The organism is Streptomyces sp. NPDC050732 (assembly GCF_040654255.1).
Taxonomy (GTDB): Bacteria; Actinomycetota; Actinomycetes; order Streptomycetales; family Streptomycetaceae; genus Streptomyces.
Genome location: NZ_JBFAHP010000004.1, coordinates 57,672 through 172,542, shown reverse-complemented (window position 1 = coordinate 172,542; position 114,871 = coordinate 57,672). Strand labels below are relative to the sequence as shown.

Sequence of the window (114,871 nt, the reverse complement as noted above, 5' to 3'; positions counted from 1 at the left end):
TGGACAGATCCTTGGGCTTGAGCTTGCCGAGGCCTTTCCCGAGGAGTGTGCCGAGGCTGCCCACGCCGACGCCGAGTGCCGCGCCCAGCGCGAGGGTCTCCGCCAGCTTTCCGGGGTCCTTGAAGGTCGACGGGTCCTTGAGCAGGGTGTCCAGCGCGGCGAACTTCGCGCCCTCGCCCGCCATCTTGCCGACCCGCGCGATCGTCTTGATCTCCTTGAGGGCCTTGAGGGCCCGGCGCAGACCGCGGATGACTTCGAGAACCGCTCGGATGGTGCGGGCCATCGCCGAACCCGCGTGTTCGATCCGGCCGATCAGGGCCATGGCCTTCGCGAACCGCGCGCCTGCCGCGAGGCTGCCGACCACCGCGGAGGCGCCGCCGGTGAGGACGGAGAGGGCCAGGCCCGCCATCTCCACTTCGATGATCTCGACGATGATGACGTTGAGCTCGGTGAGCAGTTCGTGTGATTCATCGGCGTACTTGTCGAGGGCGTCGGCGCCGTCGCGCAGCGAGTCCGCCATCTTCGTCGCCTGCGAACGGGTCTTCTTCGCCCGCTTGTTGAAGGCGGTGGCGGTCTTGCCCTCCCAGGTCACGTCCCGCAGCGCGGCTTCCGCGTCCTTGACGGAGGCGTCCACGGCCTTGGCCAGGGAGCGCCACTTCTTGGCTATCTCCCGGACCCCGTCCGGGTCCACGGCCGGGTCGGAGATCCCCAGGAACTCCATCATGCTGGCCATGCTGTCGCCGGCCATGTGGTTGAACTTGTTGATGTAGTGGAGAGGGTTGAGGTCGACCACGGGGCTCAGCCCTGCTTCTTGCCGCGTGCGGCGGCTTCGAGCAGCACGTCGAGTACGTCGAACGCCTCGGAGAGGTCGGTCATCAGCTTCGCCTCGCCGTGCCACTCGTCGACGAGGTCCGCCGCGACCTCCGCGAGTGTCTCCATGCCCTCGCGCACGTCGTCGGTCGCGCTCATCAGCGCGCCGAGGGCGCCCAGCGCCGACAGGTCGTGCGAGGCGGCCTTGAAGTCATGCAGCGGCTTTGCGATGTGATGCGGCGCCCTGCGCAGCAGCGGCGCCGCCTTCGCTATCGACTCCGAGTCCTTGCCCAGGTCTCCCACGGCCGCGTGTCCCCCGATACTTCCCGATACCGCGCGTTGCGATGTGCACAAGCCAACGGCAGACAGTAGTCGTAACGGGTAAGCGGAATGTATTTACTCGGTCATGGCAGCGCAAAGCCGAGTGCGCAGCCGTAGCTGAACTCGGCCTCCAGGAGGTCGGTGAAGATGCCGATGGGGTCCTGCCAACGGCCCTCCGTCCAGTCGGCGTTGATGTTGACGGCGAGCATGTGGGTGCCGTCTCGGGTGCCGTAGACGTAGGACCAGGAGCCGAAGAGGGCGCCGCCCATGCCCCAGACCGCTGTGCCGGAGGGCAGGAGGAGGCGGGAGACGCCGCAGCCGTAGGTGGAGCGGGGTAACCAGTTCTGTGTCTGGACCATGGTGAGCAGTTCGCGCTGCTGTTCCGGGCGGAGGAGCTGGCCGCCGAGCAGGGCGCCGAAGTACCGGGTGAGGTCGCCCACCGTGGAGATCATGCCGCCCGCCGCCCAGTACGGGGTCGTGTCCAGTTCCGTGGCGTCGTGGACCGGTGCGTCCGGGTCGGGGGAGAAGAGTCTGGTGTAGTGGCGTGCGTGGGGTGAGGGGAGCGTCGGGTCGGTGGCGAGTGGCAGGGATGTGCCGGTGAGGCGGAGCGGTCGGGTGATGCGGTCGGCGATCTCGTCGGTCAGCGTGCGGCCCGTCACGCGCTCGACGATCATTCCGGCGACGATGTAGTTGGTGTTGGAGTACGCCCAGCCCGTTCCCGCCGGGAAGTCGGCCGGGTGGGACGCGGCGATCGCGACCAGTTCCTCGGGCGTGCAGCTCTCCTGGCTGCGCAGGGCCGACTGGTCGTGGGTGTAGTTGAAGATTCCGCTGGTGTGGTCGAGGAGTTGCCGGACGGTGGTGGTCGTGCCGTCGTGGGCGGCTTTTCCGGTGAGTATGCCCGGCAGCCATCGCTCGACCGGGTCCGTCAGGGCCAGGCGGCCCTCGGCGGCCAGTTGCAGGACCACCGTGGCGGTGAAGGTCTTGGTGATGCTGCCGATCCGGAACCGGTCCTCGGGGCCGCGCTCCCGGCCCGTCCGGGTGTCGGCGACTCCCGCCGTGCCTGTCCAGTGGCCGCCGCCGTCGCGTACCTGGGCGAGGATGCCCGGCACGCCCCCTTCCCGCACGGCTTCGTCGAGCACACACTGGGCGGCGCCGTGGTCGCGGCGCCGGTGCGTGACGCGCGCCGTTGGAGCGGCGTCTTTCATGTGGTGTTCCTCCTGGTTCCCTCGGGTTCCCCCTGGTAACTCTTTCGCGATACCTGAAAGCTACGTTGCGCATATGCCCGAGCGAGCGGTTCAGATACGGGAACTCCCTGAAAACCACGGGTTCTTCGCATCTTGTAGCGTCGACGGTGACAGCTAACGCAACGCGGAAGGGATGACATGGGCGGCGGCAGACTGACCGCTGGGGAACGGAAGGAGATCGAGGCGGGGCTCGCCGAGGGGCTGACGTACACCGCGATCGCCCGGCGCATCGGGCGGCCGACCTCGACCGTCACCAGGGAGGTCGCCCGCAACAACGGACCCGGCGGCTACCGCGCGGAGCACGCCGACCGCGCCGAAGCCTGGCGCCGGCGCAACCGCCCGCCCCGGCCGCGCCGACCCACGCCGCCGTCCGCCAACACCCCCCGCACCGACGCCGAAGTCCCCGTCCCGCCCGGGAGCGCACCCGACGCCGTCCACGCCTACCTCGACAAGTTCACGGCCGTGCTGATCGGCACCGGACTCCCCCGCACGGCCGCCAAAGTGCTCGCCTGCCTGGTGACCACGCCGTCCGGCGCGCAGACCGCCGCGGAGCTCGCCCGGCGCCTGGGGATCAGCCCGGCCTCGGTGTCCAAGGCCGTGGGGTACCTCGCGGGGCTCGACATCCTCACCCGTGAGTACGAGCACGAGCCCGGCCGGCGCCGCGAGCGTTACGTCATCGACGACGGCGTCTGGCTCCGTGCCTGGCTGACCAGCGCGGAGCAGAACGCGGTGTGGGCCGAGACCGCCCGGGAGGGCGCCGAGCTGTTCGGCCCCGAGACTGCGACGGGTGCGCGGCTGGAGGGGATGCGCAGGTTCTTCGCGCAGGCCCACCGGGACATGACAGGACCGCCGGCCATCGCGTTCCTCGACGACGCGCTCACCGTGCTCGCCGCCCTGCTCCACGCGGAACGGCCCCTCACCATCGGCGAGCTCGCCGCCGCCCTCGGCTGGCCGCGGGCGCGTACCACGACCGCTGTGGACGCCATCGGTCAACAGCCGGGCGCCACCTGCCCGTTGAGGCTGCGGCGCACCCCTTCCGGCGCGTACCAGGTCACGTCCCACCCCGACCGGCTCACCCCCGCCCAGCGCGCGGCACTGCGCCGATAGCCCTCACCCCCCGGACCCCTCACCCCCGGTCCCCTCACCCCCCGGTCCCCCGCTCCTCGTCGTACGCCGCCCTCGACTCCGCGATCGTGACGCGGTGGCGTTCCGCCCATCCGGTCAGCGACAGCAGGGTGCCGTGCAGTTCGCGGGCCACCGGCGTCAGTTCGTACTCCACCTTCGGCGGGACCGTCGGGTGCACCGTCCGCTTCACCAGGCCGTCGCGCTCCAGGTTGCGCAGGGTCAGCGTCAGCATGCGGCGGCTGATGCCGTCGATGGCGCGCTCCAGTTCGGTGAAGCGGATCGGGCCGTGGGCCGCCGCGATGATGATCGGGACGCTCCATTTGCCCACGACCCTGTCAATAACTTCGCGGACCGGGCACGCTTCCGCGTTCACCACCTGCGAGGTAACACCGGTGTTCCCCTGGGACATCAAAGTGCCTCCTTCTGCCGGCCCTCATGGTCATCCACGATGAGCCCCGTTACAAGTCGTGCACCTTTGCAGCTCAGAGGCGCCCAGTATGGAGGTCGTCACCATGTCCCAAGCCGTGTCCGAGGTCAATACGGGGGCCGGCACCCGATCCGCGCCGGCGTCCCCGTGGGCGTCCCTCGCCGTTCTCTCCTCCGGGCTCCTGATGACCATCATCGACGGCAACATCGTGACCGTCGCGATGCCGGCCATCCAGAGCGATCTCGGTTTCTCCGCCGCCGGGCTCGCCTGGGTGGTCAATGCCTATCTCATCGCCTTCGGCGGGCTGCTGCTCCTCGTCGGGCGGCTCGGCGACCTCGTCGGGCGCAAGCGGATGTTCGTGTCCGGGCTCGCGCTCTTCACCGCCGCCTCCGTCCTGTGCGGCGTCGCCACCGATCAGGGCGTGCTCGTCGCGGCCCGCGCCCTCCAGGGCGTCGGCGGCGCGATGACCTCCGCCGTCGTCCTCGGCATGCTCGTCGCCCTCTTCCCCGAGCCGCGCGAACAGGCCAAGGCCATCGCGGTGTTCAGCGCGGTCGGCGCGGCGGGCGGGGCGCTCGGCACGTTCCTCGGCGGGGCCCTCACCGAGGCCCTCAACTGGCACTGGATCTTCCTGATCAACCTGCCGATCGGCGTCGTCGCTCTCATCGCGGCGGTACGCGTACTCGACGACGACAGGGAGAACCACCGCGGCGGGGAGTTCGGCGCCGACTACCCCGGTGCCGCCCTCATCACCGGCGCGCTGATGCTCACCGTCTACACCATCGTCACCACCGCCGAGCACAGCACCTCCGCGACCCTCTCCCTCGCCGCCGGTTCCCTCCTCCTGTACGTCGCCTTCGCCGCCCGCCAGGCTCGCGCGGCACGCCCCCTGCTGAGGCTGCGCCTCTTCCGCTCGCGCCTCCTGACCGGTGCCAACGCCGTGCAGATGCTGATGATCGCCGGCATGTACGGCTTCCAGTACATCGGCGCGCTCTACCTCCAACGCGTCCTCGGCTACGGCGAGTTGCTGACCGGCGTCGCCTTCCTGCCCGCGCCCGTCACCATCGGCGTCCTGATGCTGGGCCTCTCCGCGAAGGTCATCGGCCGCTTCGGCGCCCACCGCGCGCTCCTCGCGGGCCTCGCCCTGATCACGGCGGGCCTCGCGCTCCTCGGCCGGCTGCCCTCCGACGGTTCGTACGCCCTCGACGTCCTGCCCGGCATGCTGCTGCTCAGCGCCGGTTTCGCCGCCGCGATGCCCGCGGTGACGGGGCTCGCGATGGGCGGCGCGTCCGAGGAGGACGCGGGCCTGGCCTCCGGCCTCTTCAACACCACGCAGGTGGTGGGCGGTTCGCTCGGCCTCGCGGTCCTGACGACCCTGGCGGCGGGCCGCGCCGAATCCCTCACGGACGGCGGTACGTCCGCCCTCGCCGCCACGGCCGACGGCTACCGGCTCGCCTTCTGGGTGGCCTCCGGCATCGCGGCGGCGGGCCTCGCCCTGGCCGCGACCGTGCTGCGCCCCGCCTCGGGCAGGGCCAGTTGAGCCCACACCGTCTTGCCGACCGCCCGGCCCGACACCCCCCACTCCGCCGCCAGCGCCGCCACGATCACGAGCCCCCGGCCCGACTCCCCGTCGGGCGCCGGGGGCTCCGGCGTCTCCGGAGGCATACGTTCGGCACGCGTGTCGGCGACCTCGATCCGCAACGTGTCCCCGTACAGCGTCAGGGCGAGCTCGAAGTCCCGCCCCTCCACCCGCCCGTGCGTCACGGCGTTCGCGGCGAGCTCGGCGACGATCGCCTCGGCCGCGTCGGAGAGCTCACTGTCGTACGCGATGCCCCAGCCGTCCAGGTGGTACCTGGCCAGCCTCCTCGCCAGGCGGGCACCCCGGGGTGTGGCACTGAGCCGCTGCACGAAGGTGTGGAGGACGGCGGCGGCGGTGGACGACTTGGTTCGGGTCGGCATGCGCCCACCGTGGCCTTGCGCCGGGGGCGTCACCAGCCACGAAACTCGTACGCTGCGTAACTGTACGAGTACAAACAGTGGACAGTACGGGTAACCGAACGTGACCATGGGCGGGTTGACGGGGAACGGTAAGCGAGCGTCAGGGGATACCCGTGATGTCGTCAAGTACGCAGGGCAGTAATGAGCCCGAACCGACCGACGGGCTCAGGGCCTTCGGCGCGGTCCTGAAGAGTTTCCGCAAACGCGCCGGCTACACGCAGGAGGCTCTCGCCCACGAGATCGGCTACTCGGTCCACTTCCTCGCCTCCATCGAGCAGGGCCGACGCTTTCCGCCGCCCCGGTTCGTCGACCAGTGCGAGGTCACACTGGACGCGTTCGGCACGTTGCGGCTGGCGGCGAATCAGCTGTCCCGGCAGCGGGGGCTGGCTTCGTGGTTCCGAAGGTGGGCCCAGCTGGAACAGGAGGCGGTGGCCCTCTCGACGTATGAGTGCCGGTTGATTCCGGGCTTGTTGCAGACGGAGGCGTACGCGCGGACGCTGTTCATCAACCAGCTGCCGCCATTGGGAGACGAGCAGATCGAGGCGCAGCTGATGGCGCGGGTCGAGCGTCAACTGCTCCTCACGGAACGGCCGAACACCGCCTACAGCTTCATCCTTGAGGAACATCTGTTCTTGCGCGGCATGGGCGGGCATGAAGTCACCATGGAACTCATCGACCATGTTCTCGGGCTCGCGGAGCGCCGGAACATTGAGGTGCAGATCATGCCGTTGGCCCAGAAGAGCCACGCAGGGCTGGACGGCCCTGTCCAACTGCTGGAGACACCGGAGAACAAGTGGTTCGGGTACTCCGAGGGGCAGCGGAGCGGTCAGCTCATCTCCGATCCGAAAGAGATCAGCGTTCTCCAGATGCGGTATGCCAGGATGCGCGCACAGGCTCTCACGTTCGAGGATTCGGTGAGCCTGCTGGAGCGGATGCGAGGAGCGTAATGAGCACCCCTGAACTGGCCTGGTTCAAGAGCAGCTACAGCAGCGGCGGTGACGGCGACTGCATAGAGATCGCCCCCTGCCCCACCACCATCCACATTCGCGACTCCAAGCGCCCCAACGGTCCGCAACTGGCCCTGGAACCCCGCGCCTGGGCGGAGTTCGTGACATACGCCGCCGCCGACACCCGTTCGCGGACTCCGTAGAAATTGGACTTTGCAGCCAAAGTTTGATGATTCAGTCCATTTAAGGCCATCCGATCATCTTGCGGAGTGCGCAGCGCACCGTACTTCCCTAGGTTGAGAAGTGTCAGGCGGAGTATCTCTCCGCCTGAACAATCGAAGGAAGTAACACCATGCGCTCCATGCGCACAGCCACTGCAAGGACCTTTCTGATCGCCACGATCGCCGTAGCCGGCCTTACCGTGACGCCCGCTCTCGCCTCCGCCCAGCCGGGGTCGGGCAGCGCCCGGGCCCACATCGCCGCCGGGGCTCCGGGCAGTAACGGGGCGAACGGCGTTGGGGTCCTCGGTGGTATCGGTGGCCTCGGCGGCACCGGGGGCGCCGCGGGTGCCAATGGCAATGGAGGCAACGGAGGGGCCGGAGGCAATGCCAGCGGCCTCGCGAGTGTCGGTGGCCTGGGCGGCACGGGCGGAGCGGGCGGGGCCGAAGGCAACGGCGGCATCGGCGGCTCCGGCGGCGAGGCCAAGCTCGGCGGTACCGGTGGCAAGGGCGGCGTGGGCGGCGTCGGCAACGCCGGGGCCGGTATCAACGGCGGCAAGGGCGGCAACGGTGGGGCGGCCATTGTCAGCGGCGGCCACACGGGCGGTACGGGCGGCGCCGGCGGCGCGGCCAGCCCGGTGTGCCCCGGTAAGCCCGGCGGCAACGGAACCGCCGCCACGATGTTCGCGAACGGCACCACCGGCGCGACAGGCGCCGCGGGCAAGACCACTCTCCCCTGCTGACCGCTGACGGGCAGCAGGTGGCATGCGGGACCGGAAAGCGCCCGGCCGAGATCCACCGGCCGGGCGCTTTCCGTCGGGAGGTCAGTCGTCCAGGCTCGTCATGACCTTGCCGAGGTCGACGAACTTGAAGTTCGTGGCGGGGCGGTCGCCGTCCCCGGGGGCGTCGTGGCCGTCCTGGACGACCAGCAGGCCGTTCGGGTACTTCGGGCCGAGCGGCTCGTTCAGCGCGGCCGCACCGTCGCACTCCTCGGAGCCGTCGAGCGTGCCGCCCGCGGGGGTGACGCGGAAGCCGCCCTCGTACTCGTTGTTGTCGCTCAGCTCGCGGTCGTACGCGGCGAACGTATTGTCGCCCTGGCTGGAGGCGAGGACGTAGCCGTCACCGTCGGCCTCCTTGACAAGGGTGAGGCCCTCGACGTCGGCCGAGATGCGCTGGCCGCCGTAGCCGGGGTCGGTGCCCGCGGTGCACTCCTCGGTCTCCTCGTCGTAGACGCCGGGGACGCCGTACTCGCGGACCTTGTCGACCAGCTTGGGCGTGCCGGTCAGGTCGGCGCGCAGGCGCCAGATGCCGACGTCCTCCTGGCCCGCGTACAGCGTGCCGTTGTCGGGGTCGACGACCATGCCCTCGACCTGCGGGAGCTCACCGGGCTCGCCGCACGGGGACCACGAGGTGCCGTTCGGCAGGCGGAAGGAAGACGGCAGGTCCAGCGTGCGGACCTTGCGGTACGAGACCTTGCCGCTCTGGCCGGGGGTGAGTTCGAGGAGGGCGACGCTGGTGCGCTCGCGCTGGCTGACCAGGGCGTAGGAACGGCCGGTGGCCTTGTCCTGCCAGGTCGCGAGGCCGTACGCGGTGCGCTGCTCGTTGATCTCGTCCTGGCCGGCGGAGAACACGGGCGGCGCCGCGGGGTCGGTGACGTCGGTGAGCGGACCGCCGGGGCGGTCGCGGTCGATACGGTAGAAGCGCAGCCGGTCGTGGCCGCGGTCGCTGGTGACGGCGAGGTCGGCGGGGCCGGTCGAGAGCTTCAGGCCGTGCACGAGGTCGACGTTGTTGAAGCGGCCCGGCGCGTCGTCAGGTCCCGTGGGCGGCGGGGCGGCGACGGACTGGAGGGGGCGCGCGTCGAGGTCGTAGGCGCGCAGCCCGCCCTCCTTGGCGGTGGCTATGACGAGGCTGCGCGCCGGATTCGCGGCGTCGCGCCAGATCGCCGGGTCGTCGGCGTCGGCGTTGCCGCCCGCGTCGTCGTCGTGGAGCACGGGTGTCTCGGCGCGGGGCGTGATCGCGGGCAGCGGGTCGGCGGCGGTGGCGGTCGCCGCCGTTGCCGTGACGGTCGCCGCGGTGCCCGCGAGCACGGTGGTCAGGGCGAGAGCGACCGAGCCGATCGTGCGGCGCGTTCGACGGGTCGGACAATGTCTGGTCACGCGGTGTCTCCTCGTTCCGGGAACGGATGGATCTTGCGTGAGACTGGGGCTTCTCCGTGTCGCTCCGGCATACGCCGTGCGTCGGGTAACACCCCGCCCGAATGTACACAGGGTGAACCGGGGCGGGGACCCGTCAACTCCGGGGTGGTTCAGCCGCGTTGGGACTCCACGAGTTCCCGCGCCTCCTCGTCCGTCGCCACCGACGGCGGCGAACCCTCCAGCGGCTTGCGGGCGGTCTCCTTCATGGCGGCCACCGCGACGATGCCGACGAGTCCGGCGAGCATCGTGTAGAACGCGGGCATCAGGTCGTTGCCGGTCGCGCCGATGAGGGCCGCGACGACCAGCGGGGTCGTACCGCCGAAGAGCGAGACCGAGATGTTGAAGCCGATGGACAGGGAGCCGTAGCGGACGTCCGTCGGGAACAGGGCCGGGAGCGACGACGACATGGCGCCGAGGTAGCAGACGAGGGCGAGGCCGAGGATGAGCAGACCCGCGAAGACCGGCAGCGTGCCGCCCTGCTTGATGAGGAGGAACGCGGGGAGGGCGAGGACGAAGAAGCCGACCGAGCCCGCCATCAGGACCGGCTTGCGGCCGATGCGGTCGGAGAGCCGGCCGACGGAGTTGATGAGGGCCATCAGGATCAGCATGACGACGACGATGGACATCAGGCCGCCGGTCTCGCCGAAGCCGAGCTGCGTGAGGTACGTCGGCATGTACGACAGCAGCATGTAGTCGGTGACGTTGAACGCCGCGACCAGCGCGATGCAGAGCAGCATCGCCCGCCACTGGCCGAAGAAGGACTCCCTGAAGGACTTCTTCTGGCGTTCGGCGGCAGGTCCCTCGCCCTCCTCCATCTTCTGGAAGGCGGGCGACTCGTCGAGCTTCATCCGCAGGTAGAGGCCGATGAGGCCGAGCGGCGCCGCCACCATGAACGGAATGCGCCAGCCCCACGACTGCATGGCGTCGTCACTGAGCAGCGCGGTCAGTGTGGTGACGAGCAGCGCGGCGGCCGTGTAGCCGATGAGGGTGCCGAACTCCAGGAAGGAGCCCCAGAATCCGCGGCGCTTGTCGGGCGCGTACTCGGCGATGAACGTCGCGGCGCCCCCGTACTCACCGCCCGTGGAGAAGCCCTGCACCATGCGGCAGAGGACCAGGAGGACCGGCGCCCAGAAGCCGATGGAGCCGTAACTCGGGATCAGGCCGATCGCCAGCGTCGCCGCCGACATCATGATCATGGTGAGCGCGAGGATCTTCTTGCGGCCGACCTTGTCGCCCAGCGGGCCGAAGAACATGCCGCCGATGGGGCGCACCAGGAAGGCGGCGGCGAAGGTCGCCAGGGAGGAGAGGGTCTGCGCGGTGTCGTTCCCGGAGGGGAAGAACTCCTTGCCGATGATGACGGCGAGGTAGGCGTAGACGCCGAAGTCGTACCACTCCATGGCGTTGCCCAGCGCGGTCGCCTTCACCGCCCGCTTGACCTGCGCCTCCTCGGTGACGGTGATGTCCGACTGGCGCAGGCGGGGGTGTTTGCGGCGGTGGATCGCCCGGAAGAGCGCGCGGTGCCGCGCCACCGCCTCGGGAGCGGGCGGTGCCGGTATTTCGGGGGCTTCGGGCGCGCTCACGGGGCTGTCACTCTTTCGGTCGGCACAGGGTTCGGTCGTCGATCAACCGTGCCCTCCGGCGGGAGCGTCAGTGCCCGTCTTTGGTCCTCGCGCCGATGGTCCGAAGTCCCCCGGGTGAAGGACTTAGGTCCCGTTTGGGGAATCAGAAGCGGACAGCGGCGGACTCCAGGGTCAGGCCGGGCCCGAACGCCATGATGACGCCGATGTCTCCGGGCTTCACGGGACGCTGGCCCGGACCCCCCGACATGATCTGCTTCAGGACGAACAGGATCGTCGCCGACGAACAGTTGCCATAGGCCTCAAGGACTCGCCGGGAGGGGGCCAGGCCCGCTTCGTCGATTCCCAGCGCCTCTCCGACCGAGTCGACGATCCTCGGCCCGCCGGGATGAATACCCCAGTGGCCCACGTCCTTCCGGGTGAGCCCCTGCGCTTCGAGCAGCCTGTCGACGAACGGAACGACGACGGCGGAGATCATGGCGGGGACCTTCGGGGACAGTGCCATGCGGAACGCCACGTCCCCGACCGTCCACCGCATGGCATCGGAGGTCTCGTAGTGCGTCTCGGTGTGGGTCCCGAGGAGGGCCGGCCCCTGGCCGTCGTCCGGACCGAGCAGCACGGAAGCGCTCGCGTCGGCGAACAGACTGCTGACCACGATCTGTTCCACCGTCGCCTCCGGCACCAGATGCACCGTGCAGGTTTCGGAACAGTTGGCCAGCGCGAGCTCGTCGGGGCGGGAGGTGACGGAGTCGAGCGCCACCTTCAATACGTTGAAGGCCGCGAAGCAACCCATATGCCCTACGAAAGTCCGCCGCAGCGTGCGCGGCATGCCGAATTCCTTGGCCAGCATCATCTCCGGAGTGGGACCGACGTACCCGGTGCAGCTCGCCATGGTGAACGAGCCGACATCTTTCACGTCGTAACCGGTCAAGGCCTCGGCGGAGGACTTCGCGCCCAAGGCCATCACGTGCTCCTGCCACGCCCGCATGCGCTCCGCCAGGGTGGGCGTCCTGTCCACCAGATGTTCACGCGGATCCCATACGCAGTGCCTGGTTCGCACCCCCGCGCTCTTGAAGATGTGCTCGGCCGAAGGCTCGCTCACATAGCGGTCCCGAAAGAATTCGTCCCAGAGCTTCTCCTGGGCGATCGGAACTCCCGGAACGGCTGTCCCGATGTTGAGGATGCGCGCAGACGTTGACGTTGTCATCACATCGGTCCTTTGCCCGTGAAGTCCGTGAGGTCCCATTTCCGGGCCAACGTAGATCGGCGGTTCCGGACGCGCATCTCGGTGAGCGGGCGCGTGTCGAAGGGAGCATTCAGATGCCGCCGCTCCCATTGAGCCCAAGGCTGCCGGGGAAAGAGACCCCTCGGCACCCACCGCACCGCGCCCCACCGCACCGCCCCGCACCGCGCACCCGCACCCCCGCCCGACCGACGGAGTCCGTATGCCGCTGCCCCTCCACCGCCGCACCTTCCTCGCCGGTCTCGCCGGCACGGCCGGTGTCGCCGCCGTCGCCTGTTCCGGCTCGCCCGCCGGCGGCGCCACCACCACCGACGACGCGCGCGGCGCGCGCCGGAACGCCGCCGCCGATGCCGCCCGGCGCCTGCTCCCCCGCCACTCGGACCAGCTCACCTTCAGGACCGTGCCGAGGGAGACGGGCGCCGAGGACTCCTTCCAGGTGACCGGGCGACGCGGGCGCATCACCGTCGCCGGGACCAGCCCCGCCACCCAACTCGCCGGGCTGCGGCATTACTTGAAGCACGTCACGCACGCCAACATCACCTGGGCGGGCAGCCGGACCGATCACCTGCCGAAGCGGCTCCCCGCACCCGCCGGACCCCTCACGCGCGCCGCCAACATCCCGCACCGCTTCGTCCTGAACGACACCAACGACGGCTATACGGGGGCGTACCACGACTGGGCGTACTGGGAGCGCGAGATCGACGTGCTCGCGCTGCACGGCTACAACGAAGTCCTCGTGTACGCGGGCGCGGACGCCGTCTACCACCGCGCCTTCCAGGAGTTCGGGTACTCCGACGTCGAGCTGCGCGCCTGGGTGCCCGGCCCCGCCCACCAGCCGTGGTGGCTCCTGCAGAACATGTCGTCGTTCCCGCACCCGGTCTCCCGGCAGCTGCTCGCCGCCCGCGCCCGGCTGGGCCGCCGCATCTGCGACCGGCTCCGCGACCTCGGCATGACGCCCGTCCTTCCGGGCTACTTCGGGACCGTGCCGCCGGACTTCAAGGAGAAGAACCCGGGCGCGAGGACCGTCCCGCAGGGCGATTGGGTGGGCTTCGCGCGGCCCGACTGGCTGGATCCGCGCACCGGCCACTTCGCGCGCGTCGCCGCCGCGTTCTACCGCGCGCAGGACGAGCTGTTCGGCCCGACCACGATGTACAAGATGGACCTCCTCCACGAGGGCGGGAAGCCCGGCGACGTGCCCGTCGGCGATGCCGCCAAGGGCGTCGAGAAGGCCCTGCGGACCGCGCACCCCGGCGCCACCTGGGTGATCCTCGGCTGGCAGCACAACCCGCCGAAGGCCATCACCGACGCCGTCGACAAACAGCGGATGCTCGTCGTCGACGGCCTCTCCGACCGCTTCCCGAACATCACCGACCGCGAGGCCGACTGGGGCGACACGCCCTACACCTTCGGCTCCATCTGGAACTTCGGCGGCCACACCACCCTCGGCGCCAACACCCCCGACTGGGCCGAACTGTACGAGAAGTGGCGCACCAGGCAGGGCAGCACCCTGCGCGGCATCTCCCTCATGCCGGAGGCCGCCGACAACAACCCCGCCGCTTTCGAGCTCTTCTCCGAACTGGCGTGGCGCGAGGGCGACTTGAACCTGAAGTCGTGGTTCGCCGAGTGGTCGACCGTACGGTACGGAGCCGCCGACCCGCACGCCGAAGCCGCCTGGGACGTGCTGCGCCGCACCGCCTACGGCACGACCCGCGCCGACCGGTGGGCCGAAGGCGCCGACGGCCTCTTCGGCGCGCGGCCCGACCTCGCGGCACGGTCGGCGGCGGCCTGGTCACCCAAGGCGATGCGCTACGCACCGGAGGAGTTCGAGCCCGCCCTCGGCGAACTCCTGCGCGTGCGGGCCGGGTTGCGGCGGTCCTCCGCGTACCGGTACGACCTTCTCGACGTCGCCCGGCAGGCCCTCTCCAACCGCAGCCGCGTACTGCTGCCGCGCATCAAGAAGGCGTACGACGCCGGGGACACCGGCCGCTTCGACCGGCTGACCCGCGAGTGGCTCGCCCTGATGGACCTGCTCGACCGGCTCCTCGCCACCGACTCCCGGCAGCTGCTCGGCCGTTGGGTCGCGGACGCCCGCGCGTGGGGCGCCGACACGGCGGAACGGGACCGGCTCGCGTACGACCAGCTCTCCCTGCTGACGGTGTGGGGCACCCGCTCCGGCGCCGACGCAGGGCTGCGCGACTACGCGAACCGTGAGTGGGCGGGGCTCGTCGGCGGCCTGTACCGGCTGCGCTGGGAGCGGTACTTCACGGAGCTGCGCTCCGCGCTCTCGGAGAACCGGGTCCCCGAGAAGATCGACTGGTTCGCGGTCGAGGAGGCGTGGATCCGCGACCCCGGGCCGCTGCGGGTCCGCCCGACGGGAGACGTGTACGAGATCGCCACACGGGTGCGGGACCGGCTGGGCGCGTCTTAGGGCCCTCGGGACCCCGCGCCCCTGAGCGAGCCTGCTTGACGGGTATACGTCATCGCGAATCTCTGGTAGGAAACCTTCCTAACAGTACGCGGAACGAAGCAGTCCCCCGTCCGTACGGTGAACTCCCTTCTCTGGAGGCCCTCATGGAGACCCCCCACATAGCACCGCGCACCACCGGCACCGCCCTCACCTCCCGCCGCACGCTGCTCGCCTTCGCCGGCGCCGCGGCCGTGGCGGGCCCGCTCCTCGCCACCCAGTCGGCGGGCGCCTCCACGCGCTCGCTCCTCGTCGCGGCCGGCGGGCTCGACGACCCGGCGAAGAAGGAGATCGCGATGCAGATCGTCTGCAGCGCGGAGAACTCCTCGCTGGAGTGGAAGAAGCAGTACCGCTACATCGAGGACATCGGCGACGGCCGCGGCTACACCGCGGGCATCATCGGCTTCTGCTCCGGCACCGGCGACATGCTCGACCTGGTCGAGCTCTACACCCAGCGCAAGCCCGGGAACGTACTCGCCAAGTACCTCCCGGCCCTGCGCAGGGTCGACGGCACCGACTCGCACGACGGCCTCGACCCGAACTTCACACGTGACTGGCAGCGGGCCGCCGACACCGACGCGGAGTTCCGCAAGGCGCAGGACAGCGAGCGCGACCGCGTCTACTTCAACCCGGCGGTCAAGCAGGGCAAGGCGGACGGCATCGGCGTCCTCGGCCAGTTCTGTTACTACGACGCGATCGTCATGCACGGCGACGGCAGCGACTCCACCAGCTTCCGCAACATCCGCAAGCGCGCGCTGCGTTCGGCCAAGCCGCCGGCCCAGGGCGGCGACGAGGTGGCGTATCTGAACGCGTTCCTCGACGCGCGCGTCTGGGCGATGAAGCAGGAGGAGGCCCACGAGGACACCAGCCGGGTCGACACCGCGCAGCGGTTCTTCCTGAAGAAGCGGAACCTCAACCTGGACCCGCCGCTGGACTGGAAGGTCTACGGGGACCCTTACCACATCGGCTGACCGGGCCCGAGCGGTGGCAGCCGGCCCTCCCCCGGCTGCCACCGCCACGCGCACACCTCTTCCACACCTCTTGCCTCCACACGGTTGACGTGGGTACCGTCCCGGCCAACTCCCCGTCTACGCGCGTCAACCAGCACCGAGGTGAGAGACCCACATGTTCCTCCGCACGACTCTTCTGACCGCCGCCGCGCTCCTCACGACGGGCGCCGTCCACCCCGCCGGGGCGGCCGAGGGCTGGCAGCGGGCCGGTGACGACATCCGCTCCGGCATCAGCGGTCTCGCCCTCACGCAGGAAACGGAGGGGAAGATACGCGCGCTCGTCGTACGCGACAACAAGAAGCCCGGCCAGAACCGCCTCGCCGCCCTCACCTACCGCCCCGGCCGCTCCGCCGCCGTCGCACCGCTCACCTGGACGGGCACCGCCGAGCCCATGGATCTGGAGGCGGTCGAGACGGTGCCCGGCACCTCCGACGAGTACGTGGCCCTCGCGAGCCGCGGCCTCGTCTACCACCTGAAGGTGACGGGAGGCGAAGCCGCTGTCCTGGACACCTCTCCCCTCCCCGCCATCGCCGACGGCGACGACTACGAGAGCTTCGCGCTGACCTCGCGGCACGGGAAGCTCGCGGCGGTCTGGGCCGACCGGGGCGCGGGCGAGGACCGCCCGTCGACGCTGCGTGCGGCGCCCTTCTCCTTCAACCGGTACGGCGAGGCCGACTTCGGCCGGGTCACCACGGCCCGCCTCCGCGCGCCCTTCCCGACCGGCGAGGTCCGCCACGCCTCGGACATCTCCGTCACCGCGGCGGGCCGCCTCCGGATCAGCTCGGCCTCCGACGCGGGCGACGACGGCCCCTTCGACTCGGCGGTCATGGACGCGGGCACGGTCTCGGTGAGCCGCTCCGGGAAGGTCCGGCTCACCGTCGCCGAATCCCCCGACGTACTGCGGAAGTTCGAGGGCCACAAGATCGAGGCGGTCGAGTGCGTGCCGGGCTCCCGTACCGCCGTCCTCGGCACGGACGACGAGAACGCGGGCGGGTACGTCAACTCCGCGGCGGTCTGCGGGAAGTAGCCGCGCTCACTTCAGGATCGGCGTCGTCTGGGAGGAGGTGATCCGCCAGTCGCCGCCCTCCTTCACCAGGACGTGCGTGAGCCGCCCGGACGTGGCGGGCAGGGGCGCCAGGGGTTCGCCGTCGGCGCCCGGACGTCTGCGGTCGGAGGCGTGCTTGACGCTCGCGACGATCGCCACGTCGGGACGGAGGAAGCGGATGTCCTCCTCCTCGACCGTGGTGATCACGTCGGCCAGCGGGGACGCCAGGGCCTCCCGCATCGCCTGCTCCAACGTGTCCCGGCCCGCGACCCGGCGCCCGCCGAAGTTCACGACCGTGGTGTCGGCCGTGAAGAGCGGGATGAAGCGCTCCACGTCGTTCTGGAACTCCGCGGCGTCGGCGACGACCCGGCGGATGGCGGCGAGCTCTTCGGCTTCGGTGGCTACGGCGGCTTCGGTGGCTACAGCGGCGTCGGTGGTGGTCGATTCGGTGCGCATGACAGCTCCCCGTTCAGGTGGTCCCGTGTTCGTTCGCACTCGTATCCTCAAACATCAAGGGCACTTGAGGTCAAGCCGCGCGGACCACGGGGACTGCACGGAGGACTGCCCTTCCGGTCCTGGTCCCGTGGGGTGGCCGTCCCGGAGAGTGGGTGGCTCTGTGACTGAGGAGCCCCGTTGCGCGAACACGACCACGCCGGAAAGCACGACGCCGCGAAAGCGCGGACCGCGACCCGCGGACCCGCGACGACGGCCGCCGACGACACGCCGCTCCAGCGGCTCCTCGCCCTCCAGGGAAGGGCGGGCAACGCCGCCGTCGTACAGATGCTGCGCGGGGCCGGGCAAGCCGCGGAGCGGGAGCGGCACCGGCACGGGACCGGCTGTGGTCATCAGCAGGGCGAGCAGCCCGTGGTGCAGCGCGCGGCCGACCAGGACGCCATGGACATCGACCGGCTGGACTTCTCCGACGCCGAGGAGCTGTCCGACGGGGGCGCCGACTCGGAGGCGGGCGAGTACGACTTCCCGTCGTTCATGGCGGAGCGGGACAAGTATCCGCGTGCCACCACGCCGACTCCCCAGGCCGCGGCGGGCTTCGGCGAGAGCACGTACGGCGTCGACCCCGGCAAGGTGAAGTCGATGCGCGAGGACAGGAAGCAGGGGCGGGCCGTACCCCCGCTGCGCTACCGGAAGGACAGCGAACCCCTGTACCGGTGGGACGGCAGGACGCCCGACCAGATCCTCGGCAAGGGGTTCAAGCCCTGGAACGAGAAGCTGCCCGCCAGCCTCCGGCACTACCAGAAGCTGCTGCAGAAGAGCGGTTTCGTGAGCACCACCCGCTCCCCGGGCGGCTACGTGCCGGAGTGGGCACGGCAGCCGGACGGGAGCGGCTGGCGCTACGTCATCAACGCGCCCGGCGGCATCGACCTGGTGGACACGCTGGGCACCACGGCCTTCGCCCAGCAGCAGGAAGTCATCTTCTGGAAGGGCATCCAGGCCGGGTTCGTCGTCCGTGCGGAGCTGTGCGACAAGAACGGCAACGTCATCAAGGTCGTCACCGACGCCGGTGCCGCGCCGGACCCGAACGCCATGGACGTCGACGGTTGAGACGCCGTCCCTCGCGCGGTCCGGCCGCGCGAGGGACGGGCGGGCTCAGTGCGCCACCGCCTGGCCCGGCACGCGTGACTGGGCGATCTCGCCGCCCGGCTCCATCGGCGCCGTCACGTCGTCCTCGTCGCGGCCCTTGCCGATGTGGTTGAAGACCAGGTTCAGGAGGACGGCCGCCACACAGCCCGTCGAGATGCCCGAGTCGAGGATGATCTTCGCGGTCTCCGGGAACGCGTGGTAGAACTCCGGCGCCGCGATCGGGATCAGGCCGACGGCCAGCGAGACCGCCACGATCAGGACGTTGTTGTCCTTCTCCAGGTTCGCCTTGACCAGTGTCTGGATGCCGCTCGCCGCGACCGAGCCGAAGAGGACCACGCCCGCGCCGCCGAGCACCGGGCGCGGCACGACCGCGATCAGCGAGGCGGCGATCGGGCAGAGGCCCATCAGGACGAGGAAGCCGCCGCCCGCGGCGACCACGAACCGGCTGCGGATCTTCGTCATCGCGACCAGGCCGATGTTCTGCGCGAAGGCGCTGCACATGAAGCCGTTGAAGAGCGGGCTGACCGCCGAGCCGAGGCAGTCCGCGCGCAGGCCCGCGGCGATGGTCTTCTCGTCGGCGGGGCGGTCCACGATCTCCCCGAGGGCGAGCATGTCGGCCGTCGACTCCGTCATGGAGACGACCATGACGACACAGAGCGAGACGATCGCGGCGGCCGCGAACTGCGGTGCGCCGAAGTGGAACGGCGTCGGGAAGCCCACGATGTCCGCGTCGCCGACCGGGCCGAAGTCCGTGACGCCGAAGGGGATCGCGACGAGCGTGCCGAGGACAAGACCGAGCAGGACCGCGATCTGCTTGACGAAGCCGGTGGTGAAGCGGCGCAGGAGCAGGACGATGACGAGGGTGATGCCGGCGAGTCCCAGGTTCTTCATCGAGCCGTAGTCGTCGGCGCCGGGGACGGGCCCCTGTGCCCAGCCGAAGGCGACCGGCATCAGCGAGATGCCGATGAGGGTGATGACCGTGCCGGTGACGACCGGCGGGAAGAAGCGGATCATCTTCGAGAAGAACGGGGCGGCGACGAAGCCGAGCACACCCGCGACGATCACCGCGCCGAAGATGATCGGCAGGGCGTCGTCCTTGTCTTTGGTCGAGTCGACGACCGCGAGCATGGGCGCGACACCGGCGAAGGTGACGCCGTTGACGAAGGGCAGCCGGGCGCCGATCTTCCAGACGCCGAGGGTCTGCAGGAAGGTCGCGAGGCCCGCGGTGAAGAGGCAGGCGCCGGTGAGGAAGGTGAGTTCCTTGGCGGAGAGGCCGATGGCGGCGCCCACGATCAGCGGCGGGGCGACGACTCCCGCATACATGGCCGCCACGTGCTGGAGGCCGGTCGTCGCCATCTTGAGCGGGGGGAGCTTCTCGTCGACGGGATGTATGGACCCCTCGTCGGTGTCTGGGTCCGGGGTGGTGCCTTGCTTGGTGAACCTGGGCTGAGTGGCCACTGTGGCTCCTCCGGTTGTTTTCCGGTCCCGGCTGGGCGCCGGCACTTTTCGCTTCTGGGAGGTGGGGGGTGGGGGGTGGTGCAAGGACTTGCTCGGTATGCGGTGGTGGGAAATGCGCCCAGGTAGTACTGACCGCCCCGGGAACGCGAAGCTTTGGGCCACGTTCCGGGGCGGCACTTGAGCAGCCCGCTCGGCTGCTCAAGTCCGGTCAGGGGCCGTCCCCCCTGACCGGAGTTCTTGGGTTCAGCTCTCGGCGGCGATCCGCGCGAGACGCTGTGCCTCCTCCCGCGTGGAGCGGGCGATGGCGTCCTCGTCGGCGTGGAGCAGGCGGCCGTTCTCGACGACCGGCCTGCCGTTGACGAGGGAGAGCGTGACCGGGGCCGCCGCGCCGAAGACGACGGCGGTCACCGGGTCGGCGATCGACGCGTGTCCGATGCCGTCGATCTTCCAGAGCACCAGGTCGGCGAGCTTGCCCGCCTCCAGGGAGCCGATCTGGGTGGCGCGGCCGAGGACCTGCGCGCCGCCGTAGGTGCCGAGGCGCAGCGCCTGCCGGGCGTTCAGGGCGGCTTCGCGGTGGGCGCCGAGGCGGTTGATGAGGAGGGCGTTGCGCAGCTCGGTGTGGAGTTCGCCGGACTCGTTGGAGGCGGTGCCGTCGACGCCGAGGCCGACGGGGACGCCCGCCTTCAGCATGTCGGGGACGCGGGCGATGCCGGCGGCGAGGCGGGCGTTGGAGGACGGGCAGTGGGCGACGCCCGTACCGGTGCGGGCGAACGCGGCGATGTCGGAGTCGTTCATGTGGACGCAGTGCGCCATCCACACGTCGTCACCGAGCCAGCCGGTCGACTCGAAGTAGTCGGTGGGGCCCATGCCGAAGAGCTCGTGGCAGAACTTCTCCTCCTCGACCGTCTCGCTGCCGTGGGTGTGCAGGCGTACGCCGAGGCCGCGCGCCAACTCGGCGCCCTGCTTCATGAGTTCGGTCGACACGGAGAACGGCGAGCAGGGCGCGACGGCGACCTGCGTCATCGCGTCGAAGGAGGCGTCGTGGTGCTTCCTGACGGTCTCCTCGGTGGCGGCGAGCGCGCCCTCAAGGGTCTCGACGGCGAAGTCCGGGGGGAGGCCGCCGTCCTTCTCGCTGCGGTCCATGGAGCCGCGGGCCAGGGTGAAGCGGACGCCCATCTCGGAGGCGGCGCGGATGATCGACCCGGAGAGGTCGCCGGAGCCCTTCGGGAAGACGTAGTGGTGGTCCATGGCGGTGGTGACGCCGCCGCGGGCCATCATGCCGAGGGAGCCCTGGGCGGCCGCGTACGTCATCCGCTCGTCGATGCGGGCCCACGTCGGGTACAGCGCCACCAGCCAGTTGAACAGGTTGTGGTCGGTGGCCAGGCCCCTGGTGATCCACTGGTAGAAGTGGTGGTGCGTGTTGACCAGGCCGGGGGTGACGAGGTGGCCGGTGGCGTCGACGCGGCGTACGACGTTCTCCAGGCCTTCCGGGGCCTTGCCCGCGCCGATGGACTCGATGCTGTTCCCGGCGACGACGACGTACCCCGAGGCGTACTCGGTGTCCTGGGCGTCGACGGTCGCGATCGCGGCGTTCTCGATGACGATGCGCTCTGCGGGAGAGCTGGGGTTTGCCGAGGCTGCCATGGTGCTTCCTTACTGTGTGTGGCGAGAGGGCACGGCATGACCCTAGGAAGATTTGAGTGCCGCGGCGGTGGAGCCACGGGTGCCGAGATGGTGGAAGAACAGGTTGAGCGTGACCGCGACGAGCGCGCCGGCGCTGATGCCGGAGCCGAGCACGGTCTGGGCCCACGCGGGGAACTCCGCGTAGAAGGTGGGCGCGGCGAGCGGGATGATGCCCGCTCCGAGCGCGACGGCCACCAGGATGATGTTGGAGCTGTCGTCGAGGCCCGCCTCGGAGAGCGTGCGGATGCCGCTGACCGCGATGGAGCCGAAGAGGACGATGCCCGCGCCGCCGAGGACCGGCATGGGGACCACGTTGACGACGGCGCCGAGCACGGGGAAGGCGCCGAGCACGATGAGCGTGGCGCCCGCGACGGCGACGACGTAGCGGCTGCGGACGCGGGTCAGGGAGACCACGCCGACGTTCTGCGCGAAGGCGGAGGTCGGGAAGCCGCCGAAGACGGGTCCCACCAGGGTGGCGATGCCGTCGGTGCGCAGGCCGCGGGTGATGGTCTTCCCGTCGGTCTTTCGTTCGCAGATCTCGCCGAGTGCGAGCATTCCGGCGGCGGACTCGGTCATCAGGACCAGCATCACGATGCAGAGCGAGAGGATCGCGGCGGGCTGGAAGACGGGGGCGCCGGCGGCGAAGGGCGTGGGCAGCGCGGCCAGCGGGGCGGTCCGCACCGAGGTGAAGTCGGCGAGGCCGAACGGGATCGCGGCGAGCGTGCCGATGAACATGCCCGCCAGCAGGGCGACTTGCTTGAGGAAGCCGCGGCCGAAGCGCTGGAAGCACAGGATCACGACGAGTGTGAAGGCGGCGAGCGCCAGGTACTTCATGTCGCCGAACGTCGGGTCGGTGTCGTCGCCGCCCTGCGCCCACTTCACGGGCACGGGCATCAGCGTGACGCCGATGAGGGTGATGACGACGCCGGTGACGAGCGGCGGGAAGAAACGGAGCAGCCGGCCGAAGAAGGGCCCGACGGCGAGGCAGAAGACGCCCGCGACCATCACCGCGCCGTAGATCGCGGGGAGTTGGTCGCCCTTGGCGTTGGTCTCGGCGATGGCGAGGATGGGCGCGATGCCCGCCGACGACGCGGCGTTGACGAACGGCAGGCGGTTGCCGACGAAGCCCTTGACACCGAGGGTCTGCAGGATGGTGGCGAGACCGGCGATGAGGAGCCCTGCGGCGATGAGCCGGGTCTGCGCCACGGTGTCCAGGCCGCAGGCCTGGCCGATGATGAGCGGAGGGGTGACCACACCCGCGTACATGGCGGCGATGTGCTGGAGTGCGGCGGGGACGAGCCGCGAGGGGTGGAGCTTCTCATCCACCGGGTGGCAGTCAACAGTTGACGCGCCGTCAGCTGCTGCCGCTGTGTCCGATGGGGTGGAACATGGGCCTTCGGCTGCTGCCGGCCCCTTTGCAGGCTGTGCCATTGCGGATGTTCCCTCCGGTGTGGCGCGCCCCCGCTTGACGTAAGTGGGGCGGGGGCGCGCATCCCGCGTCAGAGGTTGGTCATGTCGACCGGGATCTTCGGCTCGACGCCGTCCCGCAGAATCGTGGCCTCGATCAGGCCGTAGGGACGGTCGGCGGCGTAGTAGACGGCCCCGTCCTTGGCCTCGTTGTCGAGGCCGAAGGGCGAGAGGTCCTGACGGAAGTGGTGCTTGTTGGGCGCGGAGAAGCGGATCTCGTCGATCTCGCTGCGGTTGTTGATGACCCGCGAACCCATCTGGTAGAGCGTCTGCTGCAGCGACAGCGAGTAGGTCTCCACGAAGGCGTGCAGGATGTGCTTCTTCGCCTGCTCGTACGACCGCTCCCAGCTCGGCATGCGCTGCTCGTCGCTGGTCCAGTTGTGCCGCCACCAGGTGGACAGGGAGGTGGCGAGGATGCGGTCGTAGTCCTCCTGGAGGGTCGTGTACTTGTCCTTGATGTAGCCCCAGAACTCGGAGTTCGTGGAGTTCATCACGGTCAGGTCCTTGAGCCCCGAGAGGACCTCGAACTGCTCGCCGTCGTACGTGATCTGGGCGAGGCGCGTCTCCTGGCCCTTGCGGACGAAGGAGTGCTTCACCTCGTCGGCGCCGATGAACTTGGAGTTGCTGTCGGAGCCGCCGATGCGCTCCCACGAGTACTCCTCGATGCGGATGCGCGCGCGGTGGATCGAGGGCTGGCTGTCCACGAAGTGCCGGGCGAGGTGGATGCCGTACTGCTCGGCCGACTCGATGCCGTACTCCTTGGCGAACGCGAAGCAGGTGTTCTTCGTCGTGTCCGTCGGCAGGCAGTTGGCGTTCGAGCCGTTGTAGTGGACGTCGTCGAGGTCGCCGGAGAGGGCGACGGAGACGTTCAGATCCTTGATGTGATGGGTGTCGCCGTCCCGCGTGATCTTTACGACCCGGTTCTCAGCCTTGCCGTACTGGTTCTGTCCCAGAATGGTGGGCATGTCTGCTAGCTCCCTCGGTAAACGGAGTAGCCGAACGGGTTGAGCAGCAGCGGTACGTGATAGTGCTCGCCCGGCACGACGGCGAACGTGATCGCCACCTCCGGGAAGAACGCGCCACTCGCACCGCTGTCCCGATTCGCGGGGGCGTCCTGCTGCGCCTCGGCTTGCTGGTTGTTCTTGCTCAGGAAGTACGCCTCGGTCTCGAAGTCGAGGCGTACGTGCGTGGTCCCCACCGGCAGGGCCGGCAGGTCCTTGCAGCGCCCGTCCGCGTCGGTCGCGCTGCCGCCGAGCGCCTGCCACGCCGCGTCCGCGCCGCTGCGGGCGGACAGGGAGATGGCGACGCCCTCGGCGGGCCGTCCCACGCTGGTGTCCAGGATGTGCGTGGACACCGATGCCGTGGTGTCTGAGGGTCCCGTGCTCATGCGGTCTGCTCCTCCAGGAGGCGGGTCAGGCGGATGCGGTTGATCTTGCCCAGTTCGGTGCGGACGATCTCCCGCTCCTGTTCGGGCGAGTTGCCGATCCGTTCCTTGACGGCGTCCCGCATCTGCTCACCGGTGCGTCCGGTGGCGCAGATCAGGAAGACGTGACCGAACTTCTCCTGGTAGGCCAGGTTCAGTTCGAGCATTTCGGTCCTGAGTTCCTCGGAGGCGCCCGCCATGCCCCGCTGCTCGCGGGACGAGGTCGGGTCCCCGGGCTTCGGGCGCCCGATCGGCGGGTGCCCCGCCATCGCCTCGGCCAGGTCGTCCGCGGTGAGCTCGGCCATGGCGGCGTCGCTGGCGGCGAAGAGGTCTTCGGCGGTGGCGTAGGGGCGCTGGGAGAGCAGCTTGCTTCCCCAGGCCGAAGAGGCGCAGGCCTCGTGGAGCGCGGCGGTGGCCGCGGCCTCCTCCAAGGCGTTGAACCGGGCAATGCCCGGTGTCGTACTCGAAGTCACGGGAGCCTCCGTGGCCTTGTGCTGGACGGGCTGCGGAACAGCTAAGACCTTCAACAACGCAGCGTCAACACTTTGTTGAAATAACTTGAACAAAGAAGCCGCCACCCGGCAGGACGGGTGACGGCTCGGCTGCGTACCGTGAGGGGGCGCGTACCGTGTGGGAGGTTCACTCGCTTTTCGCGGCGTTCTCCCGGTTCAGGTAGTTGTAGACGGTGAAGCGGCTGACGCCGAGGGCGCCGGCCACGGTCTCCACCCCGTGCCGCACGGAGAACGCGCCGCGCGCCTCCAGAATCCGTACGACCTCCTGCTTCGCCTTGCGGTCGAGCTCGGCGAGGGGCCTGCCCTGTTTGCGCTCCAGGGCGAGCAGGATGTGGTCCAGGGAGTCGGCGAGCTGGGGCAGCCGCACGGCCACCACGTCCTCGCCCTCCCAGGCGAGGACCACGTCGTCGACGCCCGCCTGGTCGGGCGGCAGCATCTCGCCGCCCATGGCGTCCACCAGCGGTTTCACCGCGGTGACGAAGGGGTCGTCCCCGATACCGGTCACTTATCCGCCTCCCCCGGGTCCGCCGGCGCGCCCGGCTCGCCGATCACGTTGACCTGGAGCGACACCCGGGTGGCACCGGCCCCGAGGGACCGGCGCAGCATCGCGTCGACCGCGGTCAGCACCGCGTCGACATCGCCCTCGGCCGTATTGCCGAACGGACCTACGTCCACGGCGTCCAGCGGGGCCCCCTGAATGACCTCACGAGCCACCAGCGCATGCGCCGGGGCCTCGTCGAGATCGAAGGGTTCGGTCGTGAACTCCACTCTCAATCGCACGCTCAACAACCTAACGCCGCTCTGCGATTTTTCGGCAGCCCCCTCTTGACAGCTTCCGCGGAACGGAGGCAGTCTTCCATCAAGCAGAAATGAATTTCCGCAATACGGAAGGAGCGCGGAAGCCCCATGGGATACTCCGACCAGCGCTTCAATGTGAACCTGTCGATCCTCTTCACCGAGCTCCCGCTCCTGGAGCGCCCCGCGGCCGCCGCCAAGGCCGGCTTCGGCGCGGTCGAGCTGTGGTGGCCCTGGGTCGACGCCCCCACCCCCGAGCAGTCCGAGCTCGACGCCCTGAAGAAGGCGATCGAGGACGCGGGCGTGCGGCTGGTGGGTTTGAACTTCTACGCCGGGCAGCTGCCGGGCCCCGACCGGGGCGCCCTGTCGGTCCCCGGCGAGGAGAGCGAGAAGTTCCGCGCGAACCTCTCGGTGGCGGCGAACTTCGCCGAGTCGCTCGGCTGCAAGGCGCTGAACGCGCTGTACGGCAACCGCGTCGACGGCGTGGACCCGGCCGTCCAGGACGAACTCGCCCTGGAGAACCTGGTGCTGGCCGCCCGCGAGGCCGACCGCGTCGGCGCGATCCTGCTGATCGAGGCGCTGAACAAGCCGGAGTCGCCGCTCTGCCCGATCGTGAGCGCGCCCAAGGCGATCGAGATCGTCGACAAGGTGAACGCGGCCACGGGACTCGGCAACGCCAAGTTCCTCATGGACCTCTACCACCTGTCCATGAACGGCGAGGACCTGCCGCAGGTCATCGCCGCGTACGCGGACAAGACGGGGCACGTCCAGATCGCCGACAACCCGGGCCGTGGCGCCCCCGGTACGGGATCGCTCCCCCTTGAGGGTCTCCTCGACCAGCTCAAGCAGGCGGGTTACGACGGCTGGGTCGGCCTGGAGTACAAGCCGGGCGACGCCCCGAGCGCCGAGGCGTTCGGCTGGCTGCCGAAGGCCTGAACCTCCCGTCCGTTTCCCGCAGTCAGAGCAGTCAGAAAGGCACCCTCATGAGCAACCTTCCCAAGATCGCATGGATCGGCCTCGGCATCATGGGCTCCCCCATGTCCGAGAACCTGATCAAGGCGGGTTACTCCGTCACCGGCTTCACCCTGGAGCAGGACAAGCTGGACCGCCTGGCCGCGGCCGGCGGCACCGCCGCGAAGTCCATCGCGGAGGCCGTCGAGGACGCCGACGTGGTCGTCACGATGGTGCCCGCGTCGCCGCAGGTGGAGGCCATCGCGTACGGCCCCGACGGCATCCTGGAGAACGCGAAGTCGGGCGCGCTGATCGTCGACATGTCGTCGATCACCCCGCAGACCTCCGTGGACCTCGCCAAGGCCGCCGAGGAGAAGGGCCTGCGCGTCCTGGACGCCCCGGTGTCCGGCGGCGAGGCCGGCGCCATCGAGGCCGTGCTCTCCATCATGGTCGGCGGCAAGCAGGCCGACTTCGACGAGGCCAAGCCGCTCCTCGAAGCCCTCGGCAAGACCATCGTGCTGTGCGGTCCGCACGGCTCGGGCCAGACCGTGAAGGCCGCCAACCAGCTCATCGTCGCCGTCAACATCCAGGCGTGCGCCGAGGCCGTGGTCTTCCTGGAGAAGTCCGGCGTGGACCTCAAGGCCGCGCTCGACGTCCTCAACGGCGGCCTCGCCGGCTCCACCGTGCTGACCCGCAAGAAGGACAACTTCCTGAACCGGGACTTCAAGCCCGGCTTCCGGATCGACCTGCACCACAAGGACATGGGCATCGTCACCGACGCCGCCCGCAACGTCGGTGCGGCCCTGCCGGTCGGCGCGGTCGTCGCCCAGCTGGTCGCCTCGCTGCGCGCCCAGGGCGACGGCGGCCTCGACCACTCCGCCCTGCTGCGCTCCGTCGAGCGCCTCTCGGGCGCCGAGCTCTAGTCCTTCCCGAGCTCCCTCGAACTTCCGGGCCGCGGCGGCGCTGACACCTGTCCTGTCGCGCCCAGGCGTCGCCGCGGTCCGGAACCCCATCATCAACTTCAACAAACTGTTGACGTAGCAGTTCAGGGGTCCTTACGCTCCGAACACCTCAGCAGTCACAGCACGGAAGGTCACGATGTCGAAGCGCGTGCTTACGACCGAGTCCGGCGCCCCCGTCGCCGACAACCAGAACTCCGCCACCGCCGGCGTCGGTGGCCCGATTCTCCTCCAGGACCAGCACCTGCTGGAGAAGCTCGCCCGCTTCAACCGTGAGCGCATCCCGGAGCGTGTCGTGCACGCCCGCGGCTCCGGTGCGTACGGCCACTTCGAGGTGACCGACGACGTCACCGGCTTCACCCACGCCGACTTCCTGAGCGAGATCGGCAAGCGCACCGAGGTCTTCCTGCGCTTCTCGACCGTGGCCGACAACCTCGGCGGCGCGGACGCGGTCCGTGACCCCCGTGGCTTCGCGCTGAAGTTCTACACCGAAGAGGGCAACTACGACCTCGTGGGCAACAACACGCCCGTCTTCTTCATCAAGGACCCCATCAAGTTCCCCGACTTCATCCACTCCCAGAAGCGCGACCCCTTCACGGGCAAGCAGGAGCCGGACAACGTCTGGGACTTCTGGGCGCACGCCCCCGAGGCGACGCACCAGATCACCTGGCTCATGGGCGACCGCGGCATCCCCGCCTCGTACCGCCACATGAACGGGTACGGCTCGCACACCTACCAGTGGACGAACGCCAAGGGCGAGGCCTTCTTCGTCAAGTACCACTTCAAGACGAACCAGGGCATCCGCTCCCTCTCCTCCGAGCAGGCCGCCGAGATCGCGGGCAAGGACCCGAACTCGCACCAGACCGACCTGCTCCAGGCCATCGAGCGGGGCGTGAACCCGTCCTGGACGCTGCACGTGCAGATCATGCCCGCGTCCGAGGCGGCGGACTACCGCTTCAACCCGTTCGACCTCACCAAGGTGTGGCCGCACAAGGACTACCCGCTGCAGCGCGTGGGCCGCCTGGTCCTCGACCGGAACCCGGACAACGTCTTCGCCGAGGTCGAGCAGGCCGCGTTCTCCCCGAACAACTTCGTTCCGGGCATCGGCCCCTCCCCCGACAAGATGCTCCAGGGCCGCCTCTTCGCGTACGCAGACGCGCACCGCTACCGCCTGGGCGTCAACCACACCCAGCTCGCGGTGAACGCCCCCAAGGCGGCCAAGGCCGACAACTACGGCCGCGACGGCCTGATGGCGTCCAACGCGTACGGCCGCGACCGCAAGAACTACGAGCCCAACTCGTACGACGGCCCGGTCGAAACCGGCCAGCCGCTGTCGGCGCCGCTCGCGATCGCCGGCTACACCGGCACGCACGCCGCCCCGACCCACACCAAGGACGACGACTTCTTCCAGGCGGGCGAGCTCTACCGCCTCATGTCGGAGGAGGAGAAGTCCCGTCTGGTGGCGAACATCGCCGGCGGCCTCTCGCAGGTCTCCCGCGACGACGTCATCGAGAAGAACCTCGCCCACTTCCACGCCGCCGACCCCGACTACGGCAAGCGCGTCGAGGACGCCGTCCGCGCCCTGCGCGAGGACTGAGCGAGCAGTAACACCCAGGCTGCGCCGGTGGGTTGACGGGAGGTCGACTCGCCGGCGCTGAGCCCGCGCCTGCGTCATGGACCCGGATGAGGGGTGGTGCGTGACGCGGCCGGGCAGGTACGGTCCGCGGCGGCTCTGCGAGCCAGTGCGGTGGTCAAGGTCCGGCGGATTCCTTCTCGACCTGAGGGAGGGGAACCCACGGTCCATCGCAACCGCCGCGGTCCCGTCCGACCCCTTCGGGGGCCACCAACTCCGTCCGGCAGCGCGTATGCATGTTCCGCCAGTCGCGCGCCGTCGGGCGGCAACAACGTCGAAGCTCATGCGACGTCAGACCAGAGTGCCGGTACGGACGGTCCCGTACCGGCACTCTTCTGTGCGCCCAGGGCACGGTGTGCGTTGTCCAAGAGCTCCTTGTAGGTGAGCACCTCGACCCGGCTCACATGGGCGTTGAACGTGCGCAGGGCCTCGCTGATCTCGGCCTCCGGTACGTCGGCCTGGAGGTCGGGGTGCCCGATCAGGATGAGGGCACTGGCCCGGCGCGCCTCGATGCCGAACTCCTCGCGGATGCGGTCACGGTTTTCGTCCAGCCCCACGAGGTAGTTGACGGCCTGGCCCACGGCGTCGTTCACCTGGGCCGTCGGCACCCAGCCGTTGCGATGCCGCTTGACCAACTTCCCCTCCAGGCTCATCGCGCGCTTCAGCTCCACGACGTGCAGGGCGCCGTCACCGCGGATCAGGGGTATGTCCACCTCGTCGCCGGGCACGAGGCGGCGCCGCGCGGCCTCACCCACATAACGTCCGCCGAAGATCCAGGGCTGCCCCCTGAGAGCCCGCTGCAGGTCGTGCTCAGTTGCCGCGCGGTCCTCGACGACCGCGCCCAGCGCCGCAAGGCCGGCGGATCTGCGCTGCAACTCCGCGGCTTGGAGCAGCAGTTGCCCCTCCTCGTCGGCCGCGAGCAGCGCGAGTGCTTCCGGCGATGTGGCGATCTTCCGGGCGGCCCCGACGGGGTCCTCGACGTCTATACGGCTATCGCGCAGGATGCGCTCCAGCCAGATCGCTATCTCGGCACGGCCACGCGGGATGACATAGCGACCTGGACGATCATCGGGGGCCTCCAAGAAACGGGCGTCCTCCCCCTCGGCCCGGTAGTGCTCCACCAGCTCCGCCGCTGTGGCACCGGGGTGGTCCTTCAGGAACTGCTGGGCGGCAGAGACCATCCAGTGGTGCGTCGCCCACATCGTGCGCGCGAGGAAGTCACGGTTCCCCTCATCTCGCACCCCATCCTGGAAGAGCCGGTACCGCTCCTCGAAGTCCTGCCGCAGGATGCGTCCTTCCGCGTAGGCGATCGAGTCGTGGAGCTGCCGTACGGCCTCCCACTCCCCCGCGCGAGCGGCAATCTCGCGCGCCATGGCGAGCAGATGCACAAGCTCCTTGCCGCCCCGGCGCTTGCGGCCGCTCCCACCGTGCATGTGCGCCACTACGGCAGATATCGCCTCGCGCACCCCTTGGTCAGTGGTCTCTCCGCTCACTTCGCGAAGTTGCCACTCCAACGACATGTCCACTCGTACCGCCATGCACCGCATTATGTGGCCAGGCACTGACAACACCCCGTGCAAGCCGTAGGCCCGCGCACGCCGAAGGGGCGGTCCACCCCCCTCGGATGGACCGCCCCTGCCGGGGGTGGTGTCAGACCTGCAACAGGTCTTCGTCAGACCTTCAGCGGCCGGATCGCCGTGGGCGCGTGGCCCGGCTCCGTCGCGATCTCCTCGAACTCCTTGACCGCGCTGATGTCGGCGGTGGGGCTCATCGAGATGTTGGTGATGCGCTCCAGGATCGCCTCGACGACGACCGGCACCCGGTGCTCCGCCGCAAGCTTCTTGGCCTGCTCGAAGGCGGGCAGGAGCTCGTCGGGCTCGGTGACGCGGATCGCCTTGCAGCCGAGGCCCTCGGCGACCTTGACGTGGTCGACACCATAGACACCGAGTTCCGGGGAGTTCTGGTTCTCAAACTCCAGATTGACCTGGAAGTTGATGTCAAGGCCGATCTGCGCCTGCCGGATCAGGCCCAGGTACGCGTTGTTCACGAGCACGTGGACGTACGGGATGCGGTGCTGCGCGCCGACCGCCAGCTCCTCGATCATGAACTGGAAGTCGTAGTCGCCGGAGAGGGCGACGACCGGGGTCTCCGGGTCGGCCTTGGAGGCGCCGAGCGCGGCCGGGATGGTCCAGCCGAGCGGGCCCGCCTGGCCGCAGTTGATCCAGTGCCGCGGCTTGTAGACGTGCAGCATCTGCGCGCCCGCGATCTGCGACAGGCCGATGGTGGTGACGTAACGCGTCTCGGGCCCGAAGGCCTTGTTCATCTCCTCGTAGACGCGCTGCGGTTTCATCGGGACGTTGTCGAAGTGCGTGCGGCGCTGCAGCGTCTCCTTGCGCTTCAGGTGGGAGGCGACCCACTCCGAGCGGTCGGGCAGCTCACCGGCGGCCTTGAGCTCCTTCGCGACCTCGACGAACAGCTCCAGGGCGACCTTGGCGTCCGACGCGATGCCGTAGTCGGGCGCGAAGATCTTGCCGATCTGGGTCGGCTCGATGTCGACGTGCACGAACTTGCGGCCCTGGGTGTACACGTCCAGCTTGTAGCCGGTGTGACGGTTGGCCCAGCGGTTGCCGATGCCGAGGACGAAGTCCGACTCCAGGAACGTCGCGTTGCCGTAGCGGTGGCCGGTCTGCTGGCCGACCATGCCCGCGTTCAGGTCGTGGTCGTCGGGGATGGTGCCCCAGCCCATCAGGGTCGGCACGACGGGGGTGTCGGTCAGCTCGGCGAACTCGACCAGGAGGTCGCTCGCGTCGGCGTTGATGATGCCTCCGCCCGCGACGATCAGCGGGCGCTCCGACTCGACCAGGAAGCGGATCGCCTTCTCGATCTGGGCGCGGGTCGCGGCCGGCTTGTAGACCGGCAGCGGCTCGTACGTCTCCGGGTCGAACTCGATCTCCGTCTGCTGGACGTCGATGGGCAGGTCGATGAGGACCGGGCCCGGGCGGCCCGAGCGCATCAGGTGGAAGGCCTGCTGGAAGACGCCGGGGACCTGCGCGGCCTCCAGGACGGTGACGGCCATCTTCGTGACCGGCTTGGCGATCGTGGCGATGTCGACGGCCTGGAAGTCCTCCTTGTGCAGGAGGTGTGTCGGGGCCTGGCCGGTGATGCAGAGGATCGGGATGGAGTCGCCGATCGCGGAGTACAGGCCGGTGATCATGTCGGTGCCGGCCGGACCCGACGTACCGATGCAGACGCCGATGTTGCCCGGGTCGGCCCGGGTGTAGCCCTCGGCCATGTGCGAGGCGCCCTCCACGTGGCGGGCGAGGGTGTGGTCGATGCCACCGCCCTCCTTGAGCGCCTTGTAGAAGGGGTTGATCGCGGCGCCCGGCACACCGAACGCGTTGACGACGCCTTCGCGCTTGAGGATCTCAACTGCCGCGCGGGCAGCGGTCATACGAGCCATGGGGTTCTCCTGCTTCGACAGCTTCGACAGCTCTTCGGCTGCCGGATTCGGCTGGCGGATCCGGCTCCCGTCGCGCCCCGCGGTGAGCTTCGGCTTCCGTATTAGCTTTTCCGTACTGTGGAAAGTTTGTTCTGCTATATGGAAGCAATGTAAGCGGGCGGGCCGGAGACCGTCAAGAGACGTCCGCGGAACGTCTCCTCAACTGGCAGCCGCCGGGCATTCCTTGGGTGGAGGATGGGGAGGGCCGACAGGGCGTATGCGGCAGGTGGTGGTGACGATGACGGACGGTGACGTGCCGGTGCCGGTGCCGGTGCGGTGCCCGGACTGTCGGCGCGAGCATCTGTACGCGGCCCCGTCCTATCCCTGCGCGTGCGGCGCCCCGGTGGTCCCGCCGTTGGCGCGCGGCGCGGCGGCGGCCCCCGTGACCGAACGCGCCTGGGCGGACGAGTGGATCACCGTGCGGTGCGGGTCCTGCGGAGAGCAGGGCCAGTGGCCGCAGCCCGAGCTGGACTGCGCCTGCGGGGCGGTGCTGCGCGTTCCGGTGGCGGGTGGGGAGGCCTCGTACGGGTCGGAGACGTCCGAGGCCCCGCGGGCCCGGCGCGCCTTCCGGCCGGTGACCATCCGGGACGCGCGTGATGCCGTGACCGTGGTCGCCCTCTATCTGCGGTGGCTCGGCTATCCGAACACGCGGAGTGCCGCGCGGCGCCCGCCCTCCGGGGCCCGGATCACCGCGCGCGGCATGCTGGCGCAGGTCGAGCCCGCGCCACGGCCCAGCACCCTGCGGGACATCGAGTGTCTGTGGCTGACCGCCCTGGCCGAGGCCGGTGACACCCCCGTCGCCTGCGCCTTCTTCTCCCTCTCCGGGTACACGGCCGGCGCCAGGGCCGGGGCGGACGCCCTCGGCGTACCGCTGTTCACCATGGACCTCACCGGCACACCGCGGCCGGTCAACGGCGCGGCGGACGAGCTGGTCGCCACGGGCGCGTGACGGCGCCCCGGTCCGCGCCCGTCCGGTCCGCGCCTGCCCGGTCCGCGCCTGTCCGGCCCGCCCCGCGCAGGTGCGCCACGTGGCGGCCGAGCGCCAGGGCCGTGAGGAGCGCCACGAGCCCGCACACCCCCGACCAGCCGAAGGCGCCGTAGGCGTGCACCGAGAGCCAGGAGCCGACGCTGCCGCCGAGGTAGGCGCACGTCATGTACGCCGTGTTGAGCCGGGCGCGCGCCCGGTCGCTCAGCCCGAAGATCCGCACCTGGTTGGCGACCGTGCCCGACTGCATCGCCACGTCGAGCAGCAGCGACCCCACCGCGAGAGCCACGAGTCCCGGCACCCCGCCGAGGCCGCCGGCGAAGAGGACGGCCGACGCCACCAGGACGGCGACGATGCAGACGAGGCTGACCGCGTCGGACCCCCGGCGGTCCACCTGCCGCCCCGCCACCGGCGTACAGATCATGGTCGCCGCGTTGACCAGGGCGAGCACGCCGACCGCCGACGCGCCGAGCCCGTACTCGGGACCGGTCAGGAGCAGCGCCACGCCGGTCCACAGGGCGGAGAACCCACCGAAGATCATCGCCTGGTAGAAGCCGGAGCGGCGCAGGTCGGGCTCGGTGCGCAGCAGGCGGAGCGTTTCGGCGAGCAGCGCGGGGTAGCGCTGCCGGGACGGCGCGGTCGACCTCGGCAGCGCGCGGACCAGCACGCACGCGATGAGCAGCGCGACGGCGGACGTCATCAGATACGGGGCGCGCCACCCCAGCCACTCCCCCACCGTGCCGCCGAAGACGCGGGACAGCAGCATGCCGCCGATGGACCCGCTCAGGAGCGTGCCCGCGACGGCGCCGCGGCGTTCCGCGGGCACGAGGCCGGCCGCCGTCGGCGCGATGACCTGGGCCACGACGGTGGTGACGCCCACGAGGACGCTCGCGCCGACCAGCGGCGAGAGCCCCGGCGCGACGCCCGCGCCGAGCAGGCCGAGCCCGGTGAGCGCGAGGAGCGTGACGATGAGCGTCCGGTACGGGATGCGGTCGCCGAGCGGTACGAGGAGGAAGATGCCGCCCGCGTAACCGAACTGAGTGGCCGTCACGACGAGCGCCGCCGTGTCGGCCGACACGTGCAGCCCGTCGGCGACCAACGGACTGACAGCCTGCGGAAAGTAGACATTCCCAACGGCGACACCACAGGTGACGGCAAGCAGCAGAACCATGCCGCGACTCAGCCCGACCGGCTCCCGCTCGCCGGCCTCGGAGTCACCGGTCTTGGACGGGCGCACACTCACCTCACGCGATCGGCACACGGACCGGCCCACGATCGCCGGTTCGGGCCCGCCCGCACAAGGGATTTTGGCCAGGGCATACTCGCCGTATGCTCATCCGCCCCGTCACCGCCGCCGAGCTGCCCGCGCTCCAGGAGATCGAGCGCGCCGCGGGTGAGCCCTTCCGTGCGCTCGGCATGGCCGCGATCGCGGACGACGAGCCGCCGAGCACCGAGGAACTGGACCGGTTCCGCCGGACGGGCCGCGCCTGGGCCGCCGTCGACGAGGGCGACGAGGACGACGCCCCGGTCGCGTACCTGATCGCCGAGCCTCTGCCCGACGCCGCCGCGCTCCACATCGAGCAGGTCTCCGTGCACCCGCGCGCCGCCCGCCGCGGCGTCGGCCGTGCCCTCATCGACCACGCCGCGGAACGGGCCCGTGCGGAGGGTGCGGCCGCGCTGACCCTGACCACGTTCGCCGACGTGCCGTGGAACGCCCCGTACTACGCCCGCATCGGCTTCCGCCCGCTCGCGGAGAGCGACCTCACCCCGGCCCTGCGGAAGATCCGCGCGCACGAGGCGGCGCTCGGCCTCGACCGCTGGCCCCGCCTCTGCATGGCCCGCGACCTCCACGCGGCCCGGGGCGGCGTCACTCCCCGCCCCGCTCCCCGCCCCGCTCCCCGAACCGCTCCCTGAGCTCGATCTTGCGCACCTTCCCGGAGACCGTCATGGGAAAGGAGTCCAGGATGCGCAGCGCGGCCGGGATCTTGTAGTGGGCCAACCGGCCGCGGCAGTACGCCTGGAGCTCCTCCAGGGTCAGTACGTCGTCGGGGTCCCGCAGGATCACGCAGGCCAGCGGCGTCTCCCCGTACCGCTCGTCCGGCACGCCCACCACCTGCACGTCGGCGACCTTCGGGTGGCGGTACAGGAACTCCTCGATCTCGCGGGGGTAGATGTTCTCGCCACCCCTGATGATCATGTCCTTGATGCGGCCGACGATCTGGACGTAGCCGTCCTCGCGCATCACCGCGAGGTCACCGGTGTGCATCCAGCGCCCGGCGTCGATGACCTCGGAGGTCCGCTCGGGCTCGTTCCAGTAGCCGAGCATCACGCTGTAGCCGCGGGTGCGGAGCTCGCCGGAGGTGCCGCGCGGCACGGTCACGCCGGTCGCCGGGTCGACGACCTTCACCTCGACGTGCGGCAGGACGCGACCGACCGTGCCGGTGCGGCGCTCCAGGTCGTCGTCGCGACGCGTCTGCGTGGAGACGGGCGACGTCTCCGTCATGCCGTAGCAGATGGAGACCTCCGCCATGTGCATCTCGGCGACGACCCGCTTCATCACCTCGACCGGGCAGGGCGAGCCCGCCATGATGCCGGTGCGCAGCGAACTCAGGTCGTACGTCGCGAAGTCGGCGAGGTTCAGCTCCGCGATGAACATCGTCGGCACCCCGTACAGCGAGGTGCAGCGCTCGCGCTCGACGGCGTGCAGGGTGGCGGCGGGGTCGAAGGACGGTGCGGGGATGACGATGCACGCGCCGTGCGACGTGGCGCCGAGGTTGCCCATCACCATGCCGAAGCAGTGGTAGAAGGGGACGGGGAGGCAGACCCGGTCCTGTTCGGTGTAGCCGACCGTACGGCCCACCCAGTAGCCGTTGTTGAGGATGTTGTGGTGGGAGAGCGTGGCCCCCTTGGGGAAGCCGGTGGTGCCCGAGGTGTACTGGATGTTCACGGGGTCGTCGCAGCTCAACCCGGCCTCGCGCGCGGCCGGTTCCGCCGCACTCACGGAGGCGGCGCGGCCCAGCAGGGCGTCCCACGAGCCGTCCCCGATGTAGTGGACGGCGCGGAGCCCGGGGCAGCGCGGCCGCACCTCGTCGACGAGCGCGCGGTAGTCGCTGCTCTTGTGTGCCTGCGAGGCGACGAGGACGGAGACGCCCGCCTGCTTGAGCACGAACTCCAGCTCGTGCGCACGGTAGGCCGGGTTGATGTTCACCATGATGGCGCCGACGCGCGCGGTGGCGTACTGCACGAGCACCCACTCGGCACAGTTCACCGCCCAGATCCCGACGCGGTCCCCCTTGGCGACGCCCGCCCCGATGAACGCGCGCGCCAACTCCGCGACGGCGGCGCCGAATTCGGCGTACGTCCAACGCCTGCCCGCCGCGACGTCCACGAGCGCGTCCCGCTCCGGCCAGGCCGCGACGGCCCGGTCGAGGTTCTGCCCGATGGTGTCGCCGAGCAGCGGCGTGCCGCTCACCCCGTGCGCGTAGGACAGTTCGCTCACCGGAAGTCCTCCTCGCGGTACTCCGCGTCCGAGCCCGCGGCGGTCGCCTCGCGCAGCTCGATGCGGCGGATCTTGCCCGACACCGTCTTGGGAAGCGCGCCGAACTCGATGCGGCGCAGCCGCTTGTAGGGGGCGAGCACCGCGCGGGAGTGCTCGAAGAGCGACTTCGCGGTGCCCGGGCCCGGTTCGAAGCCGTCGGCGAGTACGACGTACGCCTTGGGGACGGCGAGCCGCACCGGGTCGGGCGCCGGCACGACGGCCGCCTCGGCCACCGCCTCGTGCTCCAGGAGCGCGCTCTCCAGCTCGAACGGCGAGATCTTGTAGTCGGAGGCCTTGAAGACGTCGTCGGCCCTGCCGACATAGGTGATGTAGCCGTCGGCGTCGCGCGAACCGATGTCGCCGGTGCGGTAGTAGCCGCCCGCCATGGCCTCCGCCGTGCGCTCGGGGTCGCCGTGGTAGCCGGCCATCAGGCCGACGGGGTCCGCCCCGAGATCGAGGGCGATCTCCCCTTCCACTGCCCCCGGCGCGCCGGTCACCGGGTCGAGGAGCTCGACGGCGAAACCGGGCGTGGGGCGGCCCATGGAGCCGGGCTTCAGCTCCTGACCGGGCGAGTTGGCGACCTGGACGGCCGTCTCGGTCTGCCCGAAACCGTCGCGGATGGTGACGCCCCAGTCGCGCCGCACCTGCTCGATGACCTCGGGGTTGAGCGGCTCCCCCGCGGCGACGACCTCGCGCGGCGGGGTGCGCAGCTGGGTCAGATCGGCCTGGATGAGCATGCGCCACACGGTGGGCGGCGCGCAGAACGACGTCACACCGGCCCGGTCCATCTCCGCCATGAGCCGCCCCGCGTCGAAGCGCGCGTAGTTGTGGATGAAGACCGTCGCCTCGGCGTTCCAGGGGGCGAAGAGGTTCGACCAGGCGTGCTTGGCCCAGCCGGGCGAGGAGATGTTCAGATGGACGTCGCCGGGCTTGAGGCCGATCCAGTACATCGTCGCCAAGTGGCCGACGGGGTACGACACATGGGTGTGCTCGACGAGCTTCGGACGGGCGGTGGTGCCCGAGGTGAAGTAGAGCATCAGCGGGTCGTCGGCGAGGGTGATGCCTTCGGGCTCGAAGACGTCGGGCACGTCGGACGCATGGGACGCGTCGTCGACCTCGGCGTACGCGACCCAGCCCTCGCGCTCGCCGCCCACGACGACGCGGGTGTAGTCACCGGGCACGTCGTCGAACTTCGCCGTGTCCTCGGAGCGTACGACGACGTGCCGGGCGCGGCCCCGGTCGATGCGGTCTCGCAGGTCGACGGGGCCGAGCAGCGGCGTCGCCGGGATGACGACGGCGCGCAGCTTCATCGCGGCGAGGGCGATCTCCCAGAGTTCGGCCTGGTTGCCGAGCATCACGACGATGCGGTCACCGGCCCGGACGCCCCGCGCGCGCAGCCAGTTGGCGACGCGGTTCGAGCGGGCGGACAGCTGCGCGAAGGAGAACCGGGACTCCGCACCGTCCTCCTCGACGATGTGCAGGGCGGTCCTGTCATTGCCCTCGGCGATGACGTCGAACCAGTCGAGGGCCCAGTTGAACCGCTCGGGCCGCGGCCACGCGAAGCCCTCGTACGCGGTGGCGTAGTCCTCTCGATGCCGCAGGAGGAAGTCCCGTGCGGTACGGAACTGCTCCGTGGCACTCGTCCCGTCAGTCGTCATATGCACCCCATGCACTCCGCTCGTGCCGCCGTACTCATTGCCGGACGCTACGCGACATCGTGTAATTCGTGATGCGGGTTGCACTACCCCCGGACGGGGGTGTCGCGGGACGAGAGGGCGGATGGCGTGTCGGCTGACGACGGCGAGACGGCGGAGTTGCGGACCGCCCTGCTGCGGCTGCGCCGCGGCACGGGTCTCCCGGTGGCCTTCGGCGGTCTCCTCGACGGTCCCGGCCAGGTGCGGATCGGCGAACTGAGCGGCACGGGGACGCGCGCCCTGCAAGGCCTCGCCATCTCCTCCGGGAACGGCCTCGGCGGCAAGGCGGTCGCGCTCTCGCGGCCGTGCGCGGTCACCGACTACCACGTGTCGCGGCACATCAGCCACGAGTACGACGCCGCGGTGGCGGCCGAGGGCCTGCGGTCGGTGCTCGCGGTCCCCGTGGTGGTACGTCGCCGGGTGCGCGGAGTGCTGTACGGCGCGCTGCGCGCGGCCCAGCCGCTCGGCGACCGGACGCTGACGGCGGCGGTGGCCGCGGCCCGCGACGTGGAGCAGGCCCTCCTCGTACGGGACGAGGTGCGGTCACTGCTCGCGGCGGCCCGGGAGCCGGTGGCGGGACCGGCGGACCCGGGGGCGCCCGGCGCGGTGGCGGACCCGGGGGCGTGGGAGCGGGTGCGTGAGGCGCACGCGGCGCTGCGGGCCCTGGCGCCGCGCGTCGTGGACGCGGCGCTCCGGGCCGAACTCCTCTCGGTGTGCGGCAGGTTGGAGTCGGCGGTGACGATCCCGGACCGCACCGGAACCCGCCCCGTCGCCCTCGCCCCCCGCGAGGTCGACGTCCTGTCCTGCGTGGCCGCGGGCGTGACGAACGCGGCCGCGGCCGACCGGCTCGGACTCCGCCCGGAGACGGTGAAGGGCTATCTGCGCTCCGCGATGCGGAAGCTGGGCGCGCACACGCGCCTGGAGGCGGTGGTGGCGGCGCGGCGTGCGGGGTTGCTGCCGTGACTCCCGTCAGGCCTCGATGACGGTCCCGCAGCGGATGCCGTACGCCTCAGGTGTCGATGACGGTCCCGAAGCGGATGTCGTACGACGAGGACGTCTCCGCGATCCGCGTCAGCATGTGCTCCGCCTCCCGCACCAACGCGTCGCGCCGGGCGCGGCCGGGCCGCCCGAACGGCTCGATGGTGAGCACGGCGCTCCCGCTCCTGGCGTCCTCCACCAGCCGCCACACTCCGGCGAGGAACCCGTCGAGGAGGAAGACGCAGTAGGAGTAGTTCCCTTTCCATGTGCGGCCCTTGTACTCGGCGGGGACGACGCGGGACCGGTCGGCGTGCGAGAGGAGGAGGTTGTCGTACTCGGGCAGGAAGCGGGCCGGGGCAGGGGTGTCGGCGTCGGGGCGCGGCGCGTCGGGCAGGTCGAAGAGCTCGACGCCGTTCTCGTCGCGGAAGGTACGCAGCCGGGGCCGCAGCCGCTCGAAGACTTCCCGGAGCCGGGTGAGCCGGGCCCAGGTCTGCATGTCCTGGACGGAGGCGGGACCGAAGGCGGCGAGGTAGCGCAGGACGGCGGCGTCGAGGGAGGCGGCGCTGGTCGCCTCGGCGTCCCCCCGCCCTGACTTGCCGCCACCGCCACCGCCACCATCACCGTCATCCCCATCGCCGTCGCCGTCGCCGAGCCACGTACTCAGGGTGGTGAGCGCGACCTGTCCGCTGCGCCTCCACAGCCCCCGCGGGGTGACCTGGACGAGCGGCAACGTACAGCGGGCGGCGACGGCGAGGGACTGCGGGTCGGCGTCGGGCCACCGGACGAGCAGCAGCTCACGCAGTTGCTTCATCGTGCGGGGCGCCACCTCGACGGCCTCGCGGGCGAGCTGGGCGAGTTCGGTCAGGTCGACGCCGGCCAGTCCCGCGCGGAAGCCCGACAGCTCACGTTCGCGTGCGGCCTGTACGAGCGGGCGCAGGGTGCGGGCGTCGTCGGCGGTGTGCAGGTGGATGGTGGAGCGCAGGGTGACGATGCGGACCAGCTCGCGCGCTTCGAGGAGTGCGGAGAGCTCGGCGGGATCGAAGTGTTCGAGGCGCGCGGCGAGCGCGTAGTAGGGCGGTCTGACGTTCTGCGCCTGGAGTCCGACGACGTGGGCCACGGCGTCCTTGACGGACAGGTCACCCGCCCGACGCAGCAGGAGCTGCCGCTCAAGAGTGGCCCGGTTGAGAGCACGCGCCCCCAGGACGGGTGCCGAACCTGCCGGGACCGGTTTCGTCGTCTTCATGGCGGCACGCTAACGCGGACCGAGGACAGGTACGGTCCGCGATCCGTACGAGGATTTGCGGGCCCCACCCCGGCTCGGCACGCCCATCCGCACCGCTGACCCGCATAACCTGCGCCATGCCCGGACAGTCCGACATCCGATATCCGACATCCGACAGAGGAAGGAGGCGGCCGGCATGGCGGAGCGCCGCACCCGTTCCACACCGACCGCGAACACCAAGAAGCACACGTGGCGGCGTATGACGCGGCCACCGGAGGCGCCAACCCCCCAGAGCCCCCAGCCGCACCCGGAGCCCGCGGAGGCCACCCCCCGGCCGGCCGCGGACAGCGTCATCGAGGCGGCGCTGTACCGCGACGGCGTCCGCGTGGCGACGCCCGGCTCCCTCGCCGACACCTTCCGCGAGCTGCGCGAGGCACCGGACGGCATGGCATGGATCGGCCTGGCGCGCCCGACCGAAGCCGAACTCCTCTCCCTTGCCGCCGAGTTCGACCTCCACGAACTGGCCCTGGAAGACGCGATGGAGGCCCACCAGCGCCCGAAACTGGAACGGTACGGAGAGACACTCTTCGTCGTCCTGCGCGCGGCCCGCTACCTCGACGCGCCCGAGGAGGTCGAATTCGGCGAACTGCACGTCTTCGTGGGCCCCGACTTCGTCATCACGGTCCGGCACGGCGCGGCCCCCGACCTGTCGGCGGTCCGCCGCCGCATGGAGGACTCCCCCGACCTCCTCCGGCTCGGCCCCGAGGCGGTGCTGTACGCGATCCTCGACGCGGTGGTCGACGGCTACGCCCCGGTCGTCGCGGGCGTCCAGAACGACATCGACGAGATCGAGACGGAGGTCTTCCGAGGCGACCCGGAGGTCTCCCGCCGCATCTACGAACTCTCCCGCGAAATGGTCGAGTTCCAACGGGCGACGCGCCCCCTGGTCAGCATGTTGCACGCCCTGATGGCGGGCTTCGCGAAGTACGGCACGGACGAGGAACTCCAGCGCTACCTGCGCGACGTCGCCGACCACGTCACCCACACCAGCGAACGAGTCGACGGCTTCCGCCAGGCCCTGGCCGACATCCTCACGGTCAACGCGACCCTGGTCACGCAGCAGCAGAACGCGGAGATGCGGGCCCTGGCCGAAGCGGGTTTCGAACAGAACGAGGAAATCAAGAAAATCTCGGCCTGGGCCGCCATCCTCTTCGCCCCGACGCTGGTCGGCACGATCTACGGGATGAACTTCGAGGAAATGCCGGAACTGCGCTGGGCGTTCGGATACCCCTTCGCCATCACCCTCATGGGCGTTGTATGCGTGGGGTTGTACCTCATCTTCAAGCGCCGCGGATGGCTCTGAACAATCGGCTGCCGACCGCCCGCGGGCGAGGCGGACGAGGCGGGCCCGAGGGGAAACGTATATGCCGAAATAGTGAGCTGGGCCGCCGCGCACTCCCCAACCCTCCGACCTCGGACGAGGCCACTGCCGGGCCCGGGCCCGACCGCTGCTGAGTACACTGTAGAGTGCGTGGCTGAACTGCGCACGGAGGTGAGACTATATGGGAACGAAGCGATATCGGCAGATGTGCGCCGTCGCGGCGGCGCTGGACATTGTCGGGGAGCGCTGGACCCTGCTCATCATTCGTGACCTGATCAACGGACCGAAGCGATACAACCAACTCCTCAGTGAGAGTCTGGTCGGTATCGGACCGAATCTCCTCGCCGCGCGACTGCAAATGCTGACCGATGAGGGATTGATCGAGCGGGAGCCGGTCCCCGGCGACGGCCGTGGAGTCGAGTACCGGCTGACGGAGAGCGGTGAGGCCCTCAGGCCGGTCATTCTCGGGCTGGCCTCATGGGGCCTGTCGCACATCACCTCTTATGAGCCCACCGATCTGGTGCGTGCCGAGTGGGGCATGGTGGCGGTGGAGGCGATGGTCGCGGCCGGGCCGGCACCAGAGGCCGATGAAGCATATGAGTTCCGCATCGGGGACCACGTTTTCTGCGTGGTGTGCGAGAACGGGACCGCCACCGTCGTCGAAGGGCCCGCACCGCGGAAGGCGGCGCTGGTCGTGAGCTCCGACCCCGAAACCTTCATACGGATCGGGACCGAACAGGTCAGCCCGCTCGACGCGGTGCTGTCCGGACGGATGTCGATCAGCGGCGACTCGACGGCGCTGTCGCGCTGCCTCAAGCTCCTGGGCCTCAGCCTCGATTCGGGCGGCGACAAGCCAGGCGACAAGCCACCGGCCGGCGAAGGCCTTGTCGAAGCGGTGTCCTAAGGCCTGTCCGTGATCACCGTCCCGGCAGTGTCGGCGCCTCCGCGGGACCCAACTGCTCGGCAAGGTCCAGCAGGTTCGCCTCGGACCCGTGCGTTCCGACGAGCTGCACTCCGTACGGCAGGCCTCCCGCCCCGACGCAGGGAACAGTGAGGGCCGGCTGTCCGCTCGCGTTGAACATCGCGGTGTACTGCATCATGCCGAAGGTGCGGTGCATCGCGGTGTCGGGATCCCCGAACCACCCGAGCCGCGGCGCCTGAACGGGCACCGTGGGGCTCAACAGGATGTCGAACCGGTCCCACCACGCCGTGAGATCCGTGACGAGTCGGCGCAGCCACTCCACCGTATCCCTGACGGCTTCGGGCGTCGCCATGGCTGCCATGGCCAGCATCCGGGCGGTGCCGGGCTCCATATCGGCTTCGGTCAGCGGTCGGCCGAGGTCTTCCGAAGCGTCCGCCACTTCCTTCGCCAGCCAGCCCGCGAGCATGGGAGTGGTCCTCATCGCGAACTGATCGAACTGCTCAAGGACTTGGGGATGGGCCGGGAGCACATGATGGCCCTGGTCACTGAGCCTGTCCGCCATCCGTTGCACCACCTCGACGGAACCGCCACCGACGTCGATCGCGGAACTCACAGCCGCAGCGAGTACGCCGACCCGGAGTCGCCGACCCGGACCATCCGTACCGGGACGGCCGGCGTCGGACGCCTGGCCCCGGCCCAGCACCGGGAGCATCCGGCGCAGGTCGTCGACCCTGCTCGCGACGAACCCGTGCTGATTCCAGTCCTCGAACGTCGGCGTCGTCGCGGGCCCCATGAGACCGGGCTTCAACGCGAAGACTCCACAATGAGCCGCCGGAATACGGAGAGACCCGCCCAAGTCCGTCCCGTGCGCGATCCGCACCGCCCTCGCGGCCACGGCGCACGCCGAGCCGCCGGACGACCCTCCGGCGCCGTGATCGCGATCCCACGGATTGCGCACCGGACCGTAGGCAAGCGGCTCGGTGGTCACCGCGAGACCGAACTCGGCGGACTTGGTCCGCCCGACGATGTCGAACCCGAGTTCCCGCAGACGCCGCCCCAGAGGGTCGTCGCGGCCCGAGACGGCGCCGTGCTCGCGCAGGACGCGGTTCCCGCGCCACAACGGCGCGTGGGCCAGCTTGAGATCGAGATCCTTGACCAGCAGCGGCTCGCCCGTGAAGGGCGCATCCGGCCGGGACGGAGCGGGCGGCAGTGTCGTCGCCAGGAATCCCAGGTCCGCATCAAGACGGGTGACGTGTTCGCGGACATCCACAGCTGAAACAGCCCGCGCCCGCTCGGAATCCGATGTGCCCGCGCCCGGTTCGGTCGACTGGTCAGTCACTCCCAGCACCTCCCATGTCTTGCAGGCGACACCGCCAGCATGCCACTATATCTAACATATAGTGACCTACCAAGCCTCATGCTCGCGGAGGAACGATCCGCCTATGCAGAAGGACACCGACCTCACGATGCGAGAGACCACGGATGGCATCAACTGGGCGGAGGTGCGGGCGAATTTCAATCTCCACCCGGACTGGGCCGACTTCACCTCGTTCATGTTGTCCTCGCATCCGAAACCGGTGCGCGAAGCGATCGCGGAGCTGGCCTGTCGAATCGACGCGCGACCGGAGTGGGCCGAACTCGCCGCGCTGGCACCCGGCGAAGCGAACATGATCTTCCAGGTAAAATCCGCGATCGCCTCTTATGTGGGGGCACGGCCGGACGAGTTCGCACTCGTGCAGAGCACGACGGCCGGATTGGGTCTGCTGTACGCCGGACTGCAACTCCACCCGGGCGACGAGATCCTGCTCTCCGAGCACGACCACTACTCCCATCACGAAGCGGCCCGGCGCAAGGCCGAGAAATGCGGTGCCGTCACGCGATTCGTGTCGCTGTACGAGGACGGCGCGGCGGTGACGGAGGACGAACTGATCGATCGCGTGCTCGGCGCACTCACCGCTCGTACCCGCGTCGTCGGATTGACCTGGGTGTACTCGGGCAGCGGGGTGCGGATGCCCGTACGCAAGGCGGCAGACGCGATCCGCTCCTGGTACGGGGCGCGTCCGAGTCCGCTGATCGTGGTCGACGGCGTCCACGGCTGCGGGGTCCTCGACGAGCCGGTCGACAGGTTGGGCGCGGACTTCTTCGTGTCAGGAATCCACAAGTGGATGCACGGCCCCCGCGGCACGGGATTCATCTGGGGCAGGACCGCGAGCTGGCGCTATGTCGATCCCACGATTCCCACCTTCGAACTCGACGCAGACGTGTTCGAAGCCTGGGCCGGCCGAAAACCCCTGCCGCCCACACGCGCCTCATTCGTCTCACCCGGTGGCTTTGTCGCCTACGAGTACCTGTACGCCGTTCCCGCGGCGGTCGACTTCCTGACAAGCATCGGGAAGACCAAGATCTGCCGACGCGTGCTCCGCCTGAACACACGGCTCCGCGAAGGGCTCGCCGCCCTTCACGGGGTTCGCCTGATCACCCCGCTGCCGGAGCACATGAGTGCGGGCATCGTGTGCTTCGAGGTCAACGGGCTCGACCCCCGTGAAGTCGTGACCGGTCTTGCGACACAGCACATCCGCTCGGCCACGACGCCGTACCCGCGGTCGTACGCCCGGGTCGCCGCCACCATCGCGAACTCCGAAACCGACGTCGAAAACGCGATCGACGCAGTCGCCGGCCTGTGCCGATGACGTCTGTCGACTCCAGCGCGCGGTGCCACCTGCCGGGGCACGGACCGCCACGATCGAGGGATCTCGGCCATGACTGACCAGACGGAATTCGACAAAGTACTGGCCGAAGCGGCCCGGCACGCGGGCTCCTCGCCGCTGGCCGGCTCGGGCCTGGCCGGTGTGGGGGACCCCTATTTCCCCGTCGACGGTTCCGACTTGTTCACCATCACCCACCACGCGCTTGAGGTCGATTTCGACATCACCAGTGGCGTGCTCCAGGGACTGGCACGCCTGGAGATCGCCGTCGCCGCGGACGTACCGGCAATCGCGCTCGACTTCGGACTGCCGGCCCTCGAAGTGGTCGTCGACGGCTCCACGCTGGCCCCCAAGGCGGTCCCCGGGAAGCTCGTCATCGCACCCGACACCGGTCTCGGCGCCGGAAAGCACCACATCGAGATCACGTACGCGGGAATGCCCGGAGAGGTGGAGATCCGAGGCGAACGTTCCTGGCTGAACACACCTCTGGGTGCCCTCGCCGCGAGGGAACCACATGCGGCCGCGTTCTGGTTTCCCACCAACGACCACCCGTCACGCAAGGGGACCTACGACCTCGTCATCACCGTGCCGCGCGGATTCGTCGCCATTGCCCCGGGCCGACTCGTCGAACACGCGCGTACCTCGCGTGCGAACCGCTTCCGCTGGGTGACAACAGAACCCGTGGCCTCCTACCTCTACTCGCTGCTCATCGACAGGATGCGGATCGAGATCGACACCCTCGACGACCGCGGCTCGCAATGGGTCTCCGCCTACGGCGACGGGGTCAACGACAACGCACCGCTGGCCCGGGCCTCCGTCGAAACCACGCCGACAGTCCGTGCCTGGCTCGAAACCCTCCTGGGCCCCTACCCGTTCGACGCCATCGGCGGAGTGGTGACACGGATGGCAGGACCGCACGCACTGGAGACCCAGACCCATCCGATCTACGGCGACCGCTTCTTTCACCACAGCCTCGACTCGTACGTCGTGGCACACGAGATGGCTCATCACTGGTTCGGCAACTCGGTCAGCCTCTCGGCCTGGAACGACATCTGGATCAGCGAAGGCATCTCCACCTACCTGTCCTGGATGTGGTCGGAGAAGAACGACGAGGGCACCACGGACGAGCTGTTCAGCTGCTTCTACCACCTTCGGGCCGCGGACACGGACTACTGGCGGATCCCGCCCGGCGACCCCTCACCCGCCCACCTCCTGTCGACCCAGGTCTACGAACGCGGAGCGATGGCGACCCATGTTCTTCGCCGGTCGATCGGCGACGACGCGTTCATGAGGTGCCTGCGCACGTGGTGCACCGCCCACCGCCACCACCACGGATCACTGCCGCAGTTCCTCGCCACGGCCGCGTCGGCCGGCGGGACCGACACCGCCGAGATCATGCAGCCCTGGCTGTTCGCGCGCCGATGCCCGGACCCGCCACCGGGAATGGCCACCCGCACCGACCTCGAACCGCCCTCGCTTCGGTTCATCCGCCGCACCGGAGACCCTCAATCACAGAAGTGAGAGGAGCCCGTCATGTCGGCCACCGAGCTGAGTTTCGCGGACTTCACGAGCCATTACTGGCAGTACGCCGCCGCGGATCACCTCGACGAGGTCCGCGCCCGTGACTTCTCACCACTGGATCGACTCGGCCAGGTGTACCTGGACTACACCGGCAGCGCGCTTCCCGGTCGATACCAGCTGGACAGGTACCGCGACTCCGTCTGCGACGGCATCTGGGGCAATCCGCACTCGGTGAGCCTGCCCTCGCGGCGCTCGACGGAAGCCATCACAGCGGCGCGGCGGGCCGTGCTCGACTTCCTGAACGCCTCACCCGATGAATACACCGTGGTGTTCTGCGCGAACGCCTCGGCCGCGATCCGATTGGTCGCCGAATCGTTCCCCTTCGCCGCACCGTCCCGTCTCGGTCTTCTCCAGGACAACCACAACTCTGTCCTGGGCATTCGTGAGTACGCCGAGCGGATGGGCGCCGAGGTGACGACCGTACCGCTCGGCGCGGACCTGAGAGCCGACGTCGACGGGACGACCCGGGTACTCGCCGGTGGGACCGACGGCCCCTCGCTCTTCGCCTACCCGGCCCAGAGCAACTTCTCCGGGGTGCGCCATTCGCTCGACTGGATCGACGTGGCCCACGCCCACGGCTGGAAGGTGCTGCTCGACGCGGCCGCCCTCGTGCTGTCGCAGGACCTCGACCTGGCCAGGCACAAGCCCGACTTCGTACCGATCTCGTTCTACAAGATCTTCGGCTGGCCGACCGGTATCGGCTGCCTCGTCGCGCGGCAGGAGGCGCTGGCCGATCTGCGGCGCCCCTGGTTCTCGGGCGGCACCGTGATCGCGTCCAGCGCGATGGGGGGCTGGCACGCGCTCGCGCCGGGAGCGGAGGGGTTCGAGGACGGCACGCCGAACTTCCTCGGGGCGGTCGGTGTCAGCATCGGACTGGACTATGTCACGCACGTCGTCAAACGGGACCTGGCGCGGGCACGCATGGCGAGTCTGCTGCAGTACACGCTGCATCGCATCACGGAACTGAAGCACGACAACGGCATGCCGATGTGCGCGGTCTACGGCCCCGGCGATGTGATCGACAGGGGCCCCACCATCGCGTTCAACGTCATGGACAGGAACGGCCGCATGGTCGATGAACGCCTTGTCGAGAGCCGATCCGTCGGCATGAACATAGCGTTGCGGACCGGCTGCTTCTGCAACCCCGGCGTCGGAGAGGCCGCGTTCCACCTCGATACGGACGACCTGTTACGCGCCGGCCGGCTCGGCAACGGCCCCTACACGGTCGACCACTACCGGCACGAGGTCGGGATTCAGACCGGCGGTGCGCTACGGATCTCGCTCGGACCGGTCTCCAATTTCCAGGACCTTTCCCGTTTTGACTCATTCCTGTTGAGCTGGCGGAACTTCGTCCAGACCACCGAGAGTCTCACCGGCCTGCCGCCGCGTGAGCGCTGTTGAAACCGAAGGCGGGGTCACCTTGCAGAGAGCCGTGGTGATCGGCGGCAGCATCGCCGGCCTGCTGACAGGACAGGCGCTCTCGGCCGCATTCGATGAGGTCGTCATCATCGACCGTGACGACGTGGATACGACAAGCACCGGTGTCCGGCGCGGTGTCCCGCAGGCGAGGCACCCTCATACGCTCCTGCGCCGCGGCGAGCAGATCCTCAACACCCTGTTCCCCGGCATCACGGACGACCTGATCCGGCACGGCGCTGTCGTCATGCCCATGGGCCGGGTGTGGTGGTGGCAGCACAGGGGCTACCGTGCGGCGGTTCCCGACGCGGCCCCCATCGTCTCGTGCTCACGTCCGCTGTTGGAGTTCCTGGTACGCGAGCGCGTCGGGGGCAACGGAGTCGTCGAACTCCGCACCGGTGAAGCGGTCGGTCTGGCCGGCGGCGACGGCGCTGTCGGCGGGGTCCGCGTGCGCGACCCGTCCGGCGGGACAACGGTGCTCGACGCCGCTCTCGTCGTGGACTGCTCCGGACGACGGTCGCGGGCCGACCACTGGCTGACCGAGCTCGGACACCCCTGCCCCGACGTACAGCTGGTCCAATCCGATGTGCGCTACACGACCCGTGTCTTCCACCGGTCGGCGAGTGTGCGCAGCGATGGCGCCGCCGGATACTTCGTCATCAGCCACCCGCGGGCCAGAAAACGGTTCGGCACGGCGATGCCGATCGAGGGCGACAGGTGGATCATCACCCTCGCCGGGCTGCACGGCGAGGGAGCACCGGCCGACCTGGCCGGATACCTCAGCTGGGCCCGGACCCTCCCCACCGCCAAAATAGCGTCCATCGTCGAGGACGAACGGCCCATCGGCGCGGCGGTGCGCCACCGGCTGCCCGGAAGCGAGTGGCGGCTGTACCACCGGCTCGCGGCCCACCCACGCGGCTTCGTGTGTGTCGGCGATTCCGTATGCAGCCTCAACGCCCTGTACGGGCAGGGCATGACCTCCGCGGCGGTCCAGGTCGTCGCGCTGCAGCAAGCCCTGGCGCGGTGCGATGTCATGGCCCCGGAGTTCGCCCGCACGTTCTACCGTCTGTCCGCACGTGCGGTGTCGCCGGCCTGGGCGACGGCTGCCGGAGCCGATTTCGTCTACCCCGAGACCCGCGGCCATCGGCCCTGGCCGACGAAGATGATCAATCGGTACGTCACCCGATGTGTGGTGGCAGGCCAGCATGACCCGGCTGTCGCGACGAGGCTGTGGGACGTGGCCAACATGGTGGCGTCCCCCGCATCGCTGCTGAGCCCACCGGCTCTCGCGAGAATGGTGCGCAACTCCAGGCGAAGGCCCCTGAGGAACAGCGCGCCGAGCATGCCCCGATGAGCTCTACAACAGAAGGTCGGGCGAGTACATGTCGAGCCAGTGATACACGTCGAGTATCCGGTCCAGTCCGGCTCGCACGTCCCCGGGCATCTTGTCCGGCGGGATCTCGGTGGCCGCCTGTGCCCACCGCCGATCGACGATCGCGAAGACGGGGTGGTCGGGTCGCGCGAGGATCTCGGACAGCTGGCCGGCGAGGCTTGCCGCGTACTGGGGGTCCTGGCTCGTCGGGTAGGGGCTCTTCACACGGTCGCGGACGGCCCGGGGCACCACGGCGCTGGTGGCCTCGCGCAGAAGGCTCTTCTCGCGGCCGTCGAAGGTCTTGAACGACCACGGTGTGTTGTAGACGTACTCGACCAGACGATGGTCGCAGTACGGAACGCGCACTTCCAGCCCGACGGCCATGGAGGCACGGTCCTTGCGGTCGAGCAGCATGGGAAGGAACCTGGTGAGGTGCTGGTGGCTGATGCGCCGCATCCGCCGTTCGTGGTCGTCGTCTCCGGGGAGCTGTTCCACCTCCTTGCGGGAGACGGCGTACTGGTCGGCGATGAAATCCTCCAGCTCCAGCTTCGCCCTCAGGTCGCGGTTCAGCAGGGCGAACCGGTCGGCGGTGAAGGCGCTGCGGAAGGCCAGCCAGGGGAAGTTGTCCGCGTTGACGGACTGCGGGTGATGGAACCAGATGTACCCCCCGAAGATTTCGTCCGCGGACTCTCCGGAGAGGGCAACGGTGGACTGTTCGCGAATCGCGCGGAAGAGCAGATACAGCGAGTTGTCCATGTCGCCGAGCCCGGCGGGGATATCGCGGGCGCCGACGACGGCACGGCGCACGCCCGGCCTCGAAAGGGTGTTTTGATCGAGAGCGACGCGGTGGTGGTTGGTCCTGACGAATTCGACGACCTCCCGGACGAACGGGGCGTCCGGCGTATCGCGGATTTCATCGGGTACGAACGTCGCCTCCTGGTCCTCGAAGTCGACGGAGAAGGTCCGCAGGCCCTTGCGTTTCGCCGCGTCGGTCGCGGTGGCGAGTCCGGTGAGGGCACTTGAGTCCAGACCACCGGAGAGCAGCAGGCACAGGGGGACGTCGGAGACGAGCTGTCGTTCGACGATGTCGTCGAGCAGTTCACGCACGCGCTCGACCGTGGTCGGCAGGTCGTCGGTATGTTGCCGGGTCCGCAGACTCCAGTAGGTGCACGGAGTGATGCCCTTGCGCTCGACCGTGAGCGTCGTGCCCGGCCGTACCTGGTCCATGTCGCGCCACAGCGACCAGCCGGGCTGGCCGGTCATCGCGAACAGTTCGCGCAGACCGTCCGCGGTGACCGTGCGGTCGGCCAGTGGGTGGGCGAGGATCGCCTTCGGCTCGGACCCGAAGACGATCCCGGAGGGTATGCGGTAGAAGTACAGGGGCTTGATACCGAAGCGGTCCCGCGCGAGGAACAACCGCTCTCGCCGTCCGTCCCAGATCGCGAAGGCGAACATTCCGTTGAGTCGCTCGACGACCGACTCTCCCCACTCCAGATAGCCCTGGAGCAGGACTTCGGTATCGCTTCTCGTCTCGAATCCGCGACCGAGCGCCTTGAGTTCGGCCCGCAGCTCGGTGTAGTTGTAGATCTCACCGCTGTAGACGAGCGCGATGTCACGGCCGGCCTCGGTCGCCACCATCGGCTGCCGGCCACCGGCCGGATCGATCACGGCCAGGCGCCGGTGCCCGAGAGCGACGTTCGCGCGGATGAATGTTCCGGTCGCATCCGGGCCGCGGCGCGACACGGCCGACGTCATGGCCTCGATGACCTCGGCCGGCCGGGCACCGAACCCTGCGTCGAACGAGACCCAGCCGGTGATTCCGCACATCGATGATCTCCCTAGGCCGGCTCGCGCTCGGTCCTGGAGCGGACGCCGGCGGCGTACCCCTGGCTGACGAGTCCCGCGGCCATGGATTTGTAGAATTCCGGGTCCTCGGGCACCACGGCACCCAGCCCGTCGACGTAGCGGTTGAACATGGCGAAGGCAGCGGCGATGAGGACCGCGTCGTGCACGTCGCGCTCCGTGGCTCCGGCCTCGCGTGCCTTGGCGACGTCCGCGTCCTGAACGGTCTTGCCGTCGGCGGTCACCTTCGTCGCGATGTCGAGCAGCGCCGTCATCTTCGGGCTGATCGCGGTGGCGGTCGACCGTGACCTGACGCCGTCGACGATGGCCTCGCCGTCGTCCAGCTGGGCTGCCGCGATCGCGAAGTGCCCGTTGGCGCAGAACGGACTGGCGTTGAGGTTGGACACATGCCCCGCGATGAGTTCGCGCTCGCCCCGCGAGAGGGAGGTGTCGTCGCGCAGCAGCGCCTCACAGAATTCGAGGAGTGGTTTGGCGGTTTCGGGGCGGTAGTTGAAGAGCCCGAAGATGCCGGGCATCCGGGCGTCAACGGTGATGTGTGGCATCACGTGCTCCTAGCCTGGTAGGCAGCAGGGGGGGGCGTTACCATTCGACCGGCAGTCGGGTGTATCCGTGGAACCCCAGGACGGGTGTGTGACGCTCACCGGTGAACTCCGGTGAGAGCGAAAGATTCGGGAGCCGTTCCGCGAGGCCCGCGAGGAGTTTCTGCACCTCGGTCCTCGCCAGCGGCGCCCCGATGCAGAAGTGCGCGCCGTGCCCGAAGGACAGATGCCGATTCGGCGTGCGGTCGACGCGCACCTCGTCGGGAGAGTCGAACGCGTCCTCGTCACGGTTGCCGGAACCGAACAGGATGAACAGTCTGCAGCCGGCCGGCAGGGACACGCCCCCGAGGGTGGTGTCCCGGGTCGTCGTCCGCCACAGACCTTGCAGGGGGGCGTCGTAGCGCAGCATCTCTTCGACGACGGCCGGGATGGCCGACGGGTCGGCACACAGGTGTGCCCAACGGGCGGGCTCCGACAGGAGGACGGCCATGCCGTTGCCCACGGTGTCGATGGTCGTCTTGTGCCCCGCCATGACCAGCCCGCACAGGGCGCTGACGATCTCGTTCATCGTCAGGGGCTCGGCGTCGGGGAGCTGTTCGTGGACCATGACGCTGATGACGTCGGATGTGGGCCGGGCCCGACGCTTCTCGATCTCGTCGGCGACGAAGTGCTGGAACGCCACCAGATTGCGTGCTTGCCGCAAGCGTTCGTCCAGCTCGGCTGGGGCGAACAGGAACGAGACGAGGTCCCTGCTCCACCGGGACGCCTCTTCGATGTGGTCTGCCGAGATGCCCATGAAGCGCAGGATGACCTCGACGGTGACGGGCCGGGCCAGATCCGCGATCAGATCGCACTTCCCCATCGGAACGACGCGGTCCAGGTGTCGGTCGACGACGCTGTCGACGACCGAGCTGAATTCGTCGGTCCGGGTCTGGGCCATGGCCTGGACGTACGGATAGCGGAAGCGCGCGTGCGCCTCGCCGTCGGTGCTGATCGCGATCGGCACCATCGGGTAGCCCGTCGCGAGGACTTCGGCGACCTCGGGACGCGGATCGTCGAAGGGGCGCGTCAGGCCCCGCGACGAGAACGTCTCCGGGTCGCCGCACACTGCCTTGATGTCGTTGTACCGGCTGACCACCCACGCGTTGAGTTCGGGTGAGAACTTGACCGGCTCCTTGTCACGAAGGTGGCGGTACAGCGGGTACGGGTCGGCGAAGAGCGCGCTCATCTCACCGAACCTCTGCCTGGTCGACTCGGCGATGTCGGTCATCTGCGCACTCCGAAAGTTACCTGCCCATAGGTAGCTACATGTTTGAGTACCGAAACCGTAGTACCACCGCCTTCCCGAGTCAATGGACTTCACCCCTCCCCCGCGACGTTCAGCAACCTCGAAGAACCCGGTGACCGGCAGGCCTGCGCAGCGATCAACTGCACGTCAGCGCACATTTCGCAAGCGGTCAGCTATTGACTACATAAAAAAAGAGTGATCTAGTGAGTGGTACGTAGTTGCTCAGGCTCCAGAAGTGACGAACAGTCCTGAGCAGCCAGTGGTGCAGCCCTCCGATGGCGGCGTTGCCCGCCCGACGACTTCGCGGAAGGAACCGCCATGACCGACCTCGCCGCTCCTCACAGTCTCGACACCACGGCTCTGCTCGACGAGTACCGCTCCACCGTGGTGCCCGCGGCCGCCGAATTCGTCAGGGGCCGCATGTCGGCACGGGATCTCCGCGCGATCTGGCTGCCCTACTTCCGAGGCTCCTTCCTCGCTTACGAGAGGGCCGTACAGGAAGCCTGGCGTGCTGCCTACGGCCCCGACCGCGGCATCGAACCCGGCCCGCCGATGGCCGACCCGAAGTACGCGGAGCAGCTCCGCTACTTCCCGGTGACCATCGCGCACAACAACCTTGAGCGGCTCATCGACGTACTCGACGTCGAGCTTGCGGACCGGACCGCGAGCTCGACGAAACTGCCCGAGCGGATCATCGACTTCGCGTACATCATCGATGCCCTGGAGGCGTTGATGCAGTCGCTGTCGAAGAAGTCCTGATCCCGGCTCGGCCCACGACACAACACAACAGGTTCGACCAGACCGCGAAAACTTCAACCGGAGGATCTGATGAGCCTCATGAACGAGCTGCGCGAGAGCGCGGCTGTCAAGGGCGCCGAAGGTTCGGCGCTGCACAATGCCGAAGTAGTCAAGGGTCACGAACTCGCGTGGGGCGGCGACCTCTACACCATCCGTCCCTACACCCTGGGTCCGGCCGCGCTCGAAGCCTTCACCGTGCGCGAGCGCATCCACGTCTCGATCGACGGGCTGGGCGAGGACCTGGTCGACCTGCACGGCATCGGCGTCTACCGCCGGCACGAGCCGCGGATCGGCGCCGAGGGCGAGACCGAGCTCACGTGGCGCACGGCCACCATCGGTGCCCAGTTCCTCTCGCTGCAGGTCGTCGGCGAGAGCGACGTGTTCGGGCAGATCAGGGTGACCAACAGCCCGACCAAGAGTGAAGGCGCCACGGTGTCGCCGAACCTCGTCCCCGGCCCGGTGGACCCTGAGATCACCCCGATGAAGAACTGCGTGACCGCGCTGTTCCCGCGGTTCGACATCGAGAACCTCGGCGCGATCATCGACACGGGTGACGTCCGCGTCGACGTCGAGTCGCGCGTCAACATGGTTCCGCCGATCGGCGACGTGTCCCGGACGTCGAAGTCGTACGCGCTGTACGACGGCGACCGCCGGGTCGGGACGCTGCTGGCGGCGGACCTCGAAATCGGTGCCCTGCTGCACCACATCCCGGTGAAGAACGCGACCAACCCGGTCGAGTTCGCCACCATCATCGCCTGAGGCAGGAGCAACCGGCGGTGAATGATCGTGGACGGGCCCGCGTCAATCTGGGCGCGGGCCCGCTCACAGCGTATGCGTTCGGTGTCTCCTCCTCGATAGGTCATCGCGCGATGCGGTACACCTTCGCCCGCGCCGCGCTCGACCACCGGTTCCTGACCGCGGTGCGGATCGACGCCCCGCAGACCCTGAGCCGTACCGAGGTGGCGATCTGGGAAGACCTGACGCGGCCAGGCGGCTGTCGGATCCGTACCTTCATTCCGACGATGCGCGCCCCCAAAGAGATCGACCGGCCGCAGATGTTCGACTGCCTCCCCCTGACTGACATCAGCTATCTGGACCTCATGCGCGCGATCTGCCCCAGTCTGCTCCCCACGTCCTGTGTCGAGGTGGCATCGAACGAGTCCTCGTGGGCGACGTCGCTCGGTGCTTCGGTCCAGGTGAGGTACCGAACGGCCGACGTGGCGGTCACCGAGTTCCTCGTCGACGATCAGGTGACACCGGTGGCTCGGCTGGTGCACCGCAACGACGTGCTCGAACGTTCCTGGCGCGTCATGGAGTTCGGAAGCGAAGCCGATCACGGCATGCCCGTGCGGCTGCAGGTCGGTCGAGCAGGCGTCAAGAAACCCACGGTCTTCGAACGGGTCACCCCGGTGACCGCGTTGGCGCGGCATCCCGGCGTCGAGGACGCCGTTCCCCTCTTGGACGAGGCACATCGACAACTCTTCGGCACGGGATCGGTATGAAGCGCGCAGTGAATCAGGGCCGGGACGCCGCACGTGCCACGGCTCGACTCGTGGCCGTGGCGACAGCGACGGCCCGCGTGGCCGGTGCCGCGCTCCTGCACCCGGGACGGGCCGGGGACGCGGCCGCCTCGTCCCTCGTTCGCGCCGTCGAATCGCTCGGCGGCGCCTACATCAAGGTGGGCCAGTTGCTGGCCACCCGATCGGACCTCATCGGTCCACGACTCGCCCACCGGCTGTCGCGACTGCAGGACGACGTCGCCGCGATGAGTACCGCCGATGCGCTCGCGGTGCTCGACCGTACGTGCCCGCCGTTGCCGGCGAGTGCGTACGCGGCGGTGGCGAAGGGCCCCGTGGCCAGCGGATCGATCGCCTGCGTCTACCGGTGGGAGCCCGAACCCGGCGCCCCCGTGGCGTTGAAGATACGGCGGCCCGACGCGGCCGCGACGGTCCCTGTCGACACGGCCATGCTGCGCTGGTTCGCGCGGCTGTGTGCGAAGACACCGTGGATGCGTTCCAGCCCGGTCGTCGCGATCGTCGACGATCTGTGCACCGCCGTGCTCAACCAGCTCGACCTGGACCGTGAACGCGTCATGCTGACCCGGCTTCGGGAGGTCCTGAAGGACGAGGCACGCATCGTCATTCCGGCACCGGCCGACGAATACTCCAACCCGGAACTGCTCGCCATGGAGTTCATCGCCGGCCTGGACCGCCGGATGTTCGCGACCGCCACACCGGCCCTGCGCGACGAGGGCATCACCACTCTGGTCCGCGCCATGTACGAACTCGTCTTCGTGCATGGCTTCGTCCATATCGACCTGCACCAGGGAAACGCATACCTGCTCCCCGACGGGCGGCTCGTGCTGCTCGACGTCGGGTTCGCGCACGTGCTCAGCGAATTCTCCCGTGAGCGTTTCACCCGGTTCTTCGGCGGCATGGTGACCGGTCGCGGGCAGGAGTGCGCGGAGATCCTGCTCACGACGACGAAAGGGGTCGACCGCAGCGATCAGAACCCGGTTCGGTTCCGGGCGGAGGTCGTCCGGCTCGTGGAGGAGTCCGCCGAACTCGATGTCGCGGACTTCTCCGTTCCCCGGTTCGCCGCGCGGCTGTTCCAGATCCAGCAGAGCAACGGCTACTACGCCGAGCCCGAGATGATGTTCCCGTTGCTGTGCCTGATGGCCCTTGAGGGAACCGTCAATGAGCTGGCGCCACACATGGACTTCCAGATAGAGGCCGCTCCCTACATCATGTCCAGCCTTATCGATCGGTAGCCGGGGAATACCTATGCGGGACAAGTTCAGCGACGCCGCCGACCAGGTGCTCAGCTTGGCCGAAGGGCAGGCACAACGCTTCAATCATCCCTACGTCGGCCCCGAGCATCTGCTCCTCGGACTGGCCGATCACGCGCAAGGGGCGGCCGCGCGTGTTCTCCGGGACAACGGCGCTTCCGTGGAGACGCTCCATGAGAGGGTCCATTCCATCCTCGGGGAGTCCGAGCCCCGCCCGGCGGCGGAGCTGCCCACGACCCCGCAGGCCACCGAGGTGCTCCGCGCCGCGGCCCGTCAGGCCGAGCGCCGTGGCGACACCACGGTCGAGCCCGCACACATCTTGCTCGCCCTCCTCGCTCAGACGTCGAACAATCTCAGCGTCGACATTCTGCTCAGTCTCGGACTCGACCCGGCGGAGCTGCGTTCCGAACTCCTGAAGGCCATGGCGACGGACGCGGCGACCGAACTCCAGCCCGCCGCGGTCGAACCGGCCCCGTTCAAGCCCGCGGGATCGCAGCTCCTGGATCAGTTCGGTGTCAATCTCACCCGACAGGCCGCCGAAGGCAGACTCGACCCCGTCATCGGCCGTGACGCGGAGATTCGACGGCTGACCCAAGTGCTTTCGCGGCGCATGAAGAACAACCCCGTGCTTCTCGGGGACGCCGGCGTGGGGAAGACAGCCATCGTAGAAGGGCTGGCCCGCAACATCGTCGACCGTGCGGTCCCCCCGTCGCTCGCCAACAAACAGCTCTACTCGATCGACCTGGCATCGATGGTCGCCGGTTCACGCTACCGGGGCGACTTCGAGGAACGCCTCAAGGACGTCCTCAAGGAAGTCCTGGGCCGCGGCGACATCATCGTGTTCATCGATGAGGTGCACATGCTGGTCGGTGCGGGTGCCGCGGAGGGGTCCATCGATGCCGCGAACATCCTCAAACCCATGCTCAGCCGCGGCGAGATGAAGCTCATCGGCGCGACCACGCACAACGAGTACCGCAAGTCGCTGGAGAAGGACTCGGCTCTCGACCGGCGTTTCCAGCGGATCAGCGTGGAGGAACCCACTCCGGACCACGCCGTCGCCATCCTGAACGGGCTGAAGCCGCTGTTCGAGGCGCACCATCGAGTGACGGTCGCCGACGCGGCCATCAAGGCGGCCGTCGACTTGTCCTGCCGCTATCTGCCCACACGGTTCCTGCCCGACAAAGCGATCGACCTGATCGATGAGGCCGCGGCGGAAGTCGCGCTGCGGCTCGACTCGACGTCGACCGATGTGGGGGCCGACGACGTGGCAGCGGTCGTGTCGCAACAGACCGGCGTGCCGGTGTCGACGATGTCCCGATACGAGTCGCAGAAGCTCGGACAGATGGCGGACCGGCTGCACCGCCGTGTCGTCGGCATGGACGAGGCGATCCAGGCCGTCAGCAAAGCGATCAAACGTACCCGCACGGGCATCCGGGACCCGCGCAGGCCGACCGGTTCGTTCATCTTCGCCGGCCCGACAGGTGTGGGTAAGACGGAGCTGGCCAAGGCGTTGGCCGAGTTCCTCTTCGACGACCAGGACAAGCTGGTCCGGTTCGACATGTCCGAGTTCGGCGAGAGTCACACGGCTTCCCGGCTCGTCGGTGCGCCACCCGGGTACGTGGGCCACGACGAGGGCGGACAGCTGACCGAGCGCGTCCGCCGCAAGCCGTTCTCGGTCGTGCTGTTCGACGAGGTGGAGAAGGCCCACGTCGATGTGTTCAACACGCTCCTGCAGGTGCTCGACGAAGGGCACCTGACGGACTCCACCGGCCGGCGGGTGGACTTCACGAACACCGTCATCATCCTGACCACCAACCTCGGTTCGCGCGATCTCGCCGGAGGTCGTCTCGGCTTCACCGGCAGCGACGGCGCCGGCGACAGCGACCGTCGGTACGAGTATCTGAAGCAGGTGGTGACCGCCGAACTCAAACAGCACTTCAGGCCCGAGTTCCTCAACCGCCTCGACGACATCATCGTCTTCCCCGAGCTGTCGCGTGCCGACATCCTGGCCATCGTCGGACTGCTGGTGAACGGCCTCGACGAACGGCTGAGCGCCAGCAACATCTCGATCGAGGTCACCCCGGCCGCCCGCGAGCACGTGGCGGACCACGGGCACACCCCGACCGAAGGGGCGCGGCAACTGCGTCGGGCGATCCAGACACACATCGAGGATCCGCTGACCGAGATGGTCCTCACCGAACGCGTCAAAGCCGGCCAGACAGTCAGGATCGACGCCGACGCGGACTCCGGCAAGCTCACGCTGACCGCCCTGAGTTCAGGCGGGAGCGACCGTGCGGCTTCCACCGTTGACGGCCCGAAAGACCGTAAGGTAAGTTCAGACTGACTTAATAAGTGATACCTACCTGAGAGGAGCACGGGATGGGCCAGCGACTCGCGTACTTCGAGATCACCTCGTCCGAGGACGCCGAGCGTCTCCAGTCGTTCTATGCCGACCTGTTCGGCTGGAACGTCAACCAGTTACCCGACATGGGTGGTTACGCCCTCGTCGACACCCAGTCCGGCGAAGGGTCCGTGAGCGGCGGGATCGGTCCGGCCATGGGCGAGGCCGGCGTCCGCGTGTACTTCCACGCGCCTGATCTCGGTGCCGCGCTGAAGCGGGCCGAGGAGCTGGGAGGGACGAGGGTCATGGAGCCGACCGAGCTGCCCGGGTTCGGCAACGTGGCAGCGTTCGCCGACCCGGACGGAAACACCATCGGCCTGTGGGATCAGCCCTCCGCTTGACCCACCGGCGCCACGACGGCCGAGCGAGACCGATGCGGTCGCCCCGGGACGACGACCTGATCAGGGATCGGACCAACTATGAGCGCAGAGTTCGGTGGTCGCAAGGGATCATCCTCGGCCTCGGCCGTCGGCCCTCGACAGCAGATGTTCTCGCTGCTGATGGGTTGTTACGCCGCACAGTGCATCGCGGTGGCCGCTGATCTGAGGATCGCCGACCACTTGCACGAGGCGCCACAGCGACCGTCCGACCTCGCCCACGACACGCGGTGCGACGCTCGGGCGCTGCACCGGCTTCTGCGGGCCCTGGCCGGCATCGGGGTGTTCCACGAACGCGACGACGGTTCCTTCGAACTGACCGCCGCGGGCGCGTTGTTGCGCTCCGACGTCCCCGGGTCGTTGCAGCCGATCGCCCGGCTGATCGGCTCGGACCTGCAGTGGCCCACGCTCGGCAAACTGAGTCACACGGTCAGAACGGGGGAGCCGGCGTTCGAGCACGTCTTCGGGATGTCGATGTGGGAGTACCTCGCCACGCACCCGGACGCGCACGCCTTGTTCCAAGCGTCGATGAGCGCGTTCTCCACCGCGGAAGTCCGCGCGATCCTCGACCACTACGACTTCTCGGACGCGATCACGGTTGTCGACGTCGCCGGCGGACAGGGAACCCTCCTGGCCGCGATCGTCGACAAGTATCCGCACGTCGAAGGCATCCTCTTCGAGCAGCCGGAAGTGACCCGCGAGGCCCGCGACCAATTCGTCGCGAACGGGTTGGGGCACCGCTGCCGGGCGATAGCGGGGGACATGTTCTCCACGATCCCGTCCGGAGCCGACTGCTACATCATGAAGTCGGTCCTCCACGACTGGGACGACGAACGCGCGACGCAGCTGCTCCGTACCTGCCGGGACGCGATGGTCGACCGCGCGACGCTACTGATCATCACTCGTGTGGTCCGGCCCGCGAACGAGCCCGACCTGAGCAAGTTCCAGGACCTGAACATGCTCATCAACCTCAACGGCGCGGAGCGTACGGCCGACGAATTCCGCGAACTCCTCGGGAATGCCGATCTTCACCTCGACGAGATCATCGCGACGCCGAGTCCGCTGAGCATTCTTGTCTGCACGTCAGCTGCCTCCGGCCGGCCGTCCTGACGGAGGCCCCGACTTCTCCTCGATTGCTGCAATGCGATCGGGGAAACCCGGAAGAAGACGCTCGCCACCGCAGCCCGCTAATCTCGTCAGGGTGTTCGACTGATGAGGGGGATGCTCATGGTGATGAGGAAAACCGGTCTCGTCCGAGGGGATTTCGAACACCCGGCGGCATTCTGGCTCGGAGTGCTGGCTTGCACCGCGGGCGTCGTGCTGCATCTGCCGATGTACTTCTCGGCGCACCACATGCACTACGTCATGTCCGGGATGAAACCGGATGCCGCCATGATCACCGGGATGGCGCTCATCGCCGTCGGACTGGTCGCGGTCGTCTACGGTGTGCTGCCGCCACGCGGGGCCCAGATCAAGGACGCGGCGCGGTCCATCCGCGTCACCGCCATCGATGACGCCCCGATACGGGGTCAGCACATCGCACTCCTCATCGTCCTCGCCTTCGCCATCACGATCGACGTCATGAAGCCTGCGACGCTGGCGTTCGTCGCACCCGGATTCGCCCAGGAGTACGGGCTCAAATCCCCGGCGAATCCGCACGGAACCATTCCCGTCTCGTGGCTGCCGCTCGCAGGCATCACCGGAACCGTCCTCGGTTCGTTGACCTGGGGCGTGCTGGGCGACCGCATCGGCCGGCGCTCCTCGATCCTGCTGGCCGGAATACTGTTCATCACCACCTCGATCTGCGGCGCGATGCCCGGCTTCAAGTGGAATCTGCTGATGTGCTTCATGATGGGGATCGGCGTCGGCGGCATGATCCCGATCGCCTTCGCGCTGATGGCCGAGACGATCCCGGCGCGCCACCGCGGCTGGCTGATGGTGCTGATCGGCGGTGACATCGCCGGCGCCTACCTCGTCACGAGCTGGCTCTCCGGCTGGCTGACCCCGACCTACAGCTGGCGCATCCTCTGGCTCATCGGCCTGCCGACGGGACTGCTGTTCATCGTGCTGAACTACTGGATCCCCGAATCGCCCCGCTACCTCATCGCCCGCGGCCGGAACGAGGAGGCAAAGGCGATCATGACCAGGTACGGCGCGGAGGTGCGGGAGGCCCCGAGCGATCCCGCGGCAGCGGAGACGCCCGCCCTGCGCGGCTATCACCAGCTCTTCCGGCGCCCGTTCGCCGGTTCCACCCTCGCCATCCTGGTCCTCGCCGCCGGCGCCGGCCTCATCACGTTCGGCTTTCAGCTCTGGGTGCCGACCAACCTGCAGCACCTCGGATACTCGTCGGTGAAATCGGACTACGTCGTACGCAACGCGGCGCTGCTCGGACTCCCCTTCACCGTGCTCGTGGCGGTGGCCTACGGCTGGTGGGGAAGCCGCAAGACGATCGTCACGCTCTCGGTGGTGTCAGCGCTGGCGCTGGGCGGCTTCGTGGTGGCGGGCGACTCGCTGGCCGACCACCAGCTCGCGCTCTCGCTGCTGCTCATCGTGCCGCTCTCCGCGGTCAGTTCGGTGACGGCGGTCGTCTCGGCGTACGCCGCCGAGGTCTACCCCACCATGCTGCGCTCGCGCGGCTCGGGCCTCGCGGCCGGCATGACCAAGCTCGGCGGAGTCCTGATCATCGCGGTCGTCGTCGCCAGCACAACCATTCCCTCGATCGCCGCGACCGCGCTGATCGGAGCCGTGCCGCTGCTCCTGGCGGCCGCGCTGTTCCTGTGGTTCGGGCCCGAGACCAAGCACCGGAGCGTCGAGGACATCACCGGCGAGCTGCTGGCCACCAAGCCCGCCTCGCCGGCGGACCGCTGAGCCGGAGCTCAGTCGACCGGCTCCGACAGCCACTCGCCTTTGAGTATCACTGTCCGGCCATGGAACTCGTGAAATCCGTTCCACACCTGAACGCGGCGAGGGAGCAGTCGGATGTAGAGGTAGCCCGGCATCTGCCGTGGGTCGTGGGAGACAGCGGCGAAGCGGTCGGCGACGTCCGTGGCGACCGCTGGGACCGGCACGAGGCCATCGAGAACGGTATCGACCATCACCACATCGGACGTGGTGCCCACCGCCACGCGGGCCCGCCCGGTCTCCCGGAGGTTCCGGACGGTTCTGCTGCTCTCACCGGTCGCGGTGACGATGGCGTCGTTGTCGCCGACGAACGCGACCGGAATCAGATGCGGTCCGGAGCGCCCGCCTGTCGACAGCCACATCTGGCATTCCTGCCGAAGCCTGAGGCGGGCGGCAGCCAGGCGTTCGTCGTGCGTACGAGGCGTGGGCATCTCAGGCGGAAGGCTTCGCGCAGGCCTCGGCGAAATGGGACAGGGTTACGCGCCACCCTTCCCCGTAACTGCAGTCCGAGGGCAGCAGGGAGGGGTCGACGTCCTCCCAGCCGGTGTGTTCGATGGACACACGCGTCGAGCGGTCGGTCACCTTCTCGAAAATCAGTTCAACATAGGTGGCGGAGCCGGGGATCACATCCCACCGAAGCACGAAACCATGTGGCGGGTTCCAACGGGTGATCACACCCCAATCGCACTCGCCGTCCGGCCTGACCTCGTACATACGGCCGCCGACATGCTTCTCGACGACGACTTCCTTGATCTGGTCTCGCCCCAGCGAGTAGGACTGCAGTGGCCACCAGTCCGCGACCCGGCCGACGAACGTCGAGAATGCCGACTCCTGACCGCAATTCACCACGACACTCGCCCGCACGACATGCTGGTCGGTGACGACACTCGGGTGCCCGGCGTTTACTGAGCTCATCGACCTAGCCCTCGGTGGTGTTCGGCAACGGTGCGCGTCCTGGCACGGCGACGCCAGGATACCGTCCGTGCTCTAGACCGGCATGTCTTTCCCGTGACTGGCCGATTCGTCGCCCTGGCCGCTGTCGCTGGGTGCGTCACTCTCGGCTTCCTCCGCGATTTCCTTGGCAAGCGCGAGACTGTTGGACCAGAGGTCGTTGAAGTATTGGTGCAGTATCGCGATTCCGTCGGCCCGCGTGCGGTAGAGCCGGTTCCTTCCGGCGCGACGCTCCTCGACTAGTCCCGCCTCCTTGAGCACTCGAAGGTGTTGCGAGACGGCCTGGCGGGTGACGGTGAAGTGCCCCGCGATCTCGCCGGCGGACAGTTCCTTCGTGGCCACCAGTTCGAGCATGGTGCGGCGGTTCTCGTCCGAGAACGCACGCAGGACCGCGACGGTCGATGCTTCATCCGGCTGTTTCGAGAGCCTCATCATGGTCGGGCGCCGCCGTCTTCTGCTGTCGGATGACCAGTACGGCAATAAGCGCTCCGATGATACTGAGCACACCAATGCCGACCAATGCGGGACTAACCCCTTCAGCCATACTAGCAGCAGTGCCGTAGTCCCCGAATGCGGCGAACCACGCGGTTACCATCGCGACGCCGAATACCGCGCCGACATACGCGAACGTCTCACTGGACCCGGATGCCATCCCGGCTTGCTTGGGAGTCGCCGACCGCATCACCGCGGACGAGACCGAGGGGAATGCAATCGCGGTGCCCACACCGGCACAGAGGAGCGGAAGCCACAGGCTGCCGTACCCCACCGCCGAATCGGACATTTCCATGCCAATCCAAAGAAATGCCACTCCGGGCAACAGCAGGCCGACGGTGACCAGGTATCGCTCGCCAATCTTGTCCGCCAACTGCCCGACGAACGGGGAAATCACCAGAGTCAGCGCGGTCCACGGCAGCAGGCGTACACCGACTTCAATGGGATCGTGCCTGAGCCCGAGCTGAATGTATTGGGTAAGGAGAAATGCCGGACCGAACATTCCCGCATTGAGGATGAAGTTGGATACGCATCCCGCGGACACGTTCAGGTTCCGGAACAGGCTCATATTGATCATGGGCTCCGCCACCCGGCGTTCCCACAGGACGAAACACACGAGCAGGAGCGGTCCGACGACGAGCCCTCCGAGGATCGTGACATCGGTCCACTCCCGCTCCGGACCGCGAATCAGCGCCTGCACGATGAGCAGGACCGCGGAGGTGGCCAGGAGAAGGCCGACCGGGTCGATCTTCCTCGAACCGCCGAAGGACTCGGGCACGTGCATGCGGGCGAATACGATGACGCCGATCCCGATGGGCACGTTGAGCCAGAAGATCCAGTGCCAGCTGAAGCCCTGGATGATCGCGCCGCCGACGACCGGTCCGGACGCGACGGCGATGCCGATGACGCCACCCCAGATCCCGATGGCCTTCCCGCGCTCCTCGGGCGGGGTCACCGAGGTGATGAGCGCGAGGGTCAGCGGGAGCACGACCCCGCCGCCGATGCCCTGCACGACGCGCGCGCCGATGAGGAACCCCATCGACGGGCTGAGGGCACACAGGATGGAGCCGACCGTGAACACCGTGAGGCCGATCGAGAAGACCCGCAGGCGCCCGAAGCGGTCGGCCAAGGTCGTACCCGTGAGGATCAGTGACGCGAAGGCCAGCGTGTACGCGTTGACCGCCCAGCTCAGGTTGCCCGCGTCCCCTCCGAGGTCCTCGTGCAGTGTCGGCAGGGCGGTGGCCACGACCAGGTTGTCCAGGCTCACCATGAAGTTGGTGAGCGCGGCAAGCGCGATCGTCCAGGCCACCTGCTGTTTGGGGAAGGTATCTCGTGCCGGCTGCATCAACCCTGGCTCCTGTCTTGCACCTCAGCAGAGCGGTCAAGGACAGCTCCCTAACGAATTGTTACGTTAGTGAGGACTTACACGTTCGTCAAGCCCGGCTCGCGTGCCGCTCCGCAGGAGGCTGGAGAGGTACCGGTCGAGCCCCGGCACCGAGAGCAGCGAGGGCACCATTCCCGCCGTGGGCTCCTGGAGCACCACGTCGGCGCTGATCCGGTCGGCCGGCCGGACGTCGAACTCTTCGCTCACACCGACAAGCACTTCCGCCAACGAGGCCTCGGATCCCCTTTCGACCGCGATCGCCCGCATCAAGCATTTGCCGGGCGGCAGACCGCCGAAGAAGAAGCCCTCCTCGGGATCCACGAACCGCGCAGCGATGGGCGGCATGAGCGGCCTCGTACTCGAAAACACACTCACGTGGGTGCGCGTCCCGCTATTTCGCGGAGTACCGATCAGCCGGCCCATGACGCAACCACGAGGATTGAAATCGTGTACGCCGCCGGGAACGACCAGATCGAATAGTGTGAGATCGGCTCGGGATGAGCGCCTGTACTGGGACGGGGAGAGCCCGACAACATCGGTGAACCGAGTGGTGAAAGTCCCCAGGCTCCGGTATCCGACCGAAGAAGCAATGTCGGACACGGTGGCCGTGCTGGTCGAAAGAAGCTGTTTGCTTCGCGCCATGCGGACCGCGCAGAGAAAGCGTCCAGGTGAGCATCCCGCTTCTCTCCTGAACTTCCGGGCGAAATGAAACTTGCTGTACCTGACGAACGCCGCGATATCGCCGAGACTCAGTGGGTATCCGCAGTTCTCCCACATATAGATCATGCTGTCCCCAACTGGATCAGACAAGGCTACCTCCGATCTCGTGATCGAACATGTGCCAGGGGGTCGTCCAGTTGAATGTGTCCTGCCGCAATAGCGTGGCGCCGCGGAACAGGAACCAGGGAATCCACATCTCCCTCCGCCACGCGTCGGGTCGCCCCCCCTCCGCGACTCGGGGAGAGAGATTACTAACCTTTTTTCAATTGAGCAATAAGAGAGAAACGCTCGACGCCTGTTCGATGCCAGTCTCGTCGTGACGTGGCGCAGTCGGACGCGAGGTGCTGGCATGGTTTCGTGGATAGGACACATCCGTCGCATATGTCTCACTCCCAGTGCGAATCAGGCTTTATTACGCAAACGTGGCTTTCCGGAACGCGACCCTCATGCGAAGGCGTGCCTGGAGATGGCCGGCGGCTCGTTCATCGAAGGGTTCGGCGTCGCGGCCGAGAGTTCGACCGCCGTTGAGGCCACCGGCACGCTGGCAAGGATCGACGGGATCCGGCGAGGATTCGCCTTCGAGGGCGCGGCCATGGCCATGGCCATACGCGACGCGCTGCCGCTGGGCCACCGCCACCACGTCGCCGACCTCCTCGCAGCGGCCGACGATCACACCTACATGATCCATGTCGGCGTCGGCTGGTCATTCGCCCGCCTGCCCCGGCCCCTGCGGCGCGCGGCGGCGGGCGGTCTGACCGACCCCACCCTCACATGGCTGGCCCTGGACGGCTACGGCTTCCATCAGGCCTTCTTTCGTACGGACAAGTACGTGCGACAGCAGTACGTCGATCCCGATCCGCCCTTGCCGACGCACCACCATCCCGAGTACGCCCCGCACGCGATCGACCAGGGAATCGGACGAGCCCTGTGGTTCGTCGCGGGTGCCGATCCGAGCCGCGCGCTGCGGCTGATCAAGGCGTTCTCACCGCAGCGGCACGAGGATCTCTTCGCCGGAATCGGGCTGGCCGCGACCTACGCGGGCGGCGCCTCCGCCGACGAGCTCGAAGAACTCGCCGAGGGCGCGGGCAGACACCGGCCCGCCCTCGCGCAAGGGTCGGTGTTCGCCGCCGAAGCACGGACACGTGCACAGATCGCACAGCCGCACACGGAGACCGCGGTCCGGGCGATCACCGGGCTGCACGTCACCGAGGCGGCCGCCATCGCCACTCAGAGCCGTCCGTCGGGACACACGGTCGACGGGCAGGTGTCGTTCGAGGTGTGGCGTCGCCGCATCATGCTGCGCTGGGCCACCGAAACAAGCTTCAGCCTCGGGGTGAAGGACGGTTCATGAGAGAGCGCATCCGAAAGCTCACGCCTGCCCTCTGCGCGGTCCTGCTCGCCGCGTCCCTGTTCGCGGTGACCCGGGCAGCGGTCGCGGCGCCGGATCCGTCGGAGGTCGCACCGGACTACAAGTTCACTTCGATGTCGATCCCGATGCCGCCAGGCTACGAGAAGCTTCCGAAGAAGAAGGTCCGCGAGGTCAACCCCGCCTATCACAAGATCCGTTCGTGGATCTCGTCCGTCGGCGCCGGCGTCGCCATCAACGACCTGACCGGGCACGGGCGGGCCAATGGCGTGTGTCTCGTGGACACCCGCACGGACTCGGTGGTCGTCACCCACACTCCGACCGCTCCGGCAGCCGACCGCTTCACTCCTTTCACTCTCGATGCCGCCCCTCTCCACATCGACTCGACGATGGCGCCGATGGGCTGTGCGCCCGGCGACTTCGACAGCGACGGGCGCATGGACCTGCTGGTCTACTACTGGGGACGCACACCGATTCTGTTCATGGCGGACGAGTCCGCGTCCGGTCGCTCACCGGCGTACCGACCGACCGAAGTGGTCCCGTCGGCCAAGGATGTGGACAAGTACACAGGCGAACAGTGGAACACCAACGCCGTATCGGTCGCCGACTACGACGGGGACGGTCACCCCGATCTGATGGTCGGAAACTACTTCCCGAACTCTTCCGTGCTCGACCCCGACGGCCAGGACGACGTGGTCATGAACGACTCCATGTCGAACGCGAAGAACGGCGGCGGAATACGGATGCTGCGGTGGGTGCGCAACGAAGGCGGGCACCCGGTGTACGCGGAGGACAAGAAAGCCGTCCCGTACGACGACGCGACCGGGTGGACCCTCGCCCTGGGCAGCGGTGACCTCACCGACGATCTCCTGCCCGAGGTCTACGCGGCGAACGACTTCGGACACGACCACCTGTTCTCCAACGAGTCGACGCCCGGCGACATCCGGTTCAGCACCGCGACCGGCGATCGAGGCTGGACCACACCCAAGTCGTTCGTCCTCGGCGAGGACTCCTTCAAAGGGATGGGTGTGGACTTCGTCGACTTCTACGGCCGCGGCAAGTTCGACATGATCGCCAGCAACATCACGACGGCATGGGGCCTCGAAGAGAGCAACTACGTGTGGCGCAACGACGCCCGCACGCCGAAGAAGATGGCTGCCGAACTCGGCGCGGGGCGTGCCCCCTTCTCCCAACAGGCACAGGAGGCCGGCCTGGCCTGGACCGGATGGGCCTGGGACATCAAGGGTGCCGATCTGCAGAACTCCGGCAAACTCGATGTCCTGCAGACCGCCGGGTTCGTCCAGGGCGCCAAGCACAACCGCTGGCCGTGGCTGCAGGAACTGGCCACCAGTAACGACGTTCTCCTGCGGGAGCCCGGCATGTGGCCCAAGGTGGGCCCCGACGACGACATCGCGGGCCACCAGCCGATGGCGGTGTACGCGCCGACCGACTCCGGCGAGTACGTCGACATCGCCGATCAGGTCGGCATCGACTCCAAGACCCCGACCCGCGGGATCGCCGTCGGCGACACCCGTGGAAACGGGACGCTGGACTTCGCCGTCGCCCGGCAATGGGGTGCCCCGGCCTTCTACAGGAACGATTCACCGGACATGGGCCGCTACCTCAAGCTCCAGCTGTACAGGCCCGCGGGCAAACAGGACGGCGGCGACCTGTCGGCGGCCGGAACGCCCGCCTACAACGCGGAAGTCACCGTGCGAACGGCCGACGGCCGCACGATGCGGAGCCAACTCGACGGCGGCAGCGGGCACAGCGGCAAGCGGGGCTTCGACGTGCACTTCGGTCTGGGCACCGAGGACCGGCCCGTGAGCGCCACCCTCGCATGGCTCGACAACGACGGGGAGCGCCACCGGCAGACCGTCCGGCTCACCCCCGGCACGCACACCTTCATGCTCACCGACACGGCCGAGGAGGTCCGCGTCCCGTGACGACCCAGAGCCCCAAGCCCGTCGACCGGAATGTCCGCGAGCAGTCTCCTCTCCCCGAAACGACCTCACCGTCATCCACGTCGTCGCCCGCCGAACCACCCCGCGCCGACTCGAAGCCGCCGGCCGCCCCGGCGGCCGGGAAGGACGTGCGCTACCTCGCACTGCGGAACTTCGCCCTCTCCATCACGGTCTTCAACATCATCGGCTACACCCTGCTGGGGTTCGAACAGCCGCCCTTGTGGCCGTTCCTGGCGGTGGCCAGCGCGTACGCCATTGATCTGGCCTTCGAGACACTCAGCGCGTGGGCCCAGCGCCGGGCACCCCGCTTCCGCGGCCGGGGCTTTCGCGGGGTCTACGAGTTCCTGCTGCCCGCGCACATCACGGCGCTCGCGGTCAACATGCTGCTGTACGCGAACAACCAGTTCTGGCCGGTCCTCTTCGGCGTCGCCGTCGCGGTCACCGGCAAGTACGTGTTCCAGGCTCCGATCGGTGGCCGTACGCGCCACTTCATGAACCCGTCGAACCTCGGCATCAGCGTCGCGCTGCTGTGCTTCGGGTCCTGGGTCAGCGTCGCGCCGCCGTATCAGTTCGGCGAGAACATCAACTCGCTGTTCCGGATCGCGATCCCCGTCATCCTCGCCACCGCCGGCACGGTGTTGAACGCGAAGCTCACCGGCAAGATTCCGTTGATCGTGGGGTGGCTCGGCGGGTTCGTGATCCAGGCGGTCCTGCGCCACGAGCTGTTCGACGTCGCGCTGATGGCCGCGCTCGGCACCATGACCGGCACGGCCTTCCTCCTGTTCACCAACTACATGATCACCGATCCCGGCACCACACCGGTCAAGCCGTGGAACCAATTCATGTTCGGCGCCTCGTCCGCGATGGTCTACGGAGTGTTGATGCTGTTGAACGTGGTCTACACGCTGTTCTTTGCTCTCACGATCGTGTGCGCGATCCGCGGGCTCTCCGTGTGGATCGGCGTACTCATCGCCAGGCGCAGGTCCGTGTCCGAGTCGTCCGCGGCCCCGAACCGTCGGCGAGGCGCGCAGGAGGCCTAGGTCCATGACACGCATAGCGATCGTCGGGATGGCCTGTACATTCCCCGACGCGGAGACCCCGAGGCAGCTCTGGGAGAACGTTCTTGCCGGGCGCCGGGCGTTTCGACGCCTGCCGGACGTGCGGCTGAGCTCGGCGGACTACTACGCCGCCGATCCGGCCGCGCCGGACCGGCATTACGCCACTCATGCCGCGGTCATCGAGGGCTGGGAATTCGACCGGACGAAACACCGCGTCGCCGCGAGCGTCTACCGGTCCACCGACATCGCGCACTGGCTGGCCCTGGACACCGCGGCGGCGGCGCTGGAGGACGCCGGCTTCCCCGCGGGCGAGCGGCTCGACCGTGCCCGCACCGCCGTCGTCCTCGGCAACACCCTGACCGGGGACATGACGCGGGCCAACGGCATGCGACTGCGGTGGCCCTATGTGCGGCGTACGCTGGCGAAGGCGCTGGAGGGCAAGGGCTGGACGGTCGACGAGATCGCCGAATTCCTCGACGTGTACGAAGTCCAGTACAAGGCCCCCTACCCCGGTATCAACGAGGACAGCCTGGCCGGCGGCCTGGCGAACACCATCGCGGGACGCATCTGCAACCACTTCGACTTCGGCGGCGGCGGCTTCATCGTGGACGGAGCCTGCGCGTCGTCCCTGCTCGCCGTGGCCAACGCCGGCAACGCCCTCTCCGCGGGGCAGATCGACACCGCCGTGGTCGGCGGGGTCGACACGTCCATCGACCCGTTCGAACTCGTCGGCTTCGCCAAGACCGGAGCGCTCGCGACCTCGCGGATGACGGTCTACGACCGGAAGTCGAACGGCTTCTGGCCGGGTGAGGGCTGCGGCATCCTGGTGCTCGTCCGCGAGGAGGACGCGATCGCCCGCGGCCTGCGGAGCTATGCGACCATCGCGGGCTGGGGGGTGTCCTCCGACGGCCACGGCGGTATCTCCCGGCCCGAGGCGGACGGCCACCTGCTGGCCATGGAACGCGCCTATCACATGGCCGGCTTCGGTGTCGAGACCGTCGACTACTTCGAGGGGCACGGAACCGGTACGGCGTTGGGCGACCGGACCGAGCTCGACGTGTTCCACCGCGTGAGCGCGGGCCGGCCGGCCGGTGCCGAGCCCGTCCACATCGGCACCATCAAGGGCAACATCGGGCACACGAAGGCCGCCGCCGGTGTCGCCGGCCTGATGAAGGCCGCCCTCGCCCTGCACCACGGCACGATCCCACCCGTGGCCGGCACCGGCGAGGCCCACCCGATGTTCGACCTTCCCGGCTCGCGGCTGCGGCTTGCCCGCACGCCGCAGCCGTGGCCGACACCGGGCGACGGAGCCGGTGATCCGCCGCGCCGCGCGGGCACCTCGTCGCTGGGCTTCGGAGGGATCAACGCCCACGTTGCCCTGGAGTCCACCCGGGCGGCGGAAGCGCTTCCCGCGGCGCTCCACAGGCATCTGGTGCACACGCCCCAGGACGCCGAACTGCTGGTGCTGTCGGCAGCCGGCTTCGAGGACCTTGAGGGCGGCCTCCGGCGCGCCGCGGACGTCGCGGCTGTCTGTTCCTACGCCGAACTCGGCGACCTGTCCGCCGAACTCACGCGCGCCGACCGCGAGTTCGCGTTCAAGGCAGCGGTGGTCGCATCCGAGCCCGCGGCGGCGGCGTCGAGTCTCCGCGCGCTCGCCGATGCCGTCGCGGCAGGCGAGACGTATGTCTTCGCACCAGGTCGTGGTCAGTTCTTGGCCCACTCCGCGAAAGCCCCCCGGATCGGGTTCCTGTTCCCCGGCCAGGGCGCCCCGGGACGCGGTGACGGCGGCGGACCGGCGCACCGGTTCGAAGTCGTCCAGGACCTCTACCAGGAGGTGGGCGCTCGGCCCCCGGGCGCCGCGACCGAGGACGCGCAACCCCGCATCGTCACTGCTTCCCTCGCCGGGTTGCGGATCCTCGACCGGGCAGGGGTGGCGGCTGCCGGCTGTGTCGGACACAGCCTCGGCGAACTCACCGGCCTGTACTGGGCGGGGGTCTTCGACGAGAGGTCGGTCGTCGAGATCGCGGCTTTCCGCGGCGAAGCGATGCACAACGCGACCTCGGGACCCGAGGGAACCGAGTCCGGGGAGGTGTCGTACGAGACCGGTTCGATGGCGTCCATCCGCACCTCCGCGGCACAGGTCGAGCCGTTGCTGGCCGACACCCAGGTCACCGTCGTCGGTTACAACGGCCCGCATCAGACTGTCGTCGCGGGCCCCGTGGACGCCGTCGACGCGGTGGTCGACGCGGCGGGGAGGGCCGGGCTGCACGGCGCCAAGCTCGCTGTCTCCCATGCCTTCCACACACCGCTGGTCGCCCCGGCCGCCCGCAAGTTGCGCGGGTACCTCGACGACCTCCGCATCGGCGAGGTCAAACGGGCCGGGCTGTTCTCGACGGTCACGGCAGAACCGGTGGAGCCCGGATCGGGCGTCGTCGAGCTCCTGGAACGGCAAGTCGTGGCACCGGTGCGGTTCGCCGATGCTCTTGAGCGGCTCGCCGGACAGTGCGACCTGCTCATCGAGGTGGGTCCTGGCACGATCCTGTCCGGCCTTGCGGCCGAGGTGTGCCCGACCGTTCCTGTGGTCTCGATGGACACCGACGACGACTCGGTCGCCGGCATCCTCCGGACGCTCGCGGGATGCTACGTGCTGGGCTCCGGTCCTGATCTGGTGGCCCTCGCGGCCGAGCGGTTCAACCGGCCCATCTCGCTGGACAAGCACTTCACCTTCATCGAGAGCCCCTGCGAACAGGCGCCGGACGTCTCGCACATCCCTCGGGCGGAGGCCCGGTCCCCGCAGGCAGGGGCCGACCGCACCGACGTCCCCGCCGACGTGCGGAGTCCACTGGACACACTGCGCCACCTGATAGCCGAACGTGTGGAGCTGCCGGTCGCCGAGATCCAGCCCGACACTCGCCCCCTCGACGATCTGCATCTGAACAGCATCACGATCACCCAGCTGATGGGCGAAGTCCTCAAGACGTTCGGCGCACCGGTACCCGAGCCGAGCACGAGTGTGGCGACCGCCACCGTCGCGGAGCTCGCGGAGGCGATCGACGGGCTCGCCCACACGGCCGGTGACGGAGCGGACGGCCAGGCCGTCGACGACCTGGCGGGCATCGGCACCTGGGTCCGGCCGTTCGTGGTCGAGCACGCCCCGGCTCCGCTGCCGCCCGGCCCGGACGAGGAACGGCCGGGAAGGTGGGAGGTGTTCGCTCCCCCCGGGGAACCGCTCGCGCACGCGGTCCGGCAGCTCCTTGAGGCCGCTCCTGTCGGCGACGGGGTCCTGCTCGTCAGCGGCGCGGCCGGGGACGAGGACCCCGCCGGCATGACCGCCCGCATGGTGGACGCGGCAAGGCTGGCTGTCGAGCGCGGTACCCGACTCGTCGTCGTCAACCGTGATCACGGTGTCTCCGCACTGGCCAAGACGGTCCATCTGGAGGCCCCGGCGGCGCGTACGACGATCGTGGACCTCGCCGACCGCCTCGCGCCCGATGAGGCGGCGCGGCTGGTCTGCTCCGAGGTCGCCACCACCCGTACCTTCCGCGAGGTCTCCTACGACGACAACGCTCGGCGGACCGAACCTGTGCTCCGGGAACTGACCACCGGGCACGACAGCTATCCGGTCGGTGCCGGCGACGTCGTCGTCGTCACCGGGGGCGCGCGCGGCATCACGGTCGAGTGCGCCGCCGCCCTGGCCCACGAGACGGGCTGCACGCTGGCGCTGATGGGGCGGGCCGATGCCGCGGCCGACGAGGAGGTCGCGGCGAACATCGCCCGGCTGCGCGACTCGGGCACCAAGGTGAGCTACTACTCCGCCGACGTCACCGACGTACAGCAGGTGGCCGCCGCCACCGAGGCGATCCGGAAGGAACTGGGAGACATCACCGGAATCCTTCACGGCGCCGGCATCAACACGCCTGCCCCGATCGGTTCGTTGACCTACGACGCACTCGAAAGCACCGTGGCCGTCAAGGTCGACGGGTTCCGCAACGTCCTGAACCAGGTGGACCCCTCCGGCCTGCGGCTCGTCATCGGATTCGGCAGCATCATCGGGCGGGCGGGGCTGCGCGGCGAAGGCCACTACGCCACCGCCAACGACTGGCTGCGATCGACGATCGAGTCACTCGACGCACAACTGCCGCGGTGCCGCTGCCTGAACATCGAGTGGTCGGTGTGGTCGGGCACCGGGATGGGCGAACGGCTCGGCGTGCTCGGTGTGCTGATCCGGGAAGGGATCGACCCGATCCCCACGGACGTCGGGGTCGCCGTCCTGCTGGAGCTGCTGCGCACTCGGTCAGCCCCTTCGAACGTGGTCGTGCTCGGAAGGGCCATCGGCCTCCCGACCATCGCCTTCGCGTCGGCTGAGCTGCCGTTGCTGCGCTTTCTCGAACGTCCGATGCTGCACTTCCCCGGGATCGAGTTGATCGTCGAGGCCGATCTCTCCTCGACGGCCGACCCGTATCTCGACGACCACCGGCTGTCCGGGCAGGCGCTGTTCCCTGCGGTCATGGGAATGGAAGCGATGGCTCAGGTCGCGACGGCGCTGTTCGGTGAAGACGGCCCGGTCGAGTTCCGCGACATCGAGTTCCGCGACATCGAGTTCAACCGTCCGATCGGGATCTCCGCGGACGGGACGACGACGATCCGGCTCGCCGCGCTGCGGGACGGCGACGAGGTCCGGGTCGCGATCCGATCGGCAGAAACGCTGTTCCAAGTCGATCACTTCCGCGGGGTGTGCCTGCGCCGAGGGACGCCGGAGCCGACGGCCGGGACGGAGCGCTGGGATCCGCTGCTCAAGGCTGCCGACAGGGCGGCGCACATCGCTCCGACAACGATGGACATCGACGTCGACTTCTATGACCGGATCATGTTCCACGGCCCCCGGTTCCGTTCGGTGACCGACTTCCGCCTGATAGCGGCGCGGCGATGTGTCGCGCGGATCCGTTGCTCCGACAGCCGCTGGTTCTCTCCCGTCCTGCCGGGCGCGCTGCTGCTCGCGGACCCGGCCGCGCGAGACGCGTTCATGCACGCGCTGCAAGTGTGTGTCCCCGACTCCACCCTGCTGCCGTCCAGGATCGGCCGAGTGCGGTCCTTCTCCCCCGGGCGGAAGGCCGGCGAGGTCACCCTGGTCGCGGCCGAACGCGCCCACGACGGGAGTACCTACGTCTACGACGTCGTGGTCCGCGACGACCAAGGGGCACTGGTCGCGATCTGGGAGTCACTCGAACTGACCGCCGTCCCGTCACCTCACACGGGCCGCGCGTGGACGCCCGAGCTTCTCGGTCCGTACCTGCAGCGTCACCTCGACGCCGTGCTCCCTGCACCGCTGCGTCTCGCCATCGTCCGCGACCGCCCCCCGGCCGCCTCGGGATCGCTCCGCGGCGGCGGGACGGCCGCCGGTCCCGGCAGCACCCGGCGCATACCGGGTCGCCGGGCCGTCACGGAGCGCGCGCTGGCCGCCGCGTTCGGACACCCGGTGGCGTTGCGGCACCGCCCCGACGGCCGGCCCGAGACGACCGAACCGATGAGCGCGACCCACGGCCCCGGCCTCACCGCCGCCGTCGCTTCCTCCCGTCCCGTCGGCTGCGACATCGAAGCGGTCCGGGACCGCACCATGGAGCAGTGGCGCGGGCTTCTCGGGCTGTCCGGCGTCGCGCTCGCGGAGATGTGCGGCACCGCGGGCGACGAACCGTTCGCCACCGCCGCCACCAGGGTCTGGAGCGCCCGCGAGGCCGTCATGAAGCTCGGGGTGACCGTGACGCAGCCCAAATTGATCCTGGACGAGCGGACCCTCGGCCATGGCTGGCTCGTGCTGCGTCATGGGCGCGACCTGGTGTGGACGTACACCGCCACGCTGGCGGCGCCCACCCCGGACGAGGTCATCGTGATCGCCGTGACCGAGAAGGGCTGAACCGTGCCGAGCTTCGACATCCCGCACCTCGTCGGCTTCGAGGAGACCAACCTCGTCGGCAACGTCTACTTCGTGAACTACTTCCGCTGGCAGGGCCGGTGCAGGGAAATGTTCCTCAAGGAGAAGGCACCGGACGTCCTGCACGAGATCACGCACGGCCTCAAGCTGTTCACCATCAAGTGCGAGTGCGAGTACTTCGCCGAACTGACGGCATTCGATCAACTGTCCATCCGCATGACGCTCGTCGACCTCACCCAGACCCAGATCGAGTTCGAGTTCGCCTACGTCAGGATCGACGAGACGGACCACACCGAGCACCTGGTCGCGAAAGGCCGGCAACGTGTCGCGTGCATGCGCGGTGACGGTGACCGGGCCACCCCGGCCCGCGTCCCCGAAAGCCTGCGACGGGCACTCGAACCCTACGGCTGAGCCCGTGTCCCGCCGGACCAATCCGCGGCGCCGCCGGCCACGAATCAGCAGGGTCAGGCGACTCGTGTGCTGGAGGCTCACAGCGTGAAAGAAGTGGTGCACATCGGGGTTCGGGCGGCACCAGGGCCCGACTTGCAGGAGTTGCTCGGCCGGGTGGCCCGGGGTGAGCAGGAGGCGTTCGCCGGTGTCTACGACCTCGCGGCCGGCCCTGTTCTCGGCGTGGTGCGCGGTGTGCTGCGCGACCACGCCCAGTCCGAGGAGGTCGCCCAGGACGTCCTGGTGGAGGTCTGGCGCACCGCGCCCCGCTACCGCCCCGAGCGGGGCACGGCGATGAACTGGATCCTCACTCTCGCGCACCGCCGCGCGGTGGACCGCGTGCGTTCCGTCGTGGCCTCCGCCGCGCGGGAGCAGAAGGCCGCCCTGCTGGCGCGGACCCCGGAGTTCGACGAGGTCAGCGAGGAGGTCGAGACCCATCTGGAACGCGAGCAGGTACGCCGGTGTCTGCGCGGCCTGACCGAACTGCAGCGCCAGTCCGTCACCCTGGCGTACTACCGCGGTCTGACCTACCGGCAGGTGGCCGAGCTCCTCGCCGTTCCGCTGGGCACCGTCAAGACCCGCCTGCGGGACGGCCTCATCCGGCTGCGCGACTGTCTGGGGGTGAACGCATGAGCATCGCCGACGACCCGCACACGCTGACCGGCGCCTACGCCGCGCACGCGCTGGACGACGACGAACGCGCGGAGGTCGAGGAACACCTGGCCCGCTGCGACGCGTGCGCCCAGGAGGTGCGCGAGCTGGCCGAGACCGCGTCCCGCCTCGGCCTCGCGGTCGCCACCGCGCCCCGCGCGGGCATGCGGGACGACGTCCTGCGCCGTATCGCCACGGTCCGTCAGGACGTTCCGCGCGCCGAGCCGGACACCGCCCCGGGTCGCGCGGCACACCGGACCCGCCGGGCCTCCCGGTGGGCGCTCGCCGCGTGCGTGGCCGCGGCCGCCGCCTGCGGCGGCACCGGCCTCTGGCAGCACCAGCGGGCCCAGGAAGTCCGTGAGGAGGCCCGGCAGACCCAGCAGCAGGTCCAGCAGCGGTCCGAGGAACTCGCGGCGGTCCTGGCCGCCCCCGACGCGAAGTCCCGCACCGGCCGGCTCCCCGATGGAGCCAGCGGCACCGTCGTGGTGTCGGCCGCCCGCAACCGCGCGGCGTTCATCGCCGCCGATCTGCCCGATCCGCCCCGAGGGAAGGTCTACCAGCTGTGGTTCGACGACGGCGGGGCGATGCGCCCGGCCGGGCTCATGGACTCCGGCCGCGGCACTGAGGCGATGCTGATGGACGGGCCTGTCGACCGGGCCACCGGCATGGGCATCACCGTGGAGCCGGCCGGCGGATCGGACCGTCCGACCACCGCGCCGGTGGCCCTCATGGACTTCCCCGCCTGACCCGACGTCACTCGTCCGGGCGCGGGTCCGGGTCCTGGGCGGGCCGCAGTCGCGGATACGGGTCGAGCGTGAGCAGCAGGCCCGCGGCGGCGTGCTGCTCGGCCGTCGGCAGCGGCACCAGTTGGCTGGTCCCGTGGCCGCCCAGGCCGGGCCGTCGCGGGGTGTCGCCGTCGGCGGGGCGGAGCTTGCGCAGGAACTCCTCGACCGGGTCGCGCCGGGCGTCGTGGAGGTCCTCCGCGCCGGTGACGATGTTCAGGAAGGACTCGTGCAGGCGCAGCCCGCTCTGGTCGCGGCGGCTGAGTGTCTGGGCCTGGCGGAAGTAGGCGTCGCGGCCGTCGTGGATGCGGTAGAAGGCGCTGACCAGGACGAGGAGCCGTTCGTAGGCGTTGCGGTAGGCGATCTGGTAGTAGCGGCGGGCCTGCGTCTCCTCGACCTCCGCGCGCAGCACGCTGCCGATGGCGGCCGCGGCGAGGAGGCCGCTGTACATCGCCAGGTGGACGCCCGTGGACAGCAGCGGGTCCAGGAAGCAGGCGGCGTCGCCGGCGAGGAACCAGCCCGGGCTGCAGAACGCGTCGCTGACGTAGGAGTAGTCGCTCTCGACCTTGAGCGGGGACACCCGGCGCGCGCCGGACAGCATGCCGGCGAGCAACGGGCACCGGGTGAGGGCCTGGTGGTAGACGGCGTCGAGTGAGCCGCCGTGCTCGTTCCTGGCGTCGTTGAACGACTGCTTGTCGGTGACCAGGCCGACGCTGAGGGTGCCGTCGTGGAGCGGGATGGCCCAGAACCAGCCGTGCTCGGGGAGCGAGAAGACTCCGATGGCTCCGCTGGGTGCCGCCGCGAGGGGGCGCGCTCCGCGCCAGTACGCCCAGGTGGCGACGTTGCGGAACGCCTCGTGGAAGCGTCGCGTACGCAGTTGCCCGGCCGCCAGCAGCCCGGCGCGCCCGGAGGCGTCGACGAGGAAGCCGAAGCCGGTCCTGCCGCTGCCGCCGCCGCGCGTCGACCAGTGGACCTCCCCGGCCCGGCCGCCGGACGCGCCCTCTGCTCCGCCTTCGAAGGCGACCCGCCTCACCGGGGTCTCCTCCCGTATCTCCGCTCCCTGCCGCCGGGCGTGCTCCAGCAGGAGCTGGTCGAATTCCGAGCGGACGACCTGGAAGCTGTACGCGGCCGGTCTGTCCGGCTCGTCGAAGCCCAGCGGCCACTCCTCGCCGCCCCAGCCGTAGAAGGCGCCGGTCTTGCGGACGAACCCGTGGTTCTCGACGACGTCCCGCGCGCCCAGCACGTCGAGTACGGGCAGCAGGGAAGGCAGCAGCGATTCCCCTATGTGGTAGCGGGGGAAGCGCGTCCGCTCCAGCAGCTGTACGTCGAAGCCCTGCCGGGCGAGCAGTGCCGCCGCGGTGGCGCCGGCAGGCCCACCGCCGACCACCACGACCTGCCGTTCCTGGCTCATCGGACCCCCACTCGACCCCTCGGCGTGGACCGCGCCCCAGCGCCGGACGGTAGCGGCGCGCCGCGTACAGCGGCAAGGGGGCACGGGGCAAAAGAGCACGGGGCAAAAGGACGAGGGTGGGGACCAATCCGTAGGGCTCGCCGCATCGGATACCCCATGTGAGAACCGAGCGAAAGATACGGCGACACCCCGTGGACCGGTGGCGGGCGGCGGCAGGTGCCCTCAGCGGGCTGCTGGCCGCCTTCGCGGCCCTCGCGTCGGCCGAGCTGGTGTCCGCCGCGGTGCGCCCGGAGGCGGGGCCCGTGACAGCGGTCGGCGGTGCGGCGATCGACCGGACGCCCGCACCGGTCAAGGACTGGGCGATCCAGCAGTTCGGGACCAACGACAAACTCGTCCTGCAGCTGGGCATCGTCGCCGTGCTCGCCCTGTCGGCCCTGGCGCTGGGAGTGGTCGCTCTGCGACGACGCCTCGTCGCGGCGGCGGGGGTGGCGCTGTTCGGTGTGGTGGGTGCGCTGGCCGCGACCGGCCGGCCCGACTCGACCGGCGCGGTCGACGCCTTGCCGTCGTTGGCGGGCGCCGTCGCCGCGGCCGGCCTGCTGTACGGGCTCAGCGGCCGCCTGGCCAGGGACTCGTCCGCGGGCGACAACCTCCCCCAGGCATCGGAGAGTTCCGGGGACGTGCCGCGGGCGGCCACCGCTCGCGAGTGGGACCGGCGCGGTTTCGTCATCGCCGCCACCGCGGCCGCTGCCGCGTCGGCGGGTGCCTGGACCCTCGGGAAGTCGCTGAACGCCGCGAGCGGCAAGGACGCCGTCGCCTCGCGCGACAGCGTCGTGCTGCCCGCGCCCGGCTCGGCCGCCCCCGCCGTACCGAAGGGCGCACAGCTCCGCGTGGCGGGCATCAGTTCCTTCGTCACGGCCAACAAGGACTTCTACCGGGTGGACACCGCGCTCGTGGTGCCGAAGGTGAACGCGGACACCTGGCGCCTGCGGATCCACGGCACGGGCGTCACGCGAGGGAGGACCCTGTCCTACGCGGACCTGCTGGGGCGCGAACTGGTCGAGCGGGACATCACGTTGACGTGCGTGTCGAACGAGGTCGGCGGGCCCTATGTGGGCAATGCCCGCTGGATCGGGGTGCCGTTGGCGGGACTGCTCGACGAGTGCGGGGTCGTGCCCCCGGCCCGCGGCGGCCGTGCGGACCAGCTGGTGGCCCGGTCCGTGGACGGCATGACCATCGGCACTCCGGTGGACGACGTGATGGACGGCCGCGACGCGCTGCTCGTGCTCGGCATGAACGGCGAACCGCTGCCGTTCGAGCACGGATTCCCCGTCCGCATGCTGGTGCCGGGGCTGTACGGCTACGTCTCCGCCTGCAAGTGGATCGAGGACATCGAGCTGACGACGTTCGACTCCTACGACCCCTACTGGGTGAAGCGGGACTGGGCCCGTGAGGCGCCCGTCAAGACCCAGTCCCGCATCGACACGCCCAAGCCGTTCGCCCGGCCGAAGGCGGGCACGGTGGTGGTCGCGGGGGTGGCCTGGGCGCAGCACCGGGGCATCGACAAGGTCGAGGTGCGCGTCGACGACGGCCCCTGGCAGCCGGCCGACCTGGCCGCCGAGGACAGCCGGGACACCTGGCGCCAGTGGTCCTTCCGCTGGCAGGCCACCTCCGGTGGCCACACCCTCGCCGTGCGGGCGACCGACCGTACGGGCACGGTTCAGACCGGCAAGCGGACCCGCACGATCCCCGACGGGGCCAGCGGCCGTCATTCGGTGGTGGTCACCGTCACCTGACTCCCCCGCCCCTCCCGGCTCACTCGCTTCCCCCCAACTCTCGTACCCATAACAGGAGTAGACATGAACACCGCACCCCGTTCCCGCCGCGCCGCCGTCGCCATCGCCTCGGTCGCGTTCCTCCCCCTGGCTCTCACGGCCTGCTCCGACGACGGCGAGGACAAGGACAGCGCCTCGTCCGACACCTCCGAGTCGTCGGCCGCCGCCCCCGCCGACGCCGGCATGACGGAGCCGTTCGGATCCGCCTGTTCCACCGTGCCCAAGGACGGCAAGGGCAGCTTCGACGGGATGGCCGAGGACCCCGTGGCCACCGCGGCCTCCAACAACCCTGCGCTGTCCACGCTGGTGACGGCCGTCAAGAAGGCCGGCCTCGTCGACACGCTCAACACCGCCGAGGACATCACCGTGTTCGCGCCGACCAACGACGCCTTCGCGAAGATCCCCGAGGCCGACCTGGACAAGGTCCTCAACGACAAGGCGCAGCTCACCAAGATCCTCACCTACCACGTGGTCGGCGAGAAGATCACGCCCGACGGCCTGAAGAGCGGCTCCTACACGACTCTGGAGAAGTCGATGCTGACGACGTCCGGTTCGGGAGAGTCGTACAAGGTGAACGACTCGGCCGACGTGGTCTGCGGCAACGTCAGGACCGCCAACGCGAACGTCCACATCATCGACACGGTCCTCATGCCCAAGAGCTGACGCGCCCCGGACCGCTGCCGTATCCCCGGGCGGGCCTTCGCGGAACCGCGAGAACATGTGCGGTTCCGCGAGGGCCCGTTCAGCGGCATCAGATTGCGACGCCTTTCTGTCTTGATCCGTCATTTCCTGGCACCTGTGGCCACACCAACGACGTCGGCGGAGATCCGGACTACTCTCCCGCTCACGTCTGCGGGCCAGGAAGGCACATCGATGGAGCCCACTGAGCGGTGGCCGGGAAACCTGCCGCCGGAGACCACCAGCATGGTCGGCCGCAGTCTCGAACTGCGGCAGCTGGAACGGCTGTGCGGCCGGTCCCGGCTGGTCACCGTGACCGGGGTGGGCGGCGTCGGCAAGAGCAGACTCGCCCGGCGGGCGGCCGCCGGACTGCGGCCCCGGTTCGCGGACGGTGTGTGGTGGGTGGAGTTGACCGGCCTGCGGGAGGGCGCCCTGCTGGCCCACGCGATCGCGGAGGCGCTGCCCCTGGCCGACCAGTCCACCCGTCCCCTGCTCGACGTGGTCGCCGACTATCTGGCCGACCGGGAACTGCTGCTCGTGCTCGACACCTGCGAGCACCTGACCGACGCGTGCGCGATGGCCGGCGAGGCCCTGCTGCGCGCCGCTCCGGGACTGCAGATCCTGGCCACCAGCCGCCGCCGCCTCGGCCTCATGGCGGAGGAGGTGCTGACCCTGGAGCCGCTGCGGGTGCCGCGGAGCCGAGAGGACATGGACGAATCGGAGGCCGTGACGCTGCTGGTCGAGCGGGCCGCCGAGACGGTGCCCGGCTTCACCGTGTCCGCCGCGGGCACGGCGGATGTCGTACGCCTGTCCCAGCTCCTCGAAGGGCTGCCGCTGGCCATCGAGCTCGCCGCGGCCCGCCTCGGCCGGCTGCCCGTCGACGAACTGGTGAAGCGGCTGCCGGACCGCTTCGACGTCTTGCAGGAGTCCGCGGCGGAGCCCGGAGACGGGGCGCCGCCCTGGCACCGGGCGCTGCGCACCACGATCGGCTGGAGCCACGAGCTGTGCACGCCGGCCGAACGGCTGCTGTGGGCACGGCTCTCGGTCTTCGCCGGGTCCTTCGACACCGAGGCGGCCGTGGCGGTCTGCGCCGACGCGCATCTGCCCGAGGACGACATCCCGGGGCTGCTCGGCGTGCTCGTGGACAACTCCGTCGCCAACTGGCTGCCGGGGCCGGAGGGTTCGGAGCGGTTCCGGATGCTGGACACCGTACGGGAGTACGGCGCGCACTGGCTGCGCGAACTCGGCGAGGAGGAGCCCCTGCGCCGGCGGCACCTGGCCCACTACCGCGCGTTCGCCCGGCAGGCGGACGCCGGGTGGCTCGGCCCGGAGCAGCTCACCTGGTACTCGCGTACGGCCGCGGAGTACACCAACCTGCGCGCCGCCCTCGACCTGAGCCTCCTGCTGCCGGAGCGGCCCGAGCGGCCGGACGGACACGCCGCACTGGAGCTGGCCGGGAACCTCTGGTTCTTCTGGCACGCCTGCGGGTTCCCGAGGGAGGGCCAGTACTACCTGGCACAGGCCCTCGCCGCGGACCGCGCACCGAGTCCGGAGCGCGGCAAGGCGCTGTGGGCCGAGGGCATGGTCTTCGCCACGCTGGGGGAACCGGCGGCGGTCGGGGCGCGGGTGCCCGAAATCGCTTCCACGGCCGCCCGGTTCGGCTGCGCCGCGACGGCCGACCGCGCCGACACCCTCGCTGCGATCGCGGCGGTGATGGTCGGCGACCACGCACGCGCCGTCACCCTGTCCCAGGCGGTCCTCGACCGGCACCGGTGCTCCCCGATGGCCCAGCCCACCCAGTCGGCCGGCTGTGTCCGCAGCATCGCGTACCTCCGCGAGGGCCGGGTCGACGAGGCCGTCGCCGTGCTGGAGCACCTGCGTGCCGACTGCGACCGGCACGACGAACAGTGGGCGCGCGCCTTCACCGACTACCTGTGCGCACGCGTCGAACTGGCCCGCGGCCGGGTGGAGGCCGCGTTCGCACACGGCCGGGCCTCGTGGCTCGCCAAACGCCGCCTCGACGACTCGCTCGGAATGGCGTTCGCCCTGGACGTCCTCGCCGCCGCCGCGGCCGCGGCCGGTGACGCCCGGCGGACCGCCCACCTGCTCGGCCTCGCCCAGCGGACGTGGGAGACCCTCGGCGTCCCGCAGCTCGGCATCTCCGAGTGGATCGACACCCGCCGGACCTGCGAGACGCAGGCCCGGCGGGCCCTGGGCGACGACGTCTACACCACCGTCTTCGAGAACGGCTACCGCACGCCCCAGGACGCCCCCGACCCGCTGACCCCCGGGTGCCGGAATCAGTGACTGCCGGTCAGGAGTGCCGTACGCAGTCGTTCGTACGTCGGGGCGAGCCGGCGCAGGCCGTCGGCCAGGGCCAGGTCGTCGCCGGTGACCAGGGGGTGCTGGAGGCCACCGATCAGCCGGGACTGCTCGGTCGCGACGGCCGCCGCGGCGGAGAGTCCGAGGGAGTCCAGGCAGTGGGCGGCGTCGGCGGCGCGGCGCGCGCCGAGGCGGACGGCGAAGTGGGCCATGAGGGCGCGCGTCTCCGCGTCGAGTCCGCCGTCCGCGCGGGCGGCCAGGGCCGCGAGGCCGGAGGCCCCGCCGAGCGTTCCCGGCGGCACGGGCAGGTCGTCGCGGCCCGCCAGCCAGCGCCCCGCGTCCGGCAGGGAACGCCGCAGCGCCTCTTCCGGTGCGACCTGCCGCTCCCGGACGAAGCCCGCCCGCATCACATAGGGGGCGTCTACGTAGTAGACCGTCTTCGCCTCCCACGCGGCGAGGAAGTCCGGCATCGGCAGGGTCGCGTAAGGGTGGCCGTGCGGGTCGTGGAAGACCACCGTGTCGTGGTCGGCCTCCAGCACGACGACGTAGTGGTCGGCGCCGTCGTCGCCGGTGGGTGTGCCCGGCTGGTGGAGCAGCAGCCCCATGTCGACGGGGCCGGCCAGGACGGGTCCGCGGGCGGCCGCCGCGCGCAGCCGTTCCCCGGCCTCCCCGGCCGTGCCCCCGGCGGTCCGCTCGCAGCGGATGCCGAGCAGGGACACGGCCGCGTCCAGGCCCAGGTCGGGGTCCCAGCCGTAGGGGTCGAACAGCGGCAGCCTGTCCGCGACCAGCTGGAAGCCGAACGGCGACCCGGTCAGCACCTCGATGACGGCGGGCGGCGGAGCCGTCTCACCGAGCACCATGGCCAGGGAGTGGGCATAGCAGTACGGGCCGGAGCCCACGTAATACGTCATGGGTGTCCTCGTGGTCGTCCCGTCGGCCGTCAGAGGGCGGTGATCGGCTGCTGGAGCTCCGTGACCCACGCGGCGGTGTCGTCGGGGCAGTCCAGGGAGACCTCGCGGGTGAGTCCGACGGGGCGGTAGCCGTGGGCGGCGATCCACTGGCCCAGCGCGTGCGCGGTGGACAGGACGCCGTCCATCGGCCCGTGGTGGATGATCGTGGCGGCCAGCGGGACGCCGGGCACCTCGACCACCGGCAGATCGCCCGCGTCCGTCCCGTCGGCGACCGGTACCGCGGCCCGCACCGTGATCCGGTCCTCGTCCGCCGCCTCCTCGTAGCGGGCGATGCCGGGGCCGACCGGGGTGGCTCCGGCGGCGTCGAGCCTGCGGCACAGCTCGGCGAAGAGCGGGCCGATGACCGGCCCGATGTCCTGGGGCGCGTAGCTCGCCGCGGTGCCGGTCAGCTCGGCCGCCCGGATCGCGGGGAGAGGGGTGACGACGACATCGTCGGTAGGCATGGTGCCCTCGCTTTCGATCGTCCGGAGCCTCGCCTCGACCCGGGTCATCCGTGCCGCGGCCTCGGCGGCGGCGGTTTCCAGCTCGGCCCTGCGCAGCCGCAGCATGCCGCGGAGCTCCTCGGTGCTGACGTCCTCGTCGAGGATCGACCGGACCTGGTCCAGGGTGAAGCCGAGGTCCTTGAGGGCGATGACGCGGTGGAGCCCGGCGAACTGGGCGGCCCGGTAGTAGCGGTAGCCGCTGGACGGGTCGACGTGGGCCGGGCGCAGCAGCCCGACGGCGTCGTAGTGGCGCAGCATGCGTACCGAGACGCGGCCGTGTCTGGCGAAGTCTCCGATGGTGAACATCACGTCTCCCAGTGCAGGCCCTGACACGGTGGGAGAGTCAAGCACGAGGTCACGGCGAAGGCCCGGACCAGATGGTCCGGGCCTTCGTGCTGAGTACCTGGGTACCTGAGTACCTGAGTGCGGGGATCAGACCTCGCCGCGCCAGGCGCCCGTCTCCGCGCCGTCGCGCCGCTCGATGAACTTCTTGAACCGCCCCAGGTCCCCGGTGACCTGCCGCTTGACGAAGCCGAGCTTGTCGCCGACCGTCTCGGCCAGGCCTTCGGGGTCGTAGTGCATCTGCAGCATGACCTTGGTGCGGGAGTCGTCCAGGCGGTGGAAGGTGACGACGCCGGCCTGCCGGGCCTGGCCGTCCACCGTGGTCCACGCCACCCGCTCGTCCGGGATCTGCTCGGTGATCTTCGCGTCGAACTCGCGCTCCACACCGTCGATCTTCGTCACCCAGTGGGTGAGCTTGTCGGTGCGCTGTTCGATCCGCTGCACACCTTCCATGAACTCGGGGAACGTCTCGAACTGGGTCCACTGGTTGTACGCCGCACGGACCGGCACGTTCACTTCCACGGACTCTTCGACCTGCGACACGGATGTCACCTTTCTTCGACGTCGTTCCTCGTTCCTCTTTTCTCGTGCACCGGCCGAGTGCCCAGGTCCTGGGGGTTCACTCCCGCCCCGTCCACGTCGAACGGCCATGGCTATAGTTCGTGAGTGTTTTCACGAATAGACCGCGGGACCGTGTTCGCCGCATCGCGCCGGCCGCGCACGGTCCTGTGGGCCGTGGCGGGAGCGGTGGCCGTCGCGTTCCTCATCGCACTGGAGATCGCCGCCCGCCGCTACGGCGGAGTGCCGGGGCCGATCACCAACCAGGCGCGGGAGGTGCTGTTCCCGCCCAAGCCCGGGCCGCTGTACGGCGGCCTCGCGCTGATGATGGTGGTGCTCACCTGGCGGCAGCGGTTCATCGCGGCCGGTGCCGCGATCGGCATCGACGCCGTCTTCGTGCTCGTGCGCTGGGCCGTCGACGCCGAGGTGCCCGAGGGCCAGTTCTTCGGCAACGGCGCCCTGTGGGCGATGCTCGGCTGTGCGGTCTTCGCGATCACCCGCCGCACCGGCGAGGAACGTGTCCTCCTGCTGAAGGGCGTCGGCCTGGGCCTTCTCCTGGTGGCCGGCCGCAAGACCGGTGACACCTGGCTGCTCATCACGGCGAAGACCCACCCGACGGTGCTCGACCCGTACGTGGCGGCCGCCGATCACGCCCTGGGCAACCCGTCGTGGCTGGCGGGCCGCGTCCTGGAGGCGTCAGGACCGGTCGCCGACGTGCTCGACCTCGTCTACGCCCAGCTCGCGGTGGCCGCGGTCGTCGCCGCCCTCTACCAGCTGCGCAACGTGGTGGCGGAGCGCCGCTTCCCGCGCCACCACCTGGTGCGCACCTTCCTGGTGATCGGCCTCCTCGGCCCGGGCATCTACATGATCTTCCCGGTGGTCGGGCCGATCTTCGCCTACGGCCCCGGCACCTCCGGCACCGGCGGCGTGGAGTGGGCGGTGGCCAACCTGTGGCCGCACACGCCGCCGACCCTCACCGCCCCGCACCCGGTGCCGTACGACGGGATCACCCCGCGCAACTGCATGCCGAGCCTGCACACGGCGTGGGCCACCGCGATCTTCATCCACTCCCGCAAGGGCCCGCGCCCGCTGCGGTACGCGGGGGCCTTCTGGCTGGTCGCCACGCTCGGCGCGACGCTCGGCTTCGGCTACCACTACGGCGTCGACCTCGTGGCGGGCGTGGTGTTCGCCCTCACGGTCGAGGGCGCCCTGCGCGCGTACGACCGGGGCTGGGGCCGGTCGGGGATCCGCCTCGTCGCCCACGGCACCGTGGTCTTCGCCGCGCTCCTGGTGTCGTACCGGTATCTGCCGATGGAGATGGCCGAACACGCGTGGCTGGCCGGTCCGCTGGTCGTCCTGTCGATGGTCTCGGTGATCCACTGCTACGTACGGACCACCAGGCTGTGGGACGCCGAGCCGGCACCGGTACGGCTGCCGCGGCAGCCGGAACCGCCGGTCGACGGCAGGTCGCTCCGCGTGGGTCCCGGGCCGGTGGGTACCGGGCCTCTATGAGCAACATCCTTGTGGGCACTTGTTCCTGGACCGATCCGGCGCTGGTGCGCAGCGGCTGGTACCCGCGCGGGCAGCGGGACGCGGCCGGGCGGTTGCGGTACTACGCCGAGCGGTTCCCCGTCGTCGAGGTCGACTCGACCTACTACGCGCTGCCCCGCGAACGCAACAGTCGGCTCTGGGTGGAGCGGACGCCGGACGGCTTCACGTTCGACGTGAAGGCGTTCTCGCTGCTCACCGGGCACCCGACGTCCCGGGTGACGCTGCCCGCCGACTGGCCGGCCGGGCTGCCCGCCGACAACCGGAGCGAGGAGGCCCTGGCGGAGGCCTGGGCGCGGTTCAGCGCCGGGATCGAGCCGTTGCGGCACGCCGGGCGGCTGGGCAGCGTGTTGTTCCAGTTCCCTCCGTGGCTGCGGCCCGGGGAGCGCGCCGAGGAGTTCCTCGCGGCGACGGCGCGCCGGACGCGGGGGTGGCCGGTGGCGGTGGAGTTCCGGCACCCCGACTGGTGGCGGGCGGAGAACGCCGGGGCGACCCGCGCGCTCCTGGCGGACCACGGCATGACGGCGGTCGCCGTCGACATGAACCAGTCGCTGCCGTCCGCCCTGCCGCCGTGCGCGCCGGTCACGCGGTCCCGGCTGGCCGTCGTGCGGTTCCACGGCCGCAGTGCCGCCTGGGGGCGCGGCAGCAAGGAGGACCGCTTCCGGTACGCGTACTCCGACGACGAACTCGCCGAGTGGCTGCCCCGGTTGCGCGGGCTCGCCGAGCGGGCCGAAGAGGTCCACGTCCTGTTCAACAACTGCTGTGCGGACGCGGCCGTGCGGGCCGCCGAGGCGATGACGCGCCTGCTCGGGGCCGACGCGTACGCAGCACCGGCTGTCATGCGATAAGATCAATCTCGCCTCCTCGCGCCGGACTTCCGGTCGAAGGACAGGCGTTGGTCGTCCAAGGAAAGACGCCCCGCTTCCTGCGGGGAAATGCAGGTGCAAGGCCTGCCCAGCGCTCAAGACAAGCCCCGGACTCCGCACGTGGGAGTCCGGGGCTTCTGTTTTCCGTCCCGGGGCGACGTCCCGCGTCACACCGCCCCGCGCCGCGTGTCCGAGCAAGGGAAGCAAGGCGGCACCCGCGCCGCCGAGACGCGAGAAAAGAGCGGCCCTCATGGACAGTTCACCGCCCGCCGGCCCCACCGCCGCGTCGGCCTGGCCCCTGCGGCGCACCGCCCTGCGCCGCACGCCCGTGTCGATGTGGAACGACGACGTGTCGGACTGGGCGGCGGCGTTGACGTACTACGCGATCCTCGCGGTGCTTCCGGCGCTGCTCGTCACCGTCAGCCTCATCAGTCTCGTCAGTCCCGCCACGACCCAGGAGCTCATCGCCGAGGTCACCGACTGGGCGCCCGCGGAATCGGGCCGTTCCCTGCAGGCATCGCTCAGCGAGATGGCGGAGGCGCGCTCCGCGGCGCTCACGGTGGTGATCGCCGGCGCGGTCAGCGCGCTGTGGTCCGCCTCCAGTTACGCGGCCGTGTTCCGCCGGGCGCTGCACGCGATGCACGGCGTCGAGGACTGCAGGCCCACCCTGCGGAAGGCGCACCGGGTGCTCATGACCGCGCTGACGCTGCTGGCCCTGCTGGCCGCCAGCGCGCTGCTGCTCGTCCTCACGGGTTCGATCGCGGAGGGCGTGGGGCGGCGCATCGGCCTCGGGGACGCGGGGCAGACGGCGTGGGCGGTCCTGAAGTGGCCCGCGCTGGTCTGCCTGGTCCTGCTGCTCGTCCTCGTCCTCTTCCGCAACGCGCCGCCCGAGGCCCGCGGCTGGCGCCACATCCTGCCCGGCGGAATGCTGTCCGCCCTGCTCTGGCTGCTCTCCTCGGGCCTGTTCACGCTGTACGCGAACGTCTTCGGAACCTACGGCAAGCTGTACGGATCCCTCGCGGGCGTCGTCGTCTTCCTCGTGTGGCTGTGGGTGTCCAACCTCGCCCTGCTCGCCGGGGCACAGTTCACGGTGGAGGTGGAACGCGCGCGGTCCGCCCGGGAAGACATGTCACTCCCCTCGCGCACACCACGCATCAGCTTGCCCGCTCCGGGTATCGGAGCCAGAACGGACCAGAGAGGCAGGCACTGATGTCCCCATCTCAGGACGTGGTCGAGCTGATCCTGAAGGACCACCGGATCGCGGGTGATCTGCTCGGTCAGCTGCGCAGCGGCACGGAGACCGTCCGCTCCCACGCGCTCCACGAGTTCGCGGATCTGTACGTCGCCCATGTGAGCGCCGAGGAGTCCGAGGTCTATCCCGAACTCACCCGGTACGAAGGCATCGACCAGGAGGTCATCGAACGCGGCGTGGCGGCGCACGAGGAGGGCGCGGAGGCGCTGCTCGATCTGTTCGAGGCCCATGCGGGCGCTCCGCACGCCTGGGACGACAGACTCGACGAACTCGTCGCGGCGGTGACCGAGTACACGCGGGAGACGGAGGGGACGCTGCTCGTGGACACCCGGGAGAGCGTCACGCGCGCGTGCCGGGTGCGGCTGGGCGCCGCGTTCGCCGAGGAGCGCTGCCGGCAGCTGCGGGCGCGCTGCGGCGACATCGACAACGTACGCCGCTACGTGAGCGGTTGACCGCCGCCGGGCCGGAAGGAGCTCAGCATGGGCATATCCCTGGAAGAGCTGCTGGAGCAGGTGCGGGAGCGAGGCGGTTTCACCAGCCGTCAGCAGGCGGCGGGAGCCGTGGAGAACGTACTGGCAGTCCTCGGCGCCCACCTGGTGGGTGACGATCGCACCGACCTGGCCCGGCTGCTGCCCGCCGGGTGCGGGACGCTGCTGGCCGACGCGGAGCCGGCCGGCGAGCCGCTGCCGCCCTCGGGCTTCGTCGACGCGGTGGCCGCGCGGACGGGCGAGGACACGGCCGGGGCGCGCCGCGCCGTCACCGCCGTGCTCGGCATCGTCGCGGGGGCGGCGGACGACGCGCTGCTGCGCCGCGTCCTCACCCAGCTCCCGCCGGGGCACGCGGGTCTGTTCGGCCGCACCGAACCGATCTGAACGGACGGCACGGTCCACCCGGTCCTTCCCTGGAGGCGCTGATGGCACGGAGAGATCGTTCGAGAACCGGCGGGCGGGCCGACGACGCCGGAGAACGGCGCGCGGCACCGCTGCGGCCGCTGGCCCGGGCGGTGACCATGCTGGCGGCCTTCGTCTGCATGGTCGCGTTCGGCGTGGTGCTCGCCCGGCTGACGCTTGAGCCGTCCGCGGGGTCCGAGGCGCTGACGCACAGCAACTTCACGCCGGGTGACTCCATCGACGAGTACCTCGCGCAGCCCGCGTTCCGCGACACCGTCAAGCAGCTCGGCGGGAACATCCTGCTGGGCGTGCCGTTCGGGATGCTGCTGCCCGTCGTGCTCCCCGGTACGCGGGGGCTGGTGCGGGTGGGCCTCGCCACCGCGGTGACCATGGTGCTCGTCGAGCTGGCGCAGGGCGCGTTCGTGACGGGCCGCACCTTCGACATCGACGACGTCATCCTCAACACGTCGGGGGCCCTGCTGGGCTATCTCGTCCTGGGCCGTCGCCTGGGGCGGGCCGTGCACCCCCGGCGGCGCCACTGGTGGCACCGCTTCACCAAGCGGGACGCGGCGGACGCCTGAGCCGGCACGGCCGCCCGGTCCTGGCTACTCCGCGAGACGGCCCATGCCCAGGCAGTGCAGCGTGGCCGCGGTGCGGGGGCAGGCGCCCCGCACGGCGAGGGAGCCCCCCACCGCCCTGAGGGCCCTGAGCGTCCCGAAGAAGACGCCCGCGCCCTCCCGCGCCAGGTAGGTGACCTCGGACAGGTCGACGGTCAGATGGCGGCAGCCGTCCTCGACCAGCGTGCGCAGCTGCGCGGCGAGCGAGTCGGCTTCGCGTGCGGTGATCTCGCCGCGGAGGGACACGCGGACCCGGCAGCCCGTGACGGTCACACACGCTATGCCCGCGCGCCGCAGTCTGCGCGCCGTGCCCGGATACGGGAGCCGGAGTGTCCTGCGGGGGTTCAGCGCTCCCGCCGCGGCCGGAGCGGGGGCGGGAGCGTGTTCGTCAGCATGCACGGGAGAGACCTTCCGGCGGTACGCCGTCCATCGGCCCGAGGCGGCCGAAGAGGTGCTTCTTTCATACGTCTATACCACGCTGTGACGACCGCTGCCAAGGGTTTCCATGGGGCGCCCGGGCCCTGCAGAGGGCTCCGACTGCTCACCGACGGCGCCGGAACCATTGGTCTACTCCACTTTCGCGACCTGTGGCAGCCGCCGCGTCCGGCTGACCAGACTTTCAGGCGGGCGGTTCCAGCAGCGCCAGCTCCGCCCGGACCGCTCCGCGCATCAGCTCGCGCGCGTGGTCCAGCCCAAGCCCGCCGCTGAGCCAGCGCGTGCTGAGCCCTTCGAGGAGGGCCGTGAGGCGTTCGCCCGCCGCGGCGAGGGCGGGGGCCGGGGCCGTCGGCCGCACCTGGCCGATGAGGGCCGCCACCTCCTGCACCCACACCAGGGTCGCCCTCGCCAGGTCCTCCCGCAGCACCTCGTCGAAGACGGCGCTGGCCCGCAACTCCCCCCAGGCCGAGCTGTTCTCCCTGACCTCCGGGGTGTCCTGCAGCTCCAGGAGGAGGACCTCCTCCAGCTCCTCCCGCGGCGTGAGCGGCCCGGCGTCCGTGCCGCGGGCGGTCGTGTAGCGCTCGGCGCGGGCGTTGATGAACTCAAGCGTGTGCCGCAGGATCCCGGTGCGGTCCTTGAAGTGGTAGTAGATCAGGCCGGTCGAGACGTTCGCCTCGGCGGCGAGCTCTTCGACACGCAGGCCGCGGACGCCACGGCGGGCGATGAGCCGTGCGGCGGCTTCGAGGATCCGGGTGGTGCGGGGCGCCATGGAACCGCACCCTACCGGGCCGTCCCCGCCGTTCTTTGACTGAATTTTCAGTCCGTGTCAGAGTCGGGAGCGGAAACCCCGCTCGCCCGATGACCGGAGCTCACCGTGTCCCACCGTCCCCCGCCCCGCAGGTCGGCCCTCCGCATGCTCGCCGGAGTCGGCGCCGTCGCTCTGGGCGCCCCGGCGTGCGGCCCCGACGAGAAGGACGCGGCGGCCCCGGGCCCGCGCATGGGAGCCGAGTGGGAGAGCCACGCCCGCACCTTCATGGCGTGGCCCGCGCTGCGCTCCGTGTGGGGCGATGACCTGCCCGCCGTACGCGAGGACATCGCTCGCGTGGCCCGTGCCGTCGCGGAGTACGAGCACGTCGTGATGCTGGCCGGGCCCGGTCGGGTGGCGGCCGCCCGGAAGGCGTGCGGGAGCGGCGTCGAGGTCGTGCCGCTGGCCGTCGACGACCTGTGGGCCCGTGACACGGTGCCCGTGTTCGTGGAGGACGGCGGCAAGGTCACCGGTGTCGACCTCAACTTCAACGGGTGGGGCGACAAGCAGGAGCACACCCGCGACGCGCGGGTGGGCCGCACCCTTCTCGCCGAGTACGGCATCCCCCGCAGGAAGGCGCCGCTGGTCGCCGAGGGCGGGTCCCTGGAGACCGACGGCGAGGGCACGCTCCTCGTCACCGAGAGCTCGGTCGTCAACGGCAACCGGAACCCCGGGAAGAGCCGGGACCGGATCGAGGCCGAGCTGAAGCGGACCCTGGGCATCGAGAAGGCCGTCTGGCTGGCCGGCGTGCGCGGGCAGGACATCACCGACGCGCACGTCGACAGCCTCGTACGGTTCACCGCGCCGGGCGTGGTGCTCCTGGACAGGGCGCACCCCGACACGCCCGCCGACGTCTGGTCGCGCGCGGCCGACCAGGCGAAGGGCGTCCTGAGCGGGGCGACGGACGCGAAGGGCAGGCGCTTCGAGGTCGTCGGCCTGCCGCAGCCCGACCTGGCACGGATCACGGGCGGCGGCGACGACTTCGTGTCGACGTACATCAACTTCTACGTCGCCAACGGTGCCGTCTTCATGCCCCGGTTCGGGGACCGCCGGGCCGACAGCCGCGCCCGGAGCATCCTGCGGGAGCACTTCCCCGGGCGGGACGTCGTGCCGGTGCGGATCGACACCATCGCCTCCGGCGGCGGGGGCATCCACTGCGCCACGCACGACCAGCCGGGCCGCCCGGTCGGCTGAACCACCGGGCGACCGGGTCAGTGGCCTCCGGTGAGTTCGCCGCTGAGCTTCCCGTGGATCTCGGCGCTCGGCGTGTTCAGGCCGATGATCTCGACGGCCTTGCCGCGCCGCGCGTACTTGGTCTCGACCGCGTCGAGCGCGGCGACGGACGAGGCGTCCCAGATGTGGGCGGCGGTCAGGTCGATGACCACCTTGTCGGCGTCGGTGGTGTAGTCGAACTGTCCGACGAGGTCGTTGGACGAGGCGAAGAACAGCTCACCGGTCACGGAGTACACCAGGGTGCGCGCGTCGGGGCCGGGGACCGCGGTGACGTTCGCGAGGTGGGCGACGCGCCTGGCGAAGATGACCGTGGCGGTGAGGGTGCCGACGACGACGCCGACGGCGAGGTTGTGGGTGGCGACCACGCAGACCACGGTGACGACCATGACGGTGATCTCACCGGCGGGCATCCGCCTGAGCGTCTTCGGGGCGATGGAGTGCCAGTCGAACGTCGCGAAGCACACCATCACCATCACGGCGACCAGCGCGGCCATCGGGATGTCGGAGACGACCGGGCCGAAGACGATGCACAGCACCATCAGGAACGAGCCCGCCAGGAACGTGGAGAGCCGGGTGCGGGCCCCGGACACCTTCACGTTGATCATCGTCTGGCCGATCATGGCGCAGCCGCCCATGCCGCCGAAGAACCCGGTGACGATGTTGGCGATGCCCTGGCCGATGGACTCGCGGGTCTTGGACGAGTGGGTGTCGGTGATCTCGTCGACGAGCTTGGCCGTCATCAGGGACTCCATCAGGCCGACCAGCGCCATGGCGAGCGCGTAGGGGGCGATGGTGGTCAGGGTGTCCATGGTGAAGGGCACGTCGGGCAGGCCGGGGACCGGCAGCGCGGAGGGCAGCTCACCCTTGTCGCCGACCGTCGGCACGGCGATGCCCGCGGCGACCGTGACCGCGGTGAGGACGGCGATCGACACGAGCGGCGCGGGGACCACCTCGGTGACCCTGGGGAAGAACACCATGAGCGCGAGGCCGCCGGCGATCAGCGGATAGACGGCCCACGGCACGTCGTGCATCTCGGGGACCTGCGCCATGAAGACGAGGATGGCGAGGGAGTTGACGAAGCCGACCATCACGCTGCGCGGCACGAACCGCATCAGCCTGGCGACGCCGAGCGCGCCGAGAACGATCTGGAAGACGCCCGCCAGGATGACGGCGGCGACGAGATGGCCGAGGCCGTGCTCGCGGTTGAGCGGGGCGATCACCAGGGCGACGGCGCCGGTCGCCGCGGAGATCATCGCGCGGCGGCCGCCGACGACCGAGATCGTGACGGCCATCGTGAAGGACGCGAAGAGGCCGATCGCCGGGTCGACCCCGGCGATGATCGAGAACGAGATCGCCTCGGGGATCAGCGCCAGGGCGACGACGAGACCGCCCAGGATCTCGGTGCGCCACACCTTCGGGTCGGACAGCCAGTCGGGCTTGAGACCGCGCAGCCGTGCGGCCGGGGACAGTGCGGACGTGGGCAAGAAGGGTTACCTGTCGTGCTCGGGCGCGCCCGGTGTCGTGAGGGGGGCGAGCGGAGGACTTCGTACGCCCGCTGCAGGGGCGAAGGCTGACATCGGTCTTCGCCGGGGCGGCACCGAAGCCGCCCCCGAGGCTCACCCACTTTACCCGCGCCTGACAGCCGGCCGCCCTCAGCGGCGGCTCCGTACGAGCAGGTAGAGGAAGTACGGCGTGCCGATGACGGCGGTCATGAGTCCGGCACCGAGCTGGGCCGGGGCGATCGCCGTGCGGCCCACCAGGTCCGCGGCGCACACGAGGACGGCCCCGAGGAGCACCGCGACCGGCACCACCCGGACGTGCCGGCGGCCGACGAGGGCGCGGGCCGCGTGCGGCGCGACGAGTCCGACGAAGCCGATCGTGCCCGCCGCGGCGACGGCGGTGGCGCTCAGCAGGACGCTGAGGACGAGGAAGCCCAGGCGGCCGGGGCCCAGGTTCAGGCCGAGCAGCCTCGGCGTGTCCTCGTCGAGCGACACGAGGTCGAGTTCGGTGCGGCGCGCGACCGCGACGGCCAGGCCGACGACGAGGGCGACGGCGAGCGGCACCACGTCGGGCAGGGTCCGCCCGTAGGTGGAGCCCGCGAGCCAGGTGAGTGCCTTCGTCGCGTTGAACGGGTCGGTGAGGATGATGAGCAGGCTGACGACGGCCGCCGATCCGGTGGCGACGCCGAATCCGACGAGGACGAGCCGGTTCTGCCGGAACCCGCCCTTCGCCGCGAGGCCGAAGACGATGACCGCGCTGACCGCGGCGCCCGTGAAGGCACCGGCGGCGACGCTCCACGAGCCGGCCGCGGGCACCGTCGTCACGAGGAGGACGGCACCGACCGCGGCGCCGTTCGTGACGCCCAGGATGCCGGGGTCGGCGAGGGGGTTGCGGGTCACGGCCTGGATGAGGGTGCCCGCGAGGGCGAGGGCCGCGCCCGCGAGGAGGGCGGCGAGGACGCGCGGGACCCGGGTGTCGAGGACGAAGGAGACGGTCTGTCCCGCCCTGCCCTGCGCCCAGTTGACGACGTCGCCGAGGAGCAGCTTGCTGTCCCCGACGAGCACGGCGGCGACGGTCAGGCCGACGAGGACGGCCACGAGGACGGCGGTCGTGCCGATGAACGCGGTACGGCTGCGGATGCGCAGCTTGTCGGGCGGTGCGGCGCCCGCCGTGTCCCGGACGCGCGCGGCCATGGCGATCAGGAAGAGGGCGCCGACCAGGCTGGTGACGACGCCCGTCGGTACGGCGACCGCCAGGTCCGAGGGGACGACGGCGCGCAGCAGCACGTCGGAGCCGAGCACCAGGGCCGCCCCGGCGAGGCCCGCGAGCGGCAGGCGCGCCCGTGACCGGGTGAACGCCCGGAACCTGCGGCCCAGCGGGCGGACGAGGGCGGGGGCGCACAGGCCGACGAAGCCGACGGGTCCCGCGAGGGTGACGGCGGACGTGGAGAGCAGGGCGGCGAGGACGACGGCGGTGACGCGCGTGGCGCGGACGGGCACGCCGACGCCGCGCGCGGCGTCGTCCCCGAGGGCCAGGGCGTCGACCCTGCGGGCGAGCAGCACCAGGCCGATGAGGCCGACGACGCCGATGGGTGCCGTCTGCAGGACGCCGTCGAAGCCGTTCTGCGCGACGCTGCCCTGGTTCCACTTGTAGAGGCCCTGCGTCTCCTCCGGGAAGAGCAGGAGGAGTCCCTCGGTGACGGCGGTGAGGCCGAGGGTGAGGGCGCTGCCCGCGAGGACGAGCCGGACGGTGCCCGCGCCGAGGCCGGAGAGGCCGAGGACGACGGCCGCCGCGGCGAGGCCGCCGACGAACGCGATGCCGGAGGAGGCGAGGAGCGGCAGCGAGATGCCGGTGGCGGCGGCGAGGCCGAGGGCGAGGTAGGAGCCCGCGTTGACGGCGAGGGTGTCGGGCGAGGCGAGGACGTTGCGGCTGATGGCCTGGAGGGCGGCGCCGGCCGTGCCGAGCACGGCGCCGACGAGCAGCGCCGCGGTCATCCTCGGCAGCCGGGAGGCGATGACGACGGAGGCGTCGCCCGGGTCGGCCCGGCCGGTGAGGGCCTTCCACACCTCGGGCGGGCCGACGGCGGCCGTGCCCTGGGTGATGTCGACGACCGCGAGGGCGGCGACGAGGAGGAGCAGGGCGGCCGTCACCGCGGCCGCGCCCGTGCGGGACGCGGCTGCCGACGGACGGGTGGTCGGGGTGGTCGCGGTGACGGCCATGGCGTTACTTCTTCAGTGCCTCGACGACGGAGTCGACGTACTGGTTCATCGACGCGGGGCCGCCGAACATCCAGACGCCGTCGGGCAGCCGGTGGACGTTGCCCTTCTTCACGAATGGCAGGGAGGTCCACACCTTGTCCTTCTTCAGGACGCCGGTGAACGGGTTGCTGCTCTTGTCGCCGTCATTGCCGATGTAGGCGAACTGCACGTTCTTGTCGAGCTTGGTGAGGCCTTCGACGTCGGTGGTGCCGAGGCCGTACGCCTTGTCGCCCTTGACCGACCAGTCGTTCTTCAGGCCGAGCTTCTCGTTGACGGCGCCGATGAGCGAGCCGCTGGTGTAGGGCCGGATGGAGGTCTGGTTGCCGGTGACGTAGCCGTCGGCGAAGGCGTACTTCGTGCCGGCGTGACCGGCGGCGGCGAGCTTCTTCTTCCCCTCGGCGAGCTTGGCCTCGAACTCCTTCTTGAGCTGCGCGGACCGCTTCTCGGTGCCGGTGGCCTTGGCGAGGAGGTCGAGGTTCTCGGTCATCTGGCCGATGGGGTCCGCGGCGTCGGCGGGGCGCAGGTTGAGGACCGGGGCGATCTCCCGCAACTGCTTGACGGCGGCGGCCGGCAGGTCGGTGGTCGCGATGATGAGGTCGGGCTTGAGGGACGCGATGGTGTCCATGCTCGGCTCGCCGCGGGTGCCGACGTCCTTGGGGTCGTTCTTCAGCGGGGCGGCGGTGTCCCAGGTCGTGTAGCCCTTGACGTCGGCGACGCCGGTCGGCTCGACGCCGAGGGATATCAGGCTCTCGACGGCGTTCCACTCGGTGCCGACGATCTTCTTGGCCGGCCCGTTCAGCTTCACCTTCGTGCCGGTGCCGTCGGTGAGGGTGATGGAGTCGGCGGTCTTCTTCGCGTCGTCGGCGGCGGGCTCGGTGGTGCCGCAGGAGGACAGGGCGAGGGCCGCGGCGGTGGCGGCCGCCGCGGTGAACAGGAGGCGTCTCATGAGGTGGTGCTGAGCCTTTCGCTTCGCGAGTGGTGGCGGCCGATGGCGCGGGTGCGCAGGCGGCCGGTGAGGGGGTCGGAGTCGACTTCGATACGGATGCCGTACGTGTCGGTGAGCCGCCCCGGTGTCAGTACGTCCGCGGGGTCGCCGTCCGCGACGACGCGTCCGGCGTCGAGCAGCAGGATCCGGTCGGCGACCGCCGCGGCCTGGTCGAGGTCGTGCAGGACGGCGCCGACGGCGATGCCGTGGTCGTCCGCCAGGTCCCGCACGAGGTCGAGGAGTTCGACCTGGTAGCGCAGGTCGAGGTGGTTCGTCGGTTCGTCGAGCAGGAGCACGCCCGTTTCCTGGGCGAGGCAGCCGGCGAGCCAGACGCGCTGGAGCTGTCCTCCGGAGAGGTGCTCGGCCCCGCGTTCGGCGAGGTCGGCGACGCCGGTCAGGGCGAGCGCCCGGTCGACCGCGGCCCGGCCGCCCGGGTCTGCCTTGCCCCAGCGGCCGCGGTGCGGGTAGCGGCCGAATTCGACCACGTCCCGCACGGTGAGACCGCTGGGTGTGGGGCGTCCCTGGGTGAGCAGGGCGACGTGGCGGGAGAACTCGCGGGCGCTGAGGGCGAGGCCGTCGGTGCCGTCGTCGATGACGAGGGTGGCGGTGCGGGGCCGCTGCAGCCGCGCGAGCGTGCGCAGCAGCGTCGACTTGCCGCTTCCGTTGGGTCCCACCAGGACGGTCACGTCGCCGGGCCGCAGGGTCATCGAGGCGTCGTGGACGACGTCGACGCCTTCGTACGCCACGGTGACGCCCGTGGCCGACAGTTGATGACCCTGGGGGCGCGTGGCCGTGTCGGTCTCTTCACCTTCATGCACGCGGCAGAGGTTAGCCTAACCTAACCGTGGCGCGAAACAGGCCCCCAACTGTTCGATACAAGGGGATATTCGGCCAGATTGAATTGGACGCGTGTGACGGAGCCGTCCGGCCACTGGAACTCGATGCTGTCCGGAGTCGCCCCGACCACCCTCACCGCTTCGGGGAGCGGGGTCGGGCCCGGTTCTCCGGTGAGGGTGGCCAGGGCGGCGAAGAGCGCGGGGCCGGTGACCTCCGCGGTCAGCCGGGGGACGTGCACCGAGCGCGCGTACGCCGTGCCTCGGGGTGCGCGGATCTCGTCCCGGGCCGTCCAGCCGTGCAGGGCGTGCAGGTGGCCGCGCACGGGTCCGTCGGCGGGCGTGGCCCAGCCCGTCTGGGTCGCGCGGGCTCCGGGCGGGGCGCCCGTCACGCGGTGCACCCGCAGTTCGTACCGGCCCCGGGCCACCGTCACGCTCTCCACGCGCAGGCCCGGCACCATCGGCGGGCCCTCCGTGAAGACGGGGCGGTGCCAGGACGCCGCCCAGTCGGGGCCGCTGCCCAGGGGGTGGATGCGGCGGCGGACGCTGGGGACACCGGCGACCTCGACGGCGAAGTGGTTGTCGGGGATGTTCCCGGGCGCTGTCGGGCCGGTGTGCGTGGAGTACGCCTGGTGGCCGTAAAGGGGGTCATGCTGCCCGGCCGACTCCCCCTCGTGCGGGCGCACGTCGTCGCTGCCGTGGTTGTGGAGGCGGACGATTCCGTCGGCGCGCGTCGACTGCACCAGAAGGCCGGGGCCGGGCAGCGCCAGGACGTGGTCGGCCGTCTCGACGGGAGCGCGCTCTTCCGTGGCGGTCCACAGCGCGTGGTCCGCGGGGGCCAGCAGCGCGACGAACGCCTTCGACGCCCAGTACGGGGATGCCGGGCCCGAGTAGCGCTGGACGGTCGGCTCGTGCGGGCCGTGCCAGCCGAGGGTCAGCAGGCCGTCGCCGTCCACCGCGCCGCGGTCCAGGAAGTGGCGCAGGGCTCCGCTGATCAGGCGCCGCGAGGCCCCGGGGGTCAGGGGGGTGTGGCCGGTGATCGCGCCGAGGGCCACGCTCGCCCCGGCGGCGAACCGGTAGGCGAGGGAGCGGCCGAAGTGGACCGGGGCCCCGTCGCCGCCGAAGAGGTGGCCGTAGCCCGCCAGGTGCGCGCCGAGCCGGGGGCCGAGCCGGTCCAACAGCGCCTTGTCCCCGGCCAGTTGGGCCTCAAGGACCGGATAGAGGTGCAGCGCCCAGCCGTTGTAGTGGTCGAAGGCGCGGCCGTCGCCGTCCGAGTACCAGCCGTCGCCGACGTACCAGCCCTCCAGGAGTTCCAGCGCCCGCTCCCGCGCCCACCGCGTCTCCTCGTCGCCGCGGCCGACCGATTCGAGGAAGGCGGCGACGGTGTAGGGGAAGAGATACCAGTTGTTGGGGGCGGGCACGTGGCGCAGGGCGCCGCGCAGCCAGGCCTCCGCCCGGTCCCGTACCGGCTCGTCGAGGTGGTCCCACAGCCACGGCCGGGTCAGGCGCAGACCGAGCGCCACGGAGGCGGACTCGACCATGGGCTGGCCCTGTATGTGGTGGTCCAGGACGAGCGGCCAGGACTCGGTGTCGTGGCGGCCGGGGGCGGCGGTGCCGGCGGCGAGGCCTCGCGCGTAGCGGTCGAGCCAGCCGTGCGGGTCGTCGCCGCCGGCCCCCGCCACGCGGAACGCCGCCGCCAGGAACGTACGAGCGTACCCCTCAAGGCCGTCGGAGCGCACGCCCGACACGGACGGCCGGCCCGGCAGGTCCAGGAGCGCGCCTCCAGGTGTGGACCATCGCCAGGCCGCGTGCAGCAGACCGTCGGCCGCGGCCTCCCAGTGGGCGCGCGTGTACCCCGTATGAGGGCTCAAGTGGTGGTCCAGAGGGGGCACTTGCCAGGGCGCAGGGGTCGTGTGCCGGCTCATGCGAGGTACGCCATCCTGTCCTGCCGTACGGGGTGGGCGAAGCCGTCGCCCGCGGTCCAGCGGCGCACCTCGTCCACGGCGGCCTCCGCGAGGCGCCGCCATTCGTTGCCCTGGGAGCCCGCGAGGTGCGGGGTGAGCAGGACGTTGTCGGCGTCCCACAACGGGTGGTCGGGGGGCAGGACTTCGGGGTCGGTGACGTCGAGCACGGCGCGGATGCGGCCCTCGGTGACGGCCTCGGTGAGCGCGTCCTGGTCGACGACGGCGCCGCGAGCGGTGTTGATGAGCACGGTGTCGGGGCGCATGGCGGCGAGCAGTTCACGGCCGACCAGGCCTCGGGTGGCGGGCAGCAAAGGCGCGTGGACGCTCACGGTGTCGCTGTCCGCGAAGAGCGCGTCGAGCGGCACGAGTTCCACGCCGAGCGCGGCGGCGTCGTCCGCCGACACGTACGGGTCGTGCAGCAGCACCCGCAGGTCGTAGGGGCGCAGCAGTTCGATGACGCGGCGTCCGATGAGCGAGGCGGAGAGGATGCCCACCGTGCGGCGGTAGTTGCCGGTGGCGCGTGAGGTGCGCAGCCAGTCCACCTCCGTGCGGGTGACGCGGAAGTCGCGGGCGCTCTCCAGGACGCGCTTGCCGGTGAGCAGGATCATCGCGACGGTGTACTCGGCGACGGGCAGCGCGTTGGCCGCGGCGGCGGACGACACCTCGATGCCGCGTTCCCAGCACGCCTCGGTGACATGGGCGCGGATGGAGCCCGCCGTGTGGACGACGGCGCGCAGCGCGGGGGCGCCCGCGAGCACGTCGGCGGTGAGCGGCGGGCAGCCCCAGCCGGTGACGAGGAGTTCGGTGCCGGCCAGTACGGCCTTCGCGCGGTCCGTGCCGAAGTCGTCGAGGACGGGCGGGGGTTCGAGCGCCACTGTCCGCGCGAGGGCGTCGAGGGCCGACGGCTCCAGGACGGCCTCGGCCGCCTTCCGCGACATGGCGAGAGCGGCCCGGGGCCGGTGGGACGGTGACATCTTCCTCCTCGTGGAACGGGCGGTGCGATGTGCTGTCGTGCTGTCGTGCTCGGGGAGCTCTCAGCGCGGGGCCGGTGCGGTGCTCTCGCGCACCACGAGCCGGGTCGGCACCAGGTCGGTGCCGGGGGTCGCCGGTGTCCGCTCGCGGATCTGCCGCAGCGCCTCCACCGCGCTCCTGCGCCCCACCTCCGTGAAGTCCTGGTGCACCGTGGTCAGCGGCGGCACGAAGTGGGCGGAGTCGGGGACGTCGTCGAAGCCGACCACGCTCACGTCGGCCGGGACGGACCTGCCCCGCTCGTGGAAGGCCCGCAGGACGCCGAGCGCCATCTGGTCGTTGGCGGCGAACACGGCGGTGCAGTCCGGGACTTCGGCGAGGGTGAGGCCCGCCGCGTAGCCCGAGTCGGCCGACCAGTCGCCGCTCAGCGGTTCGGGGACCCGGCGGCCGGCCTCCTCCAGGGTGGCGCGCCAGGTCCTGGCGCGGCGCTGGGCGGCGAACGACTCCTCCGGACCCGCCACGTGCCAGACGGTCTCGTGGCCGAGGTCGAGCAGGTGGCGGACGGCGAGCCGGGCGCCGCCGACCTGGTCGGTGTCGACCACGCGGTAGCGGTCGCCGGAGTCGGTGTCCACCACGACGACGGGCACGCCGGGCGGCAGCGTCACCGTGCCCGCGTCGAGCAGGTGCACCTCGATGAAGACGATGACGGCGTCGACGGCGAGCTCGCCCATCCTGGTGAAGGCGCCCAGCACGTTGTCCTGGGTCGGCACGTCGATGGGGATCATCGTGATGGCGTACCCCTCCGCCGCCGCGTGGGTGGAGATCGCGCCCACGGTCTGGCTGCGGCCCGTCGCGGAGAGGTTGAGGAGGATGACGCCGATGGTGTTGAACTGTCCGTAACGCAGGGCGCGGGCCGCGCTGTTGGGCCGGTAGCCGAGTTCGCGCATGGCCGCCAGGACCTGCTCGCGGGTGGCCGCGACCACGCCGGGGTGGCCGTTGGAGACCCGGGAGACCGTCTGGGAGGAGACGCCCGCCCGCTTCGCGACGTCGGCCATGGACACGCGCTGCTTGCGCCGTCCGCCGGGAATCCCCGAGCCGCCCCGCTGCGCGCCGCCGTGGCCGGGGAGGGGGCTCCCCTCTTCGTGCAGCCCCATCGCCTCTCCTCCTCCGCCCCGCGGGCACCGCGTGGAACTTTACGTGCGAGAAACCTTGACCCGCCGATGTGACGGGTGCCACCGTACGCGCTACCGAAGTTTACGTAAACATTCCGCCCGGCCGCTCGTGTCCACACCTCATGTTTACGTAACCACCCGCGTCTCCCCCGCACCGTGCACGCGTACGAAAGGGAACACCACCATGGCCATATCCCGGCGCCAGGCCCTGCTGATGGGCGCCGCCCTGTCGGTCTCGCTGACCGCGGGCGCCTGCGGCTCGTCCGACGAGGGCGGTTCGGGTGCCGAGCCGCTGTCCGACGCCGACCTGAAGGCCGCGCTGAAGGCCGGCGGCAGCCTCACCGTCTGGTCCTGGAACGAGCCGATGAAGCAGGTCGCCGAGGACTTCGTGGCCGAGCACCCCAAGGTGAAGGTCGACCTGGTCAACGCCGGTACGAACACCGACGAGTACACCGCCCTCCAGAACGCCGTGAAGGCCGGCAAGGGCGTCCCGGACATCGCCATGATCGAGTACTACGCGCTGCCGCAGTTCACCCTCGCCAAGTCCCTCGCGAACCTCTCCGAGTTGGGCGCCGACAAGCTGAAGAGCTCCTTCACGCCGGGCCCCTGGACCGCGGTGCGCGCCGGGACCGACGGGGTGTACGGGCTGCCGATGGACTCCGGCCCGATGGCCCTGTTCTACAACAAGGAAGTCTTCGACAAGCACAGGATCAAGGTGCCGGAGACCTGGGAGGAGTACTTCGCCGCGGCCGAGAAGCTGCACGCCGCGGACCCCAAGGCGTACATCACCAACGACACGGGCGACGCGGGCTTCACCACCAGCATGATCTGGCAGGCCGGCGGCAAGCCCTACCGTGTCGACGGCACCGACGTCGGTGTGGACTTCGCCGACGCGGGCAGCAAGAGGTTCGCCGCCTCCTGGCAGCGGCTCATCGACGACAAGCTCCTCGCGTCCGTCACGTCCTGGACCGACGAGTGGTACAAGGGCCTCGGCGACGGCACCATCGCCACCCTGGTCATCGGCGCGTGGATGCCGTCCAGCCTGCAGTCCGGGGTCAAGGCCGCGGCGGGCAAGTGGCGCGTGGCGCCCATGCCCCAGTGGGAGCGCGGAGCCGCCAAGTCCGCCGAGAACGGCGGCAGTTCGCTGGCCGTCATGCAGGCGAGCGATCAGAAGACGCTGGCGTACGCCTTCCTCAAGTACGCCACCGTCGGGGCGGGCGTGCAGACGCGCATCGACCAGGGCACGTTCCCCGCCACCACCGAGCACCTCGGCTCCCGGGCCTTCCGGAACAGGAAGGTCGCGTACTTCGGCGGCCAGCGGATCAACCAGGTCCTCGCCGAGTCCGCGGAACAGGTCGTACCCGGCTGGTCCTACCTGCCCTACCAGGTCTACGCGAACAGCGTCTTCAACGACACCGTCGGCAAGGCGTACGTCAGCGGCACCACCCTGCGGCAGGGCCTGGAGTCCTGGCAGGACGCGTCGGTCAAGTACGGCAAGGAACAGGGCTTCACCGTCAAGTAGCCCCACGCCCGGCCCAACCGAGGACACACCACACACCATGGCAACTCTGCACTCCGCGGCCGCGGGCCCGGCCCCCGCGCGCCCGGCCCCCGCGCGACCGACGCTCCCCGCACGGAAGACGCGGCGCTCCTGGACCGGCTGGGCGTTCATCGGCCCGTTCGCCCTCGTCTTCGCGCTCGTCTTCCTCGCCCCCATCGCGTACTCGGTGTATCTGAGCCTCTTCCAGGACAGGCTGATCGGCGGCACCTCCTTCGTGGGCCTGGACAACTACCAACGCGCCCTGCAGGACCGGGAGTTCTGGGAGGGGATCGGCCGGGTGGGGCTGTTCCTCGCCGTGCAGGTGCCGGTCATGCTGGGCCTCGCGCTGCTGGTGGCGCTCGCGCTGGACAGCGGCAGGCTGTACGGAAAGAGCTTCTTCCGGATCGCCATATTCCTGCCGTACGCGGTGCCCGCGGTGGTCGCCGCGCTCATGTGGGGCTTCCTCTACGGCACCCGGTTCGGCCTGGTCGGGGACCTGAACCACGCCCTGGACAGCACCCTGCCCGACCCGCTCTCGCCGGACCTCGTCCTCGCGTCCATCGGCAACATCGTCACGTGGGAGTTCGCGGGCTACAACATGCTCATCTTCTACTCCGCGCTGCGCGTGATCCCCCACTCCCTGTACGAGGCCGCGGAGATCGACGGGGCAGGTCAGCTCCGCGTCATCACCGCCATCAAACTGCCCGCCATCCGGGGCGCGTTGGCCATCGCCACGATCTTCTCGATCATCGGCAGCTTCCAGCTCTTCAACGAGCCGAGCATCCTGCAGAACCTGGCGCCGAACGCCATCACCACCTCGTACACCCCCAATCTCTACACGTACTCGCTGTCGTTCAACGGGCAGCAGCAGAACTACGCCGCGACCGTCGCCATCGTCATGGGCCTGATCACCATGGTGGTCGCCTACGTCGTCCAGCTGCGCGGCATGCGAAAGGCAGCGTGAACCATGACCAGCCCTGCCGGCCCCGCCCCCCGGCTGCGCGCCCGGCGGCGCCACAGCGTCGCCCGGCCCCGCCGCAGCGTGCTGCTGACCGCGCTCACCGGGCTCATGGTGGTGTACTCGCTGCTGCCGCTGGTGTGGCTGGTGATCAGCGCCACCAAGACGCAGAAGGGCCTGGCCTCGTCCTTCGGCCTCTGGTTCGGCGGCGACTTCGCGCTGTGGGACAACATCACCGAGACGTTCACCTACGACGACGGCGTCTTCACCCGCTGGCTCCTGAACACCCTGCTGTACGTGGTGGTCGGCGCGGGCGGCGCCACCGTCCTCGCGGTCCTCGGCGGGTACGCCCTCGCCAAGTTCGCCTTCCCCGGCAAGCGCGCGGTCTTCGCGGTCGTCATCGGCGCGGTCGCCGTGCCCGGCACCGCCCTCGCGATCCCCACCTTCCTGATGTTCAGCGAGATGGGCCTGACCAACACGCCCTGGGCGGTCATCGTCCCGTCCCTCATCTCGCCGTTCGGCCTCTATCTGATGTGGGTCTTCGCCACCGAGGCCATACCGACGGAGCTGATGGAGGCCGCCCGCGTGGACGGCGCGGGAGAGCTGCGCGTCTTCTGCCAGGTGTGCCTGCCGCAGCTGGCCCCCGGCATCGTGACGGTCCTGCTGTTCACGATGGTGCACACCTGGAACAACTACTTCCTGCCGCTCATCATGATCAAGGACCCGGACTGGTATCCGCTGCCCCTCGGCCTGAACGCCTGGAACGCGCAGGCGGCGACGGCCGGCGGCCATCCCGTCTTCCATCTGGTGATCACCGGTTCGCTCCTCACCATCCTGCCGCTCATCGCCGCGTTCCTGCTGCTCCAGAGGTACTGGCAGTCAGGCCTGGCCGCGGGCAGCGTCAAGGAATAGAACACCCCCGTAGCCGAAGGAAAGATCCCGCATGCCCGCACTGACCACGACGTCCGACGGCTTCCTCCTGGACGGCGAGCCGTTCCGGATCGTCTCCGGCGCGCTGCACTACTTCCGCGTGCACCCCGGCCAGTGGGCCGACCGGCTGCGCAAGGCGCGCCTCATGGGCCTCAACACGGTCGAGACGTACGTGCCGTGGAACCTCCACCAGCCCGACCCCGACGGTCCTGTCGTCCTCGACGGCCTCCTCGACCTGCCGGGCTATCTGCGGCTCGCCCAGGCCGAAGGCCTGCACGTCCTGCTGCGGCCAGGACCGTACATCTGCGCCGAGTGGGACGGCGGCGGGCTGCCCGCGTGGCTCACCGCGGACCCGGACGTCAGGCTCCGCAGCAGCGACCCCCGGTTCACGGACGCGTTCGACCGCTACCTCGACCTCCTCCTTCCCCCGCTCCTGCCGCACATGGCGGCGTCCGGCGGCCCCGTCGTCGCCGTACAGGTGGAGAACGAGTACGGGGCCTACGGCAACGACTCCGCGTACCTGAAACACCTGGAGCTGGCCCTGCGCTCGCGCGGCGTCGAGGAGCTGCTGTTCACCTGCGACCAGACCGACGCCGGGCACCTGGCGGCAGGCACCCTGCCCGGCACGCTCGCCACCGGCACCTTCGGCAGCCGCGTCGCCCCGTCCCTGGCGCGCCTCCGCGAGCACCAGCCCGAAGGACCGCTGATGTGCGCGGAGTTCTGGATCGGCTGGTTCGACCACTGGGGCGAGCCGCACCACGTGCGGGACGCGGCCGACGCCGCCGCCGACCTCGACGCGCTGCTCGCGGCGGGCGCCTCGGTCAACATCTACATGTTCCACGGCGGCACCAACTTCGCGTTCACCAACGGCGCCAACCACGACCACGCCTACTCCCCCATCGTCACCTCCTACGACTACGACGCCCCGCTCACCGAGTCCGGTGACCCCGGCCCCAAGTACCACGCCTTCCGGGAGGTCATCGCCCGCCACGCGCCGGTGCCGGACGAGCCCGTCCCGGGCCCGGTGCCCAAACTCCCGCCCTCCACGGTCGAGTTGACGCGCCGGGCGCCGCTCCTGCCGTACGCGCGCGCCCTGGCCGAGCCCGTACGGGCGGACCTCCCGGCGACGATGGAGGAACTCGGGCTGCGGGCCGGGTACGTGCTCTACCGCACCACCGTGCCCGAGGCGGGCGACGGGCTGCTGCGCTTCGCGGGCGGTGTCGGCGACCGGGCCCAGGTCTTCCTCGACGGCGCGCCCGTCGGCGTACTCGAACGCGAGCGCCACGAGGAGAGCCTGCCCGTCCGGGTGCCGCGCGCGGGTGCGGCCCTCGACGTGCTCGTGGAGAACATGGGCGGGGTCAACTACGGCCCCCGGATCGGCGCCCCGAAGGGCCTGCTCGGTCCTGTCGACCTCAACGGCACCGTGCTGCGCGGCTGGGACTGCCACCCCCTGCCCCTCGACGGCCTGGACGCGGTGCCCTTCACCCCCTCCGCGGCGACCAGCGACTCGGTGCCCGCCTTCCACCACGGCACCTTCGACGTCACCTCCCCGGCCGACACCTTCCTGTCGCTGCCGGGCTGGACCAAGGGCCAGGCCTGGGTCAACGGCTTCCACCTGGGCCGCTACTGGAACCGCGGGCCGCAGCGCACCCTGTACGTCCCCGCGCCCGTCCTGCGCCCCGGCCCCAACGACCTCGTCCTCCTGGAGCTGCAGGCCACCACCGGCACCCGGGCCCACCTCGTGGCGGCCCCCGACCTCGGCCCGGTGACCCCCTGAAGGGCACGGACCCCTGAGAGGAGACACGATGCTCAAACGCACCCTCATGCCCGTCTTCATGGCATGTGCATGTCTAGCCCTGCTCCTGAGCACCTCGACGACCGCCCACGCCGCGCCGGTCACCGTGACCAACGGGACGCAGTTCACCGACACCGCGGGGAACGGCGTCCACGCCCACGGCGGCGGCGTCATCAAGGTCGGCTCGCACTACTACTGGTTCGGCGAGAACCGGCACGCCGACAACACCTTCAAAGCGGTCTCCGTCTACCGCTCCGCCGACCTGAAGACCTGGGAGTTCAGAAGGAACGTCCTGACCCAGTCCAGCGCTCCGGAGCTCGGCGTCGCGAACATCGAGCGGCCGAAGGTGATCTACAACAAGGCCACCCGCAAGTTCGTCATGTGGATGCACAAGGAGAACGGCAAGGACTACCACGAGGCCCGCGCCGCCGTCGCGGTCTCCGACACCGTCGACGGCGACTACACCTGGAAGGGCAGCTTCCGGCCGCCGAGCGGCACGACGTCACGCGACCAGACGCTGTTCCAGGACGACGACGGCACGGCGTACCAGATCACGGCCACCGAGAACAACGCCGACCTGCACATCTACCGGCTCGACGCCGACTACACCGGCTACGACGAACTGGTGGCCGACCCGTGGCCGGGCCAGTGGCGTGAGGCGCCCGCGCTGTTCAAGCGGGACGGCGTCTACTTCATGCTGACCTCGGGGACCAGCGGCTGGAACCCCAACCAGCAGAAGTACGCCACGGCCGAGAGCCTCACCGGCCCGTGGAGCGGCATGAAGGACACCGGCAACGCCGACGGCCACGGCTCCCAGACCACCTTCGTGCTGCCGGTGCAGGGCCCGTCGGCCACCTCGTACCTCTACATGGGTGACCGCTGGGGCAACTCCATGGGCGGCACGGTCAACGACTCGCAGTACGTGTGGCTGCCGCTGGACTTCCCGACCAGGACCACCATGAGTCTGCCGTGGTACCCGCGGATCTCCGTCGACACGGCCGCCGGGACCGTCGACGGCGTGGGCGGCGGCCCCCACTACACCTTCGCCGCCCGGCACAGCGGCAAGTGCGTCGAGGTCGCCGAGGACTCCTCCGACGACGGCGCGAGGGTCGTGCAGCGCGGCTGCGACGGCGGACTCAACCAGCAGTGGCGGTTCGAGGACGCGGGCGGTGGGTACGTCCGGGTCCTCGCCCAGCACAGCGGCAAGTGCCTGGACGTGGCCGACGAGTCCACCGCCGACGGCGCCGCCGTGCACCAGTACCGCTGCTCTTCCGGCGCCCACCAGCAGTGGCGGTTCGAGGACCGGGGCGACTCCACCCACCGCCTGGTGGCCCGGCACAGCGGCAAGTGCCTGGACGTCGCCGACGAGTCGACCGCGGACGGCGCACGGCTCATCCAGTGGTCGTGCGGCACCGGCGACCACCAGCGGTTCGAGCGCCGCGCGGCCTGACGTCCCGTAATGCCCCTCTCCGCAAGAAATCCGGCGTCGTCTCAGAAGGGAACGCAATGGCACACCGCACACGGCGTACGCGGCTGCTCACGGCCCTCGGCACCACGGCCCTGGTCACCACGACCGCTCTCGGCGCGGCCCCGCCCCTGCCCTCCGCCGCGACGGAGGACGGCACCGCCGCGTCCGTCACCGTCCGGCCCGACCCCGGCCTGGCCCAGGAGGAGTTCGAGGGCTGGGGCACCAGCCTGGTCTGGTTCGCCAACGCCACCGGCGGCTACCCGGCCGAGGTCCGCGAGAAGCTCGCCGACCTCGTCTTCGGCGACCGCGGCCTCGCGCTCAACATCGCCCGCTACAACATCGGCGGCGGCAACGCACCCGACGTCAAGGACTACCTCCGCCCCGGGGGAGCCGTCCAGGGCTGGTGGAAGGCGCCGGCGGGCACCACCCGCGAGGACACCGACTGGTGGGACGCGGACGATCCGCGCGACTGGAACCGCCGCGCCGACCGGACACAGCGGTGGTGGGTCGACCGCGTCAAGGGCGAGATCGACCATTGGGAGACGTTCAGCAACTCGCCGCCCTGGTTCATGACGAAGAGCGGTTACGTCTCCGGTGGCTTCGACGCCACCGAGGACCAGCTCAAGACCGAGTCCGTCGACGACTTCGCCGCCTACCTCACGGGCGCGACCGAACGCCTGGAGAAGGCGCACGGGATCGAGGTCGACACGATCGACCCCTTCAACGAGCCCAACACCAATTACTGGAGCACCCGTCTCGGCCCCGACGGCCGGCCCGTCGGCGGGCGGCAGGAGGGAGCGCACATGGGCCCCGAACTCCAGCAGAAGGTGATCCGCGCGCTCGCCCCCGCACTGGCGAAGTCCCGCACGGACGCGAAGATATCGGCGATGGACGAGACCAACCCCACCCTGTTCGCGCGCAACTGGAACGCCTATCCCGCCGAGGTCCGCGACCTCGTCGCCCAGCTCAACGTGCACACGTACGGCACGCAGGACCGCACCGTCGTACGGGACTTGGCCAAGGCCGCGAAGAAGCCGCTGTGGATGAGCGAGGTCGAAGGGGAGTGGGATCCGGACGGGCAGGACTTCACCGACATGAGGTCCGGCCTCGGCCTCGCCCAGCACATGGTCGACGACCTGCGTGAACTGGAGCCGTCGGCCTGGGTGTTCTGGCAGCCCGTCGAGGACTACAACAACATGAAGCCCGGCGGCGAGAGCGCGAAGGGCGGCAACTGGGGAAGCATCCAGCTCCCCTTCGACTGCACCGCCAAGGACACCCTGAAGACCTGCCCGATCAGGACCAACAGCAAGTTCGACACCGCCCGCAACTTCACCCACACCATCCGGCCGGGCGACCGCCTCGTGACGGTGGACGACACCTCCAGCGCCGCCGCGGTGAGCGCGGACCGGAAGGGCGCCACCGTCGTCCACGTCAACTCCACCGGGCAGGAGCGGGCGGTGACGGTGGACCTTTCCAAGTTCGACCACGTGTCGCAGGACGCCACGATGACCCCGATCGTCACCAGCGCGGGCGGAGCTCTCCAGGAGCGGGACCCCGTACCGGTGGTGGACGGGCGCGCCACGTTCACCGTGCCGGCCGAGTCCGTCACCGGCTTCGTCGTCGACGGCGCCTCCTGACGGACGTCACTCCCCCGGTCCGTGCTTGTCCGGTTCCGGTGGCTCGGCGACGGGCGGCCGGGCCGGACAATGAGGGGCGGGGGTGATGGTGGTGCCGCGCGGTGAGCGTCCGCTGGACGACGACGGTGGCCTGCTGACCGAGTTCGCCGCCGACCTGCGGCGGCTGCGGGAGAAGGCGGGCAGCCCGCCGTACCGCCGCCTCGCCCGCGACGCCCACTACTCCTCGACGACGCTGGCCGACGCGGCGGGCGGCCGCAGGCTGCCCAGCCTGCCGGTCACGCTGGCCTATGTGCGGGCCTGCGGCGGGGACGTGGCCGCGTGGGAGGACCGGTGGCGCGCGCTCGCTGCCCGGCTCGCGGCCGCGGACCGCGCGGACGAGGCGCCCGGCGCCGGGGACCGCGACCGGCGCGGCCCCTATGTCGGGCTCGCCGCGTTCCAGCCGGAGGACGCCGCCTGGTTCTTCGGGCGGGAGCAGCTCACCGACGACCTGGTCGGACGGGTGCGCTCCCGGCGCTTCCTGGCCGTGTTCGGCGCCTCCGGGTCGGGGAAGTCGTCGCTGCTGCGGGCCGGGCTGCTGCCCCGCGTCGAGGCCGGGCCGGGGCCCGGGTGGGTCACCGTCCTGTTCGCGCCCGGCGCGCACCCGCTGGAGGAGTGCGCCGCGCGGCTCGCCGCCGCCACGGACGGCTCGGCGACCGCCCTGCGCAGGGACCTCACGACGGACCCGCGAGCCCTGCACCTGACCGTCCTGAAGACCTTGGCCGACCGCGCCACGGACGCCGAACTCCTCCTGGTGGTCGACCAGTTCGAGGAGGTCTTCACGCTCTGCTCCGACGCCCGGGAGCGTACGCGGTTCATCACCGCGCTGCTCACGGCGGTCCGGGCGCCCAACAGCCGCACCCGCGTCGTGCTGGGCGTACGGGCCGACTTCTACGCACGCTGCGCGCGCCACCCCGACCTCGTCGAGGCGTTGCGCGACGCCCAGCTGCTGGTGGGGCCGATGACCACCGACGAGCTGCGCCGCGCCATCAGCCGGCCCGCCGCGCGGGCGGACTGCACCGTCGAGGGGGCGCTCCTCGCCCGCGTGATCGCCGACGCCACCGGCCGCGCCACGGTCCTGCCGCTCGTCTCCCACGCGTTGCGCGAGACCTGGCGCCGCCGCCGCGGCTCCACGCTCTCCCTGTCCGCGTACGAGGCCGCCGGCGGCATCCGGCACGCCCTGGCCCAGACCGCGGAGGCGGTCCACGCAGGACTCGACCGCGGTCAGCGGCGGCTGGCCCGGACCCTCCTGCTGCGCCTCGTCGCGATCGGCGAGGGCACCGACGCCACCAGGCGCCGCCTCGCCCGCGCCGACCTGGACTCCCTCGGCACCGACCCCGCCGACGTGCAGACGGTCCTCGACGCGCTGGCCGGGGCCCGCCTCATCACCCTGGACACGGAGACGGTCGAGCTCACGCACGAGGCCCTGCTGGAGGCCTGGCCGCGGCTGCGGCGGTGGATCGACGAGGACCGGGCGGAGCTGCTGCTGCG

The 114,871-nt window shown here is 70.1% G+C and carries 98 protein-coding genes and 1 pseudogene (2 of these 99 only partly in view); 53 read left to right on the top strand and 46 right to left on the bottom strand.

What is annotated here, in order from left to right; genetic code table 11:
* The 3 genes from AB0H82_RS05555 to AB0H82_RS05545 form a co-directional block, all read right to left on the bottom strand.
* On the bottom strand, positions 1–793 hold the 5' end (the start) of the coding sequence (locus AB0H82_RS05555) for a DUF6531 domain-containing protein (protein ID WP_362989092.1). It extends 3,635 nt beyond the left edge of the window; only the first 793 of its 4,428 coding nucleotides appear in the window; it begins with the start codon at positions 791–793; its stop codon lies off the left edge, out of view.
* Between the two features lie 5 nt (positions 794–798).
* Positions 799–1,113 carry a hypothetical protein gene (locus tag AB0H82_RS05550; protein ID WP_362341359.1) on the bottom strand — a complete coding sequence of 105 codons (315 nt, stop codon included), beginning with the start codon at positions 1,111–1,113 and terminating at the stop codon, positions 799–801.
* 101 nt (positions 1,114–1,214) lie between these two features.
* Positions 1,215–2,336: a serine hydrolase domain-containing protein gene (locus tag AB0H82_RS05545; RefSeq protein WP_362989090.1), complete on the bottom strand. Its 1,122-nt coding sequence runs from the start codon at positions 2,334–2,336 to the stop codon at positions 1,215–1,217.
* A 177-nt stretch (positions 2,337–2,513) separates the two neighbouring features.
* Between AB0H82_RS05545 and AB0H82_RS05540 the strand changes: the two genes are divergently transcribed.
* The gene (locus AB0H82_RS05540) at positions 2,514–3,482 is read left to right on the top strand and encodes a MarR family transcriptional regulator (protein ID WP_362989088.1); all 969 of its coding nucleotides are present in this window, start codon (positions 2,514–2,516) and stop codon (positions 3,480–3,482) included.
* Between the two features lie 34 nt (positions 3,483–3,516).
* Here AB0H82_RS05540 and AB0H82_RS05535 read toward each other — a convergent pair whose 3' ends face one another.
* Complete coding sequence (locus tag AB0H82_RS05535; protein ID WP_362989086.1) at positions 3,517–3,909, bottom strand: helix-turn-helix domain-containing protein; 393 nt, start codon at positions 3,907–3,909, stop codon at positions 3,517–3,519.
* A 103-nt stretch (positions 3,910–4,012) separates the two neighbouring features.
* Between AB0H82_RS05535 and AB0H82_RS05530 the strand changes: the two genes are divergently transcribed.
* Positions 4,013–5,464 (top strand): MFS transporter, encoded by a 1,452-nt coding sequence (locus AB0H82_RS05530; protein WP_362989084.1) that lies wholly within the window; start codon positions 4,013–4,015, stop codon positions 5,462–5,464.
* Here the strand turns inward: AB0H82_RS05530 and AB0H82_RS05525 are convergent.
* Positions 5,368–5,883 carry an ATP-binding protein gene (locus tag AB0H82_RS05525; protein WP_362989082.1) on the bottom strand — a complete coding sequence of 172 codons (516 nt, stop codon included), beginning with the start codon at positions 5,881–5,883 and terminating at the stop codon, positions 5,368–5,370. The genes AB0H82_RS05530 and AB0H82_RS05525 overlap by 97 nt on opposite strands.
* A gap of 155 nt (positions 5,884–6,038) precedes the next feature.
* Between AB0H82_RS05525 and AB0H82_RS05520 the strand changes: the two genes are divergently transcribed.
* The 3 genes from AB0H82_RS05520 to AB0H82_RS05510 all read left to right on the top strand — a co-directional run bounded on the left by AB0H82_RS05520 (position 6,039) and on the right by AB0H82_RS05510 (position 7,830).
* Positions 6,039–6,869 (top strand): helix-turn-helix transcriptional regulator, encoded by an 831-nt coding sequence (locus AB0H82_RS05520; RefSeq protein ID WP_362989080.1) that lies wholly within the window; start codon positions 6,039–6,041, stop codon positions 6,867–6,869.
* Positions 6,869–7,072 (top strand): DUF397 domain-containing protein, encoded by a 204-nt coding sequence (locus tag AB0H82_RS05515; protein WP_362989078.1) that lies wholly within the window; start codon positions 6,869–6,871, stop codon positions 7,070–7,072. The genes AB0H82_RS05520 and AB0H82_RS05515 overlap by 1 nt, the downstream gene beginning before the upstream one ends.
* A gap of 158 nt (positions 7,073–7,230) precedes the next feature.
* The gene (locus AB0H82_RS05510) at positions 7,231–7,830 is read left to right on the top strand and encodes a hypothetical protein (protein WP_362989076.1); all 600 of its coding nucleotides are present in this window, start codon (positions 7,231–7,233) and stop codon (positions 7,828–7,830) included.
* An 81-nt stretch (positions 7,831–7,911) separates the two neighbouring features.
* Here the strand turns inward: AB0H82_RS05510 and AB0H82_RS05505 are convergent, their stop codons facing one another.
* The 3 genes from AB0H82_RS05505 to AB0H82_RS05495 form a co-directional block, all read right to left on the bottom strand.
* Positions 7,912–9,243, bottom strand: a complete 1,332-nt coding sequence (locus AB0H82_RS05505; protein ID WP_362989075.1) for a phytase — start codon at positions 9,241–9,243, stop codon at positions 7,912–7,914.
* A 149-nt stretch (positions 9,244–9,392) separates the two neighbouring features.
* On the bottom strand, positions 9,393–10,862 hold the full coding sequence (gene proP, locus AB0H82_RS05500) for a glycine betaine/L-proline transporter ProP (RefSeq protein ID WP_362989073.1): 1,470 nt from the start codon (positions 10,860–10,862) through the stop codon (positions 9,393–9,395).
* Between the two features lie 142 nt (positions 10,863–11,004).
* Positions 11,005–12,105: a type III polyketide synthase gene (locus tag AB0H82_RS05495; RefSeq protein WP_362989071.1), complete on the bottom strand. Its 1,101-nt coding sequence runs from the start codon at positions 12,103–12,105 to the stop codon at positions 11,005–11,007.
* A 205-nt stretch (positions 12,106–12,310) separates the two neighbouring features.
* On the opposite strand from AB0H82_RS05495, the gene AB0H82_RS05490 reads away from it, so the two are divergent.
* From AB0H82_RS05490 to AB0H82_RS05480, 3 genes are all read left to right on the top strand, one after another.
* Positions 12,311–14,530 (top strand): alpha-N-acetylglucosaminidase, encoded by a 2,220-nt coding sequence (locus AB0H82_RS05490; RefSeq protein ID WP_362989267.1) that lies wholly within the window; start codon positions 12,311–12,313, stop codon positions 14,528–14,530.
* 143 nt (positions 14,531–14,673) lie between these two features.
* Positions 14,674–15,537: a chitosanase gene (locus AB0H82_RS05485; protein WP_362989070.1), complete on the top strand. Its 864-nt coding sequence runs from the start codon at positions 14,674–14,676 to the stop codon at positions 15,535–15,537.
* A gap of 154 nt (positions 15,538–15,691) precedes the next feature.
* Complete coding sequence (locus AB0H82_RS05480; RefSeq protein WP_362989068.1) at positions 15,692–16,603, top strand: hypothetical protein; 912 nt, start codon at positions 15,692–15,694, stop codon at positions 16,601–16,603.
* A 6-nt stretch (positions 16,604–16,609) separates the two neighbouring features.
* On the opposite strand, the gene AB0H82_RS05475 is transcribed toward AB0H82_RS05480, so the two are convergent.
* Positions 16,610–17,077 carry an SgcJ/EcaC family oxidoreductase gene (locus AB0H82_RS05475; protein WP_362989066.1) on the bottom strand — a complete coding sequence of 156 codons (468 nt, stop codon included), beginning with the start codon at positions 17,075–17,077 and terminating at the stop codon, positions 16,610–16,612.
* A gap of 177 nt (positions 17,078–17,254) precedes the next feature.
* Here AB0H82_RS05475 and AB0H82_RS05470 point away from each other — a divergent pair, with 177 nt between their 5' ends.
* On the top strand, positions 17,255–18,181 hold the full coding sequence (locus tag AB0H82_RS05470; protein WP_362989064.1) for a hypothetical protein: 927 nt from the start codon (positions 17,255–17,257) through the stop codon (positions 18,179–18,181).
* Between the two features lie 45 nt (positions 18,182–18,226).
* Here AB0H82_RS05470 and AB0H82_RS05465 read toward each other — a convergent pair whose 3' ends face one another.
* The 8 genes from AB0H82_RS05465 to AB0H82_RS05430 form a co-directional block, all read right to left on the bottom strand.
* The gene (locus tag AB0H82_RS05465; protein WP_362989265.1) at positions 18,227–19,576 is read right to left on the bottom strand and encodes a nucleobase:cation symporter-2 family protein; all 1,350 of its coding nucleotides are present in this window, start codon (positions 19,574–19,576) and stop codon (positions 18,227–18,229) included.
* Between the two features lie 345 nt (positions 19,577–19,921).
* The gene (locus AB0H82_RS05460) at positions 19,922–21,322 is read right to left on the bottom strand and encodes an 8-oxoguanine deaminase (RefSeq protein ID WP_362989062.1); all 1,401 of its coding nucleotides are present in this window, start codon (positions 21,320–21,322) and stop codon (positions 19,922–19,924) included.
* A gap of 42 nt (positions 21,323–21,364) precedes the next feature.
* Positions 21,365–22,792 (bottom strand): nucleobase:cation symporter-2 family protein, encoded by a 1,428-nt coding sequence (locus tag AB0H82_RS05455; RefSeq protein ID WP_362989060.1) that lies wholly within the window; start codon positions 22,790–22,792, stop codon positions 21,365–21,367.
* 68 nt (positions 22,793–22,860) lie between these two features.
* Positions 22,861–23,793: a factor-independent urate hydroxylase gene (gene pucL, locus AB0H82_RS05450; RefSeq protein WP_362989058.1), complete on the bottom strand. Its 933-nt coding sequence runs from the start codon at positions 23,791–23,793 to the stop codon at positions 22,861–22,863.
* 5 nt (positions 23,794–23,798) lie between these two features.
* Positions 23,799–24,215, bottom strand: coding sequence for a hydroxyisourate hydrolase (uraH, locus tag AB0H82_RS05445; RefSeq protein ID WP_362989056.1), 417 nt, complete (start codon positions 24,213–24,215; stop codon positions 23,799–23,801).
* Positions 24,212–24,724: a 2-oxo-4-hydroxy-4-carboxy-5-ureidoimidazoline decarboxylase gene (gene uraD / locus AB0H82_RS05440; RefSeq protein ID WP_362989054.1), complete on the bottom strand. Its 513-nt coding sequence runs from the start codon at positions 24,722–24,724 to the stop codon at positions 24,212–24,214. The genes uraH and uraD overlap by 4 nt, the downstream gene beginning before the upstream one ends.
* Before the next feature lie 166 nt (positions 24,725–24,890).
* Positions 24,891–25,268 carry a helix-turn-helix domain-containing protein gene (locus AB0H82_RS05435; RefSeq protein WP_362989052.1) on the bottom strand — a complete coding sequence of 126 codons (378 nt, stop codon included), beginning with the start codon at positions 25,266–25,268 and terminating at the stop codon, positions 24,891–24,893.
* The gene (locus AB0H82_RS05430; RefSeq protein WP_362989050.1) at positions 25,265–25,543 is read right to left on the bottom strand and encodes a hypothetical protein; all 279 of its coding nucleotides are present in this window, start codon (positions 25,541–25,543) and stop codon (positions 25,265–25,267) included. Before AB0H82_RS05430 ends, AB0H82_RS05435 begins: the two co-directional genes overlap by 4 nt.
* Before the next feature lie 126 nt (positions 25,544–25,669).
* On the opposite strand from AB0H82_RS05430, the gene AB0H82_RS05425 reads away from it, so the two are divergent.
* From AB0H82_RS05425 to AB0H82_RS05415, 3 genes are all read left to right on the top strand, one after another.
* The gene (locus AB0H82_RS05425; RefSeq protein WP_362989048.1) at positions 25,670–26,494 is read left to right on the top strand and encodes a TIM barrel protein; all 825 of its coding nucleotides are present in this window, start codon (positions 25,670–25,672) and stop codon (positions 26,492–26,494) included.
* A gap of 47 nt (positions 26,495–26,541) precedes the next feature.
* Complete coding sequence (locus tag AB0H82_RS05420; RefSeq protein ID WP_362989046.1) at positions 26,542–27,432, top strand: 2-hydroxy-3-oxopropionate reductase; 891 nt, start codon at positions 26,542–26,544, stop codon at positions 27,430–27,432.
* 175 nt (positions 27,433–27,607) lie between these two features.
* On the top strand, positions 27,608–29,065 hold the full coding sequence (locus tag AB0H82_RS05415; RefSeq protein ID WP_362989044.1) for a catalase: 1,458 nt from the start codon (positions 27,608–27,610) through the stop codon (positions 29,063–29,065).
* Between the two features lie 317 nt (positions 29,066–29,382).
* Here the strand turns inward: AB0H82_RS05415 and AB0H82_RS05410 are convergent, their stop codons facing one another.
* Both AB0H82_RS05410 and gcl read right to left on the bottom strand, forming a co-directional pair.
* Positions 29,383–30,639: a Shedu anti-phage system protein SduA domain-containing protein gene (locus AB0H82_RS05410; protein WP_362989042.1), complete on the bottom strand. Its 1,257-nt coding sequence runs from the start codon at positions 30,637–30,639 to the stop codon at positions 29,383–29,385.
* A 134-nt stretch (positions 30,640–30,773) separates the two neighbouring features.
* Positions 30,774–32,561 (bottom strand): glyoxylate carboligase, encoded by a 1,788-nt coding sequence (gene gcl / locus AB0H82_RS05405; protein ID WP_362989040.1) that lies wholly within the window; start codon positions 32,559–32,561, stop codon positions 30,774–30,776.
* A gap of 256 nt (positions 32,562–32,817) precedes the next feature.
* Between gcl and AB0H82_RS05400 the strand changes: the two genes are divergently transcribed.
* On the top strand, positions 32,818–33,549 hold the full coding sequence (locus AB0H82_RS05400) for a hypothetical protein (protein WP_362989038.1): 732 nt from the start codon (positions 32,818–32,820) through the stop codon (positions 33,547–33,549).
* Here AB0H82_RS05400 and AB0H82_RS05395 read toward each other — a convergent pair.
* Positions 33,509–34,756 (bottom strand): MFS transporter, encoded by a 1,248-nt coding sequence (locus AB0H82_RS05395; RefSeq protein WP_362989263.1) that lies wholly within the window; start codon positions 34,754–34,756, stop codon positions 33,509–33,511. The genes AB0H82_RS05400 and AB0H82_RS05395 overlap by 41 nt on opposite strands.
* A 158-nt stretch (positions 34,757–34,914) precedes the next feature.
* On the opposite strand from AB0H82_RS05395, the gene AB0H82_RS05390 reads away from it, so the two are divergent.
* Positions 34,915–35,499, top strand: a complete 585-nt coding sequence (locus AB0H82_RS05390) for a GNAT family N-acetyltransferase (protein WP_362989036.1) — start codon at positions 34,915–34,917, stop codon at positions 35,497–35,499.
* On the opposite strand, the gene AB0H82_RS05385 is transcribed toward AB0H82_RS05390, so the two are convergent.
* Together AB0H82_RS05385 and AB0H82_RS05380 are read right to left on the bottom strand one after the other, a co-directional pair.
* On the bottom strand, positions 35,453–37,084 hold the full coding sequence (locus AB0H82_RS05385; protein WP_362989034.1) for an AMP-binding protein: 1,632 nt from the start codon (positions 37,082–37,084) through the stop codon (positions 35,453–35,455). The two genes, AB0H82_RS05390 and AB0H82_RS05385, sit on opposite strands and share 47 nt — an antisense overlap.
* Positions 37,081–38,781, bottom strand: coding sequence for an AMP-binding protein (locus AB0H82_RS05380; RefSeq protein WP_362989032.1), 1,701 nt, complete (start codon positions 38,779–38,781; stop codon positions 37,081–37,083). Before AB0H82_RS05380 ends, AB0H82_RS05385 begins: the two co-directional genes overlap by 4 nt.
* Positions 38,782–38,907: 126 nt before the next feature.
* Here AB0H82_RS05380 and AB0H82_RS05375 point away from each other — a divergent pair, with 126 nt between their 5' ends.
* The gene (locus AB0H82_RS05375; protein ID WP_362989030.1) at positions 38,908–39,780 is read left to right on the top strand and encodes a helix-turn-helix transcriptional regulator; all 873 of its coding nucleotides are present in this window, start codon (positions 38,908–38,910) and stop codon (positions 39,778–39,780) included.
* Between the two features lie 46 nt (positions 39,781–39,826).
* Here AB0H82_RS05375 and AB0H82_RS05370 read toward each other — a convergent pair whose 3' ends face one another.
* The gene (locus tag AB0H82_RS05370; protein WP_362989028.1) at positions 39,827–41,038 is read right to left on the bottom strand and encodes a winged helix DNA-binding domain-containing protein; all 1,212 of its coding nucleotides are present in this window, start codon (positions 41,036–41,038) and stop codon (positions 39,827–39,829) included.
* Between the two features lie 175 nt (positions 41,039–41,213).
* Between AB0H82_RS05370 and AB0H82_RS05365 the strand changes: the two genes are divergently transcribed.
* Positions 41,214–42,380 (top strand): magnesium and cobalt transport protein CorA, encoded by a 1,167-nt coding sequence (locus tag AB0H82_RS05365; protein ID WP_362989026.1) that lies wholly within the window; start codon positions 41,214–41,216, stop codon positions 42,378–42,380.
* A gap of 199 nt (positions 42,381–42,579) precedes the next feature.
* A complete protein-coding gene (locus AB0H82_RS05360; protein WP_362989024.1) occupies positions 42,580–43,302 on the top strand; it encodes a winged helix-turn-helix transcriptional regulator in 723 nt (240 codons plus the stop codon).
* A gap of 13 nt (positions 43,303–43,315) precedes the next feature.
* Here the strand turns inward: AB0H82_RS05360 and AB0H82_RS05355 are convergent, their stop codons facing one another.
* Positions 43,316–44,659 (bottom strand): amidase, encoded by a 1,344-nt coding sequence (locus AB0H82_RS05355; protein WP_362989022.1) that lies wholly within the window; start codon positions 44,657–44,659, stop codon positions 43,316–43,318.
* Between the two features lie 103 nt (positions 44,660–44,762).
* On the opposite strand from AB0H82_RS05355, the gene AB0H82_RS05350 reads away from it, so the two are divergent.
* The 4 genes from AB0H82_RS05350 (at position 44,763) to AB0H82_RS05335 (ending at position 50,376) form a co-directional block, all read left to right on the top strand.
* On the top strand, positions 44,763–46,010 hold the full coding sequence (locus tag AB0H82_RS05350) for an aminotransferase class V-fold PLP-dependent enzyme (protein WP_362989020.1): 1,248 nt from the start codon (positions 44,763–44,765) through the stop codon (positions 46,008–46,010).
* Positions 46,011–46,079: 69 nt separating this feature from the next.
* Entirely contained in the window at positions 46,080–47,546 is a 1,467-nt protein-coding gene (locus AB0H82_RS05345) for a M1 family metallopeptidase (RefSeq protein WP_362989018.1), read from the top strand.
* Positions 47,547–47,558: 12 nt separating this feature from the next.
* Entirely contained in the window at positions 47,559–49,007 is a 1,449-nt protein-coding gene (locus AB0H82_RS05340) for an aminotransferase class V-fold PLP-dependent enzyme (protein WP_362989016.1), read from the top strand.
* Positions 48,994–50,376, top strand: a complete 1,383-nt coding sequence (locus tag AB0H82_RS05335; protein WP_362989014.1) for a hypothetical protein — start codon at positions 48,994–48,996, stop codon at positions 50,374–50,376. Before AB0H82_RS05340 ends, AB0H82_RS05335 begins: the two co-directional genes overlap by 14 nt.
* Positions 50,377–50,379: 3 nt before the next feature.
* Here AB0H82_RS05335 and asnB read toward each other — a convergent pair whose 3' ends face one another.
* Genes asnB through AB0H82_RS05320 form a run of 3 tightly spaced genes read right to left on the bottom strand, consistent with a single transcriptional unit; the run spans position 50,380 to position 54,066 of the window.
* Positions 50,380–52,221, bottom strand: a complete 1,842-nt coding sequence (gene asnB / locus AB0H82_RS05330) for an asparagine synthase (glutamine-hydrolyzing) (protein ID WP_362989012.1) — start codon at positions 52,219–52,221, stop codon at positions 50,380–50,382.
* Positions 52,222–52,232: 11 nt separating this feature from the next.
* Positions 52,233–52,799 carry a peroxidase-related enzyme gene (locus AB0H82_RS05325; RefSeq protein ID WP_362989010.1) on the bottom strand — a complete coding sequence of 189 codons (567 nt, stop codon included), beginning with the start codon at positions 52,797–52,799 and terminating at the stop codon, positions 52,233–52,235.
* 37 nt (positions 52,800–52,836) lie between these two features.
* Positions 52,837–54,066 carry a cytochrome P450 gene (locus AB0H82_RS05320; protein ID WP_362989008.1) on the bottom strand — a complete coding sequence of 410 codons (1,230 nt, stop codon included), beginning with the start codon at positions 54,064–54,066 and terminating at the stop codon, positions 52,837–52,839.
* Positions 54,067–54,402: 336 nt separating this feature from the next.
* On the opposite strand from AB0H82_RS05320, the gene AB0H82_RS05315 reads away from it, so the two are divergent.
* From AB0H82_RS05315 to AB0H82_RS05280, 8 genes are all read left to right on the top strand, one after another.
* Positions 54,403–54,843, top strand: coding sequence for a hypothetical protein (locus AB0H82_RS05315; protein ID WP_362989006.1), 441 nt, complete (start codon positions 54,403–54,405; stop codon positions 54,841–54,843).
* 69 nt (positions 54,844–54,912) lie between these two features.
* A complete protein-coding gene (locus AB0H82_RS05310) occupies positions 54,913–55,641 on the top strand; it encodes a DUF6073 family protein (RefSeq protein ID WP_362989004.1) in 729 nt (242 codons plus the stop codon).
* Positions 55,642–55,751: 110 nt separating this feature from the next.
* Positions 55,752–56,384, top strand: a complete 633-nt coding sequence (locus AB0H82_RS05305; protein ID WP_362989002.1) for a hypothetical protein — start codon at positions 55,752–55,754, stop codon at positions 56,382–56,384.
* Between the two features lie 56 nt (positions 56,385–56,440).
* Positions 56,441–57,652, top strand: a complete 1,212-nt coding sequence (locus AB0H82_RS05300; RefSeq protein ID WP_362989001.1) for an AarF/UbiB family protein — start codon at positions 56,441–56,443, stop codon at positions 57,650–57,652.
* Between the two features lie 13 nt (positions 57,653–57,665).
* The gene (locus tag AB0H82_RS05295) at positions 57,666–60,014 is read left to right on the top strand and encodes an ATP-dependent Clp protease ATP-binding subunit (RefSeq protein WP_362988999.1); all 2,349 of its coding nucleotides are present in this window, start codon (positions 57,666–57,668) and stop codon (positions 60,012–60,014) included.
* Between the two features lie 35 nt (positions 60,015–60,049).
* Positions 60,050–60,412: a VOC family protein gene (locus AB0H82_RS05290; RefSeq protein ID WP_362988997.1), complete on the top strand. Its 363-nt coding sequence runs from the start codon at positions 60,050–60,052 to the stop codon at positions 60,410–60,412.
* 78 nt (positions 60,413–60,490) lie between these two features.
* Positions 60,491–61,558 (top strand): methyltransferase, encoded by a 1,068-nt coding sequence (locus AB0H82_RS05285; RefSeq protein ID WP_362988995.1) that lies wholly within the window; start codon positions 60,491–60,493, stop codon positions 61,556–61,558.
* A gap of 183 nt (positions 61,559–61,741) precedes the next feature.
* Positions 61,742–63,316 (top strand): MFS transporter, encoded by a 1,575-nt coding sequence (locus tag AB0H82_RS05280; RefSeq protein ID WP_362988993.1) that lies wholly within the window; start codon positions 61,742–61,744, stop codon positions 63,314–63,316.
* An 8-nt stretch (positions 63,317–63,324) separates the two neighbouring features.
* Here AB0H82_RS05280 and AB0H82_RS05275 read toward each other — a convergent pair whose 3' ends face one another.
* The 6 genes and pseudogenes from AB0H82_RS05275 to AB0H82_RS05250 form a co-directional block, all read right to left on the bottom strand.
* Positions 63,325–63,780 carry a pyridoxamine 5'-phosphate oxidase family protein gene (locus AB0H82_RS05275; RefSeq protein ID WP_362988991.1) on the bottom strand — a complete coding sequence of 152 codons (456 nt, stop codon included), beginning with the start codon at positions 63,778–63,780 and terminating at the stop codon, positions 63,325–63,327.
* 1 nt (position 63,781) lies between these two features.
* Positions 63,782–64,264 carry an SRPBCC domain-containing protein gene (locus tag AB0H82_RS05270; protein WP_362988989.1) on the bottom strand — a complete coding sequence of 161 codons (483 nt, stop codon included), beginning with the start codon at positions 64,262–64,264 and terminating at the stop codon, positions 63,782–63,784.
* A 72-nt stretch (positions 64,265–64,336) separates the two neighbouring features.
* A complete protein-coding gene (locus AB0H82_RS05265) occupies positions 64,337–64,735 on the bottom strand; it encodes a metalloregulator ArsR/SmtB family transcription factor (protein WP_362988987.1) in 399 nt (132 codons plus the stop codon).
* Positions 64,707–66,137: an MFS transporter gene (locus AB0H82_RS05260; protein ID WP_362988985.1), complete on the bottom strand. Its 1,431-nt coding sequence runs from the start codon at positions 66,135–66,137 to the stop codon at positions 64,707–64,709. The genes AB0H82_RS05265 and AB0H82_RS05260 overlap by 29 nt, the downstream gene beginning before the upstream one ends.
* 66 nt (positions 66,138–66,203) lie before the next feature.
* On the bottom strand, positions 66,204–66,521 hold the full coding sequence (locus AB0H82_RS05255; protein ID WP_362989285.1) for a hypothetical protein: 318 nt from the start codon (positions 66,519–66,521) through the stop codon (positions 66,204–66,206).
* A 168-nt stretch (positions 66,522–66,689) separates the two neighbouring features.
* Positions 66,690–66,953 (bottom strand): annotated as a pseudogene (locus AB0H82_RS05250) (helix-turn-helix transcriptional regulator); the annotation flags it as partial.
* Between the two features lie 292 nt (positions 66,954–67,245).
* Here AB0H82_RS05250 and AB0H82_RS05245 point away from each other — a divergent pair.
* The 7 genes from AB0H82_RS05245 to AB0H82_RS05215 all read left to right on the top strand — a co-directional run bounded on the left by AB0H82_RS05245 (position 67,246) and on the right by AB0H82_RS05215 (position 79,057).
* Positions 67,246–68,247: a DUF1702 family protein gene (locus AB0H82_RS05245; RefSeq protein ID WP_362988984.1), complete on the top strand. Its 1,002-nt coding sequence runs from the start codon at positions 67,246–67,248 to the stop codon at positions 68,245–68,247.
* Positions 68,244–70,208, top strand: coding sequence for a CRTAC1 family protein (locus tag AB0H82_RS05240; protein ID WP_362988982.1), 1,965 nt, complete (start codon positions 68,244–68,246; stop codon positions 70,206–70,208). The genes AB0H82_RS05245 and AB0H82_RS05240 overlap by 4 nt, the downstream gene beginning before the upstream one ends.
* A complete protein-coding gene (locus AB0H82_RS05235) occupies positions 70,205–71,266 on the top strand; it encodes an enediyne biosynthesis protein (protein WP_362988980.1) in 1,062 nt (353 codons plus the stop codon). The genes AB0H82_RS05240 and AB0H82_RS05235 overlap by 4 nt, the downstream gene beginning before the upstream one ends.
* A gap of 4 nt (positions 71,267–71,270) precedes the next feature.
* Entirely contained in the window at positions 71,271–77,195 is a 5,925-nt protein-coding gene (locus tag AB0H82_RS05230; protein ID WP_362988979.1) for an SDR family NAD(P)-dependent oxidoreductase, read from the top strand.
* A gap of 3 nt (positions 77,196–77,198) precedes the next feature.
* Positions 77,199–77,624: an acyl-CoA thioesterase gene (locus tag AB0H82_RS05225; protein WP_362988977.1), complete on the top strand. Its 426-nt coding sequence runs from the start codon at positions 77,199–77,201 to the stop codon at positions 77,622–77,624.
* A gap of 84 nt (positions 77,625–77,708) precedes the next feature.
* Positions 77,709–78,293 carry a sigma-70 family RNA polymerase sigma factor gene (locus AB0H82_RS05220; protein ID WP_362988975.1) on the top strand — a complete coding sequence of 195 codons (585 nt, stop codon included), beginning with the start codon at positions 77,709–77,711 and terminating at the stop codon, positions 78,291–78,293.
* Positions 78,290–79,057 (top strand): anti-sigma factor, encoded by a 768-nt coding sequence (locus tag AB0H82_RS05215; protein WP_362988974.1) that lies wholly within the window; start codon positions 78,290–78,292, stop codon positions 79,055–79,057. Before AB0H82_RS05220 ends, AB0H82_RS05215 begins: the two co-directional genes overlap by 4 nt.
* A 7-nt stretch (positions 79,058–79,064) precedes the next feature.
* Here the strand turns inward: AB0H82_RS05215 and AB0H82_RS05210 are convergent, their stop codons facing one another.
* A complete protein-coding gene (locus tag AB0H82_RS05210; protein WP_362988972.1) occupies positions 79,065–80,504 on the bottom strand; it encodes a tryptophan 7-halogenase in 1,440 nt (479 codons plus the stop codon).
* Positions 80,505–80,695: 191 nt separating this feature from the next.
* Between AB0H82_RS05210 and AB0H82_RS05205 the strand changes: the two genes are divergently transcribed.
* The 3 genes from AB0H82_RS05205 (at position 80,696) to AB0H82_RS05195 (ending at position 85,321) form a co-directional block, all read left to right on the top strand.
* Positions 80,696–82,297: a molybdopterin-dependent oxidoreductase gene (locus tag AB0H82_RS05205; protein WP_362988970.1), complete on the top strand. Its 1,602-nt coding sequence runs from the start codon at positions 80,696–80,698 to the stop codon at positions 82,295–82,297.
* 63 nt (positions 82,298–82,360) lie between these two features.
* Positions 82,361–82,999: a fasciclin domain-containing protein gene (locus AB0H82_RS05200; RefSeq protein WP_362988968.1), complete on the top strand. Its 639-nt coding sequence runs from the start codon at positions 82,361–82,363 to the stop codon at positions 82,997–82,999.
* A 210-nt stretch (positions 83,000–83,209) separates the two neighbouring features.
* Positions 83,210–85,321 carry an AAA family ATPase gene (locus AB0H82_RS05195; protein ID WP_362988966.1) on the top strand — a complete coding sequence of 704 codons (2,112 nt, stop codon included), beginning with the start codon at positions 83,210–83,212 and terminating at the stop codon, positions 85,319–85,321.
* Here the strand turns inward: AB0H82_RS05195 and AB0H82_RS05190 are convergent.
* From AB0H82_RS05190 to AB0H82_RS05180, 3 genes are all read right to left on the bottom strand, one after another.
* Positions 85,315–86,247 carry a hypothetical protein gene (locus tag AB0H82_RS05190; protein ID WP_362988964.1) on the bottom strand — a complete coding sequence of 311 codons (933 nt, stop codon included), beginning with the start codon at positions 86,245–86,247 and terminating at the stop codon, positions 85,315–85,317. The genes AB0H82_RS05195 and AB0H82_RS05190 overlap by 7 nt on opposite strands.
* 29 nt (positions 86,248–86,276) lie before the next feature.
* Positions 86,277–87,095, bottom strand: coding sequence for a MerR family transcriptional regulator (locus AB0H82_RS05185; protein WP_362988963.1), 819 nt, complete (start codon positions 87,093–87,095; stop codon positions 86,277–86,279).
* Between the two features lie 126 nt (positions 87,096–87,221).
* Positions 87,222–87,674, bottom strand: coding sequence for an SRPBCC family protein (locus AB0H82_RS05180; RefSeq protein WP_362988961.1), 453 nt, complete (start codon positions 87,672–87,674; stop codon positions 87,222–87,224).
* Between the two features lie 150 nt (positions 87,675–87,824).
* On the opposite strand from AB0H82_RS05180, the gene AB0H82_RS05175 reads away from it, so the two are divergent.
* From AB0H82_RS05175 to AB0H82_RS05150, 6 genes are all read left to right on the top strand, one after another.
* Positions 87,825–89,201, top strand: coding sequence for a phosphatase PAP2 family protein (locus AB0H82_RS05175; protein ID WP_362988959.1), 1,377 nt, complete (start codon positions 87,825–87,827; stop codon positions 89,199–89,201).
* Entirely contained in the window at positions 89,198–90,085 is an 888-nt protein-coding gene (locus AB0H82_RS05170; RefSeq protein ID WP_362988957.1) for a DUF72 domain-containing protein, read from the top strand. Before AB0H82_RS05175 ends, AB0H82_RS05170 begins: the two co-directional genes overlap by 4 nt.
* 268 nt (positions 90,086–90,353) lie before the next feature.
* Positions 90,354–91,313, top strand: a complete 960-nt coding sequence (locus AB0H82_RS05165) for a YihY/virulence factor BrkB family protein (protein ID WP_362988955.1) — start codon at positions 90,354–90,356, stop codon at positions 91,311–91,313.
* Entirely contained in the window at positions 91,313–91,807 is a 495-nt protein-coding gene (locus AB0H82_RS05160) for a hemerythrin domain-containing protein (RefSeq protein WP_362988953.1), read from the top strand. The genes AB0H82_RS05165 and AB0H82_RS05160 overlap by 1 nt, the downstream gene beginning before the upstream one ends.
* Positions 91,808–91,834: 27 nt before the next feature.
* Positions 91,835–92,227: a DUF2267 domain-containing protein gene (locus AB0H82_RS05155; protein WP_362988952.1), complete on the top strand. Its 393-nt coding sequence runs from the start codon at positions 91,835–91,837 to the stop codon at positions 92,225–92,227.
* A 41-nt stretch (positions 92,228–92,268) separates the two neighbouring features.
* Complete coding sequence (locus tag AB0H82_RS05150; RefSeq protein ID WP_362988951.1) at positions 92,269–92,826, top strand: VanZ family protein; 558 nt, start codon at positions 92,269–92,271, stop codon at positions 92,824–92,826.
* Positions 92,827–92,850: 24 nt separating this feature from the next.
* Here the strand turns inward: AB0H82_RS05150 and AB0H82_RS05145 are convergent, their stop codons facing one another.
* Both AB0H82_RS05145 and AB0H82_RS05140 read right to left on the bottom strand, forming a co-directional pair.
* On the bottom strand, positions 92,851–93,261 hold the full coding sequence (locus tag AB0H82_RS05145; RefSeq protein ID WP_362988949.1) for an STAS domain-containing protein: 411 nt from the start codon (positions 93,259–93,261) through the stop codon (positions 92,851–92,853).
* Positions 93,262–93,481: 220 nt separating this feature from the next.
* Positions 93,482–94,066, bottom strand: a complete 585-nt coding sequence (locus tag AB0H82_RS05140; RefSeq protein ID WP_362988947.1) for a helix-turn-helix domain-containing protein — start codon at positions 94,064–94,066, stop codon at positions 93,482–93,484.
* Between the two features lie 105 nt (positions 94,067–94,171).
* Here AB0H82_RS05140 and AB0H82_RS05135 point away from each other — a divergent pair, with 105 nt between their 5' ends.
* Positions 94,172–95,296: an agmatine deiminase family protein gene (locus tag AB0H82_RS05135; protein WP_362988945.1), complete on the top strand. Its 1,125-nt coding sequence runs from the start codon at positions 94,172–94,174 to the stop codon at positions 95,294–95,296.
* Between the two features lie 17 nt (positions 95,297–95,313).
* On the opposite strand, the gene AB0H82_RS05130 is transcribed toward AB0H82_RS05135, so the two are convergent.
* The 7 genes from AB0H82_RS05130 to AB0H82_RS05100 all read right to left on the bottom strand — a co-directional run bounded on the left by AB0H82_RS05130 (position 95,314) and on the right by AB0H82_RS05100 (position 104,899).
* A complete protein-coding gene (locus AB0H82_RS05130; RefSeq protein WP_362988943.1) occupies positions 95,314–96,819 on the bottom strand; it encodes a SulP family inorganic anion transporter in 1,506 nt (501 codons plus the stop codon).
* Positions 96,820–96,987: 168 nt separating this feature from the next.
* Positions 96,988–99,054 (bottom strand): iron ABC transporter permease, encoded by a 2,067-nt coding sequence (locus tag AB0H82_RS05125; RefSeq protein WP_362988941.1) that lies wholly within the window; start codon positions 99,052–99,054, stop codon positions 96,988–96,990.
* Between the two features lie 4 nt (positions 99,055–99,058).
* On the bottom strand, positions 99,059–100,039 hold the full coding sequence (locus AB0H82_RS05120) for an iron-siderophore ABC transporter substrate-binding protein (RefSeq protein ID WP_362988940.1): 981 nt from the start codon (positions 100,037–100,039) through the stop codon (positions 99,059–99,061).
* On the bottom strand, positions 100,036–100,896 hold the full coding sequence (locus AB0H82_RS05115) for an ABC transporter ATP-binding protein (protein WP_362988938.1): 861 nt from the start codon (positions 100,894–100,896) through the stop codon (positions 100,036–100,038). Before AB0H82_RS05115 ends, AB0H82_RS05120 begins: the two co-directional genes overlap by 4 nt.
* 20 nt (positions 100,897–100,916) lie before the next feature.
* The gene (locus AB0H82_RS05110; RefSeq protein WP_362988937.1) at positions 100,917–102,836 is read right to left on the bottom strand and encodes a DUF2264 domain-containing protein; all 1,920 of its coding nucleotides are present in this window, start codon (positions 102,834–102,836) and stop codon (positions 100,917–100,919) included.
* Complete coding sequence (locus AB0H82_RS05105; protein WP_362988935.1) at positions 102,833–103,849, bottom strand: hydroxyacid dehydrogenase; 1,017 nt, start codon at positions 103,847–103,849, stop codon at positions 102,833–102,835. Before AB0H82_RS05105 ends, AB0H82_RS05110 begins: the two co-directional genes overlap by 4 nt.
* A gap of 60 nt (positions 103,850–103,909) precedes the next feature.
* Positions 103,910–104,899 (bottom strand): LacI family DNA-binding transcriptional regulator, encoded by a 990-nt coding sequence (locus AB0H82_RS05100; RefSeq protein WP_362989261.1) that lies wholly within the window; start codon positions 104,897–104,899, stop codon positions 103,910–103,912.
* Positions 104,900–105,200: 301 nt separating this feature from the next.
* On the opposite strand from AB0H82_RS05100, the gene AB0H82_RS05095 reads away from it, so the two are divergent.
* The 7 genes from AB0H82_RS05095 to AB0H82_RS05065 all read left to right on the top strand — a co-directional run.
* Entirely contained in the window at positions 105,201–106,538 is a 1,338-nt protein-coding gene (locus tag AB0H82_RS05095) for a sugar ABC transporter substrate-binding protein (RefSeq protein ID WP_362988933.1), read from the top strand.
* A 37-nt stretch (positions 106,539–106,575) separates the two neighbouring features.
* Complete coding sequence (locus AB0H82_RS05090; RefSeq protein WP_362988931.1) at positions 106,576–107,520, top strand: sugar ABC transporter permease; 945 nt, start codon at positions 106,576–106,578, stop codon at positions 107,518–107,520.
* Between the two features lie 3 nt (positions 107,521–107,523).
* On the top strand, positions 107,524–108,426 hold the full coding sequence (locus tag AB0H82_RS05085) for a carbohydrate ABC transporter permease (protein ID WP_362988929.1): 903 nt from the start codon (positions 107,524–107,526) through the stop codon (positions 108,424–108,426).
* Between the two features lie 31 nt (positions 108,427–108,457).
* On the top strand, positions 108,458–110,221 hold the full coding sequence (locus AB0H82_RS05080) for a beta-galactosidase (protein ID WP_362988927.1): 1,764 nt from the start codon (positions 108,458–108,460) through the stop codon (positions 110,219–110,221).
* 28 nt (positions 110,222–110,249) lie between these two features.
* Positions 110,250–111,689 (top strand): RICIN domain-containing protein, encoded by a 1,440-nt coding sequence (locus tag AB0H82_RS05075; protein ID WP_362988925.1) that lies wholly within the window; start codon positions 110,250–110,252, stop codon positions 111,687–111,689.
* A gap of 56 nt (positions 111,690–111,745) precedes the next feature.
* Entirely contained in the window at positions 111,746–113,344 is a 1,599-nt protein-coding gene (locus AB0H82_RS05070) for a glycoside hydrolase (RefSeq protein ID WP_362988924.1), read from the top strand.
* 85 nt (positions 113,345–113,429) lie between these two features.
* Positions 113,430–114,871 carry the beginning of a hypothetical protein gene (locus tag AB0H82_RS05065; protein ID WP_362988923.1) on the top strand. The gene runs 2,389 nt beyond the window's last position, so only the first 1,442 of its 3,831 coding nucleotides appear in the window; its start codon is at positions 113,430–113,432; its stop codon lies beyond the right edge, outside the window.

What these genes read in the sequence shown, in the direction of transcription:
- AB0H82_RS05070 (WP_362988924.1), top strand. Translation starts at nt 111,746, where the DNA reads ATGGCACACCGCACACGGCGTACGCGGCTGCTCACGGCCCTCGGCACC.
- AB0H82_RS05255 (WP_362989285.1), bottom strand. Translation starts at nt 66,521, where the DNA reads ATGCCGCCCATCGCTGCGCGGTTCGTGGATCCCGAGGAGGGCTTCTTC.
- AB0H82_RS05420 (WP_362989046.1), top strand. Translation starts at nt 26,542, where the DNA reads ATGAGCAACCTTCCCAAGATCGCATGGATCGGCCTCGGCATCATGGGC.
- AB0H82_RS05120 (WP_362988940.1), bottom strand. Translation starts at nt 100,039, where the DNA reads ATGAGACGCCTCCTGTTCACCGCGGCGGCCGCCACCGCCGCGGCCCTC.
- AB0H82_RS05360 (WP_362989024.1), top strand. Translation starts at nt 42,580, where the DNA reads ATGGGAACGAAGCGATATCGGCAGATGTGCGCCGTCGCGGCGGCGCTG.
- AB0H82_RS05495 (WP_362989071.1), bottom strand. Translation starts at nt 12,105, where the DNA reads ATGGGACCTCACGGACTTCACGGGCAAAGGACCGATGTGATGACAACG.
- AB0H82_RS05075 (WP_362988925.1), top strand. Translation starts at nt 110,250, where the DNA reads ATGCTCAAACGCACCCTCATGCCCGTCTTCATGGCATGTGCATGTCTA.
- uraH (WP_362989056.1), bottom strand. Translation starts at nt 24,215, where the DNA reads ATGAGCACGGGACCCTCAGACACCACGGCATCGGTGTCCACGCACATC.
- AB0H82_RS05085 (WP_362988929.1), top strand. Translation starts at nt 107,524, where the DNA reads ATGACCAGCCCTGCCGGCCCCGCCCCCCGGCTGCGCGCCCGGCGGCGC.
- AB0H82_RS05090 (WP_362988931.1), top strand. Translation starts at nt 106,576, where the DNA reads ATGGCAACTCTGCACTCCGCGGCCGCGGGCCCGGCCCCCGCGCGCCCG.
- AB0H82_RS05320 (WP_362989008.1), bottom strand. Translation starts at nt 54,066, where the DNA reads ATGACCGACATCGCCGAGTCGACCAGGCAGAGGTTCGGTGAGATGAGC.
- AB0H82_RS05245 (WP_362988984.1), top strand. Translation starts at nt 67,246, where the DNA reads ATGGTTTCGTGGATAGGACACATCCGTCGCATATGTCTCACTCCCAGT.
- AB0H82_RS05190 (WP_362988964.1), bottom strand. Translation starts at nt 86,247, where the DNA reads ATGACGTATTACGTGGGCTCCGGCCCGTACTGCTATGCCCACTCCCTG.
- AB0H82_RS05195 (WP_362988966.1), top strand. Translation starts at nt 83,210, where the DNA reads ATGGAGCCCACTGAGCGGTGGCCGGGAAACCTGCCGCCGGAGACCACC.
- AB0H82_RS05390 (WP_362989036.1), top strand. Translation starts at nt 34,915, where the DNA reads ATGCTCATCCGCCCCGTCACCGCCGCCGAGCTGCCCGCGCTCCAGGAG.
- AB0H82_RS05140 (WP_362988947.1), bottom strand. Translation starts at nt 94,066, where the DNA reads ATGGCGCCCCGCACCACCCGGATCCTCGAAGCCGCCGCACGGCTCATC.
- AB0H82_RS05380 (WP_362989032.1), bottom strand. Translation starts at nt 38,781, where the DNA reads ATGACGACTGACGGGACGAGTGCCACGGAGCAGTTCCGTACCGCACGG.
- AB0H82_RS05485 (WP_362989070.1), top strand. Translation starts at nt 14,674, where the DNA reads ATGGAGACCCCCCACATAGCACCGCGCACCACCGGCACCGCCCTCACC.
- AB0H82_RS05525 (WP_362989082.1), bottom strand. Translation starts at nt 5,883, where the DNA reads ATGCCGACCCGAACCAAGTCGTCCACCGCCGCCGCCGTCCTCCACACC.
- AB0H82_RS05315 (WP_362989006.1), top strand. Translation starts at nt 54,403, where the DNA reads ATGACCGACCTCGCCGCTCCTCACAGTCTCGACACCACGGCTCTGCTC.
- AB0H82_RS05325 (WP_362989010.1), bottom strand. Translation starts at nt 52,799, where the DNA reads ATGCCACACATCACCGTTGACGCCCGGATGCCCGGCATCTTCGGGCTC.
- AB0H82_RS05265 (WP_362988987.1), bottom strand. Translation starts at nt 64,735, where the DNA reads ATGATGAGGCTCTCGAAACAGCCGGATGAAGCATCGACCGTCGCGGTC.
- AB0H82_RS05150 (WP_362988951.1), top strand. Translation starts at nt 92,269, where the DNA reads ATGGCACGGAGAGATCGTTCGAGAACCGGCGGGCGGGCCGACGACGCC.
- AB0H82_RS05270 (WP_362988989.1), bottom strand. Translation starts at nt 64,264, where the DNA reads ATGAGCTCAGTAAACGCCGGGCACCCGAGTGTCGTCACCGACCAGCAT.
- pucL (WP_362989058.1), bottom strand. Translation starts at nt 23,793, where the DNA reads ATGCCCACCATTCTGGGACAGAACCAGTACGGCAAGGCTGAGAACCGG.
- AB0H82_RS05160 (WP_362988953.1), top strand. Translation starts at nt 91,313, where the DNA reads ATGTCCCCATCTCAGGACGTGGTCGAGCTGATCCTGAAGGACCACCGG.
- AB0H82_RS05215 (WP_362988974.1), top strand. Translation starts at nt 78,290, where the DNA reads ATGAGCATCGCCGACGACCCGCACACGCTGACCGGCGCCTACGCCGCG.
- AB0H82_RS05080 (WP_362988927.1), top strand. Translation starts at nt 108,458, where the DNA reads ATGCCCGCACTGACCACGACGTCCGACGGCTTCCTCCTGGACGGCGAG.
- AB0H82_RS05095 (WP_362988933.1), top strand. Translation starts at nt 105,201, where the DNA reads ATGGCCATATCCCGGCGCCAGGCCCTGCTGATGGGCGCCGCCCTGTCG.
- AB0H82_RS05515 (WP_362989078.1), top strand. Translation starts at nt 6,869, where the DNA reads ATGAGCACCCCTGAACTGGCCTGGTTCAAGAGCAGCTACAGCAGCGGC.
- AB0H82_RS05345 (WP_362989018.1), top strand. Translation starts at nt 46,080, where the DNA reads ATGACTGACCAGACGGAATTCGACAAAGTACTGGCCGAAGCGGCCCGG.
- AB0H82_RS05365 (WP_362989026.1), top strand. Translation starts at nt 41,214, where the DNA reads ATGGCGGAGCGCCGCACCCGTTCCACACCGACCGCGAACACCAAGAAG.
- AB0H82_RS05415 (WP_362989044.1), top strand. Translation starts at nt 27,608, where the DNA reads ATGTCGAAGCGCGTGCTTACGACCGAGTCCGGCGCCCCCGTCGCCGAC.
- AB0H82_RS05230 (WP_362988979.1), top strand. Translation starts at nt 71,271, where the DNA reads ATGACACGCATAGCGATCGTCGGGATGGCCTGTACATTCCCCGACGCG.
- AB0H82_RS05310 (WP_362989004.1), top strand. Translation starts at nt 54,913, where the DNA reads ATGAGCCTCATGAACGAGCTGCGCGAGAGCGCGGCTGTCAAGGGCGCC.
- AB0H82_RS05185 (WP_362988963.1), bottom strand. Translation starts at nt 87,095, where the DNA reads ATGTTCACCATCGGAGACTTCGCCAGACACGGCCGCGTCTCGGTACGC.
- AB0H82_RS05455 (WP_362989060.1), bottom strand. Translation starts at nt 22,792, where the DNA reads ATGGCACAGCCTGCAAAGGGGCCGGCAGCAGCCGAAGGCCCATGTTCC.
- AB0H82_RS05510 (WP_362989076.1), top strand. Translation starts at nt 7,231, where the DNA reads ATGCGCACAGCCACTGCAAGGACCTTTCTGATCGCCACGATCGCCGTA.
- AB0H82_RS05395 (WP_362989263.1), bottom strand. Translation starts at nt 34,756, where the DNA reads ATGGTTCTGCTGCTTGCCGTCACCTGTGGTGTCGCCGTTGGGAATGTC.
- AB0H82_RS05370 (WP_362989028.1), bottom strand. Translation starts at nt 41,038, where the DNA reads ATGAAGACGACGAAACCGGTCCCGGCAGGTTCGGCACCCGTCCTGGGG.
- AB0H82_RS05125 (WP_362988941.1), bottom strand. Translation starts at nt 99,054, where the DNA reads ATGGCCGTCACCGCGACCACCCCGACCACCCGTCCGTCGGCAGCCGCG.
- AB0H82_RS05210 (WP_362988972.1), bottom strand. Translation starts at nt 80,504, where the DNA reads ATGAGCCAGGAACGGCAGGTCGTGGTGGTCGGCGGTGGGCCTGCCGGC.
- AB0H82_RS05295 (WP_362988999.1), top strand. Translation starts at nt 57,666, where the DNA reads ATGCGGGACAAGTTCAGCGACGCCGCCGACCAGGTGCTCAGCTTGGCC.
- AB0H82_RS05530 (WP_362989084.1), top strand. Translation starts at nt 4,013, where the DNA reads ATGTCCCAAGCCGTGTCCGAGGTCAATACGGGGGCCGGCACCCGATCC.
- AB0H82_RS05170 (WP_362988957.1), top strand. Translation starts at nt 89,198, where the DNA reads ATGAGCAACATCCTTGTGGGCACTTGTTCCTGGACCGATCCGGCGCTG.
- AB0H82_RS05290 (WP_362988997.1), top strand. Translation starts at nt 60,050, where the DNA reads ATGGGCCAGCGACTCGCGTACTTCGAGATCACCTCGTCCGAGGACGCC.
- AB0H82_RS05200 (WP_362988968.1), top strand. Translation starts at nt 82,361, where the DNA reads ATGAACACCGCACCCCGTTCCCGCCGCGCCGCCGTCGCCATCGCCTCG.
- AB0H82_RS05480 (WP_362989068.1), top strand. Translation starts at nt 15,692, where the DNA reads ATGTTCCTCCGCACGACTCTTCTGACCGCCGCCGCGCTCCTCACGACG.
- AB0H82_RS05305 (WP_362989002.1), top strand. Translation starts at nt 55,752, where the DNA reads ATGCGGTACACCTTCGCCCGCGCCGCGCTCGACCACCGGTTCCTGACC.
- AB0H82_RS05400 (WP_362989038.1), top strand. Translation starts at nt 32,818, where the DNA reads ATGCGGCAGGTGGTGGTGACGATGACGGACGGTGACGTGCCGGTGCCG.
- AB0H82_RS05350 (WP_362989020.1), top strand. Translation starts at nt 44,763, where the DNA reads ATGCAGAAGGACACCGACCTCACGATGCGAGAGACCACGGATGGCATC.
- AB0H82_RS05155 (WP_362988952.1), top strand. Translation starts at nt 91,835, where the DNA reads ATGGGCATATCCCTGGAAGAGCTGCTGGAGCAGGTGCGGGAGCGAGGC.
- gcl (WP_362989040.1), bottom strand. Translation starts at nt 32,561, where the DNA reads ATGGCTCGTATGACCGCTGCCCGCGCGGCAGTTGAGATCCTCAAGCGC.
- AB0H82_RS05425 (WP_362989048.1), top strand. Translation starts at nt 25,670, where the DNA reads ATGGGATACTCCGACCAGCGCTTCAATGTGAACCTGTCGATCCTCTTC.
- AB0H82_RS05260 (WP_362988985.1), bottom strand. Translation starts at nt 66,137, where the DNA reads ATGCAGCCGGCACGAGATACCTTCCCCAAACAGCAGGTGGCCTGGACG.
- AB0H82_RS05105 (WP_362988935.1), bottom strand. Translation starts at nt 103,849, where the DNA reads ATGTCACCGTCCCACCGGCCCCGGGCCGCTCTCGCCATGTCGCGGAAG.
- AB0H82_RS05545 (WP_362989090.1), bottom strand. Translation starts at nt 2,336, where the DNA reads ATGAAAGACGCCGCTCCAACGGCGCGCGTCACGCACCGGCGCCGCGAC.
- AB0H82_RS05465 (WP_362989265.1), bottom strand. Translation starts at nt 19,576, where the DNA reads ATGGCGACGACCGGCCTCCAGCACGTGGCGGCCATGTATGCGGGAGTC.
- AB0H82_RS05340 (WP_362989016.1), top strand. Translation starts at nt 47,559, where the DNA reads ATGTCGGCCACCGAGCTGAGTTTCGCGGACTTCACGAGCCATTACTGG.
- AB0H82_RS05110 (WP_362988937.1), bottom strand. Translation starts at nt 102,836, where the DNA reads ATGAGCCGGCACACGACCCCTGCGCCCTGGCAAGTGCCCCCTCTGGAC.
- AB0H82_RS05275 (WP_362988991.1), bottom strand. Translation starts at nt 63,780, where the DNA reads ATGCCCACGCCTCGTACGCACGACGAACGCCTGGCTGCCGCCCGCCTC.
- AB0H82_RS05240 (WP_362988982.1), top strand. Translation starts at nt 68,244, where the DNA reads ATGAGAGAGCGCATCCGAAAGCTCACGCCTGCCCTCTGCGCGGTCCTG.
- AB0H82_RS05475 (WP_362989066.1), bottom strand. Translation starts at nt 17,077, where the DNA reads ATGCGCACCGAATCGACCACCACCGACGCCGCTGTAGCCACCGAAGCC.
- AB0H82_RS05540 (WP_362989088.1), top strand. Translation starts at nt 2,514, where the DNA reads ATGGGCGGCGGCAGACTGACCGCTGGGGAACGGAAGGAGATCGAGGCG.
- AB0H82_RS05165 (WP_362988955.1), top strand. Translation starts at nt 90,354, where the DNA reads ATGGACAGTTCACCGCCCGCCGGCCCCACCGCCGCGTCGGCCTGGCCC.
- asnB (WP_362989012.1), bottom strand. Translation starts at nt 52,221, where the DNA reads ATGTGCGGAATCACCGGCTGGGTCTCGTTCGACGCAGGGTTCGGTGCC.
- AB0H82_RS05520 (WP_362989080.1), top strand. Translation starts at nt 6,039, where the DNA reads ATGTCGTCAAGTACGCAGGGCAGTAATGAGCCCGAACCGACCGACGGG.
- AB0H82_RS05535 (WP_362989086.1), bottom strand. Translation starts at nt 3,909, where the DNA reads ATGTCCCAGGGGAACACCGGTGTTACCTCGCAGGTGGTGAACGCGGAA.
- AB0H82_RS05410 (WP_362989042.1), bottom strand. Translation starts at nt 30,639, where the DNA reads ATGGCGGTACGAGTGGACATGTCGTTGGAGTGGCAACTTCGCGAAGTG.
- AB0H82_RS05460 (WP_362989062.1), bottom strand. Translation starts at nt 21,322, where the DNA reads ATGGCAGCCTCGGCAAACCCCAGCTCTCCCGCAGAGCGCATCGTCATC.
- AB0H82_RS05100 (WP_362989261.1), bottom strand. Translation starts at nt 104,899, where the DNA reads ATGGCCGACGTCGCGAAGCGGGCGGGCGTCTCCTCCCAGACGGTCTCC.
- AB0H82_RS05285 (WP_362988995.1), top strand. Translation starts at nt 60,491, where the DNA reads ATGAGCGCAGAGTTCGGTGGTCGCAAGGGATCATCCTCGGCCTCGGCC.